Consider the following 114,383-nt stretch of genomic DNA (forward strand, 5'->3'; position numbering starts at 1 on the left):
CGTCGATCCCGTGCACGCGGCGGACGAACTCCGCCCACCACACGTCCGACCTGCGGATACGGGACCAGTACGTCCTCGTCACCCAGCGCATCGAGGAGTCCTCCAGCGTCAGGTGCTCCTTGACCAGCCGCAGGTGTCCGGCGTCCGTGAGCTCCCTGAGGGCGCTGCGGCAGGCCTGTTGGCCGTAGACGGGGTGTGTGGCGGCGAGGGCCTTGTAGCCCATCGCGGAGCCCTCGGGCAGGCGGTCGATGAGCGAGGCGAGTTCCGCCGCACGGCTGGGCAGATGTGCGAAGTCCGCCTCTCCGCGCGGGTTTTCGTCATCCGTGAGGCGCTTTCCGTAGCCTGGATTGGCCATGGGGTGGGCGGGCGCGGGCAGGGCACGGCTAGGGTGTGAGCAAGCCACGATCGAGTCGCTTTCGATCCGTAGGTGAGGCCCCGACCCGGTGTTGCTAGCACCGGCCGGGGCCGTTTCATTGCCGCGAACGTAGGACGTCTTTACGTTCTGATGCAAGCTGATCACACAATGTCACCTGTGCGGGTGATGTGGCATCAACTCGCCTACGGGGGTGGGCGGGTGGGTTCAATTCAACCCACCCATTCCTTGAAAAGAGGGCTCGGGGCCCGAGGCTCAAGCTCCGGGCCGACCTGCGAGGTCGGCGATGAATGCGGCCCAGGCGGCGGCGGGGAGGGTCAGTTCAGCGCTCGCCGTGAGTTTCGAGTCCCGAACGTGGATGGTCGTGGGGCAGGCGGCGACCTCGACGCAGGCGCCACCCTCGCCGTCGCTGTAGCTGGACTTGAACCACTTCAGCTGCTCGCTCATAGCTCTTCCACCATCCGCTCGACGAACCGGGCCGACTCAGCGGGGCTGAAGGCCTCCGCGCGGATCATGCTAAGTCGCTCCGTGTACGAACTGACGACCTCTGGATCGGAGGTCAGTTGGCTCACCGCCTGTCCTTCCGAATAGGCGAGCCGTTCATGGTCGCCGGTCTCCAGAAAGACCATCGGACCCATGAGGGCAGCAGTGATGGCCCGCTCATACGGCAGTACCTGTATCGCAACGTTGTTCCGCCGACCCATCTCCAGGAGCCTGAGCAGCTGCTCCTTGTCCGCGTGCGGCACACGCAACACGGCCTCGTACAGCACAAAACTGCATGCCGCCGGCGGCTTGCGGGTCAAGAGATCCTGGCGCTCCAGTCTCGCCACAACCCGCTCCTCGACCGTCTCTTCGTCCAACGGGGGCGTGAAGTTGCCGATCAGCTTCCGCGCGTACGCATCCGTCTGTAACAGGCCAGGGATCAACGTGGGTTCGTACCACCACAGAGTGATCGCCTGCCGCTCATGCAGCATGTGGCGTCCGCGGCGAGCAAACCGCTGCCCGCCTCATCGCCGCCGCCGACGGGGACGCCGGGCCCGTCGTCTGTGAGGCGACCGGATTCCGGTGGATGTACTTTCTGCTGCCACCGGGCACCGCGCTGGAGCACGCCTGGCCGCTGGGCGTGCAGCGGTTCGGCATCGCGGGCAGTCGCACGGTCGCGTACATCGGGATCCCGGCGCTGGGTGGAAACACCTGGCCCCTGCGCTGGTACTCCGAACCGACGCCCACCGCGCCCTTCGTCGACCCGCCGGCCCTGCTCTCGGCTCTCGCTTAGATCTGCCGCCGACGAGCTTGTTTCCTGCTCGCTGACGTCGGCCTGCACACAGCCCGCCGTGGCCTGCGCGCAGGAATGCCCAGGTGATCAGCGGCGCCCTACCGGAGGACGGAGAGCTGGGCAAGCGCCGCCCGATCACCGAGGCCGAGACGAGTGACGCCATCGACTGGATCGAGCGGGTGGCGTTGGCCTTCGCAACCGTCCTCGGCTGACCCTGGCCCCCCTCGGTCACTTCCCGCGCGCGGTGACCATCAGCGACGTACGCGCCGGGACGCCCCGCTCCTCGCTCGCGTTCTCGGGGGCCGCGGTGTCGATCAGGCGGATCATCAGCGGCGTGGAACCCGCCCGGCCGCGCTCCCCGGCCCGGATGCGGAAGTGCTCGGTCCGGCGCATGTCCTTGGCCAGCGGGGTGCCGCCGCTGAACAGCGAGTGCGGCTGGACGTCGTTGGCGACCCGCAGCTCGACCGGTCGCCAGGCGCCGGTCGCCGGGTCGCGGCGCTCCAGGACGAAGCCGTTCCGGGGCGGGGTCGAACCCTCGTCGGCCACCATCATCTCCATCTGGAAGACGACGCTCAGAGCGCTGTACGCACGGGTGTTGCCGTTGGACACGGTGACCGTGAACTCCCGGGCGGCGCCACCGCGCACCAGGTCCAGGCGACCGGCCGCGGTCGAGGCGTACATGGTCAGGACGGTCGGCCTGGCCGGGCGGACGGAAGGTGCGGCAGAGGTACGGGACGGAGCCTCGGACGGGGTCTGCGACACCGACGCCGACGGCGAGACAGAGGGGGACGGAGAGACTGACGGGGACGCCTTGGGCGAGAGGGCCACGGAGGGTGTCGCCTTCGGCTCGGGAGCCGTCTGCACCGTGTCGGGGGAGCACGCGGCCATCAGCAGACCGGCCGCGACCGCCGCGAGCCCCACCCCTGTACGTCTTCTCACCGCGTACGCTCCCCAGCCCCTTTTCCGACAGTGGCCGGAAACTAGCAGAGAGCCGTCAGCGGAGTCCGCTCAGGTGACCCTGCGCAGGCCGAGCGGGCCCGCGATCTCCTCCGCCATCACCTTGCCGGCCTCCTCGGCCAGCGCGTCCTCGGTGAGGTCCTCGTCCGTGTCCAGGCCTTCCAGCTCCTGCAGCGGCTGGTCGAGACGGACATGGGCGACCAGCGACTGCAGCGCGCGCAGGGTCGCGGAGGCGGTCGGGCCCCAGTTGGAGAAGTACGAGAACTGCCACCACCACAGCGCCTCGCTGATGCGGCCCGCCCGGTAGTGGGCCAGGCCGTGGCGCAGGTCGGTGACGATGTCCGCGAGGTTGTCGGAGATCCGTGAGGCGACCGGGGCCTTCCGCGGCTCGTACGGGTCGAAGACCTCGGAGAAGACGTCCACCGGGTCGAGCAGCACGGCGAAGCGCTCGCGCAGGTCGTCCACGTCCACGTCGGGGCCCGTGTCCGGTTCGTACCGCTCGTCCGGGATGATGTCCTCGTGCGCGCCCAACCGGCCGCCCGTCAGCAGGAGTTGAGAGATCTCCAGCAGAAGGAACGGCACCGCGCTGTCGGGCTCGTCGCCCTTCGCCACTTCCGTGGTCGCGACGATGAAGGACTCGATCGAGTCGGCGATCTGGACCGCGAAGCTGTCCGGGTCCTGATTGACGGCGTGCAGATTGGCGTCAGACATCGAGAAGTCGTCTCCCCTCGAAGGCACGCCCCAGCGTGACCTCGTCGGCGTATTCCAAGTCTCCCCCCACGGGCAGACCGCTGGCCAGCCTTGTGACCTTCAGGCCCATCGGCTTGATCATGCGCGCCAGGTACGTGGCGGTGGCTTCGCCCTCCAGATTGGGGTCCGTGGCGATGATCAACTCGGTGATCGTGCCGTCCGCGAGGCGGGCCAGCAGCTCACGGATCCGCAGGTCGTCGGGGCCGACGCCCTCGATGGGGCTGATGGCCCCGCCGAGCACGTGGTAGCGGCCCCGGAATTCCCGGGTCCGCTCGATCGCGACGACGTCCTTCGGCTCCTCCACCACGCAGATGACCGACAGGTCACGGCGCGGGTCACGGCAGATGTTGCACTGCTCCTGCTGCGCGACATTGCCGCACACCGCGCAGAAGCGGACCTTGTCCTTCACCTCGAGGAGGGCGTGAGCGAGCCGGCGTACGTCGGTCGGCTCGGCCTGGAGGATGTGGAAGGCGATCCGCTGGGCGCTCTTGGGACCGACGCCGGGCAGCCTGCCCAGTTCGTCGATGAGGTCCTGAACCACGCCTTCGTACAACGGAACGCCTCTCGTGGAGTGCTGTGGTGCTTACGGTAGTTGGTCGCTCTGCGCCTTAGAAGGGCAGGCCCGGCATGCCGCCAAGACCCTGGGCGAGCGGGCCGAGCTTCTGCTGCTGGAGCTGCTGCGCGTTCTCGTTCGCGGCCTGGACGGCGGCGACGACGAGATCCGCGAGAGTCTCGGTGTCCTCGGGGTCGACGGCCTTGGGGTCGATGACGAGGGAGCGCAGCTCGCCGGAGCCGGTGACGGTGGCCTTCACCAGGCCGCCGCCCGCCTGGCCGTCGACCTCGGTCTGTGCCAGCTCTTCCTGGGCCTGCGCGAGATCCTGCTGCATTTTCTGCGCCTGCTGGAGGAGCTGCTGCATATTGGGCTGGCCACCACCGGGAATCACGGTCACTCCTGGCATTTCGACGACGATTGTTCGGTAAGCCGAGCCTACGTGCTTGCCGGGCGGCTCGCCCCACCCTGCGGTGACCAACTCTTTCGAGTGAGTGGGGCGGGACACCCCTACCTGATCAAGGACCTCTTGCGGGCGGAAATACCGGGATTTCTGGCGCACAGCCCACCATTCGGCGGTAGGAAGGGCATGCGCATCAGAATGCACGCGATGCTCGCGCGCACCGTATGTCACGCAGTGTTACCTCGTATCACCTCGTTCCACGTCGTAGAGGAGTGCACCGGTGAGCCAGCCGGAGATGCAGCCCGGGGGGCCGGCCCGGGGCGAGCGCGGCGAGGCGCCGCGCGGTGACCTGGCCGGGAGGCCGTTTCCGCTCGGCGACTGGGGAGAACCGGCAGAGCGCCTCGACGAGCTGTACAGGTGGGTCGAGGGGGGCGCGCTGCGTACGGCGCAGTGGTACCTGGCCGACCGCGTCTGGAAACGGCGGGCGGCGCGGGTGCTGCGCGTCGGCACGGCCCTGGGCGTGATCGCCGGGGCGGCGCTCCCCCTCCTCGACGTGACGGGCGTACGGGACGGGGCGGCGGGATGGGGGTACATCTCGCTGCTGCTGGGCGCTGCGTGTCTGGCCTGCGACCGGTACTTCGGGCTGACGTCGGGCTGGATAAGGAACGTCGCGACGGCGCAGGCGGTGCAGCGGAGGCTGCAGGGGCTGCAGTTCGACTGGGCCTCGGAGTGCGTACGGGAGGTGCTGGGCCCGACGGAGGGCACGGCGAGCGAGGCCGCGGAGAGGTGCCTGGGGGTGCTGCGGAGGTTCACGGAGGACGTCTCGGAGCTGGTGCGGTCGGAGACGGCGGACTGGATGGTGGAATTCGGCTCGAGCCCGGCGCCGCTGGTGATCCAGTCGCCGGGTGCGGGGTCCGGCCGGGGGCCGGAGGTGCACGGGTCGGGACGGGTGCCGTTGCCGCCGGGGGCACGGCCGAACATGCCGCGGCAGCGACCGCCGGAGGCGCCGCGCTGAGTTGTCCCCCACCCCGCCCCTTCCCTAAACCGGGGGTACCCCCCGGGCCCCCTGCGGGGAAGAGGTCCGGGGCGGGGCCCCGGCCCCCGGGAAGCGGCAGCTTCGCGCCGCCGAGCAACCCCGGCCGAGGGCCAGGCAGCTTCGCGCGGCCAGGCAATCCCCGCCGAGGTCCAGGCAGCTTCGCGCCGACTCGCTGCCCGCCGCCGAGGTCCAGGCAGCTTCGCGGCGGACGGGCCGACGCCGACCGCCGACCGGCAACCGGCAACCCCGGCCGAGGACCAGGCAGCTTCGCGCCGCCGCGCAACCCCGGCCATGGACCCGGCAGCTTCGCGGCGGACGGGTCGACATGCAGCCCGTCCGGCGATTGAGGAGCGGGGTCTGGGGCGGAGCCGCAGGGCAGGGTCAGCGGCGTGGCCTCAGCGCTCTCGTCAGGATCGGGGGCAGCAGGTCCTTCGCCAGGCGGCGGGTGCGGGACGGGCGGCGGTTCCGGGCAGGGGCAGCGGGGGACGCGGGCGCGGGCCGTACGGGCTCGCGCACCGGCTCCGGCTTGTGGCGGGACTTCGGGTGCGCCGGCGCCTCCGCCTTGTTGCCCTTGATGCGGATCAGCGGCAGGCCCGCCACCTCCTCCACCCCGTGCCACAGGTCCTTACGCGACTCGAGCCACGTCAGCAGCGCCTCCCGCGTCGGCGCCGGGTCGCCCCACGTGCCGTACAGCTTCGTGCCCGTGATCACGATCGGCTTCAGGGCCGACGTCGCCACCGCGCCCCACACCGCCGCCGAGACCCCGGGGCAGTGTTCCGCGCGGAAGTCGTCGAAGGACACGATGCCCTCCGGCTGCAGCAGGTCCTTCGCCGCCTCGATGTCGCCGTGCACGTGCTCGTACAGGTGCGAGGCGTCGACATGCACGAAGCGGCAGCTCCCGGCGCTCACCCGGGAGGTGATCACGGAGGTCGGGGCCTGCACCATCGTGGGCAGTTCGTCGTGGAACGACAGATAGTTCGCCTCGAACCCCCGCCTCGTCAGGGTCGAGTACGACCGGTCCATCTCCGCGCTGTTGGAGTCGTCCGGCGCCGGCGAGTCCCACAGGTCGCAGACCGTGAACGCCTCCCCTTCCCGCAGATAGTCGGCCGTGAAGATCGCACTCTTGCCCAGGTACGCGCCGAGCTCGAGCAGATCCCCCCGCCCGTCCGGATCCGTGTCCCGCTGATAGGACAGGAACCAGTCGAAGAGCAGCTGGTCCACGGGCCAGAACCAGCCCTTGACGTCCGCGAAGCGCGTCGGCCGGGGGAGCGCTTCTTCTGCGATCTCCCCCGGCGCCGGGGTACTCGTCTGTGACATGCACCGGTCCTACCGGGCCGAGATGTCCCGCAGCTTAAGACCGCGCATTCAACGGATGTGCGCAGGATGTGCGTCAGCTGAAAATGATCATTGAGCCCTGGCCGAGGCTGCGGGTCGCCGCCGCATGAAGCCCCAGCCATACATGCCGCTCCCGCGCGAACGGGCTCTCGTCGTACGGAATCGGCCCCGCCGGCTCCTCCAGAGACGTCGGCCGGTCCGGCGGCTGCGGCGCCTCCGGCGGGTTCGCCGGGTCGATACCGATCGACTGCGCGACGAACTCCAGCTCCCGCAGCAGACCCTGTGTGGAGCCCAACGGCCCGCCCCCGGCCAGCAGTTCGTCGTTGAACAGCGGCGATGCGAAGTCGACGGGGACGTACGCACCCGCGTGGTCGTAGTGCCACACCAGATGTGACTGCTGCGCCGTCGCCTCGAACATCTCCAGCAACTGCTCGTAGTCACCGCCCAGTTCGTCCACCGGCGTCACCGCGAGCCCGCACAGCTGCAGCAGATACGCGCGCCGCAGGAAGTGCAGTGCGTCGTAGTCGAAGCCCGCGACCGGGGCCACGTCGCCGGACAGGCCCGGCATGTACGCGAAGACGGGGACGGTCGGCAGACCGGCGTCGGTCAGTGCCTTGTCGTAGGCGGCGATCTCTTCGGCGAAGGGATTGTCGGGGCTGTGGCACAGCACGTCGACAAGGGGGACCAGCCACAGGTCACAGGCCAAGGGAAGGCTCGCTCTCCAGGGGATCGGGCACAGGGTCGGGCAGCGGGTCGGGCATTGGGTCGGGCAGCGGTTGGGACACAGGATCGGTCACGAGGTCGGTCGCGGTCGCGGGTCGGGCACGGTCGGGGGGAGGACAGCGTAGTGCCACGGATACGTTCGGCGAAGGGTGCCGGTCAACTGTCTGTCCGAACGGAAGCCTTCGGGTTCCGCACATCCCATACCCACACGCCGCCCACACGCTTCCCCGGTCGCCCGAGCAGTTTCTCCACCGTCGCATACAGGGCCACGTCGTTGTACTGCGGCTCCAGCACCACCACGCCCGCCTTCCACGCCGCCAGGTCGTAGCGCGCCTGTGCCTGCCAGTTCGGGCCGATCTCGGGCACGCGCCCGCTGGTGCGCACATCGTTGAAGAGGTTCGACGTGTGCCGGGGCGTCGCGCCGTAGATGCCGATGTGGTCCGGCCCCCACGGCCCGTTGAAGTAGCCGCCCGCGATCCGGAAGCCGAGGCCGGTCGCCGACTGCCAGTGCAGGGCCTCCGCGCTGCCGGGGTTGGGCAGCGGCACCGTGACCACCGACTCGCCCTCGGAGAGGTACGAGCGGTACATGCCCTGTGTGATGAACTCCGGGACCTGCGACCGCTCCCGCACCGGATACGGCGTCGGCAGCACCGGCAGCAGCGCCGCCGCGACCGCAGCCAGGCCCACCACCTGGTTCACCCGTTCCCTGGACGCCACCAGCCGGTCGGCTGCGAGCGCGATCAGGACGCCGAGCACCGGCGCGCAGATCAGCGCCACCCGCGACTCGATGACCGACTCGAAGAGCGGCTGATGGGCCAGCGCACGCCACGGACCGGTCAGCACGATGTCCGTGTACGGGATGCGGAACTCCGGGCCGAGCGAGAGGAACGCCGCCACAAGCCCCGTAAAGGCAAGCGCCTTGACCAGCGCGAGCCGCCACAGCCGCACCACGATCGCCGCCGCGAGGGCGATCAGCGGCCAGCCGTAGAAGGCGTTCTGCTCGGTGCGGTTCATCGCGAGCGGGTCGGCGCCCTCGTCGGAGCCCGCGAGCGAACGGCCCGCGAACTCCAGGAAGGCGAGCGGGCTGTTGCCCGCGTTGTCGCCGTGCAGCACGCTCTTGTAGCTCTGCGGGCCGAGGAACTGCCAGCCCAGCGGGAAGGCGATCAGCGGCAGACAGACGGCGGCCGCGACGGCCGCCCCGCGCAGCAGCGGCCGCCAGGCCGCCCGTGCGACATCACGGCGCGCGAGTGCGTACGAGAGCGCGAAGAGCAGCATGCCCATCGACGCGAGCAGCAGCGGCTCCTCGCCGAGGAAGATCTGATACGTCGCGAACAGGCCGAGCAGCACCCCGTCGCGTACGACATTGCGCCCCTCGCACAGCCGCAGTGCCCGGTCGATGATCACCGGAATCATGAACAGCACAAGGAAGTTGGGGTGCGCGTTGCCGTGCGAGATCATCGGTGGCGCGAAGGCGGCGAAGGCCGCGCCGAGCGCGGCCGCCCAGCGATGGGTCACCAGCCGCCGGGCGATCAGCCAGTACCAGGCGCTCGCGGTGGCCGCGAGCCCGAGCGTGAGCACCAGCGCCCAGGTGACGGTCGGGCCGAACAGCAGCGTGACGGGCGCGAGGGGGACGGAGAGCCCGAGCATGACGGTGTTCGCCATCAGGTTCACGCCGTCCGGGAACCCCTGGAGCGTCGTGAAGAGGGGATTTCGCAGCTGCGCGACGTTGTCGGCGGTGACCGCGAAGAACCACTCCCACTGGTTCTGGTCCTGGCCCGAGTCGGCGAGGTAGCCCCGGTCGAGGTCGGTCCACAGATTCTTGTAGAGCAGTACGGATGCGAGGACGAAGAGCCCGACGACGGCCAGGTCCACTCGGCGTACGGCCCGGGCCCGCAGCCGGACCAGCTCCAGCAGCACCTTGCCGTAGTCCAGCGGTCTGACCTTGGAGCCCGCCTGGTGCGACCAGCGCACCGGGACCTCCGTCACGGGCCAGCCCTCGCGCCGGAAGAAGAGCAGTATCTCGACGTCGATGCCCCACCCGTCGAGCCGCGAGTCGGCGAAGGCAGCGCGCGCCTTGTCCCCGTGGAAGAGCTTGAAGCCGCACTGGGTGTCATGAATGCCGGGCACGGCGACGGCGCGTATGAGGCGGTTGCCCATCCGGCCGAGCCATTCGCGCATCCGCCGCTGGTGCACCTCGATGTGCGAGTCGGGGTGCGCGCGCGAGCCGATCGCCGCCGCGCTGTCCTCGGCCGCGAGCTGCTTGTCGAGGCGGTCCAACTCCTCGATGGGCGTCGCGAGGTCGGCGTCCGTGATCAGGACGCGCCGGCCGTACGAGGCGAGCACTCCCTGGCGCAGGGCGCTGCCCTTGCCGCGGTTGCCGTCACCGCTGATGAGCTGGATGCGCGGCTCCTCGGCCGCGGCCTCCTTGGCGATCCTGGCGGTGGCGTCGGTGGAGCCGTCGTCGACGACGATCAGTTCCCACTCGCCCCAGCGGCCGGGCTCCGCGCGCAGATGGGCGCAGATCGCGTCAAGAGTGGGGCGCAGTCTCCCCTCCTCGTTGTACGCCGGGACGACGACGCTCAGGTCCACGCTCACTGTTCCAGCCGATCCGCCCAGGCGAGCGCATGCTCGTTGTACGCGCCGATGACCGCGCGCACACCATCGGCGTCGCCGACCGTGACGGCGTCCACCAGCTCTTCGTGTCCGCTCCACAGCCATTGCCGCAGCTCCTCGTCGCCGCCCAGACCGCGCAGATGCGGCACGGCGAACACCCAGGTCTGGACGCGCAGCCGGTGCAGGAAGTCGCAAATGTAGCGGTTGGCCACGAGTGCGCCGAGCTCGCGCCAGAAGCGCAGGTCGTAGCCGATGAGAATGTCGAGGTCCCCGGCGCGGGCCGCGCGGGCGGCCTCCTCGGCCCGGCGGCGTACGGACACCAGCGCCTTGCCGTGCACCCCGGTGATGCCGCGCTTCTGTGCATGGTGCAGGACACCGTCCACGACCAGGGCACGCGCCTCGACCATGCCGCGGTAGTCGTCGACCGAGAACTCGTGGACCTTGAAGCCCCGGTGCTGGTCGGAGTCGAGCAGCCCCTGGGCCGAGAGGTCGACGAGGGCTTCCCGGACGGGCGTCGCGGAAACGCCGTACTGCTCGGCGATCTGCTTGACGGTGAATTCCTGTCCGGGCTGCAGACGCCCGGCCAGGACTTCATCACGCAGCGCGTCCGCGATCTGTTGCCGCAGGGTGTTGCGGGTGACAGCGGTACTGCTGCCGTTGCCCTGCATCGTGGCCTTCTCCTTCGCCGGGGTCCCGGACACGATAGGCCAGACGTCACGAACCGGGTGCGGACAGGGGATTCTGACATGACAGACGTCTTCGAGGCTGCGACTGGTGACGGGCCTGTGGCCGACGTCTCGCCAAGGGCCGCGGAGCTACGGGCCGCGGAAGTGCGGGCCGCCCTGGACGGCCTGCTCCAGATCCGTCGTGTCACGAACACCGCGCCCGCGGCGTGGGAGCTCAAGCAGATGGTGCGCGCGGTCGCGCTCGTCCTGGAGGCCGCGGGCCAGCCGCCCTCCGCCGTGGACGCGTCGGGCGCACGGACGGCGACGGGTTATCGCGTACGCGCAGCGGACAGCGCGGGGATGGTGTGCGTGGACTGGCTTGGGCCGCCGGGGGGTGGGGCGGCGCGGGAGGAGGAGTCTCGGCTGGCGGAGTGCGCGTCGGCGCTGGCCGCGCTGGGGTGGGAGGCGCTGATGTACCGGGGGCCGCGGAAGCGGCGGTTCTTGGAGGTTGAGCGGGCGCGGGCCTGACCGCCTGCGGCGGGGCTGTTCCCCTACCCGCCCCTTCCCGCAACCGGGGCTCGGCCCCGGACTCCGTATGCGACCTTCGGTCGCGTGTCCTCAAACGCCGGACGGGCTGAATCCCGCGCGGAACGTCTGGCGGTACGCCATCGGCGACACCCCCACCGCCGCCCCCATGTGCTGCCGCAGGCTCGCCGCCGTGCCGAAGCCCGCCTCGCCCGCCACCCGGTCCACCGGCCAGTCCGTCGTCTCAAGGAGGCGCCGCGCATGCTCGACGCGCTGTTGCGTCAACCACTGCCCGGGCGTCATCCCCACCTCGTCCCGGAACCGCCGGGAGAAGGTCCGCACGCTCATCCGCGCGTGCGCCGCCAACTCCGCGAGCGTGAGAGGCCGTCCGAGCCGGGCGAGCGCCCAAGAGCGGGTCGCGGACGTGGTCGCCTCGGTGGGCTCGGGGACGGGGCGTTCGATGTACTGCGCCTGGCCGCCGTCACGCCACGGCGGTACGACGCACAGCCGCGCCACCCGGTTGGCGACCTCGCTGCCGTGGTCGCGGCGTACGAGATGCAGGCACAGGTCGACCCCCGCGGCGACGCCCGCCGCCGTGAGCACATCGCCGTCGTCGACGAACAGCACGCACGGATCGACCTTGACCTCGGGGAACATCCGCTGGAACGCCTCGGCCTCGTTCCAGTGCGTCGTCGCCGGGCGGCCGTCCAGCAGACCCGCGGAGGCGAGGACGTACGAGGCGGTGCAGATCGACACGATGCGGGTGCCGGGCCGCAGCCGGGCGAAGGCTTCGGCTAGCGGCTCGGGCAGCCAGTTGCGCTCCTCGTCGGGGCCGCAGGCGAAGGGCGGGACGACCAGGGTGTCCGCGGTCGCGAGGACATCGACGGCGTGCGCGACGGTGACGGAGAAGTCGGCGCTGGTGCGGACGGGACCGCCGTCGAGGCTGCACGTGATCACCTCGTAGAGCCGTTCGCCGCCGGCTCCTTCCGCGGTGTCGAAGATCCGGACGGGGATGCTCATTTCGAAGGGATAGACGCCTTCGAGGGCAAGTACGACGACACGATGCATGGCCAGATCCTTGCACACTGTGGCCATCTGGCCACTCGAAGAGGCAGACCGGCTCCCGCAGGGTTGTCCGTACACAGCAGGAGACACCCACAGAAGGAAGTGCGACCATGCGCGCCATCGGCCAGGACACCCTCGGCGGACCCGAAGTACTGAAGATCGTCGAGATCGACCGCCCCGTCCCCGGGCCCTCGGAGGTCCTGGTCCGCGTCCACGCGGCCGGCGTCAACCCGACCGACTGGTGGCACCGCACGACCGGCGGCCTGCTGAACGAGGGACGGCCCGTCCCGCTCGGCTGGGACGTGTCCGGCGTGGTCGAGGAGGTCGGCCTGGGTGTGACGATGTACCGGCCCGGCGACGAGGTGTTCGGCATGCCGCGGCTGCCCGAACCGGCAGGCGCGTACGCCGAGTTCATGACCTCCCCGGCCCGCCATCTCGCCCGCAAGCCCGCCGGGATCTCCCATGTGGAGGCCGCGGCCCTGCCGATCGCCGCGCTCACCGCCTGGCAGTCGCTGGTGGACACCGCGGACGTACGCCCAGGTCAGCGGGTTCTCGTCCACGCGGCGGCGGGCGGCGTCGGCCATCTCGCCGTACAGATCGCCAAGGCCCGCGGCGCGTATGTCATCGGTACGGCGAGCGGGCGCAAGCACGACTTCGTACGCCGCATCGGCGCCGACGAGGTTATCGACTACACGACGGCCGACTTCGTCACCGCCGCCCGCGACATCGACGTCGTACTCGACACGATCGGTGGCGACTACGGTCCGCGCTCGCTGAAGACCCTGCGCCCCGGCGGCATCGTCGTCTCGATCGCCTCACCCGCGGAGGCGCCGCTGGCTGCCGTGGCCGAACAGCAGGGCCTCCGTGCCGGGTTCACCATCGTGGAACCCGACAACGGAGGCCTTAAGGAGATCGCCGCGCTGATCGAGGCGGGCACGCTGCGCGTCGAGATCGACACGGTGCTGCCCCTGGAACAGGCGGCGAAGGCGCACGAGCTCGGCGAGGCCGGCCGTACGACCGGGAAGATCGTCCTCACGGTCGCCGGCTGACCCCGCCGAACGGCATCCGGGTCAGATCGGGTTGATGGACCACCAGACCTTTGCGATGTCGCTGTTGGGCTCCAGGACGACGACTTCATTCAGCACGTTGCCGTAGTACGGCGCCATCACCTGATTCGCGGAACGAGAGGTGATCTTGTACTGGCCGTCGAACCTCTGGTTCAACAACCACTGGAACTCGTAGGTGTTGTTGCACGTGCCCTGGGTCACGTACGTCTTGGCTCCGTACGCGCCCCCCGGCTTGAGGCACTTGCCGGTCTTGGTGTTGCGGATGAGGTAGTAGCCCCCGGCGTTCTCGAAGGTCCACTGATCGCCGCCGTAGGTGTAGGCGGGGTTCCAGGCGTACATGTAGATGCCGTCGTTGTGGTTGTTGCCGTAGCCCGCGGGCAGCAGGCTGCCGCCGGTGGCGTTGTTGAGAATCCGGTACGCGGGGTCGGCCGCGCTCGCCGTGGTGGCGGTGGCGGTCGCCCCGCCCAGCAGTGCCGCGAGCAGGCCGAGGACGAGGACCAGCCGGTTGAGGACGCGTCGCATGTCAGACCTCTTTCTGGTGGTTCAGATCCGCTTGAGGTGCAGGAGCTTGCCGTGGCTCGTGCCGAGCCAGATCTTCTGGTGCGCCTCGGTGCCCGCGAGGGACAGGTAGTCGTACTTGGCGAGGCTGTCCTGGCCGGGGTTGACCGTGACGGTGGCCCGCTCCACGCACCAGTCGGGCTCGCTGCCGGTCGGCTCGATCCGCAGATACACCGGGAACAGATGCAGATCGCTGGTGTCGAGCTGCGGGCGGCGCGGGTCGTTGGTCTTCTCGTTGAGTACGTTGCCGTCCTGGCCGAGGACGAAGGTCTGGGTCGCGCCCTTCTGGAAGTCGTCGGCGGAGGTGTCGAGCGCGAACTCTCGCCCGCCCAGGCCGAGATAGACGTACGAGTCGGTCCCGCCCTCCTCGTCCTCAGCTGTGTAGACGTACGCTTCGACCTTGGTGATGGCTGCCATGTGCGGACCTCTCTGAGCGCAGATGCGAGCGGATGTGCACGTCACGGAACGTATCCGAGCGGTAACGTTTCGCTGTTTTTCGGGGCCGTGCTTTCACGCGATCAGGTGTCATGCACCCTTCGAAACGGCTTCGGCGAGAGCTCGCCACGCACGAAGGCGCCGCACCGGATTCCGGTGCGGCGCCTTCGGCGGACCGTGGCTCAGACGGTGTGCTCGTCCGCCACCGCGAGCGCGGAGTCCAGAGCCGCCAGGCCCTCCTTCGCCTCCGCCTCGCTCACATTGCACGGCGGCACCGCGTGCGTACGGTTCATGTTCACGAACGGCCACAGGCCATGCGCCTTGCAGGCCGCCGCGAAGGCGGCCATCGGGGCGTTCGCGGCACCGGTCGCGTTGTACGGCACCAGCGGCTCGCGCGTCTCCTTGTTGCGTACGAGATCGAGTGCCCAGAAGACACCCGTACCGCGCACCTCGCCGACGCTCGGGTGCCGCTCGGCGAGGTCGCGCAGACCCGGGCCGAGGACGGTCTCGCCGATGTGCGCGGCCTGCTCGACGACCTTCTCCTCCGCCATCACGTTGATCGTGGCGACGGCGGCGGCGCAGGCGAGCGGGTGCCCGGAGTAGGTGAGACCGCCCGGGTAGGGGCGGGTCTCGAAGGTCGCGGCGATCTCGGCGGAGATAGCGACACCGCCGAGCGGCACGTAGCCCGAGTTGACGCCCTTGGCGAAGGTCAGCAGGTCGGGTACGACGCCGAAGTGGTCGGCGGCGAACCACTCGCCGGTGCGCCCGAACCCGGCCATGACCTCGTCGAGCACGAAGACGATCCCGTACCGGTCGCAGATCTCGCGTACGCCGGCGAGATAGCCGGGCGGCGGGGTCATGATGCCCGCGGTCCCCGGGATCGTCTCCAGGATGATCGCGGCGATCGTCGCAGGGCCCTCGAAGGCGATCGTGTCCTCGAGGTGCTGGAGCGCGCGGGCGCACTCCTGCTCCTCGGTCTCGGAGTAGAACGGCGAGCGGTAGAGGAACGGCGCCCAGAAGCGCACGACACCCGATGTGCCGTTGTCGGAGGCCCAGCGGCGCGGATCCCCGGTGAGGTTGATCGCGGTCGCGGTACCGCCGTGGTACGAGCGGTAGGCACTCAGGACCTTCGGGCGGCCCGTGTGCAGACGGGCCATCCGGATGGCGTTCTCGACGGCCTCGGCGCCGCCGTTGGTGAAGAAGATCTTGTCGAGGTCGCCCGGGGTCCGCTCGGCGATGAGGCGTGCGGCCTCGGAACGAGCCTCGACGGCGAACGCGGGCGCGAAGGTGGCGAGCCTGCCGGCCTGCTCTTGGATCGCGGCGACGACCTTGGGGTGCTGGTAGCCGATGTTGGTGTAGACGAGACCGCTGGTGAAGTCGAGGTAGCGGTTCCCGTCGTAGTCCCAGAAGTACGAGCCCTCGGCAGCGGCGACGGCGAGCGGGTCGATCAGGCCCTGGGCGGACCAGGAGTGGAACACATGCGCACGGTCTGCGGCCTTCACGGCTGCGCCGGCCTGGGGGTCGGGATGAGGGGTCATGCGGGCAAGGGTAGAGACGGCCGGGTGGGGGCGGACATGGCCACGGTGTATGGCGGTGGCGATGTTCCTGGGCACTGTGTCGCCTTTGGGGCCACCTGCGGTCTGCACGCTCACTCAGGACATTGACAGCATGCTGTCCATATGACAGGCTGCTGTCATCAAGCCAAGGAGGACGCCATGAACAACCGCACCGTTCATCTCGCCGTCTACGACACCTACGCCGACTGGGAGACCGGCCACACCACCGCCCACCTCACCCAGAACGGCTTCACCGTCCGCACCGTCGGCCCCTCCACCGACCCCGTCACCACCATGGGCGGCGTCCGCATCCAGCCCGATCTCGCCCTCTCAGACCTCGACCCCCAGGACAGCGCCCTGCTCATCCTCACGGGCGCACACCTCTGGGACACAGGTGACGATCTCGCCCCCTTCGCCGCCAAGGCTCGCGCCTTCCTCGCTGCCGGCGTCCCCGTCGCCGCCATCTGCGGTGCCACCGCCGGGCTCGCCCGCGAAGGGCTGCTCGACGACCGCGATCACACCAGCGCCGTCTCCTTCTACCTCGACGCCACCGGCTACAAGGGCGGCGACCACTACCGCGAGGCCGACGCCGTCACCGACCGCGGCCTGATCACCGCGGGCCCCACCGAGCCCGTCGCCTTCGCCCGCGAGGTCTTCGCCGAGCTCGGTGTGTACGAGGGCGAGAAGCTCGACGCCTGGTACCGGCTGTTCCACGACTCCGACGCCTCCGCCTTCGCGGTCCTCAACTCATGAGCCGCGAGGAACAGGACCTGCTCAGCCGCACAGCCCTCGGCGTCTTCCGGCTGAACGGCCAATTCCTCGCCGTCTCCGAGGAGTTGGCGAAACCCGCCGGGCTGACCGCGGCCTGGTGGCAGGTCATCGGAGCCGTACTGCACCAGCCGCTGCCCGTCGCCGGGATCGCCCGCGACATGGGCATCACGCGCCAGAGCGTGCAGCGGATCGCCGACCTGCTCGTCGAGCGGGGCCTCGCGGCGTACGAACCCAACCCCGCCCACCGCCGCGCCAAACTGCTGCGCCCCACCGACGAGGGCCGTGCCGCGATCGCGCGCATCAACCCCGGACATGCGGAGCTGGCCGCCCGCCTCGCCGAGGCGCTGGGCCCCGAGCAGTTCGCCGAAACGGCACGGATCCTGGAGCAGCTCTCCAAGGCCCTCGACAGTCTCGGGCCGGTCACGTCGGATCCTGGCCTGTAGGGGGTGCCCCGCGCGCACTATCCTCGGTCCGTCGAACGAAGCGGTACGGGGGAAGGGCGCGCGGCGATGGAGCCTCTGGCACCAGGAGATCCACGGCACATCGGCGAGTACCGTCTGCTGGCCCGGCTCGGCGCGGGTGGCATGGGCCAGGTCTACCTCGCCCGCAACGACCGCGGCCGCACCGTCGCCGTCAAGCTCGTACGCCAGGAACTCGCCGAGCAGGAGGAGTTCCGCAACCGCTTCCGCCAGGAAGTACGTGCCGCGCTGCGCGTCGGCGGCGAGTGGACCGCGCCCGTCCTGGACGCCGACACCGAGGCGCCCGTGCCCTGGGTCGCCACCGGCTATATCGCCGGGCCCGCCCTGCACAGCGTCGTATCCGGCGACCACGGCCCCCTCCCCGAGCGCTCCGTCCGTATCCTCGCCTCCGGTCTCGCGCACGCCCTGCGCAACATCCACGGCGCCGAGCTCATCCACCGTGACCTCAAGCCGTCCAACATCCTCATCACCATCGACGGCCCCCGTGTCATCGACTTCGGCATAGCCCGCGCCCTGGAGACGGTCACCGACGGCGGTCTGACCCGCACCGGCGCGCTCGTCGGCTCGCCCGGCTTCATGGCTCCCGAGCAGGTACGCGGCGACCGCGTCACCGCCGCCTGTGACATCTTCTGCCTCGGCTCGGTCCTCGCGTTCGCGGCGACGGGCCGGCTCCCGTTCGGCTCGGCGGACAGCGGGGTGCACGCGCTGATGTTCCGCATCGCGCAGGAGGAACCGGACCTGGAGGCCCTCCCGGAGGGCCTGCTCGATCTCGTACGGGACTGCCTGCACAAGGACCCCGGGGCGCGCCCCGCACTCGAGGAGATCCTGGAGCGCACCACCTCCGACGCGACCGCCGAGCCCTGGCTGCCGGGCGCGCTGATCGCCCAACTCGGCCGCCACGCCGTGCAGTTGCTTGAGGTGGAACAGCCGCAGGCTCCGGCCCCTCAGCAGCCGCCGACGATGACCTCGGCCCCGAAACCACCCGGCCCGACGCCGCTGCCCACACCGCCCCCTCCGCTGCCGGCGTACGGCTACCCGCACGTCTCGGCCCAGGTCCAGCACGGCCCGCCGATGCCGTACCAGCCGGCGCACTACTACCAGCCCATGCCCGCATCCGCTCCCCCGTCCCGCAAGAAGGGCGGCACGGTCATGCTGATCGCGGTCGCCCTGCTGGTCGCGGTCGGGGCGGGCGGCTCGGTGTACGCCTTCATGGGCGACGACGGCAAGAAGTCGTCGGCCGACGGCAAGCCGGGCCCGAAGACCTCGTCGCCGACGACCCCGACCACCCCGGGCTCCACCACCCCCTCCACCACGCCCCCGACGACCCCCGGTACCCAGCAGGGCGGCGTCCCGGCGGAGTACGTCGGCACCTGGCGGGCGACGTTCGACACGGCCGACGGCAGCAACACGCGCACGATGACGATCACCCAGGGCACGACGGGCACCCAGGTGATGACCCTCTCGGGTATCGGCCCGAACTACGACTGCGCCTGGTCCGCCACGCTCCGCGCCTCGGGCCCACCCCTCGAACTCGGCCCGACCCAGGTCACCTCGGGCGACCCGAAGCAGTGCTCACCGGGCCAGTGGAGCCGCCTGGACATGCCGAACGACACCACGATCGTCCGCGAGTTGGTGGGTTCGGGCGGCGCGCCGCTCACGTACACGAAGGCGGGCTGACCACTCACCCGAGGCACGTCGCCTCCTGAACGACCGGCGAACATCCGGCGTCCGTACCCCCAAGCCACGCTCCCTCCCTCCGCACCCCTCTTACGGTGGCCCCCCGCGAAGAGTGCGAGGAGAAGACCCCGTGGAGTGGCTCAGCGCCGAGAACATCGTGGCCGTGCTCACCGCCGTGCTCGGCATCCTGGCCTCCGTGGCCGTGCTCTGGTACGAGCGCCGGGTGCCGCGGCGCAAGCGCATCGGGTACCGCGTACAGCTGGACACCCCGATCGGCAGCGACGTACGCGCCGGGCGGCCCAACTTCCGGCTCGGGCTGTTCAACGAGGCCCCGGAGATGTCCGACGCCACGCTCGTCCTGCTGCGCATCGAGAACGACGGCTCGCAGGGCATCGCGGACAACGACTACACGGGACGTGAAGTCCACGGCCTGACGGCCGAGTTCATCGACCGGACCGTGCGGGCCATCGCCGTCACCCAGCCGCCCGGCGCCGAGCATCTGATGGACCACTTCACCCCGGCGGCGGGGATGCGGCACAGCGGCAGCACGATCCATCTGCCGCGGGTCCCGCTCAACCGTGGCCAGCACTTCAAGCTGCTCGTGCTGCTCACCGGCGGGCCCGTCGGCTGCGAGGTCAAGGTCACCGGTGGCATCCGCGACGGCGATGTGATGCCCAACCGCAGTACGACGCCCGACGACAAGCCCCCGCTGTTCAGCCGGGCGGCCCGGTGGATCACCGTGCTACTGACCGTCTGCGTGGTCACGCTCGCCACGATCATCGTCGTACGGGACGACACCCGGCCCCCGATCGGCTGCGCCAAGGGCACGCTGAGGCTGACCGGTTCGACCGCGTTCGCGCCCGTCGTGAAGGAGCTGGCGAAGAAGTACGAGAAGGACTGCGAAGGCTCCACCGTCGTCGTCGACGCGCACGACAGCACCGCCGGGATAAGAGCACTCGCGGAGGCGGGCGCCGAGTCCACGAAGGGCTCCCCCGCGCTGATCGCCCTCGCCGACGGGCCCAAGCCGGGCGGCTATCCGCAGCTGCGCGAGGACAGCGTCGCCGTCTCCGTCTTCGCGCTCGTCGTCAACGACAAGGTGCCGGTGCGGAATCTGTCGACCGGCGACATCCGCAGGCTCTACCGCGGCGAGATCACCAACTGGAAGCAGCTGGGCGGCCCGGACATGGCCGTACGGCTGGTCAGCAGGGACGCCAACTCCGGTACGCGTGAAGTGTTCCAGCGCCGGGTGCTGCTGCGGAACGAGCCCGCGAACTCCTCACGCGACTGCGAGAGCAAGGACGACGGCGAGGCGAAGGTCGTGCGCTGCGAACTCGACAGCACGGAACAGGTGCTGAACACGGTGGCGAGGCTGCCGGGAGCCATCGGCTACAGCGAACTGCGTGCCGGGTCCGGGCTCAAGGGTCTGCACCGGCTGAGCATCGACGGGGATCCACCGTCGGTGGACGACATCGGCGAGAGCGCGTACCCGTACCGGGAGATCGAGTACGCGTACACCTATGGGCAGCCGCCGGCGGACTCGCTGGCGTCCAGCTTCCTCGGCTATATGAGCCGCGGGAACGGACAGGACGTCATCCGCACGCACGGCCATCTGCCGTGCGCGACGCCCAAGGGGCTGAGGATCTGCGGCGAGGGCTGACTGCGTAGGCTTCGCGGCATGGAACAGCTCACGCCCCAGGATCCGCCCTCCATAGGTGAGTACAGGCTGCTCGGCCGCCTTGGCGAGGGCGGGATGGGGCGGGTCTACCTCGCACGTTCCGCGGGCGGCCGTACGGTCGCCGTCAAGCTCATCAAGGCCGAGCTCGCCGGGCAGCCGGAGTTCCGTGACCGGTTCCGGCAGGAGGTGGCCGCCGCGCGCCGGGTCGGCGGGGAGTGGACCGCGCCCGTGCTGGACGCGGACACCGGGGCGGCGGAGCCGTGGGTGGCGACCGGTTACGTCGCCGGACCCTCGCTGCTGCACGTCGTACGCAAGAGCCCGCTGCCTCAGGAGTCGGTGCGGACACTGGCGTACGGTCTGGCCGGCGCGCTGCGGAGCGTGCACGGGGCCGGTCTCGTCCACCGGGATCTGAAGCCGTCCAACGTACTGGTCACCATCGCCGGTCCTCGGGTCATCGACTTCGGCATCGCCCGCGCGCTGGAGAACCCGTCCGAGGGACTGACCGAAACCGGCGTGGTGGTGGGGTCGCCGGGCTACATGTCGCCCGAGCAGATCCAGGGCGAGCGGGTCGGTCCCGCAGGCGATGTGTTCTCGCTGGGCTCGGTGCTGGCGTACGCGGCGACCGGGCGGCTGCCGTTCGGGCGTTCCGACACCGGGATCCACTCGGTCATGTTCCGCATCGTGAGCGAGGAGCCCGATCTGAGCGGCGTGGACGGGGAGTTGCGGCAGCTGATCGCGGACTGTCTGGCCAAGGACCCGGCCCAGCGGCCGACGCCCGAGCAGATCGTGGAGCGCACGCGCCCTGCCGACCCGGCCGCACCCTGGCTGCCCGCGGCGCTGATCGCGGAACTCGGGCAGCACGCGGTGTCGCTGCTGGACGCCGATACACCGGCGAGGGGCGCCGCGGCGAACCCACCGGCGCCGGAGGCGGGTGGAGCGGCATACGGCACCCCTGCGTCGCCGGGCACCCCCGGTACTCCTGCGTACGGCGCCCCCGCACCCGGCACTCCTGGCACCCCCGCGTACCGCGCCCCCGGCACTCCTGGCACTCCTGGCACGTACGGCGCCCCGGCACCCGGGACCCCCGGGCCCCCCGCGGCCGCCGCCCCCTACGGCTCCTGGGTACAGGCGAGCCTCACGGGCGCCGACGCACCCGACACCACCGGTACCAGCCCCCAGGCGCGCAAGCGCTCCCGGCGGACCGTGGTGATCGCCGGAGTTGCCGTGGCCGCGCTGCTGGGCTCGGCCTTCACCGCCGTCACTCTGCTGCGCGGGGACGGCGACACGGTGAGCAGCCGGCCGGGAGGCGGCGGGCAGACCACCGGAGCGCCCGGCGCGGCAGGACGGGACAAGGACAGGGAGTCGCTGTCGTCGTCCGAGCCCGGGAGCGGCTCGAGCGCCGATGCGAAGGACCCTGCGGCCAAGGACCCGGCGGGCAAGAAGCCGGGTGAGCCTGGGAAGCCCGCCGTACCGGCCGCACTGCCCGCCGCGTATGCCGGGACCTGGACCGGCAGCGTCTACCGCGACGGCGCGGACACCGGCTCCCAGCGCCGCATCACCCTCTCCCCCGGCAAGGTCGGCGACACGGTCGTCGCGAGCATCAGCGTGGGCGAGAGCTATCTGTGCAAGGGCACCGGCAAGTTGCTTGCGGCAGGCGGTGGTTCGATCCGTATCGACACCGGTGTCACCGCAAGCACGCCCGCCGGGAAGTGTTCCGCCATCGGCGAGCAGACCCTGACGGCGCGCTCCGACGGCACCCTCGCGTGGACGGCGAGCGGCGGCCGGACCTCGACTCTGCGCAAGGCGGGCTCCGACCGGGTCCAGGCGAGCTTCCTGGGCTCGTGGGAGCGGTCGCTGAGCGGCTCCAAGGGTGCGCAGCGGCTGACCGTGTCACAGGGTGCCGTGGGCAGCAGCGTCGTCACGTTCACCACCACGACGGACGGCGCGACCTGTACGTCGGACGCCGAGCTGTTCTCGGCGGGGGACCGCCTCGTGATCGGTCCCTCCCGTGTGCTGAGCGGCGACTGCGCGGCGGCCGGGTCGTCGGTCCTGACCGTGAGCGGCTCCACGCTGACCCGGTCCTTCCTCGACACGGGCAACTCGCCCCGCGAGTACCGGCGTCCGTAACGACGGGTCCCCAAGAAGGCGGTACGCCCCCGGGCAGGTCAGCTCCCGGCCGGCATCACGCGGGTCACCTTCCCCTTGGGGTCGGCGTCCAAGTAGCCGGTGTCGTACTCGTCGCCGATGTAGACGCCGATACCCGCCGGGGTGTCGAACACGTCGTTGGGCTGCCGGATCACGAGGTAGCGCGTGGTCGGGTTCTTCACCTTCAGTTCCTTCTCCGCCTTGCTCAGCAGGGCGGGGAGGACGTCCCAGTCGAATGCGTCCGTGCTGACCGGGAGATCGCCTCCCGACAGTGTGCCCTTCATCGAGTCCTGCGTGACGCCTTCGCCGACCCGGTAGGTGTAGCTGTCGTACTTGGTCCTGCTGCCCTTGACCATCGCTTCGACGGAGATGTACTCCGGGTACACGACGAAGCGGCCCACCTGGTCGGTGCCCGTCTTCGCCTTCAGTTCCTTGATGGCCGCGCGGATACCGTCCGGTGTCAGCAGGTTTCTCGTCTCGGCGGTTCTCGACGGCGTGGGAGTGGGAGTCGGCGTCCGCGACCCGGTGACGGCGGGGCCGGCCGGGGAATTCGACGTCATGTCACCGCTCTTCTCGCTACCGTCCGGCAGCTGGGTCCACACCAGGACGCCGGTCAGCGCGGTCCCGACCACGGACGCCGCGATCGCGGCCCGGCGCCGCGCACGAGCGGGATGGGGCGGCGTCTGCCGTGTGGGGCCCGCCGGGTAGGGGGTCGGCGGCCCCATGGGGCCCGGCACGGCATCATGCGGAGTCGCGGGTCCGAAGCCCATCGGCGGCCCGAACCCGGCCGGTGCGGGCGGCGCGGTCGCCGGTCCCGGCGGGGGCGTCAGCCGGTACGACGTGGTCCCGCCGGTCCCGCCAGGAGCACTTGCCGTGCCCTGAGCCGCCTCCGCGAGCATCCGGTCGGCGGTCTCCGGGGTCGGCCGCGCGGCCGGGTCCTTGACGAGGACCGCTGCCAGTACCGCGGTGAGCACACCCGCGCGGCGAGGAGGCGGAAGCTCCTCCTTGAGCACGGCGGCCAAGGTCGCCAGCGTCGTCCCCCTGCGCAGCGGATGGTTCCCTTCGACGGCGACGTACAGCATCATCGCCAGCGACCACAGGTCGGAGCCGGGGCCGCCTTCGTCACCGGAGATGCGCTCCGGCGCCATGTAGTCGGGCGTGCCGATGATCGACCCGGTCACGGTCAGCGAGGTCGACTCCCGGATCGCCGCGATGCCGAAGTCGGTGAGGACGGGGCGCCCGTCGGGCCGCATCAGGACGTTGGCGGGCTTCACGTCACGGTGCTGGATGCCGACGTCATGCGCGGCCCGCAGTGCGGCCAGCACGTCGCGGCCGATCCTGGCGGCCTCGACGGGTTCCATCGGCCCCTTGTCCAGCCGGTCCTGAAGCGATCCGCCGGTCACCAGCTCCATGACGAGCCACGGGTAGATGTGCTCGCCGCCGTCCACCACGTGATGGATGGTCACGACATGGGGATGGTCGACCCGGGCGAGCGCCCGCGCCTCCCGCAGCACCCTCTCCCGCAGCATCGCCGCGGCCTGCGGGTCGTACTCGGCGAGCCCGGGATCGGGCGGCCGCACCTCCTTGAGGGCCACGGCCCGGTCAAGCACCAGATCGCGTGCTCGCCACACCATGCCCATGCCGCCGCCACCGAGCCGGGCCTCCAGCTCGAAGCGCCCGTCTATGACCCGTCTGCCGGATTCCCCGTCGCTCATGGGCGGGAGCCTACGAGGTGCCGGTGACATGGCTCTGCGCAGGTGCCTCCATCGCTTCCCGGCGGGCGCGCTCTACGCTGGCGCGCGTGAGTCGCACCGAGGAGCTCGCCGAAGGCGCCGGGCCGTTCACCACCAAGCTGACCTGGCGCAACGCCGAGGGCGACATCGCGGTCTGGGAGTCGCGAGCGGTGCGCAAGCTCGGTGTGCTGAAGGTCCGGGCCACCGAGGACGCCGAGGCCGTCCTGCATCCGGCGGACACGCAGTCCCTCCGGCGGCTGCGCAGGCTCAACACCGTCGCCGCCGTGGCGTTCTCGATCGGCGGCACGCTGTTCGCGCTCGGCGCCGCGTTCGCTCTCACATCGAGCAGCGCGACGGCAGGCGTGTCGGTCTTCTTCGCCGGAGGGCTGTTCTTCAACACGGGCGGCTACGCCTCCCTGCTTCAGGCCGTCAACGCGCCTCGCCGGCGCGCCGGTTCCGACACACTGGAGCCCGTCCCCTGGCGGTGGTGGAGCTACGAACCGATGCGGATCGACTGGCTCAGTACGTTCCTGCTGTTCGCCGGGACGCTCGTGTTCGGAGTCAACCTGCTCGACTCGTTCCTTCAAGGGCTGACCACCCAGCAGACGAACCGGCTGATCTGGGCACCCGACATCATCGGCTGCGTGCTCTTCCTGATCTCCGGTCAGCTGGCTCTGGCCGAGGTGAGCCATGGGCGGGCGAGCCTGCGCGTGCACGACCTCGGCTGGTGGATCGTGGCCGTCAACCAGCTGGGGTCCGTGCTGTTCATGGTCTCGGCGCTGGCGGACTTCACCGTGCCGGGAACAGGCGACCTGGTGAGCGCCGATGTGGCCTACTGGGGGACGCTCACCGGCGCGCTGTGCTTCGCCGCCGGCGGCGTACTGCAGGCCTTCGAGCACCCCTGAACGGACGACGGGGTGCGCCCCGAAGCATCCGGGGCGCCCCTTGTCCGTATCCCTGCTACAGGAACGAGTTGATCTCGATCGTCTCGGTCCGGCCCGGACCGACACCGATCGCCGAGATCGGCGCGCCCGACATCTCCTCCAGCGCCTTCACATAGTCCTGCGCGTTCTTGGGCAGGTCCGCGAAGGTCTTCGCCTTGGTGATGTCCTCGGACCAGCCGGGCAGGTACTCGTACACCGGCTTCGCGTGGTGGAAGTCGGTCTGGGAGTACGGCAGTTCCTCGACCCGCTTGCCGTCGATCTCGTACGCGACACACACCGGGATCTGCTCCCAGCCGGTCAGCACGTCCAGCTTGGTGAGGAAGAAGTCCGTCAGGCCGTTGACCCGGGTCGCGTAGCGCGCGATGACCGCGTCGAACCAGCCGCAGCGGCGGTCGCGGCCGGTGGTCACACCCCGCTCGCCGCCGATGCGGCGCAGCGCCTCGCCGTCCTCGTCGAAGAGCTCCGTCGGGAACGGGCCCGCGCCGACGCGCGTCGTGTACGCCTTGAGGATGCCGATGACCCGGCTGATCTTCGTCGGGCCCACGCCCGCGCCCGTGCAGGCGCCGCCCGCGGTCGGGTTCGACGAGGTGACGAAGGGGTACGTGCCGTGGTCGACGTCGAGAAGCGTGCCCTGGCCGCCCTCGAAGAGGACGACCTTGCCCTCGTCGATCGCGTTGTTAAGGATCAGTGTGGTGTCCGCGACGAACGGCTTGATCTGCTCCGCGTACTGGAGCATCTCCTCGACGATCTTCCCGGCCTCGATCGCGCGCCGGTTGTAGACCTTGGCGAGCAGCTGGTTCTTGGACTCCAGCGCCGCCTCGACCTTCTGCTCCAGGATCGACTCGTCGTAGAGGTCCTGGACGCGGATGCCGACGCGGTTGATCTTGTCGGCGTAGGTGGGGCCGATGCCGCGGCCGGTCGTGCCGATCTTCCGCGTACCGAGGAACCGTTCCGTCACCTTGTCGAGGGTGACGTTGTACGGAGTGATCAGGTGGGCGTTACCGCTGATCAGCAGCTTGGACGTGTCGATGCCACGGTCGTTCAGCCCGCTCAGCTCGGAGAGCAGAACCGCCGGGTCCACGACGACGCCGTTGCCAATGACCGGGGTACATCCCGGCGAGAGGATTCCGGAAGGGAGGAGATGCAGCGCATACTTCTGGTCGCCCACGACAACCGTGTGGCCGGCGTTGTTGCCGCCCTGATAGCGCACCACATAATCCACGGATCCACCGAGCAGGTCGGTGGCCTTTCCCTTGCCCTCGTCACCCCACTGAGCACCGAGCAGCACAAGTGCGGGCACAGGCGTACACCCCTTCCGGGCGGGGCAAGACCAAGGTCAGGGGGCCTGAGCCGTACCTGAGTCTTCGGACCGGTTGCCCCGGAATAGACGAAGCCCCTGGCGCAATAGCGCAAGGGGCTCTTGCACAAAGATGCTACCCGAGGAAGGACCGAGGTGTCGGCTCACGACCAGCTACTGGTGGTCATCGACCCGGTCGCCCGCCGAAATGACGGCGAGTCCGTGCGGATCGCGAAAGATGTGCTGTGTGGCGGGTCGGAGGCGAAGATCTGCCTCCCTGAGGGGCCGGAGGAATTCGCGCGGGCACTGGCCCGCAGGGGGTCTCGGCGGCCGGTTGTGGTGGGTGACGACCGGACGCTGCTGCGGGCGGTGGCCCTTCTGCACCGGGACCGCTGGCTCGGCGACGGGGCGCTGGCGATGGTCCCGGTCGGGCCTTCCGTAGAGCTGGCGCATGCGCTGGGCGTGCCGCGGGGAGCGGTCGCGGCGGCGCGGGCGGTGCTCGACGGGGTCGTACGGCGGCTCGATCTGCTGGTGGACGAGAGCGACGGGGTGGTGCTGGGGGATCTGGCGATCCCGGCGGCGGCGGGGCCGGTGGCGGCACCTGCCGCGAACGGCGCGGGCGGTGCTTCCGTGTGGGACACCTGCCGCTCGCTGGTCCGCACCCTGGTCCGCCCGGTCCCCGCGCCGGTGGTCCGCACGCACCGGCTGCGGGTGGAGGCGGACGGGGTGCTCCTGACGGACATGGACCGGCTGGTGGAGGGTGTCACGGTGCGGGCGGGTGGCGGGCGCGCGGAGGTGACGGTGCGGCACGGGGCCCACACGGAGCCGGTGATGGCCCGGGCCCTCACGGTGACGGTGTCGGGCGCGGACTTCCGCTACCGGGCGGACGCACTGATCACGGGCCCGGTCCGGACGCGGACGTGGACGCTGCGGCCGGGGGCGTGGGGGTTGACCCTGCCGTCGACGGCGGGCGCGGCGGGGGGTGGCTAGGCCGGGGCTGCCCCTATGGGCGGCCCTGGCCGAAGAGTTCCTCACGGCGGACACTCCACCGTTCCATCAGCCCCACCAGCTCCCCGTGGACGAACTCGAAGAACGCCACCGTCTCCGCCAGCCGCCGTCCCGCCGGAGTGTCCGGCCCGAGGCTCGTGACACCCTCACGCAGCGCGTCCTCCCAGCGCTTCAGGACCGCGTCCCGGTTGGTGAGCGCCTCGTACCACTGATTGCTGTGCACGCGATAGCGCTCGCGCCGTGAACCGGGTTCACGCTCGCGCGAGACCATGTGCTGCTGCGCCAGATAGCGCACCGCGCCGGAGACCGCGGCCGGGCTGATGCGCAGCTGCTCGCCGAGCTCGGCGGAGGTCAGCGTCCCGGCGTCGGAGGCGAGCAGAGCGGCGAAGACCCGCGAAGGCATGCGCGGCATCCCGGCCTCGACGAGCTGGGCCGCGAACCGCTCGACGAACCGCGAGACCGTCTCGTCGTCTCTGCCGCTCTCGGCCGTGTCGGCCTTGCCGGTCTTCTCTGCCTTGGTCATCGCCCGATCATCTCCCCTGGCCGGCACCCCACCGCGAGTTTATACGCTTCCTTAACTTCGCAACTTTGTGAAAGTAGCGTACGTTCAGAAACATGACGAAGGCAATCACCGTCGCCGGACTGCACAAGTCGTTTGGGCGGACGCATGCGCTGGACGGCCTCGACCTCGCCGTCGAGACCGGTGAGGTCCACGGCTTCCTCGGCCCCAACGGCGCCGGGAAGTCCACCACCATCCGGGTCCTGCTCGGACTGCTGCGCGCCGACTCCGGCGCGGCCCAGCTGCTCGGCCGGGACCCGTGGAACGACGCGGTCGAGCTGCACCGCCGGATCGCGTACGTACCGGGCGATGTCACCCTGTGGCGGAACCTCTCCGGCGGCGAGGTCATCGACCTCTACGGCAGACTCCGCGGAGGTCTCGACAAGGCGCGCCGCGCGGACCTCGTCGAGCGCTTCGAACTCGACCCCACCAAGAAGGGGCGTACGTACTCCAAGGGCAACCGCCAGAAGGTCGCCCTCGTCGCCGCCTTCGCCTCCGACGTCGATCTGCTGATCCTCGACGAGCCGACCTCCGGACTCGACCCGCTGATGGAAGAGGTCTTCCAGAGCTGTGTCGAGGAGGAGCAGGACCGCGGCCGTACCGTCCTGCTCTCCAGCCATGTGCTGAGCGAGGTCGAGGCACTGTGCGACCGGGTCAGCATCATCCGCAACGGCCGGACCGTGGAGACCGGCTCGCTCGCCGAGCTGCGGCATCTGACCCGTACGAGCGTGACCGCGGAGCTCGCAGGCGCACCGAACGGGCTTGCCCAACTGCCCGGCGTGCACGACGTCGACGTACAGGGAATGCGCGTCAAGCTCCAGGTGGACACCGACAAGCTGGACGCCGTGCTCCGCTCACTCACCGAGTCGGGGATCCGCTCGCTGACCAGCACCCCGCCCACCCTGGAGGAGCTGTTCCTGCGGCACTACGCACCCGAAGAGGCGATGTCGCGATGACCGCCGTTGCTCAGGCCGCGGCCTTCGCCCCGCGGACCGGCGGCTCCCGTCCGCTGGCGGGCACGGGCGCGCTGGTCAGGCTCGCGCTGCGCCGCGACCGGGTCATGATGCCGCTCTGGGTGCTCGTGCTCGGCGGCGCGATCTCCAGCGCCCCCGACTCCCTCAAATCCCTGTACGCCACCGCGGCCGACCGCTCGCGCCTGGTCGACACGATGTCCGCCAACGGCTCGCTGCGCGCCCTGTACGGACCGGTCTTCAGCGACTCGATCGGCGGCATCACGGCCTGGCGCTATGTCACCTTCGGCGCGCTGATGGCCGGGATCATGAGCCTGACCATCGTGGTCAGGCACACCCGCGAGGAGGAGGAGACCGGCCGTCAGGAGCTGCTCTCCGCGGCCATGGTCGGCCGGCGCGCCCCACTGACCGCGGCACTGCTCACGGCGTTCATCGCCAACGCGGCGCTGGCCCTGCTCATCGCGGCCGGGCTCGGCGGCGAGGGCCGCGACGGCGCACTGGCGCTCGGGCTCGTCATCGGCGGCCTGGGCATGCTCTTCGCCACCATGGCCGGCATCGTCGCGCAGCTCACCGAGAGCGCACGGCTCGCCAAGGGACTCACGGCGGCCGTGCTCGGGCTCGCGTTCGTCCTGCGGGCGGCGGGCGACGCCGGGGCCGACGACGGCTCGTCCGTGCTGACCTGGCTCTCGCCGGTCGGCTGGGCCGAGAACATGCGGGCCTTCGCCGACGAGCACTGGTGGGTACTGCTGCTGTTCGCCGGGGCGGTCACGGCGCAGGGCGTCATCGCCTTCGTCCTGGCCGGGCGGCGCGACATCGGCATGAGCTTCCTGCCCACACGGCCCGGTCCGGCCGAAGGCAGCCTCGCGACGGCGGGCTCTCTCGCCTGGCGGCTGCAGCGCGGCAGCCTGCTGGGCTGGGGCACCGGGTTCCTGGCCGCCGGCGTCATGTTCGGCGGCATGGCGGAGAGCGCGGCCGACCTGGTCGGCGACAGCGAGAACACCCGCGAGATCTTCGAGCGGATGGGCGGGCAGTCCGGGCTCACCGACGCCTTCCTCGCCGCGATGGTCGGCATGCTCGGCATGGTCGCGGCCCTGTATGTGGTGCAGGCGGTGCTGCGGCTGCACGGCGAGGAGACGGCACAGCGCGCCGAGCCGATCCTGGCCAACGCGGTCGGCCGGACCCGCTGGGCGGCCGGCCACCTGGTCATCGCCTTCGGTGGCGCGGCGCTGCTGATGGTGCTCGGCGGCCTCGGCCTGGCCATCGGCTACGGCAAGGACTTCGGCCCGATCCTCGGCGCCTGCCTGGTCCAGCTGGCCGCGATCTGGGTGTTCGGCGGGCTCGCGACACTGCTGCACGGAGTCGTCCCGAAGGCAGCGGCGGCCGCCTGGGGCGCGTCGGGCATCGCGCTCGCCCTCGGCTGGATCGGCCCGGCGCTGAACCTGCCGCAGTCCGTGATGAACCTGTCGCCGTTCGGGCATCTGCCGAAGCTGCCGGGCCCGGAGATGGAGTGGGCCCCGGTGCTGACGCTGACGGCGCTGGCGGTGGTGTTGGTGGCGGGCGGCCTGGTGGGCCTGCGGCGCCGGGACATGCAGACCTGACGGGCGCCGGACCGAGGGCCTGTGAGGCCGTCGGCCCGGCGCCGGGCTTGTCCGGTCAGCCGGTGCAGCCCGCGATGGCCGGGGTGCAGTTGTTCGGGGTGTTGCCGCTGACGTTGGTGGCGAGCAGGAACACCGAACCAAAGAGGTTGTAGATTCCGCCGCCGGTGTTGGCGCCGCCATTCGAGATGTTCCCCGTCACCGCGGAGTAGTTCAGCCGCGAGATGCCGGCGTTCAGAAGGCCGCCGGCGCCCTGGCTGGCGGTGTTGGTGCGCAGGGTGGAACGGTTCGTCGTCATCGTGCCGTTGTTGAGAATGCCGCCACCCGCCGCCGCAGTGTTGTCGCGCACCGTGGAGTTGTTCAGCGTCAGCACTCCGGTGCTGGCGATGCCGCCGCCGTAATTGCTGGCGGTGCTGTTGCGCACCGTGACGCTGTTCAGTGTCACCGTGGCGCCGCCATTGAACAGGCCTCCCCCGTCGGAGGCGCTGCCGTTGGCGATGCTCAGATTGTTGACCTGCACTCGCGTGGCCGTGTTTCCGCTAACTGTCAGGGTCGTACCCGCGGCATTGCCGTTCAGGGTCGCCCCGCCGAAGCCGACGAGGTTGAGGCTCTTGTTGACGGTGAAGTTGCCGACGCAGGTCCCTCCGACCACGATCGTCGCCCCCGGGGCCGCTGCGTTGATTGCGGTCTGGAGGTTCTGGGTGGGGCAGAACACGATGGTCTGGGCCGAGGCGGGGGCGGCCGAGACCACTCCGGCCGTGGCCGCGGTGACCGCCACGGTCACCACCGGCGCCCAACGGCGCCACGCAGCCCGAGTCGCTCGCATCTTGAGCATGCTGTTGTCTCCTGTCCGAGCGGGTCGAGCCGGATGTCCGGCCCCCGCTAGCTCTCGTCTGCCGGGTCACCCGGCGCGAGGCATAGGTGCCCGAAGGGACCGGCAACCGCAACCGGGGCAGCGCACCCGTCCCACGAACGGCCGGAGACGATGACCGAAGTGGGCTAAGGAAAGGTCTACAGCTCGACGCGCAGCTCTTGGAGACCGCGGATCACGAAGTTCGGCTTGCGTTCCGGCTCGGCCGCGAGGCGCAGCGTCGGGGCCTGGTCCAGCAGGGCCGCCAGGGATGCTGCCAGTTCGATACGCGCCAGGGGCGCGCCGATGCAGTAGTGGATGCCCGCGCTGAAGGAGATGTGCGGGTTGTCCTCGCGGGACAGGTCCAGGGTGTCCGGCTGGGCGAAGACGTCCGCGTCGCGGTTGGCCGAGCCGAAGAGCAGGGCGACCTCGGAGCCCCGGGGGATCGTCGTGCCGTCGATCTCGATGTCGTCGAGGACCCAGCGTTCGAAGAGCTGGAGCGGGGTGTCGTACCGCATCAGCTCCTCCACAGCTGTGGACAGCAGCGAGCGGTCGGCGCGCAGGGCCGCCAGCTGCTCGGGGTGGCGGAAGAGCGCCCACCAGCCGTTGACGGTGGCGTTCACCGTCGCCTCGTGGCCCGCGTTCAGGAGCAGGACGCAGGTGGAGATCATCTCCTGTTCGGAGAGCCGGTCTCCCTCGTCGTGCGCGGCGATGAGGCCCGAGATCAGGTCATCGCCCGGCTCCTTGCGGCGGGCGGCGATCAACTCCCGTAGGTAGGAGGAGAATTCGACGGACGCCTGGACCGCCTTCGCCGCCGTCTCCTCGGACGGGCTCAGCTCGTACATCCCGCAGATGTCCGCCGACCACGGCCGCAGCTGCGCACGGTCGCTCTCCGGGACGCCCAGCATCTCCGCGATGACGGCGACCGGCAGCGGCTCGGCGACGGCCGTCAGCAGATCACCGCCGCCGTCCGCGACGAGCGCGCCCACCAGCTCGGAGGCCAGCGTCTGGACGTACGGGCTCAGGCGCTCGACCGTGCGCGGCGTGAACGCCTTGGAGACCAGACGACGGATACGAGTGTGGTCCGGGGGCTCCAGGTCCAGCATCCCGTTGTCGTTGAGCGTGTGGAACGGCTCGTGCGCGGCGGGCGGCGGGGTCCGCCCGAACTCTTCATGCGTGAAGCGGTGCAGATACGTCCGGCCGAGACGGCGGTCGCGCAGCAGGGCCGAGACATCTTCGTGACGGGGTACGAGCCACTGCCGGGTGGGCTCGTAGTAGTGCACGGGGCCGCGGGCGCGGAGTTCGGCGTAGGCGGCGTAGGGGTCGGCGAGGAAGGTGGGTGACCAGGGGTCGAACGTCTCTGCCATAGGTGGACGCTACCGGGAGGAGGGCTCTTCCCTCACCCCGTCCCTTCCCGGCCGTGACATTTTCGGCTCCGCCGCGTGGGGGGCTTCGCCGGCCGAGGCGAAAGCCCCGGGCCGCGGGGTTCGGCCGGAGCCCCGACCGTGGCCCGGGCGCAGCCCGGGGAGGTTGGGGGTCCCCCGGACGGAGTCCGGGGGAGGGCGGGGAGGGGAAAAGTCAGCCCGGTGTCACCAAGCGCGCCTCGTACGCGAACACCGCCGCCTGTGTCCTGTCCCGCAGCCCCAGCTTCACCAGCACCCGGCTCACATGCGTCTTGATCGTCGACTCCGCGACCACCAGATGCGAGGCGATCTCCGCGTTCGACAGGCCCTGCGCGATCAGCACCAGGACCTCCGTCTCGCGCTCCGTGAGGTCGCCGACCTGCGCCAGCGCGGGCGGGCGCGGGTTCTGGGAGAGCTTGGAGAACTCCGTGATCAGGCGGCGCGTCACCGTCGGGGCCAGCAGTGCCTCGCCGGCCGCCACCACCCGTACACCGTCGGCCAGTTGGCGCGCGGACGCGTCCTTGAGCAGGAAGCCGGAGGCTCCCGCGCGCAGCGCCTGGTACACGTACTCGTCGAGATCGAAGGTCGTCAGCACCAGCACTTTGGACTCGCCGTGCGCCGCGACGATCTCGCGGGTCGCCTCGATGCCGTTCAGCTCCGGCATACGGATGTCCATCAGGACCACGTCGGGTGCGAGCTCGGCGACCTTGGCGACCGCCTCGCGGCCGTTGACGGCCTCGCCGATGACCTCGATGTCCGGCATCGCGTTCAGCAGGACCGAGAAGCCCTCGCGGACCATGATCTGGTCGTCGACGATGAGGACGCGGATCGTCATGAGGTCTCCTCGGAGGCGGGCTCGGTCGCGGCGACGGGAATGTAGGCGGTGACTTCGTAGCCGCCCTCGTCCGTGGGCTCCGCTGTCATCTCGCCGTTCAGCATCGTCACACGCTCCCGCATGCCCGTGATGCCGTGCCCGGCGCCCGGTGAGGGCTTGACCAGGCCCTGGGGCGCGGTGTTCACGATCCGCAGGCCCAGGCCCCCGAGGACATAGCTGATCTCGATCTTCGCGGTCGCCCCGGGCGCATGCCGCAGCGCGTTGCTGAGCGCCTCCTGGACGATCCGGTACGCCGAGAGCTCCACGCCCTGCGGCAGCGGCCGGACCGCGCCGGTGATCGTCTTCTCCGCCTCCAGGCCCGCGTCACGGACATTCGCGAGCAGGCTGTCCAGGTCGCCGAGCACCGGCTGCGGTGCGTCCGGGGCCTGGTAGTCCTCGGCCCGTACGACTCCGAGGATCCGGCGGAGCTCGGTCAGCGCGGCCACCGCGTTCTCCCGGATCGTGGCGAACGCCCGCTCCAGCTCGGGCGGCGGGTTCTCCACCCGGTACGGCGCCGCCTCCGCCTGGATCGCCACCACCGACATGTGGTGGGCCACCACGTCGTGCAGCTCACGCGCGATGGTGGTGCGCTCCTCCAGCAGCGTGCGCTTGTCGCGCTCGACGGCCGTCACCGTCTGCTGGGCCGCGACTTCCTCCTTGGCCTCGCGGCGTACGTGCCACACGGTCACCACCAACAGCACCAGCGCGGCGACGAAGAGCATCTCCGGAATGTTGGAGCTGAAGCCCCGGGAGAGCACGACCTCGGCGAACAGGCCGTATCCGGCGGTGAGCAGCCACATCCAGGCCGCGGTCCGCGGCCGGGTCCGCAGTGCCACCACGGTCATCACCGCCAGATGCGAGACAAAGCCGCTGGGCGTCCACGGCCAGTCACCGACGAAGTCGGCGGTGACGCCCAGGGGCGTCGACGCCAGCGAGAGCCACCACGCGCCGACCGGCCTGAGCAGCGTCATCACCACGGCGGCCGCCGGGATGAACCCGGTGAGCACAAACGCCGGTCCTACGCCCTCGCCGCCGTAGGCCAGGAGCAGCGTGAACATCGCCACGGCGCCGACCGCCGCATGCGGCGTCCAGGCCGCGTAGTCGCGTATCCGGCCCGGGAGCCGGCGGGTGAGCGGCCCGTCCGTGCGCATGGGCGGCAGCGGCCGGTAGGCGAAGGCATCGTGGAAGAGGTCCTGGCGGAGGCCGCTCAGGGCGCCCACGGCCAGGCGGTACTCGGGGCTGCGGTTCATCTCGGTCACGTACAGAACGGTAAGCGGAAGGACGGACGCGGTCGTCAGCATCGCTGCGGATCCTGCCGCGTCCGTCCTGAGTACTACCCCCGTCTGCTTGCGGTACTTCCTGGTCAGGCGCGCCCTACGGGCGGAACGCGTCCGCGTGCTCGGCCGCCCACTCCGCGAAGGTCCGCGCCGGGCGTCCGGTGACCTTCTGCACGGTGTCGACGACGGTACGGCCGACGGCCGGGGTGTTCCCGTACGCGTCCAGCAGGAAGCCGATCACCTCCTGCGGGTGGCCCGCCGCCCGCCACTGCTCGACGGCCTCGTCCTCAGTCATCGAGACGAGCGCTATTTTCCGTCCCCGGGCCGCGGCCAGCGCGTCCACCTTGTCCTTGAGGGTCAGCACCTCGGGCCCGGTGATCACATACTCCTGGCCGCCGTGGCCGGTCTCCGTGAGAGCGACCGCGGCGACGGCACCGATGTCTCCCTCGTGGACCATGGCGCTGAGCCGGTCGGTGAAGGGCTCGCGCACCGTGTCGTCGTCCTTGATCCCGTCCGCCCACGCCAGGGCGTTCGACATGAACTCGACCGGCATGATCACCGCCCAGTGCAGGTCACTGGCGCGGACGGCGTCCTCGAGCAGCGTGGGACCGCCGCCGTGCAGCACGGTCACCCGGCGTACGCCCGCCTCGCGGGCCAGTTCCACAATCCGCGGGCCGGTCTCCAGCGGGGCGAAGTAGGCCCCGCCGAAGGTGATCAGATGCAGGCCCGTCACGCCCTCCAGGGCGGGCACGAGGGAGTCGGGGTCGGTGAGATCGCCCTGCACGACCTCGACACCGGCCGGGAAGTCGGCCTTCGCGGGGTCGCGGGTGAGGGCGCGCACGGAGTGGCCGAGCTTGAGCAGCTCGGCGACGACCTGGCGGCCGACGGTTCCGGTGGCTCCGGTCACGAGGATGTTCTCGGGATTCGTCATGAGAACAACGTAGAAAGACTTGCGGTCAGCCTCTGTCCGCAAGTCCGGGCTCTCACCAGGCGAGTTGAGCGATCTCGTCGGCGACGACCGCGCACGCGTCGGCGGCCGGATCGATGAGCGGGAAGTGCCCGACCTCTTCGAGGAGGGTCAGCCCGACGGTCTCCCCGGCCTTCGCCGCGGCGTCGACGTACGCCTCGGAGACGGCGTACGGCACGACAATGTCGGTGCGGCCCTGCACGACGGCGGTCGCGATACCGGTCGGCAGCAGCGCGGCCGGGTCGGCGTGCACACTTCGCGCCTCGAACTCCGCCTCACCACCGAGGAGTTGGACGACCGCCCCGCCGCATACGTCGAGCTCGACGGCCTGCGCGAAGTCCGCGATCGGGGCGAGCGCGACGACCCCGCGCAGCGCGGGCGGCGCGGCGAGGCGCCACGGCGACCCGACGGGCAGCACCTGCCGCGCGGCGGCCCACAGCGCGAGCTGCCCGCCCGCGGAGTGCCCGGTCACAACGGTGCGCCGGACGTCCGCCTGCGGCAGCGCCTTCCGCGCGAGATCGGGCAGGGCGTCCATCACCGCGGCGACGTCGTCGAACGTGTCCGGCCACCGTCCGGCGACGGGCCCGCTCCCGCGCTGCTGCGGAATCTCGCGCCCCCGCCGGTACTCGACATTGGCCACTGCCAGCCCGCGGCGGGCCAGAAAGTCCGCGAACGGGGTGACATGCTGCCGGTCGTACGCGGCCCGCCAGGCCCCACCGTGCAGCACGACGACGAGCGGGGCACTGGCCTGCCCGCCGCGGGGTGCGTAGAAGTCGACGACCTGGTCGGGATGCTCCCCGTACGCGACGGACACGTCCGGCGCGACGGCGGGATGCGAAAACACCGACTCGGCCTCGGCTGCGTCACGGGCGACGGGGTCGACGGGGTCCGGCATTGCGCTCCAACCTTCCGACGGATCGGCGGAATTGACCTGATCAGCGGGGACGGTACCAGTCCCCGCCGATCAGCTCGTCGCAGCGTCAGACGGCAAGGATCTCCGCAAGCACCGCCGCCGCCCGCTCCGCGTCCGCGAAGCCCACATACAGCGGCGTGAACCCGAACCGCAGCACATCGGGCCGCCGCAGATCCCCGACCACGCCCCGCGCGATCAGCCGCTCCATCACCGACGGCGCATCCGCACACCGCAGCGCGACCTGGCTGCCGCGCGACGCATGCTCGACCGGGGTCAGCGAGGTGACCGCCCCCTCGGGCACGTACGACGCCACGCACTCCAGGAAGAAGTCCGTCAGCGCCAGGCTCTTCGCCCGTACGGAGTCGATCGAGACTCCGTCCCACACATCGAGCGCCGCCTCCAGCGCCAGCATGGACAGGATGTCCGGCGTCCCGACCCGTCCACGGACCGCTCCGCTCGCCGCCTCGAAGCCGGGCGTCATCGCGAAGGGGTCCACGTGCGAGTTCCAGCCCGGCAGCGGGGAGTCGAACGCCGCCTGATGCCGTTCGGCGACATACAGATACGCCGGTGAACCGGGACCGCCGTTCAGGTACTTGTACGTGCAGCCGATCGCCAGGTCCACGCCGTGCTCGTCCAGGCCGACGGGCAGCGCGCCCGCGCTGTGGCAGAGGTCCCAGACCGCGAGCGCGCCCGCCTCGTGGATCGCCGCGGTGAGCGCCGGCAGGTCGTGCAGGCGGCCCGTGCGGTAGTCGACATGGTTGACGAGCGCGACCGCCGTGCCCGGCCCGAGCGCCGACGGGAGGTCCGCCGGGTCGACCGGCACCAGCCGCTTACCCGTCATCCGGGCCGCAGACTCGGCGATATAGCCGTCCGTCGGGAACGTCGTCGCGTCGCAGACGATGTCCGTACGGGAGTCGTCCCCGCACAGCCGTACCGCCCCGGCAACCGCCTTGAAAACGTTGACACTTGTGGAGTCACCGACGACCACCTGTCCCGGCCGCGCCCCCACCAGCGGCGCGATCCGGTCGCCGATCCGCTCCGGCGCCGTCCACCAGCCGCTCTCGTTCCACGAGCGGATCCGCAGCTCGCCCCACTGCCGGGTCACCACATCGGCGACCCGCGCGGGTACATGCGCGGGCAGTGCGCCCAGCGAGTTCCCGTCCAGATACACGACCTCGTCGAGCGCGAACAGCTTGCGCACCCCGGCCAGTTCATCTGCGGCGTCCAGCGCCGCGGCCCTCTGGGCCAGTGACTCAGACATGGCTGCGCGCCGTCCACAGCTCAGGGAAGACGTTCTTACGGGCCCGCTTCTCCAGCCAGGCAACGCCCGCCGAACCGCCCGTCCCCGCCTTCGAGCCCATCGCCCGCCGCGTCGCGACGAGATGGTCGTTGCGCCATCGCCAGACCAGCTCGCCGACATCGGTCAACGCCTCGCCGAGACGGACCACTTCGGTGTCCTGATCCTCGGCGCCGTACACCGCGGCCCAGATCTTCTCGATCTCCTCCGACGGCTCGTACTTCTGCGACAGGTCCCGATCGAGAACCGACGCCGGAACCGGCAGCCCGCGCCGGGCGAGCAGCCGCAGCACCTCGTCGTACAGGCTCGGCTCGTGCAGCGCCTTCTCCAGCTCAGCGTGCACGCGCGGCGCACCGCGGTGCGGCACCAGCATCGACGCCGACTTCTCACCGAGCAGGAACTCCATCCGCCGGTACATCGCGGACTGGAAGCCGGAGCCCTCGCCGAGGGCGCTGCGGTACGCGTTGAACTGCGCGGGGGTCAGCTGCGCGAGCGGCTTCCACGAGGCGTTGAGCGATTCGAGCTCCCACGTGCTGCGCTTCAGGGCGGCGAGCGCGACGGGCAGGTCATCCTCGCGCAGGGCGCGTGCGGCCGTCTCCCACTCGTGGACGATGACGGTGAACCAGAGCTCCATCACCTGGGTGGTGACCAGGAAGACCATCTCTCCCGGGTCGTCCGAGAGCGTCTTCTGGAGGTGGGTGAGAACGTCCGCCTGGACATAGTCCTCATAGGGAGTGGTGCCCGCGAAATCCAGGTTCGGGGCCGCGTCATGTGACATCGCTGTCTCCTCGACGAGTCCGGGTAGCGGTCCGCCCCTTCCTGTTGGCTCGGGAGCCCCGGTCCCCACCGGCATCATAAGCCGAGGGGCATTTTCCGGGTCAGAGCGTCGGGCCTGTGATGTGCGTCCCGTCCTCGTCGTAGGGCCAGGCGCGACATCCGTGGGTGACCGTGCACGCCGAAAGGCCCGCACCCCGTGATCAAGACAGGGGATACGGGCCTTCGGATACATGCATCAGCTCAGCGTGTCCGCCGCCGTCTGCGAGGAGTCGCGCAGGAACGTCGAGCAGCGCTCGTACTCCTCCTGCTCACCGATCGCCTGCGCGGCGCGGGCGAGCGCATGCAGGGCACGCAGGAAGCCACGGTTCGGCTCGTGCTCCCAGGGCACGGGGCCGTGGCCCTTCCAGCCGCTGCGCCGCAGCGCGTCGAGGCCACGGTGGTAGCCGGTGCGCGCGTATGCGTACGACTCCACGACGCGGCCGTTCTCGAAGGCGTCGTCGGCGAGCTGGGCCCAGGCCAGCGAGGAGGTCGGATACTTGGCGGCGACCTCGGCGGGCGCCGTCCCGGCCGCGAGCAGCTCACGCGGCTCGGGGTCGTCGGGCAGGTGGGTCGGGGGCGGTCCCCCCAGCAGATCTTCATGGATGGCCATGGGTCCAAGTGTCACAGACGGTCCGGCCTCGCACGCGCTCGAGGCGCCGGGCCCGGGTCAGGGTCCGGTGGACCCGGTCACCCGTTCCGCCGCCTGTTCCAGCGGCGGCGCCGAGACCCCGCAGTTCACCCGGCACTGCGGCCGCGCCCGCGCCAGGACATCCGCCGGTTCCGGCCTCCGTACCGTCGTCCACGCGATCAGCGCGCCCAGCACCAGCACCCCCGCACACATCGGCATCGCCCGCCGGAACGTCTCCCCGAACTGCTCCGCCGAGCGGTACGCCTCCGGCCCCATCCCCGCCAGCAGCGGCAGCGCCGCCACCGCGAGCAGTCCGGCCGCGCGGGCCGCCGCGTTGTTGATGCCGCTGGCGAGCCCCGCCCGCGCGGTCTCCACGGACGCCAGGACGGTCGCGGTCAGCGGCGCGACCAGCGTCACCATGCCCATGCCCATGACCAGCATGGCGGGCAGCACATCGCGTACGTACGAGGCGTCCTCGCCCACGCGCAGCATCAGCAGCATCCCTCCCGCGCACAGCAGAGGGCCCACGGTGAGTGGGATGCGCGGGCCGATCCGCTCCCCCAACTCGCCCGATCTCGCGGAGAAGAGCAGCATCAGCACCGTCGCGGGCAGCAGCGCGGTCCCCGCGCCGAGCGCCGAATAACCCGCCACCACCTGGAGTTGCAGGGCGGTCAGGAAGAAGAAGCCGGCGAAAGCCGCGTACACGCACACCGTCACCAGATTGGCCGCGGTGAACTGCCGCGAGGCGAAGATCGACGGCGGCAGCATCGGATCGGACCGCGAGCGCTCGACGAGCACGAACGCGACGCCCACCACCACGCCCGCGACGCCCGCCCACACCTGCGGGGCGATGAGCCCGTACGTGATCAGCGCCAGCGCCGCCGCGCCGAGCACCGCGCCCAGGACGTCGAACCGGCCGTGGTGCTCGGGGTCGCGCGACTCCGGCACATGCCGCAGCGCCACCGGTACGCACAGCGCGGCCAGCGGCACATTGATCAGGAACACCCAGCGCCAGCCGGGCCCGTCGACGAGCCAGCCGCCGACGAACGGACCGACCGCCGCGCCGACACCGCCGAAACCCGACCACAGCCCCACCGCACGCGCTCGGTCGTCCGGGTGGAAGCTCGCCTGGATCAGCGACAGCGACCCCGGGGTGAGCAGCGCCGCGCCGACGCCCTGCAGGGCTCGCGCGGCCACCAGGAGAACGTCGTTGGGTGCGAGGCCGCACAGCAGCGAGCCGATCGCGAACCAGATCACGCCGAGGACGAAGATCTTCCGCCGCCCGAAGCGGTCGCCGAGAGCCCCGCCGAGCAGAATCAGCCCGGCCAGGGTGAGCGTGTAGGCGTTGACGGTCCACTGGAGGACCGCCAGATCGGAGTTGAGGTCCTCGCCGATGCGAGGCAGTGCGACATTGACGACGGTCGAGTCCAGCAGCGCCATGCTGGACCCGAGCACGGTGGTCAGAACCACCCAGCGGCCGGTTGCCGAGGACAGTCTGATGGTGCCCGGACTGTTGTCCATACCGGGGATCATCCCAGTAGACGCGAGGTCAGACGAGTCGGCGGAGCGCACGGATCAGGGCGTCCACACCCTGTTCCGCCTTGGCACGCGGGCAGCCGACATTGAGCCGTACGAAGCCCTCGACGCCGTAGGTCGTGCCGGGCATGATCGCGACCTTCTCGCGCTGGATCAGCTCCTGCTGCAGCGCCGCGTCGTCGATGCCCAGCGCCCGCAGATCGATCCAGGCGAGATAGCCGGCCTGCGGCGGCTGCCAGCCGAGTTCGGGGAAGGCGGAGCCCAGCCGTTCGGCGACCATCCGCAGATTCCCCGCCACATACGCGCCGAGCTCGTCCAGCCACGGCCCGCCCTCGCGGTACGCGGCGATGTGCGCGGTCAGCGACAGCACGGCGGGCGAGGCGAGCCCCTCGCCGGTCTGCATCCGGCGCAGAAACGCGGCATGGTCGTCCAGGTCGCCGATGATCCCGTACGAACCGCTCAGCGCCGGGAAGTTGAAGGCCTTGGTGGCGGAGGTGATCAGCGCCCAGCGCCCGGTCCCGAACCGCGTCCACGGCAGATGGCGCTGCCCGTCGGCCACGAAGCCGGGGTGGACGAAGTCGGCGTGTATCTCGTCGCTGATGACGGCGACGTCGTACGCGGCCGCCAGCCGCGCCGTCTCGGTCAGCTCGGCCTCGGTCCACACCCGGCCCGTGGGGTTGTGGGGCGAGCAGAGGACGAGCACCTTGCTGTCGGCGCGGGCGAGCAGCCGTTCCAGTGCGGCCATGTCTCCGACCGGCGCCCCGCGCAGCTCCCGCCCGAGGCCGGATATCGCCTTCAGGAAGCCGTCGTACGTGGGTGTGTGGACGACGACCGCGTCACCCGGCTCGGTCCACATCCGCAGCAACTGCGAGAGCTGGTTGAGCACGGACGGGCCGTACACGACCCGTCCGGTGTCGATCTGGGTGTCGTACCGGCTGGTGAACCAGTGGCTCACGGCGGACAGGAAGTCATCGTGCCGCCAGTCGGTGTAGCCGAAGACTCCGTGGGCGATGCGGCGCTGAAGCGCTGCGAGCACCTCGGGCGGCGAGGTGAAGTCCATGTCGGAGATGGTGAAGGGCAGCAGTCCGTCGACGCCGAAACGGTCCGCGACCCCGTCCCACTGGATGCACCAGGTGCCGCGCCGGTCGACGGGGGTGTCGAAGTCATAGCTCACGATGAGTCCTTCCCGGGGCATGCCGCGGGCCCGGCACCCCCGCGAAGGGGTGCCGGGCCCGGCGTACGGACGGCGCTTACTTGATCTTGGTGCCCGTGGAGCGCAGGGCCGCACACGCCTCGGAGACGCGCTTGGCCATACCGGCCTCGGCGGCCTTGCCCCAGGTGCGCGGGTCGTAGGTCTTCTTGGAGCCGACCTCGCCGTCGACCTTCAGCACACCGTCGTAGTTCTTGAACATGTGGTCCGCGACGGGGCGGGTGAAGGCGTACTGGGTGTCGGTGTCGAGGTTCATCTTCACGACGCCGTTCTCCAGCGCGGTGGCGATCTCCTCGGCCGTGGAGCCGGAGCCGCCGTGGAAGACGAAGTCGAACGGGTCGGCCTTGCCGTACTTGGCGGCGACACCGGCCTGCAGGTCCTTCAGCAGCTCGGGGCGGAGCACGACGTTGCCCGGCTTGTAGACGCCGTGGACGTTGCCGAAGGAGGCAGCCAGCAGGTAGCGGCCCTTCTCACCCAGGCCGAGCGCCTCGGCGGTACGCAGCGCGTCATCGACCGTGGTGTACAGCTCATCGTTGATCTCGTGGGTGACGCCGTCCTCCTCGCCGCCGGTCGGGGTGATCTCGACCTCGAGGATGATCTTGGCGGCAGCTGCCAGCGCCAGCAGCTCCTGGCCGATGGCCAGGTTGTCGGCGAGGGTCTCGGCCGAGCCGTCCCACATGTGGGACTGGAACAGCGGGTCCTGGCCCTTGGCCACGCGCTCGGCGGAGACGGCGAGCAGCGGACGGACATAGCCGTCGAGCTTGTCCTTGGGGCAGTGGTCCGTGTGCAGCGCGACGGTGATGTCGTACTTGGCGGCGACGATGTGCGCGAACTCGGCCAGCGCGACCGCGCCGGTGACCATGTCCTTGCTGTGCTGGCCGCCCAGGAACTCGGCGCCACCGGTCGAAATCTGGATGATGCCGTCGCTCTCGGCCTCCGCGAAGCCGCGCAGCGCAGCGTGCAGGGTCTGGGACGAGGTCACATTGATGGCCGGGTAGGCGAACTTGCCTGCCTTCGCCCGGTCGAGCATCTCGTTGTAGACCTCGGGAGTCGCGATGGGCATGTGTCCGCTCCTTGTGATGTGCGGGTATGTATTGCTGGCCCTGACCTGGGGGCGACGTCATCGTCGCGGCCCATCTTTCCAGACTCTCGGCGCGGCTCCACCCAGCGTGCGTCACGGGCATGCGTGAGGGCCCGGCTGTTTCAGGTTCTGTGCCTTCCCGGGGGGCGACCCCCGGACCCCCGAACGGCCGGGCCCTCATCATCACCGCAGGTCAGAGGCCACTTCGCGACTCAGGTCACGAGTTGCTCGCGGAGAGGTCTCAGGCGAGACCCAGCTCGTCGAGCGAGTACGCGTTGACATACGGCAGCCCCGCCTCGGCGATGGCCGGGGCCGCGCCCCGCTCGACGATCACGGCGACCGCGACGACCTCGCCGCCCGCCTCCCGTACCGCCTCGACGGCCGTCAGCGGAGAGCCGCCGGTGGTCGAGACGTCCTCGACGACCAGGCAGCGGCGGCCCTTGACGTCGGTGCCCTCGATCCGGCGCTGCATGCCGTGCGCCTTGCCCGTCTTGCGTACGACATAGGCGTCGAGCCGCTGCCCGCGAGCCGCCGACGCGTGCAGCATCGAGGTGGCCACAGGGTCGGCGCCCAGCGTCAGCCCGCCCACGCAGTCGTAGTCGATGTCGGCGGTGGCATCGAGCATCACCTGGCCGACGAGCGGCGCGGCCTCGCCGTCCAGCGTGATCCGGCGCAGGTCGATGTACCAGTCGGCCTCAATACCCGAGGAGAGGGTCACCTTGCCGTGCACCACGGCCTTGTCCTTGATCTGCTGGAGCAGCTCAGCGCGTACGTCAGTCATGGTCGCCAGCTTAAAGCCGACGCCAGCTCCAGGTTGTCGCGATCTCCAGGGGCTCGATCGGAGTGACCAGCTGAGGGTGCGTGTTCAGACCGTTGGGCGGCCCGGACTGCGGTTCCACGCACACAGCCTCGGCCTGCTCGTCGTAGATCACGACCCATTCGGCGCGACTGGCGACGGTGAGCTCCAGCTGATCAGGCCAGGTGAGCGTGACCTTGACCCCGTCCGGCATCCCGAAGCAGTCGTCCCAGGGGCCTGGCAGGGGCGCGATGCGCTGCCCGGTCGGCAGATGGTCGTCCCCGCGCAGCTCCTGCCACTCGGCGCTGAAGTCGATGCGCACGTCCTCGCCGCCGCCGAGGTTGCGCAGGAACCACGGGTGCCAGCCGGCCTGGGCCGGGAAGGAGGTGTCGTAGGTCTCGATGCCCATGGCGAGCGTCAGCGAGTCCTCGGCCAGCTCGAAGGTCTGGGTGACACGTCCGGTGTACGGCCAGGGCTCGGCAAGGTCGTAGGTGAAGGACGCGTCGCTCTTGGCCGTGCGGGCGGTGCGCCAGGCGGTGTCGCGGCCGGTGCCGTGGATGGCGTGCGGCGGGGAGTTGAGCGGCAGTTGATGCGCTACGTCGCCGTTGTGGAACAGGCCGTTCCTGACCCGGCCGCACCAGGGGACCATCGGAAATGAGCCGTACCGGTCGCCCTGGCGCAGCACCTCGGTGCCACCGATGGTCAGGCTTGCGACCCGGCAGCCGTGATCCGGACGGATGGTCAACTCGACGTCGCCGGCGGCCAGCCGGACGCTCTCTTCGCTACTCACACCACGACAGTACTGGCGGTGACTACTTGCGGCGGCGGAGCACCCGGCTCACGACCACGGCGGAGGCGAACGCGAGGGCCGCGGCGGGCGCGATCCAGCGCAGGGTGGCGCTCGCGGTGCCGGCTTCGGGGGCGGGCGTGGGTGCGTAACGCCCGCGCGGCGGGGCGTGGTCGACCTCTTCGGCGCTGCGCCCGATCATGGTGCGGCGGGCGTGCGCGGCCTCGGCGGGCGGCTCGTCGGGGACGACGGGAGGCTCACGCAGTTCACGGAGCTCCGCCGGCTCTTCGGGCCCGTCCACCTCGTCCGGCCCCTCCTCCTCGTACGACTCGGCCGCGTCGAACTCCTCCTCGGCGGCGGGGTCGAGCGAGGGCGGCGGCACGGGCGCATCGAACACGGACGGCTGCGGGGCGTCGCCGCCCTGGTCATCCGCCGCCACGTCAACCGCGTCGCCTGGCGCCGCATCGTCGGCGGAAGCATCATCGACGGAGGCGTCGTCGACCGGCGCGCCCGCCACCGCCGGGTCCTCCGCCGTCGTCGCGAGCCGGTCCGCAAAGCGGTCGAGGAGCCGGTGCGCGGCCGACGTCGTCGTCGCGTCCTCCAGCTCAGCCAGCCGTCCCTCGGCACTCGACGTCCCCGTGAAGCTGAGCGTCGTGCCGCCCTCCGCGGGCTCCGGACGGATCGTCAGGCTCACCTTGGCCGAGCCGGTGCCGCGCGCTTCCACGCCGTCGCCCTCGACCGCGAAGATCTCGCCCTGTTCCACGACGCGCAGGGTGCCGCGGTAGGTGATCGTGTGCCCGCCGATCCGGACCTTCAGCCGGCCGGCGAGAGGTCCCGCGGACTCGTCCGCGTCCTGTTGGAGCCCCGGCACACAGCGGGCGACCCGGGCGGGGTCCCTCAGTGCCTGTCGGACGGTCTCTGCCGGAACCGGAACGAACACCTCATGCTCCATGGGAGCCGAGCCTACTCAGACGCGCCCGCCACGTCTGCGTTTCGGTCCGTGTAAGGCTCAGTCGGTTTGCGGCCCGGTCGGTGTTCCTCAGCCGGTGTCCTTCAGGCGGTTCGGCTCAGCCCGTGTTCGGCTCAGCCGGCGTACCGCGGGTGCACCAGCGTGGAGGGCGGCAGACCCGGCAGCCTTGTCCGCTCCGCACACCACGCGCCCGCAGCGAGCTCGGACGGGTCCAGCGCCCGCAGCCGCGGGGCTCCCGGGGCAAGCCCGAGGTCCGGCGCCCACCCCGTGGCCGCCAGCAGGAACCCCCAGCCGTGCAGCGCGGACATCGCCCCGCCGCAGTACGGACTGGTGCGGAACCCGGCCGCCCGCAGCGTCGCGTCGACCGTCCAGAAGGTGCGCGGGCGCGAGGCGGGCGGCCCCGCGTGCACGACGAGCCGCCCGCCACCCGCGAGAACCCGTGCGGCAAGCCCGTAGAACTCCTGGGAGTAGAGCTTCGTGCTCGGTGTGATGCCCGGGTCGGGCAGGTCCGAGATCACCACGTCGTACGCCCCGCGGGGCACGCGCAGCCACGTGAAGGCGTCCGCGATGACGACCCGCACCCTCGGGTCGCGGTACGCGTGCTCGTTCAGCACGGACAGCGCCGGGTCGGTGCGCGCCAGCCGGACGACACCCGGATCCAGTTCGACGACGGTCACCGACTCGACGTCCCGGTAGCGCAGCACCTCGCGCGCCGCCAGCCCGTCGCCCCCGCCCAGGATCAGCACCCGCGCATGCGGCCCCAGCATCGCCGGATGGACCAGCGCCTCGTGGTAGCGGTACTCGTCGCGCCCGCTGACCCGCAGCCGTCCGTCGAGGAAGAGGTCGGGCGGCCCCGAGCGGCTGCCGGTGAGGACGACTTCCTGAACGTCGGTGTGGACGGCGACGCGCACCTCGTCGCCGTAGACCGCCTGACGCGCCGCCCGCTCGAAGTCGTCGGCCATGACGGTCGCGGTCGCCAGCACCGCGAGCACCGTCACGTTGGCGACCAGAAGCCAGCCGCGCCAACGGGCCGTCAGATCCCGCCGGAACAGCCACAGTACGAGCGAGCCGCCCGCCACCGCGTTGACGGCGCCCGTCAACAGAGCGCCCGTGAGCTGACCCAGCCACGGCAGCAGCAGAAACGGGAACGCGAGCCCGCCGACGAGGGCTCCCACATAGTCCGCGGCGAACAGATCCGCGACCGTGCCCTCGGCGTCACGCCGGGAGATGCGCTGGATCAGGGACATCAGCAGGGGGATCTCCGCGCCGATCAGTACCCCGATGGCGAGCGAGAAGCACACCAGCACGAACCGGGACTCGCCGATCCAGGCGAACGCGGCGTACAGCACCATCGCCGAGCAGCCGCCGACCAGGGCGAGCGCCGTCTCCAGTACGCCGAATCCGACCGCGGCCCGGCAGCGCAGCCGCTTGGCGAGGAGCGAGCCGATGCCCATCGCGAAGACCATCACCGACAGCACGACGGACGCCTGGGTGACGGAGTCGCCGATCAAATACGAAGCGAGCGCGACCAGTTCGAGCTCGTACACCAGTCCGCAGGCGGCGCAGACGAAGACGGCCGTGAGCACCAGATACCGGCCGGCGTCGGGGCGCACGGGCAGCCGCACCGCACACGGGGGCGGTGAGGTGGGCGGCCGATCGATCATGTTTGTAACGCTACGTCACGGGTTGCGTGCAGCCTGTCACCCACAAGGGTTCAACTAGAGCGTGGCAGGCATACGGGCACCGACCCGCGTACGGGTGACAACAAGACGGCCCTCCTGCGGATAGGCGTGCCATGTGCGCCAGCGCACCTGGCCTTCGAGCCGCTGCGCCAGCATCGCCGTGAACGCGTGCGGCGAACCGGGAAAGGTGCCGGCCAGTCCCTGGGGGTGATCGGCGACCAGCGCGAGGAGTTCCTGCGCGCGCCCCGCGAAGGAGCCGTTCGAGAGTGTCTCGACGCGGGCCGCGAACTCGTACTCCCAGTCGCCGAGCCGCTTGGCGACCCCGAGGGGCAGCGGGGTGCTGCTGCCGGGCATGCAGGCGACGGTCTCGGAGCAGCTTCCCTGCTTCTCCTCGAGGAGCACCTGGTGCGAGGCGCCCAGCAGCCTCAACTGGAGCTTCGCTCCGGACAGTTCGAGGTCGAGGACAGCGAGGGCGGGCAGCGGCTCCCGGCCCAGCGCCCAGGCGAGGTCGTCGGCGCGGGTGTCGGTGTACGCGGTATGGAGGATCGTGAGCATGGGTCGGCTCCGCAAAACACGCTTCGGCGGGTGGACACGTGGACCGGGGGCGCCCCTGAGGGGGAGTTGAAGAAGATCCGGGGGAGCGCCTGCTCGGGTCCACATCAGGTCCGAGGGCTGGATGGTTCCAACAGGTTCCGACAGCGAGGGAATCATGAAGTAAGCGGCGCCCACAGCATTTTTACCCAACTTGCAAGGGTTTCCATCCCCCCGGGGGCCTCACGGTTCAATTGTTCAACTGAGAACGGCCACTAAGGCCACCCGGCCAACATCAACAGAAAGGCACCCGGCGGGAGTTCGCTCCGCCGAGTGCCTTTCAGTGGTCGCGGACCAGCTGCCCCGTGTCAGCTGCCTCCGCCACCGCATCCCCCGCCGCCCCCGCACGACGAGCCCCCGCCGCAGGACGAACCGCCCCCGCAGGAGGAGCCGCCCGAGTCACCGCCACCGGCCCACCAGCTGCCGCTGCCCCCCGAGGCACTGCTCCGGCGCCGCCCCCTGCCGCTCCCGCCCTTCTTGGAACCGGCGGCCATCGCGACGATCACGACAAAGACGAACCCGATGATCAGTATCCCGATGAAGGTTGTCACTGCACTCACCGTCCTTCCATTCCCCCGAAGCGAGCCCCCCGCGTCGTTGCGTGACCGCTTCTTGCGTGTGAGGGGGATGCCCCTGGCCCCACAGACCCAAAGCTGACTTGAGCAACTCCAGAGCTTCGGCACAGGATGGCGACCATGACTGCACGCGATGCGGGACCACGACCGCTGCTCAACCGCCGGCTGGCCGAATTCGGCACGACGATCTTCGCGGAGATGTCGGCGCTGGCCGTCGCGACCGGCTCGATCAACCTCGGCCAGGGCTTCCCCGACACGGACGGCCCCGAGGAGATCAGGGAGGCGGCGGTACGGGCGCTGCGTGACGGCCGCGGCAATCAGTACCCGCCCGGCCCCGGCGTCCCCGAGCTGCGCACAGCGATCGCCGACCACCAGCGCATCCGCTACTCCCTGTCGTACGACCCGGACACGGAGGTGCTGGTCACCACGGGTGCGACCGAGGCGATCGCGGCCTCGCTGCTGGCCCTGGTGGAGCCCGGCGACGAGGTGATCGCGCTGGAGCCCTACTACGACTCGTACGCCGCGTGCATCGCGATGGCGGGCGGGAGCCGGGTGCCGGTGACGCTCCGGCCGCGGGACGGCTCGTACCACCTCGACCTGGACGAACTGCGGGACGCGGTCACCGACCGGACGCGGCTGATCCTGCTCAACACCCCGCACAATCCGACCGGCACAGTGCTCACGCGCGAGGAGCTCGCCGCGATCGCGACACTCGCCGTCGAGCGCGATCTGCTGGTCGTCACCGACGAGGTCTACGAGCATCTGGTCTTCGACGGCGAGCATGTGCCGATCGCGTCCTTCCCCGGGATGCGGGAGCGCACGGTCAGCATCTCCTCGGCGGGCAAGACCTTCTCCTTCACGGGATGGAAGGTCGGCTGGCTGACGGCGTCGCCGGAGCTGGTGACTGCGGTCCGCTCGGCCAAGCAGTTCCTCACCTACGTGTCGGCGGGCCCGTTCCAGTACGCGGTCGCCGAGGCGCTGCGGCTGCCCGAGACGTACTTCGAGGGGCTGCGCGACGATCTGCGTGCCAAGCGCGATCTGCTCAGCGCGGGACTCGCGGACGCCGGGTTCGAGGTCTACCGCCCGGCCGGGACGTACTTCGTCACCACCGACATCCGCTCGCTGGGCGAGTCCGACGGCTTCGCCTTCTGCCGCTCGCTGCCGGAGCGGTGCGGGGTCGTGGCGATCCCGAACGCGGTCTTCTACGACCACCGCGAACAGGGCGCGCCCTTCGTACGGTTCGCCTTCTGCAAGCGCCAGGCGGTCCTGGAAGAGGCCGTGACCCGGCTCAAGGCGCTCGCTCGCTAGCGGCTGAGGCCGCGGCTGTCACGGCCGACACGCGCCCCTTCAGCCGACCGGGTAGGAACCGGCCCCTTCGGCTGGTCAGCGCTCGCGTGCGCGGGCTTGGCCGCTCATGGTCGGGTTGACCGACTTGTGTGCGCGCCCGGAGGTGCCCCCTGACCGCCCAGACATTCGACAGCGCAGCGGCGGCGGGTGCCCGGCCCGTTCCCCGCTGGCGTGCCGCACTGCTGCGGGCCGCCCCCGCACTCGGGCTGTTCGCGGCAGCACGACTCACCGGGCTGCTGGTGATGGCGGGCTGGGCCTGGCACATCGGGCGCTCGCCGCGGGCGATCCTCTCCCGGGCCTGGGACTCCGACTGGTACATGCTGATCGCCGAGCACGGCTACGGCCGCACGCTGTACTGGCCGGACGGCTCGGTCCAGAGCGATCTGGCGTTCTTCCCGCTCTACCCGGCGCAGCTGCGCGCGGTGACGGCCGTACTGCCGGTGACCAGCGGGACGGCCGGGCTGCTGATCTCCTGGAGTGCGGCGGCCGCGGCCGCCTGGGGCATCTACGCGGTCGTGGAGCGGCTGCACGGACGGCGGACCGCGACCGCGGTGGTGCTGCTGTGGGGGCTGCTGCCGCACTCGATCGTGCTGTCCATGGCGTACACCGAGCCGGTGCTCACCGCCTTCGCCGCCTGGTCGCTGTACGCGCTGCACACCCATCGGTGGCTGTGGGCGGGCGTACTGGCGAGCCTCGCCGGTCTTTCGCGGCCCAATGGGATCGCGGTGGCCGCGGCGGTGCTCGCGGTGGCGGTGAACGAGCTGGTCACGGCATACCGGAGGCGCGAGCGTCTGCGCCCGTGGCGGCTGCGGACGTACTGGCGGATCTGGACGGGCGCCGCCCTGGCGCCGCTCGGCTGGTGCGGCTATGTCCTCAGCGTCGGCTTCCGCGCGGGCGATCCGCTGGGCGGCTACTTCGCCGTGCAGCGCGGCTGGACCTCGCGGTTCGACTTCGGGATCGGGGCGCTGAAGGTGGTGCGGGACATCGTGGAGCGGCCCTCGCTGCTCCCGATCCAGATGTCGCTGCTGGTGGTCGCCGGGTCGGTGCTGCTGTTCGTACTGTTCGCGCTGGAGCGGCCGCCGGCGGCGCTGCTGGTGTACACCGCGGTGCTGTTGCTGATCACGGTCGGCGGCTCCGGCTTCTTCGAGTCCAAGCCGCGTTTTCTGCTGCCGGCCTTCCCGCTGCTGCTGCCGCTTGCCCTCGCGCTGACAAAAGCCCGGCCCAGGGCGGCGGTCGTGGTGACCGTCGCGCTGGCCGGGCTGTCGTTCGCCTACGGGACATACCTGCTGACGCTGTCCCCGATCGCTCTCTAGAGGAGCGCTCCGGGCAGCGCGGGCGCCGCCGAGCGGATCAGGCGTCGTCGGCGGGCTTCTCGTCGGCCGTCTCCAGGCCGAGCTGCTCCGCGAGCCACTTGTCGAACTCGATGGCCGCGCGGACCCAGCTGACCGTCGACGAGACGAAGTGCTCCAGGCTGACGCCCGTGCCGATCAGCATCTGGGCCTCGCCGATGAGGCGGATGGTGGGGCCGTCCTCCTCCTCGTCGTGGAGATGGGTGTAGACCTTCGGCCACAGGGTGCGGCGGTTCCAGTCGTCGACCGCGTCGAGGAGCTTCGGCTTGTCCTCGACGGTGTGCGGACGGTCGTAGAAGGTCCGCACCGAGAAGACCTGCTGGTCGGCCTCGCCGCGGAACATGAAGTACGTACGGAATTCCTCCCACGGCGCCGCGAGGTCACCCTCGTCGTCGACGACGTACTTCAGTTCCATCTGGTCGAGGAGTTGCTTGACCAGGTCCTGGTCGGGAACGACGGGCCCCGCCGGTCCTGCGGCCTGAGGCTGGGGCTGGCCCCCGAAATTCGGAATCGAGGACGGATCGATGGTCACCGTGGATTTCCCTTCGTACGGTTCCCGCCATCCTCCCCCATGTCGGGCGGGGGCTGGCAACCCCCACCCGACGGGTCTGCTCGTGGCTTGAGGTCCTGCCCGGTCTTCCCGGTGATCAGAGGCTCTTCCCGGTGGCCGGTCCCACGATCAGCTCGTCGCCGAAACGGTCGACCTTGACCGTGTCGCCGTCCGTGACCTCGCCCGCGAGGATCTCCTTCGCGAGCCGGTCGCCGATCGCGGTCTGCACGAGACGGCGCAGCGGCCGCGCGCCGTACGCCGGGTCCATGCCCTCGTCGGCCAGCCACTCCAGCGCCGCCGGAGTGACCTCCAGCGTGAGCCGCCGCTCGGCGAGACGCTTGGCGAGCCGGCCGATCTGGAGCTTCGCGATATGCGCCAGCTCGTCCTTGGACAGGGCCGTGAAGACCACCAGGTCGTCGAGCCGATTGAGGAACTCCGGCTTGAAGGAGGCCCGAACGACCTCCAGGACCTGCTGCTTCTTCTCCTCGTCGCTGGTGAGCGGCTCCACCAGATACTGGCTTCCGAGGTTGGAGGTCAGGATCAGGATGGTGTTGCGGAAGTCCACCGTCCGTCCCTGGCCGTCGGTCAGCCGCCCGTCGTCGAGTACCTGCAGCAGGATGTCGAAGACCTCGGGGTGCGCCTTCTCCACCTCGTCGAGCAGGACGACGGAGTACGGGCGCCTGCGGACGGCCTCGGTGAGCTGGCCGCCCTCCTCGTAGCCGACGTACCCCGGCGGGGCTCCGACGAGCCGGGCGACGGAGTGCTTCTCGCCGTACTCCGACATGTCGATACGGACCATGGCCCGCTCGTCGTCGAAGAGGAAGTCCGCGAGCGCCTTGGCCAGTTCCGTCTTGCCGACACCGGTCGGGCCGAGGAAGAGGAACGAGCCGGTGGGCCGGTCGGGGTCGGCGATCCCGGCGCGTGTCCTGCGTACCGCGTCGGACACCGCCTGGACGGCCTCGCTCTGGCCGATCAGCCGCCTGCCCAGCTCCTGTTCCATCCGCAGCAGCTTCTGCGTCTCGCCCTCGAGCAGCCGCCCGGCCGGAATACCGGTCCACGAGCCCACCACATCGGCGATGTCGTCGGGGCCGACCTCGTCCTTGACCATGGTGTCCTTGGCGGCTTCCTGCTCCGCCTCGGACGCCTCCTCCAGCTCACGCTCCAGCGTGGGGATCTCCCCGTACAGCAGCTTGGAAGCGGTGTCGAAGTCGCCGTCGCGCTGGGCCCGTTCGGCCTGGCCGCGCAGCTCGTCGAGCTTCTCCTTCAGCTCACCGACGCGGTTGAGGCCTTCCTTCTCCTTCTCCCAGCGCGCCGTAAGACCGCGCAGCTCCTCCTCCTTGTCGGCGAGGTCGCGGCGCAGCTTCTCCAGGCGCTGCTTGGAGCCGGGGTCGGTCTCGTTCTTGAGCGCGAGCTCCTCCATCCTCAGCCGGTCGACGGCGCGCTGCAGCTCGTCGATCTCGACCGGCGAGGAGTCGATCTCCATCCGCAGCCGGGACGCGGCCTCGTCGACGAGGTCGATGGCCTTGTCGGGCAGGAAGCGCGAGGTGATGTACCGGTCGGAGAGTGTCGCGGCGGCGACCAGCGCGCTGTCCGCGATCTGCACCTTGTGGTGGGCCTCGTAACGGCCCTTGAGCCCGCGCAGGATCGCGATCGTGTCCTCGACGGTCGGCTCGTCGACCAGCACCTGCTGGAAGCGCCGCTCCAGCGCCGCGTCCTTCTCGATCCGCTCGCGGTACTCGTCGAGCGTGGTGGCGCCGACCATGCGCAGCTCGCCGCGCGCCAGCATCGGCTTGAGCATGTTGCCCGCGTCCATGGACGAGTCGCCGCCGGCGCCCGCGCCCACGACGGTGTGCAGCTCGTCGATGAAGGTGATGATCTGGCCGTCGCTCTCCTTGATCTCGGAAAGGACGGTCTTCAGCCGTTCCTCGAATTCACCGCGGTACTTCGCACCTGCGACCATCGCGCCGAGGTCGAGCGAGACGAGCCGCTTGTTCTTGAGGGACTCGGGGACGTCGCCCTTGACGATGCGCTGGGCGAGCCCCTCGACGACGGCGGTCTTGCCGACGCCGGGCTCACCGATCAGCACTGGGTTGTTCTTGGTGCGCCGGGACAGCACCTGCACGACCCGGCGGATCTCCTGGTCCCGGCCGATGACCGGGTCGAGCTTGCCCTCGCGGGCCGCGGCGGTGAAGTCCGTACCGAACTTCTCCAGTGCCTTGTACTGCCCCTCAGGGTCGGGTGTGGTCACCCGGCGCCCTCCCCTTACCGTCTCGAACGCGTCCAGCAGCTTCTTCGCCGTGGCCCCCTGCTGGGCCAGCACCTCTCCGGCCTGGCCGCCCTTGGCGGCGATGCCGATGAGCAGGTGCTCGGTGGACAGGTAGTCGTCCCCGAGCTCCTTGGCCCGCTGAGCGGCGTCTGCGATGACCGCCAGCAACTCCCTGTTGGGCTGGGGCGGTGCGACGGTGGATCCGGTCACGCTGGGCTGGGCCGCGAGCACCCGCTCGGCCCCGGCGCGCACGGCCACCTGGTCCGCCTCGACAGCGGCCAGCAGGTCGATGATGTTCTCGTTGTCCTCGCCCGCGAGCAGGGCGAGCAGCAGATGCGCGGGGGTCAGATCGGCATGCCCGGCGGACACCGCCCGACTGGTGGCAGCGTTGATCGCATCCCGGCTCTTGTTGGTCAGCTCGGCATCCACGTCCGGTCTCTCCTCTCGCTGGGCTCATCCCAACACTGACTCATTCAACCTGCACAAAGTTGAGTCTATTTCACTCAACCTAGTGAACGGAAGTCGCCGCCGGTAGGTTCCGGGCATGGCCATCGACCCGCGCAACCCCGACGCGTCCTACCTCAGCTTCTGGCGTGAGTACCACATGAGCACACTGACGACCCCGCGCCAGGACGGCACCCCTCACGTCGTCGCGGTCGGCGTCACGTACGACCCGGAGGGCGGATTCGCCCGCGTCATCACCAACAAGCACAGCCACAAGGTCGCCAACATCCTGGCCGCCGGCCCGGACGGGGCGCCGGTCGCGGTCTGTCAGGTCGACAAGGGGCGCTGGGCGACCCTGGAGGGCCGCGCGAGGGTCCGTACGGAGCCAGAGCTCATCGCGGACGCGGTGGAGCGTTACGCGGAGCGCTACGGCCGCACGCCGGCCCCGAATCCGGACCGGGTGCTGATCGAGATCGCCCTGACGCGGGCAATGGGCAGGGCGTAGGCCGGCTCACGTACTACTGGGCTCCCGTGCGGTACTCCCGCACTGGGATCCGTACGGGAAAAGCACAGCGGCGCCATCGCGTTTCAGGTCCACGATGGCGCCGCTGTGTGGGGGAAGCGCCTGAGCGATTTACAACGACGGGGGAACCGCTCAGGCACTGCGGGGGGTGGCGGTGGTGGTGTCGGGCTCGACCAGCTGGTGATCGCGTTGGTCGAGATTGACAAAAATCATGCCGTACCGGATGGCACAGCGGACGGGCTGCGGAGCTCCACGGGGCCGGCGAAGGCACCGATACGCACGGACGTCTTCGTCCTCCTCGCGCGCCACGACAATCGGCTCTCCGAACAGGGTGACCATCAACGAGTCGCCACGGTGGGGGATTGCCGTGACGAGGTCGATGAAATGCCACCCCGATCGATAAGCCGTAGCCATCTCACGCCGGAAGACCCGGTCGTCCGGTGGAACGGTCATGCGTCCGTGCGGGCCGGAGCGACACCCCAGGAGGGCTCACCGGGCTCACCCGCGGCGTCAGCCGGAGCGACACCCCATGAAGGCTCACCGGGAGTACCCGACGCGTCTGCCGGAGCGACGACGCCCCAGGAGGGCTCACCGGGCGTTCCCGCCACAGCATCCGCGGGGACGAAGCCCCACGACGGTTCACCAGGAGCTGCCGTCACCGCGCCGGCGGGAGAGCTGCCCCAGGAGGGCTCACCGGAGGCCACCGCACCGAGCGCGGCCGCCGCTATGGCAAGAGCACAAAGAGCACGTAGCGTCCTAGACATGGGTGATCTCCACCTCTTTTGATCATTCCTCCTCCCCCGCGCATAAGACGATGTCTCACTCCGAACGCTTGCACCAGCGACGGCAGGCATCATGTTCCTGTAATGCAGGAGCCTGAGGGGGTGCATATGCCATCTAATGAGGGCGAAACGGGACACCCTCACGCAGACGGCGAGCTGTGCGAGGCGGGGAAAAATCTCTACATCACCGCACTGCGCACCGGACGTATAGCCCGGTCAGAGGCGGAATCAACACCCTGCCTCTTCGATCTCGCCCTGCTGCACCCGGATCCCGACGACGCTCAGTGGCTCCGACCGGTCCCGCCGACCACTGCGCTGACACAGCTGATACACCCCATCGAGCGGGAGATCCAAGAGCGCAGACGACGAACTGTCGCTCTGACCGATGCTCTTGAGCCATTCATGGCGTTCACCGCTCAGAACTCCACCGTCCCACAAGGAATAACCGTCCTCGAGGGCCTCAACCGCATCAACACAACCCTCGACCAAGTCACCGCAGACTGCACCGAGGAGCTTCTCACGGTCCAGCCCGGCAGCGGGCGACAGCCGCACATCCTGGAGAAGGCGCTGCGCCGCGTGGAGCCGCTCATCGACCGGGGCGTCCGTATGCGCACGCTCTACCAGCACACGGCCCGCCACCACCCCGCCACGCTCGCCTACATGGAACAGGTCGGACCGTCCGGTGTGGAGGTGCGCACGCTGGAAGAGATCATCGACCGGCTGATCATCGTCGACCGGAGAGTGGCCTTCATTCCGGCGAGCAGCGACCGTCTTTCCGCCCTGGAACTGCGACACAAGGGCATCGTGGAGTATCTGGTCGGCGTCTTCGAGCAGTTCTGGCTGCACGGCATCCCGTGGGAGGAGCCGATCTCGTACGGCCCGGACCTGGACGGCATCACCGGCATCCAGCGCTCGATCGCGAAACTCCTGGTCGAAGGGCATGTGGACGAGGCCATCGCCCGCCGGCTCGGGATGAATGTCCGCACCTGCCGGGCCCATATCGCCAAGCTGGGCTCGTCGTTGGGCAGCGGCAGCCGGACCCAGCTGGGCTATCTGATCGCGCAGTCGGGGATCCTGGAACACGAGTCCTGAACGTGACCGAAACCCATACGCCGAGGTCCTGTCCGGTCGATCCGGCCTGATCGACCGGACAGGACCGAAGGGGCCGGAGAGCAACTCACGTCGCTCTCCGGCCCCTTCGGTCTTTCACATGTCCTATTCGGAGCGCTTGGGACGCCAGACCACCAGCGCGCTCGCCTGCTGCACATCCTGATACGGCACGAGATCGCGCCGGTAGGAGGCATGCACCTGGGCCTCGCGCTGCTGCATCGCCGCCGCGGCTCCGTCGACCGCGGCCGACAGCTCGGCAACCCTTTGCTGAAGCGCCGCGACCTGGTTCTCCAGTTCGATGATGCGCTTGATTCCGGCCAGGTTGATGCCCTCGTCCTGCGACAACTGCTGGACGGTGCGCAGCAGTTCGATGTCACGGGCGCTGTAGCGCCGGCCCCGGCCCGCGGTGCGGCCGGGGGAGACGAGACCAAGCCGGTCGTACTGCCGCAACGTCTGCGGATGCAGGCCCGAGAGCTGGGCCGCCACCGAAATGACGTACACCGGCGACTCTTCGGTCAGTTCGTAGGGGTTGCGGCGACGACCGTCCATCTCATGCTCCCTTCGCGGCCTGGAACAGCTCGGCCCGCGGGTCCTCGTCCGCGGTGGCTTCGCGGTAGGCCTCCAGCGCTTCCTTCGCCTTGTCGCTGAGCTCCTTGGGGACCGCGACCTCGACGGTGACCAGGAGGTCTCCGCGGGTGCCGTCCTTGCGGACCGCCCCCTTGCCGCGGGCCCGCATCGTACGGCCGTTGGGCGTCCCCGGGGGCACCTTCAGCGTGACCGGCGGACCGCCGAGCGTCGGCACCTTCACCTCGCCGCCGAGGGCCGCCTCCGCGAAGGTGACGGGCACGGAGACCGTGAGGTTGTCGCCCTTGCGTCCGAAGACGGGGTGGGCGTCGACATGCACGACGACGTACAAGTCGCCGGCCGGGCCGCCCCGTTCGCCCGGTGCGCCCTTGCCGCGCAGCCGGATCCGCTGGCCGTCGGAGACGCCCGCCGGGATCCTGACCTGCATGGTGCGCGAGGAGCGGGCACGCCCGCTGCCCTTGCAGACGTCGCAGGGGTCCTGCGCGATCAGCCCGCGGCCCTTGCAGTCCACGCACGGGTCGGTGAGCGAGAAGGAGCCGCTGCCGCCGCGCGAGACCTGGCCGGTGCCGACACAGGTCGGGCACACACGAGGTGTGCCGTTCTTGTCGCCGGTGCCCGAACAGGCCTTGCACGCCGCCGAGCTGGACATCCGCAGCGGGACCGTGGCCCCGTCCACCGCCTCGGTGAAGCTGAGCGTCACCTCGGACTCGATGTCCTGGCCGCGGCGGGGCTGGGTACGCGTACCCGTGCCCGCGCCGCGGTTGAACAGCCCGCCGAACACATCACCGAGACCGCCGCCGAAGCCGCCGGCGCCCCCTTGCGTACCGCCCTGGGCGCCACCGAAGAGGTCGCCCAGGTCGAAGTTGAAGGAGCCGCCGGGGCCGCCCGCCCCACCCGGCCCGGCGCGGAAGCCGCCGTTGCCGAAGAGGGTGCGTGCCTCGTCGTACTCCTTGCGCCGCTTGGGGTCGCCGAGGATGTCATTGGCCTCGGAGATCTCCTTGAAGCGCTCCTCCGCCTTGGCATCGCCCTTGTTGGCGTCCGGGTGGAACTCGCGGGCGAGCTTCCGGTACGCCTTCTTGATCTCGGCTTCGGTTGCGTCCTTCGGGACGCCGAGAACTTTGTAGTAGTCCTTCTCGACGAAGTCCTTCGTGCTCATCGACGTCCCTCCTCTCGGACGATCGTTGCGTCAGCCCTCCTCCGGGCCACCGCTCTCCTCGTCGTTCGCCGTCTCTTCCTTCGAAGCTGCGGGTGCCGCGCCCGGCTGGGGCTCGGCCACCGCGACCCGCGCGGGCCTGATGGTCCGTTCGCCGATGCGATACCCCGGCTGCAGGACCGCGACGCACGTGGTCTCGGTGACATCCGGTGCGTACGAGTGCATCAGAGCCTCGTGGATCGTCGGGTCGAAGGGCTCGCCCTCCTTGCCGAACTGCTGCAGGCCCATCTTGGCTGCGGCCGTCTCGAGAGACTCGGCAACCGACTTGAACCCGCCCACCAGCTCCCCGTGATCACGGGCACGTCCGATGTCGTCGAGCACGGGCAGGAGCTCGGTCAGCAGAGACGCCGTGGCGATCTCCTTGACCGTGATCCGGTCGCGCTCCACACGACGGCGGTAGTTCTGGTACTCGGCCTGGAGCCGCTGGAGGTCCGCGGTGCGCTCGTTGAGCGCCGTACGCACCTGGTCCAGCTGAGCCGTCAGGCCTGCGATCTTTGCTGCTGCGTCCCCTGCTGCGGCCGCCGGGCCCTCCTTCTCGGAGGACTCGGCGGACGCGGCGGCGTCGTCAGAGGTGGCGCCGGAGGGGACGTCGGGCTTCTCGTCGAAGCCCGGGGTCTCCTCCGTCACGCGGCACCACCCTTCGCGTCCTTCTCGTCGTCCACGATCTCGGCGTCGACGACATCGTCCTCGGCCTTGGCCTGCTCGCCGGCCTGGGCGCCTTCGGCACCGGGGGCAGCGGCACCGTCGGGCGTGGCGTTGGCGTACATCGCCTGGCCGAGCTTCTGGCTGACCGCGGCGACCTTCTCGGTTGCCGTACGGATCTCGGCCGTGTCCTCGCCCTTGAGCTTCTCCTTCAGCTCGCCGAGCGCGGTCTCGACCTCGGTCTTGACCTCACCGGGGACCTTGTCCTCGTTGTCCTTGAGGAACTTCTCGGTCTGGTAGACGAGCTGCTCGCCCTGGTTACGGGACTCGGCGGCCTCGCGGCGGCGGTGGTCCTCGTCCGCGTACTGCTCGGCCTCCTGGCGCATCCGGTCGACCTCGTCCTTCGGCAGCGAGGAGCCGCCGGTGACGGTCATCTTCTGCTCCTTGCCCGTGCCCAGGTCCTTCGCGGTCACGTGCATGATGCCGTTGGCGTCGATGTCGAAGGCGACCTCGATCTGCGGGACCCCGCGCGGGGCCGGCGGCAGACCGGTCAGCTCGAACATCCCGAGCTTCTTGTTGTACGCCGCGATCTCGCGCTCGCCCTGGTAGACCTGGATCTGCACGGACGGCTGGTTGTCCTCGGCCGTCGTGAAGATCTCGGACCGCTTGGTCGGGATCGTGGTGTTGCGCTCGATGAGCTTGGTCATGATGCCGCCCTTGGTCTCGATACCGAGGGACAGCGGAGTCACGTCGAGGAGCAGGACGTCCTTGACCTCACCCTTCAGGACACCGGCCTGCAGGGCGGCGCCGATGGCGACGACCTCGTCCGGGTTCACACCCTTGTTGGCGTCCTGACCGCCGGTGAGCTCCTTGACGAGCTCGGCGACGGCGGGCATCCGGGTCGAGCCGCCGACCAGAACCACGTGGTCGATCTCGGACAGCTGGATGCCGGCGTCCTTGATGACGTTGTGGAACGGGGTCTTGCAGCGCTCGAGCAGGTCCGCGGTGAGCTGCTGGAACTGAGCCCGGGTGAGCTTCTCGTCCAGGTGCAGCGGACCCTCTGCGGAGGCCGTGATATACGGGAGGTTGATGTTCGTCTCGGTCGAGGACGACAGCTCGATCTTCGCCTTCTCCGCAGCCTCACGGAGACGCTGGAGAGCCATCTTGTCCTTGGACAGGTCGACGCCATGACCGTTGGCGAACTGCTTCACCAGGTAGTCGACGACGCGCTGGTCCCAGTCGTCACCACCGAGGTGGTTGTCACCGTTGGTGGCCTTCACCTCGACGACGCCGTCGCCGATCTCGAGCAGCGAGACGTCGAACGTGCCGCCACCGAGGTCGAAGACGAGAATGGTCTGGTCGTCCTTGTCGAGGCCGTAGGCCAGGGCGGCCGCAGTCGGCTCGTTGACAATACGCAGGACGTTCAGACCCGCGATCTCGCCGGCCTCCTTGGTGGCCTGGCGCTCGGAGTCGTTGAAGTACGCCGGGACGGTGATCACCGCGTCGGTGACCTTCTCGCCGAGGTAGGACTCCGCGTCGCGCTTCAGCTTCTGCAGGATGAAGGCGCTCATCTGCTGCGGGTTGAAGGTCTTCCCGTCGAGCTCGATCTTCCAGTCGGTGCCCATGTGGCGCTTGACCGACCGGATGGTCCTGTCGACGTTCGTGACTGCCTGACGCTTCGCAACCTCGCCGACCAGCACCTCACCGTTCTTCGCGAAGGCGACGACGGACGGCGTGGTCCTGGCACCCTCGGCGTTGGTGATGACGGTGGGCTCGCCGCCCTCCAGAACGCTGACGACGGAGTTAGTCGTGCCCAGGTCGATGCCGACCGCACGTGCCATTTCAATTCCTCCAGCTGACTTGAGTGGATCTGGCTCAAGGATGCATGACGGAGTCCAGGACGTCAACAGACCTGAGTCTGCCCGACTCAACTTTTATCCCGCACTTATCTTCACCCTGCTCCCGACCTGCGCCGGAAGTCCTCGCACGAGCGCGTGGCGGACCGAGCCCCAACACCCTTCGTCTGCCAGAGTCGTAGGCGCAAAACTGGTCAAGAGAAGCCAAAGGGCGTGCGTCCATGCCTGCGAAGCGAGCCATCGATCTGACGGTCAGCCTGATTCTGCTGCTGCTCCTGTCCCCCCTGCTGCTCGCCCTCAGCGCCGCCGTCGCTTCGACCACCCGCGGCTCGCTCCTGACCCGCCGGGAGCGAGCGGGCCTTCGCGGGGCCAGATTTGCGATGCTGTCGTTCCGTACGACACCGGGCTCACCCGTGGGACAGCTCGTGCGCCGCCACTTCCTGGACAATCTGCCCCAGCTGATCAATGTGGTGCGCGGCGACATGTCGCTCGTGGGCCCGCGGCCGCTGCGGCCCGGGCAAGCTCCCGTCGGCGCGGACCGCGCACGTCTGTGCGTACGCCCCGGAATCACCGGGCTGTGGCAGATCAGCGGCCGCTCCGAGCTCCCCTGGGAGGAAATGGGTGTGCTCGATCTGCATTATGTGGAGCAGCATTGGCTGGGACTGGATCTGTTGATCCTGGTCCGCACCCTGCCGACAGCGGTCGCCGGACGCCGCACGGCCGGTCCGGTCAGGCTTGCCTGAGCGACACAGATCACCGGCTGCGCGGCTACAGTGCGGCGGAATAAGTGGGTACTCTCAGCACGGACTGCATAAGTTACCGCTTAGTAGTCTCTAGAGATTCCCACCCTCGCAGGCCCGAGGAGCCCCGAAATGCAACTCGCCGCGATCATCGTGTCGCTGGTCCTGACCGTGGTCGGCGTTGCGCTCATCGCCCGAGCCGTCGCGCAGATCTACCGGTTCGTGAAGCTCGGTCAGCCGGTCCCGGCAGGCAGCCGCACCGACGACCCGAAGCAGCGCACGATCACCCTGGTCAAGGAGTTCCTCGGCCACACCCGGATGAACCGGTGGGGGATCGTGGGCTTCGCCCACTGGTTCGTCGCGATCGGCTTCCTCACGCTGCCGCCGACGCTGCTCCAGGCGTACGGACAGCTCTTCGAGGCCGACTGGGTGCTGCCCATCATCGGCGGCTGGCTGCCGTTCGAGATGTACATCGAATTCATCGGCATCATGACGGTCGTCGGCATCGTCGTGCTGATGGCGATCCGGCTGCTGAACCTGCCCTCCAGGGCCGGCCGCAAGTCGCGCTTCGCGGGCTCCAAGGCCTGGCAGGCGTACTTCGTCGAGTACGTCATCCTGACGATCGGCCTCGCGATCCTCGCCCTGCGCGGGCTCGAGGGCGCGATCCACCACGTCGGGGGCTACGATGCCTCGTACTTCGTCTCGTACCCCTTGGTCCTGGCCTTCAAGGGACTGAGCGTCTCCACGCTCCAGACGCTGATCTACTTCACCGCGATGATCAAGATCGGCACCTCGCTGATCTGGATGATCACGGTCTCGCTCAACACCAACATGGGTGTCGCGTGGCACCGCTTCCTCGGCTTCCCGAACATCTGGTTCAAGCGGAACGCCGACGGCTCCACCGCGCTGGGCGCCCTGCAGCCGATGACGAGCGGCGGCAAGGAGATCGACTTCGAGGACCCGGGCGAGGACGACGTCTTCGGCGTCTCCCAGGTCGAGCAGTTCTCCTGGAAGGGCATCCTCGACTTCTCCACGTGTACGGAGTGCGGCCGCTGCCAGTCGCAGTGCCCGGCCTGGAACACCGGAAAGCCGCTGTCCCCCAAGCTCCTGATCATGTCGCTGCGCGACCACGCGCACGCCAAGGCCCCGTACCTGCTGGCCGGCGGCGGCAAGACGATGGAGGGCGAGGAGAAGGCGTCCGAGGAGCAGCTGAAGGATGTACCTGCGTCAGCCCTCGCGGAGGCCGAACGCCCGCTGATCGGGACGCTGGAGGAGAACGGCGTCATCGACCCGGACGTGCTGTGGTCCTGCACCACCTGCGGTGCGTGCGTGGAGCAGTGCCCGGTCGACATCGAGCACATCGACCACATCGTCGACATGCGCCGCTACCAGGTGATGATCGAGTCCGCGTTCCCGTCCGAGGCGGGCACGATGCTCAAGAACCTGGAGAAGAAGGGCAACCCCTGGGGCCTTGCCAAGAAGCAGCGCGTCGAGTGGACCAAGGAGGTCGACTTCGAGGTCCCGATCGTCGGCAAGGACATCGAGGACCTGAGTGAGGTCGACTACCTGTACTGGGTCGGCTGCGCGGGCGCCCTGGAGGACCGGGCCAAGAAGACCACTAAGGCCTTCGCGGAGCTGCTGCACATCGCGGGCGTGAAGTTCGCGATCATGGGCGGCGACGAGAAGTGCACGGGTGACTCCGCCCGCCGCCTGGGCAACGAGCCGCTGTTCCAGCAGCTCGGCCAGGAGAACGTGGCCATGCTGAACATGGCGTACGGCGAGGACGACGAGGACGAGTCGACGAAGAAGCCCAAGTCGTCGAAGAAGATCGTCGCGACCTGCCCGCACTGCTTCAACACGATCGCGAACGAATACCCGCAGCTGGGCGGCGAGTTCGAGGTCATCCACCACACGCAGCTGCTCCAGCACCTCATCGACGAGGGCAAGCTGATCCCGGTGACGCCGGTCGAGGGTCTGATCACGTACCACGACCCCTGCTACCTGGGCCGCCACAACAAGGTCTACACGCCGCCGCGCGAGATCATGTCCGCCGTCCCCGGCCTGCGCCAGCAGGAGATGCACCGTCACAAGGAGCGCGGCTTCTGCTGTGGCGCCGGTGGCGCGCGCATGTGGATGGAGGAGCGGATCGGCAAGCGCATCAACACCGAGCGTGTGGACGAGGCGCTTTCGCTGAACCCCGATATCGTCTCGACGGCGTGCCCGTTCTGCCTCGTCATGCTGACGGACTCCGTCAACGGCAAGAAGAACGACGGCAAGGCGAAGGAGAGCCTGCAGGTCGTGGATGTCGCGCAGTTGCTGCTCGACTCGGTGAAGTCGCCTCCGGCCGAGCCCGCAGGTGAGCCGGAGCCGGAAGGTGCGCCGGAGCCAGAACCGGTGAAGTAGCGCGTACGTCTTCGGATACAACGGAAGCGGCCGGATCTGCCTCGGGGGCAGAACCGGCCGCTTCCGTATGTCAGTTGCTCAGTCCGATGCTGTGTCCGGTGCGTGTCAGTTGCCGCGGCGGTGCAGCATCGCGAAGCCAACGCCCGCGGCACCGGCCGCGGCCATGCCGCCGCCCGCCGGGAGGGCCAGGGCCGCGATGGCTCCGGTGGCGATGGCGGCGGTGCGTCGGGTGGCGCGCATGGAGTGCTCTCCCTGGTGAGCCGATGGCTGATCTGTCGTGTCTGTAGCACTTTGCTGCGGCGACATCCACGAAGCTACGGGTGCACTGTTTGCGTCACCCGTCGGGAATGTAACGACGCCCGGCAGAGCAGAGCGTAGACATGCATCCCCCCGTCTTCAACCAATTCGCAGCATTCCGTACCCGCATGGCTACTCATGGCTCTGCTCACCGGATAACCATTGGCCAGCGATCACGCCGTATCCATTGCCCTGCCGCGAGGGCCGAACGGCATCATGGGGCGGCTGAGTGCGCACGGTGCGGATGAGTACGAGCGAGACGGACGAGGTGGGTCGTGCGGACAGGAATGGCGGCAGCGGCGACGATGAGCGCGGCCTGCGCCTGCGCGGTGCTGCTGGCGGGCTGCACGAGCACCCCCGAGCCTGACAGGCCCGCCGCCGCCAAGAACGGCGACACCGCCCCGCTGTCCGGCCGGGCCACCGCCCTGCCCGTCCCTCGCGGCAAGGGCAGCCGCGTCCCCGCCGATTTCAACGGCGACGGCCACCGCGATCTCGTACTGAACGACCTGGTGAAGGCCCCGGGCGACAGCCACGGCGACGACGCGGGCATCGGTGTCGTCTACGGAGCGGCCGGCAGACGCGCCCTCGACCCGGCCGTACGCCGCCTCCTCACCCCGCGCGCCAACGCCGCACCGGTCGGGGGCGCCCTCCCCGCCGCCTTCGACGCCGAGGCCGCCTGCGACCTCGACAAGGACGGTTTCTCCGACCTGATCGTGGCCACCGACCCGCCGTACAACGGCATCGGCCGCCCACCCGTACCGCTCCAGCTCCTCTTCGGCTCCCCGGCCGGTCTCGCGGGCAAGGCGGTCGTCCTGCGCATCCCCGAGCAGGCCCGTTACGGAAACGAATGGCCCGACCACCCCGTCTGCGGCGACTTCGACGGCGACGGCTCCACCGACCTCGCGGTCACCGCCTCCGCGGGCCGGGTGAGCTTCCTGCGCGGCCCCTTCACCCGCACCGGCGCCCCGCGCGCCGCCACGGCCCCGGTCCAGGGCGGCGGCCCGGCCCTGTCCGCGCCCTCCCCCAAGCCCGACGCCAATGGCGACGGCTACGACGACCTGGTGGTCTCCGCCCGCGCCCCCGAGCCGGGCTCGGCGGCCAAGGGCAAACTGCTGCTCGGCGGCCCGGACGGCCCTGCCCGCGCGGGCGGCCGGTATGCCTTCACCGCCGTATCCATCCCGCCGGCCCCCGCTCTCCCGGCGGGTGAGACGAGCCCGGTGACCGAGGTTCTCCAGTACGCGGACTTCGACGGCGACAAGCGCGCCGACCTGGTGACTCGTACGCACAGGGGCGAGCGGGCGGACGTGGTGGCGCTGTACCCGGCATCGGCGCGGACGACGGCGCTGATCACCTTCAGCACATCGGTCTTCCTGCACTGAATCGGCCGCCGGAGCCACCCCCTGACGCCCCCTAGGGGATGTCACAGGTCGGCAGCAAAGGCCTGTGCGTTCCCCGAGCGCGGGCACCTCACTCTCCGGGACCAGGTACGTTCGATTACGTGGCTGGATTCAGGATCGGACGCGGCCGGGACAACCGCACGTCGCAGCAGCAGCAACCGCAGCAGGCACCGCCGCCGCCCTACCGGGGCGGGGGCGGCCGTGCGGCGCCGCCGTATGCGCAGCAGCAACAGCCGCCGCAGTGGCCCCAGGCGGGCGGCGGCTACCACCAACAGCAGCAGCCCCAGGGCCCGTACGGCGAACCGGAGTACTTCGGCGACCCGTACCAGCAGCAGCCCCAGCACGGTGACCCGTATGCCAACAACCCTGGCCACACCCAGGCGTTCAGCATCAACGAGGACCCGTACGGCGACGGCGCGACCTACCACGCGGGCACTGCCCCGGCGGCACCGGCCGGCCCGCGCCTGCACTGGAAGCAGCTGCTGGGCGGCATCGTGCTGCGCCCGGGCCCGACGTTCTGGCAGATGCGCGACCACGCCGTGTGGGGCCCGGCGCTGATCGTCACGTTCCTCTACGGCCTGCTCGCGCTCTTCGGCTTCGACAAGGCCCGCGAGGAGACCATCAACGCGACGATCTCCACGGCCATTCCGTACGTACTGACGACGGCGGTGGCATTCGTCATCGGCGGCCTGATCCTGGGCGTGGTGACCCACACCCTGGCCCGCCAGCTCGGCGGCGACGGCGCCTGGCAGCCGACGGTCGGCCTCTCCATGCTGATCATGTCCATCACGGACGCCCCGCGCCTGGTCTTCGCCCTCTTCCTGGGCGGGGAGAACTCCCTGGTCCAGGTGCTGGGCTGGGCGACGTGGCTGGCGGCGGGCGCGCTGTTCACGTCGATGGTGAGCAAGTCGCACGACCTGCCGTGGCCGAAGGCGCTGGGGGCGTCGGCGATCCAGCTGATCGCGCTGCTGTCGATCATCAAGCTGGGCACGATCTAGCGGGTACGCAGACATGGGAGGGCCCCGCCGGGAACCGGCGGGGCCCTCCCATGTCTGTTGGTCGTCGACCGGGTCAGGTCCGGTCAGGCGTCGAGAATCTGCCCGCTGCGCTGCACGACGGGCTTCTCAACGCTCCAGGGGTCCTTTACCAAATGACGGTAGTGGGCTCAGCATCCGTCATCGAGTTGCCGGTGCTGCGTTGGGCCCTACTCTGCGTCGGGTGACTGAGGGGGTTCCGGCGCTGCTGCCTCACCGCGGCCAACGGTCATCGACCAGCGCACCGCTGACGGAGCTTGGACGGAAACGGTGCCCTTGTTCTCCACACCCTTGACGCCGACCTGGTTGTAAGTGGTCGTCACTTCGCCGTCGACGCATTCCAGGGGGAAACCGACGTTCACTGGTTTCACGGTGACCTTGATCGTCCCCTTGCCTTGGCATCGCACCGCGACGATCAGAGCATCCCCCTGCTTTCCCTTGTCGAACTCAAGGCTGCGACTGCCTTGTGTCTCGGCCTGGCTGGCAGCGAGGGTCTCGGTTTTGTCCAGCTCAGGAGGTTGCGCCACGGAGGGCTGTGCGGAGCTGGCGGAGGCGGTGGATGCCGGCTCGGTGGGCTTGGGCGACTGAGGAGCTTTGCCCGCACCAGAACTGTCGGGCGAGCAGGCAAGGGCAAGAGGGAGCACGACTGCTGACAGAAGACTCAGCCTGGCGACGGGGCGGCGTGGCACTACTTGGTCTCCCAGATGGCCCAGCCGATACGGCGGGGCGTGTAGAGGGTCGCGGTCTCCTTGGCTCCCTTGGTGCAGTTAGCGTAGACGTACTGGTTGTAGCCCGCAGTCTTCAACCGGTAGACCCCGTACCGGGCGTGAGTAGTGTACTTGGACGGGGTGTCAACCGTGATTTTGTTGGGGGTGGGGCGGTCGACTCCACGGCTTTACCCACACTCCCCGATTCGGGTCCCGCGTCGAGCAAGACCAGGGGGCCACTCGGACACATTGCGGGCAGGGGTGAAGCCTGCCCGAGTAGCCGGCAAGCGTACGGCCCCCTGATCATGCCCGACCCCACACCGGGCAGGACACCGGCCAAGACCTTTCGAGGTCCGTGCTCATTGACCCTTCCTGGCCAATTGCCGTCAGGCGGGTGCATAGGGCCTGCTTGGTTTGGAGCAAGTTGTGCCGAAGAAGAAGAAGCCGACGACTGCGCAGCAGAAGGCCCGAGCTCTCGCCCGGTCGAATCCGGACCTCCCGTACTGCGTCGCTCTCAGGCAGGTCACTGCATCGCAGAGCCCAGGTTCAGCTTCCAGCAGGAGTGCGGCAAACCTGACCTTCACCGCAAGTCCTCAGCGGATGCTCGCCGAGGCCATGCGGCCGAAGCTGGACTTCCAGAAGGCTCTCGCGGAAGCCATGCGGCCGAAGCTGGACTTCCAGGCCCTTTCTGGGGTCAGGGTCGCTGAGGCCACGTCCCGTGCCGCATTCGCGCCAGATCGAGCGAGGGCTCACGGGGATCAGGGGTGACGGACAGTGTGCACGGTGTGAGCCAGCACTGACCGTCGCCCAACCTCGCTCCCATAGCGGTGCTCGGCGCCGCTGATGTACAGCAGCGGAGTACAGCAACCACCGTGACCAGAGACGGCTCCCGCCGGCCGCAGGCAGTCGCCCGAACAGCCGAGCAGACCCTCAGCGACCGCCCTGCCGATAGTTCGCATCGAGAGGATCAGTCCGTGCCACAACCGCGCCAGATCGGGCGGGGAGTCACGGGGAACTCCGGTGGCTGGCAGGGAAAGCAGCCCGCATCCGCCGAAGCCGTCATGCCGCAGGTCACGACCCAACTCGCCCCACCTCGCTCCTAAAGCCGGTGTCGCGCACCCGTCCCGCAGCCGATGTCCAGCACCTGACGCGCGTTGAACTCCTGCACGACACCAATGTGCGGATCCAGATCGCTGCGGTCGGAATCGAGCGGATCGTAGATCTCGGCCAGCCGCGGGTGACCGAAGATCTCGCCAGTCATACGGCCGAAGGTATACGGAGGACGCGTAAGGGGTGCCCTCCCCACCAGCGGAAGGGCACCCCCAAGGACGGTCAGCGGTGGTCGTAGCGGTCGTGGCCCCAGCGGTCGTCGCGGTCGTGGCCCCAGCGGTCGTCGCGGTCGCCGCGCCCGTGGTGGTGACCGTGGTCGTGACCGCGGTCGTGACCGCGGTCGTGGTCGTGACCGCGGTCGTGGTCGTGACCGCGGTCGTGGTCGTGACCGCGGTCGTGGTCGTGACCGCGGTCGTGACCGCGGTCGTGCTTGGCATGAGATACCACCGAAGGCGCGGTGGCGGCACTGGCGCCAGTGGCGCCGCCCAGCAGGACGGCGGCCGCAACGCCCAGCGCGGCGGCAAAACGGGAAACCCGCATTCCGTGCTCCTTTCACGGCAGGTGCCTGATGCGCCTGCCTGGGTCGGACACATCGATGTTCGCATCCGAAATACGCCGCTAAGTCTGAATCGCCACCAAAGGCACCTCATGTAACGAAAAATCGTTGGGCCGGGAACCGGCGCCCGGCGTGTCGGCGTCACGCGCGGACGCGTACGGGTGGCTTCCCTCGTCCACCAGGGTGAACTTGCACCTCACGATCCCGCCGAGCTCGCACTCCCCTGGCACCCGCATCTCCGCGAGTACCTCCACCAGCAGCAGCCCCCGCCCCGACTCCTCCCGCAGCCCCGGTCCAGCACAAGCGGGTAGGCATCAGCGCCCGTGGACTATCCGTGGACAGACGGCTGTCGAGTACGCAGAAGCGGCCCTGTGACCAGCAGCGACACCACAGGCCCAATGGGCCTCCGGAGCCGTGCGCAGAAGACGGCCCCAGACTGGGGGCATCGGAATCCAGAACAGCAATCTGCTGGCCAGAACGCCTCGCGCCCTCCACGATGGCTTGCATGGACCGGTTGCAGGACAGTGCCTGGCAGTACGTGGCAGAGGTACTCCACTCCGAGGATCTTCCGATGCTCGCTGCGCACGCGCTCGTTGATGGTCACGACTCTCCTGCCCTGCGTGAGCTGGCTGGCCTGCCGCGCCGGAGTGATGCGACTGAGGTCCGCGAGCTGTACGTCCAGGCCCTGGGTGACTCGACGTGCCTCTTCCTGACGAGGAGACGGCCGGCCGACGTCTCCTCGTGAGCCTCGCGTTCGGTCTCGTGCAAGGTGGGCTCAGTCCCAAGGAAGTGGCCGACCGGCTCTCGATGACGGTCGCGGCTCACACTCAGGAGGAGACGCAGTTCCTCTCCATCGCAGCGGAGTACAGCGAATGGATCGGACCGGACGATCTCCCGGCATGGGAACACGGTCTACGAGCCGCAGCCCAGTTGTTGGCAGCTTCTACCGACCTTGGTCCCGGCATTCGCGTACCAGTTTTGCGACACTACTGACCCTCTGGCCTCGGCGCGCTCTCGTGCCAGATCCGTGCCAGAACGAGCGGTCAATCACGGACACTCGGAGCCCGTAGCGGGGCGAACGCCCGTCGGCAGCCTCGACATCGTGGCACGCACGACGACCAGCGAGGACGTATCTACGCGTGGCGCCAGGCTTACAAAGCAGTGGTCCACAGTCGGGGGGCAGGCGGGACAGGGTGGCCAGCTCTTTCTAGGGTGCACTGACGAAAAACATACTTTCGGTGCAGAACGCAGGCGAGAATCTCGTCAGCCTCTTCATCGAGCCGTACGGCGAAGACTACTGGTTGCAGCCTGGGGAAGGCTTCACCGTCGCACCCGCTGCCGACGGAGTCGATGTCCAGTTCTCCGTCGTCGTCGCGGCTGACCACATCACCGTTTGGCTATATGAGGACGGTGATCCCTGCAAGGTGATCCTCGACGATGAGGTGGTTGACGAAGGTGGCACGGCGCTGGAGTGCGGGCACCAACGGCCGACCGACTCCAGAGGAGAGCCGCAGGTCAGAGGGCTTCCCTCGACGGAGTGATCGGCTCGCCAGACTTACGTACTACAGGCAAGACACTCCAGGGGAAGTTGATCCACTCGTCGGTGCGCTTCCAGACGTACTCGCACTTCACGAGGGAGTGCGACTTCTCGTAGATGACGGCACTGCGCACCTCGGCCACGTGGTCGACGCAGAAGTCGTGCACGAGCTTGAGCGTCTTGCCTGTGTCGGCGACGTCGTCGGCGATGAGGACTTTCTTGTCCGAGAAGTCGATGGCGTTGGGCACCGGCGCGAGCATGACCGGCATCTCGAGCGTGGTCCCGACTCCCGTATAGAACTCCACGTTCACCAGGTGGATGTTCTTGCAGTCGAGGGCGTACGCGAGACCGCCGGCGACGAAGACCCCTCCGCGCGCGATGGAGAGCACGATGTCCGGCTCGTACCCGTCGTCGGCGATGGTCTGTGCGAGCTGGCGGATCGCACCGCCGAACTTCTCGTACGTCAGGTTCTCTCGTACATCAGTCACGGCTCACACCTGCGACCGGTGGAAGTTCTGATACGACCGAGACGCGGTCGGTCCCCGCTGCCCCTGGTAGCGCGACCCGTAGCGCTCGCTCCCGTACGGGAATTCGGCCGGCGTGCTCAGCCGGAACATGCACAGCTGGCCGATCTTCATCCCCGGCCACAGCTTGATCGGCAGCGTCGCGAGATTGGAGAGCTCGAGCGTGACGTGCCCGGAGAACCCGGGGTCGATGAAGCCGGCGGTCGAGTGCGTGACCAGACCGAGGCGCCCGAGAGAGCTCTTCCCCTCCAGCCGCGAGGCGAGGTCGTCCGGCAGCGAGATGACCTCGTACGTCGAGGCGAGCACGAACTCCCCGGGGTGCAGGATGAACGGCTCATCGCCCTCCGGCTCGACCAGCCTCGTCAGATCGGCCTGCTCGACGGCGGGGTCGATGTGCGGATAGCGGTGGTTCTCGAACACCCGGAAGTAGCGGTCGAGCCGCACATCGATGCTCGAGGGCTGCACCATGGATTCGTCGTACGGGTCGATGCGGACCCGCCCGGCGTCGATCTCGGCCCGGATGTCCTTGTCTGAGAGAAGCACGCCCTGAGGATACGCAGAGCGCACGGGCCCACCCCAATCGGACAGCCCCGCGCGCTCCTCTCCGTGCCCTCTCCCCTACATTCCGCCGTCTTCGGCTACTGCTTGGCCGGCTCCACGGGCACGGCATTCCGAAGCCGCGCACAACGCGGACACCGGATGAGCCGCCCTGGCCCGATCCGATCGGCGCCGAGCTGCTGCATCGGGAACGAAGCGGTACTGAAGACGTGCCCTTCGGCACAGCGGACGACGGTGCGCTCCATCAAGTCCATCGGGTCCCTTCCCCAACGAAATGCGGACGAACGACCACATTAGGGGATGAACAGGACGGGCCGCGCGCGGCACTCCGCCTTTCAACATTACGCCTCAACTCCCGCGCCCCGCAGCCGCATCCGGCCTTGGAGCGGGCCCGGAATCAGGGCCCCGGACAGCGCAAAGGCCCCGCGGCGAAATACACCGGGGGCCAGCGATGGGGTACAGTGTGCGACGATGCGGTGCCGATCACAGGCCGCTGCGCGGGTGTAGTTTAATGGTAGAACATGAGCTTCCCAAGCTCAGAGCGCGGGTTCGATTCCCGTCACCCGCTCCACGCAAAAGCCCCAGGCCAAGAGCCCGGGGCTTCTTTGTTGTCTAGACCGGATCAGGCGTCTCGTGCCCGTTCCGTGCCCGATGACTGATCGCCGGGCACGCTGGCAGCTTTCTCGCGCTCAGCACGGACACGGGTGTCGATCCCGCTGGCAACCTCGCGCTGCCGCTCCAAGTTCGAGTGCTGATAGATCAGCGCGGCCCGCTCGGAGGACTGCCCGGCGCGGACCATCGTGTCCTTGAGGGTGGCACCCGACTGCGTCGAGAGCGTGTGTCCGGTGTGACGGAGGTCGTAGAAGCGAAAGTGCCCCGGCAGCCCGACCTTGGCCCGAGCCTTCCGCCACTTCCGCCCGAACGTAGAGCGTCGGAACGGCTTGCCTCGCTCCCCCACGAACAGCAGTCCGTCCGGCTTCTTCTCCGCGTACCAGGCGAGATGGCGCTTGAGGTCCTTCTCCAGAAAGGCCGGCAGGACGAGGAACCGCTTGCCCGCATCGGACTTCGTGTCACCCGGCGCCCGCCGACCGGTGGTGAGTTCGGGCTCAGCCGTCCGCACCCAGATGCCCACGTTCTCCAGGTCGACGTCATGGCGGCGCATCGCGGCCTGTTCCTCCGGCCGTGGCGGTCGTGGTGGGTGCCGATCTGGATGGGGCCGATCCGGTCGACGTCCCAGAAGCGATTGCGGGGCATGGGGTCACCTCCTCTCAGGCGAGTTGGGCGGCGATGGCGTCGGCCATCGGAGCGGGCACGCCGAGCCGGGCGCGCAGGGTGTCGGCGTCGATGTGTCGGCCGGTCGCCGCGCGGTGCGAGTCGGCGAGCTTCCGCGCGTGGGTGACCATGGCGGGCGGTACGCCCGGTGCTGCAGGCAGTGCCGGGGCCGAGACGCTCGGGCTCAGCGAGTTGCTCGCGTGCGACTTCGGGTTCGGTGTCGACGGGTTCGAGCGGCGCAGGTTCCGGATGCTTGGGCCCGGGAGAGTGCACGAGGAGCGTGCCGCCGAGGAACGCGAGTGCCGGCCACCCGGCGACGAGGATGCGCAGCCAGTCGGGCACATCGTTCAGGTCGAGCAGCCCGGCCGTAGCGACGTTCGCCCCGAGTGAGGCAGCGAGCGCCACCGCGAACCAGGACCATGCGCCGCATCGCGGTGCGCCGGAGTCCCGCAGGGTCCGGAGCCGACGCCAGGCGGCGACGAGCAGCAGATCCACGGAGACCGGGTAGGCCTACGCCTTCCACCCGCTCTGCCCGGCGGCCTCGGCCAGGTCGTGAAGGTGGGAGAAGGACAGCGCACCCGCGATGACGGCTTGTACGAGTACGGCGTCCAGTCGGAGCGATGTCCGCATGGCGTCAGTCCTTGTCCGAGGCCAAGGCGAAGGCCTTGGAGGGCGCGGAGGGGCGGAAGGGTTCGAGGCCGGGAATCGAGGGGGTCAGCTCGGCGTACTCGACGCAGACGGCGACCGCATCGGCCAGGCCCGTGAAGGGGCTGCGGACGAGGGACCAGCCGCCGGAAGAGTCACCGGCCACCGCGACACCACGTTGGTCAGGCCCGATGGTGGTCGCAGTGAGGACCGCGACGGGGCTGATGTCCCCGAGCGCCATCTTTGCCGTGGCCTCGTCGTTCACTCGGTGCGAGATCCGGCCGGTGAGCTGGGCACGCAACGCGGTTGCTCCCTTGCCCAGTTCAGCTCCGAAGCGCTGGCCGCACACCTCCAGGTAGATGCCAGCGGCTCGGCCGAGCTGGGCGAGCCGTACGAGCTGCGTGACCATCTGGTCCCGACGCTTCTCGTCGGCGGCGCTCGCGGTGAGGAACAGCTCCGCCACCTCGTCGATGAAGACGATGACCGGCACCGGCCTCATGTCCTCGGGCAAGCCCCAGACGTCCGAGGAGATCGAATCCGGCGACGAGCCGGACGCGAGCCGTTGCACGGTCCTGATCAGCTCGTACCGCTCGGTCATCTCGGTGACCAGGGCGTCCAGCAGGTCCGCGGCTTCCCCGGGCGTGCAGGCCAGTGCCGACAACCTCGGTGAGAACGGGGCCAGTTCCACGCCCCACTTGCAGTCAATGCCGACCAGGGCGACCGACTGCGGAGCGAGCCCTGCCAGCAGGCCGCGCAGGTAGACCGACTTCCCCGACTCTGTCGCGCCCATCACGAGCTCATGGGCGATGGTCCGGAAGTCCCGCGTATGAACGGCACCGTCGGAGCGGAGCGCCACAGGGACGCTGAGCAGCTTCGGCGTTGCTGCGCGAGGCATGACGACCCGGCGCAGCACGTCGTAGCCGATGACCCGGACCTGGAGCCACCCGGGAGTCAGCGCGGTGACGTGCACGGCGTACGCCCGCCAGGAGTGCCGCAGGCGCTGGCAGGCGAGGAGCCAGCCCGATTCGCGGCCAGCGTACGGGCCCCGATCTCTCGCCCCATGGCAGCTCCCGCCCAAAGCCGCTCCGTAAGTTGTTTGGCGGTCCGGAAGAGTGGGGTGTGACTCTAAAGTCGCTTGCCCCCGGTGGCTCCGGTGGAGTGGCCGCCCCGCTCTTCGGGACGCCTGGCCGCTGATTGAGATGTGCGCATTGGTCGCTGTTTACGGAGCTGACGGCGGGTGTTCCTCGGGCCGAACGGCATGCAGCCTGAACCGAGGAGACGCACATGGCCGAGCAGCTGACCCACCTCTGGGTCGGGATCGACGCAGGTAAGGCCCATCACTGGCTCGCCGCGGTCGATGAAGCCGGGGCAACGATCTGGAGCAAGAAGGTTCCCAACGACGAGAGCGCGATTCTGACCGCCCTCGGTGAGATTCTCACCCTTTCCGACAAGGTGCACTGGGCCGTTGACATCGCCGGCACCGCGTCCGCGCTGTTGCTGGCCTTACTCGCCGCCCACGGTCAACAGGCCGTCTACGTTCCCGGCCGGACGGTCAACCGGATGTCCGGCTCCTACCGCGGTGAAGCCAAGACCGATGCCCGTGACGCCTACGTGATCGCAGACACCGCCCGCATGCGGCGGGACTTCCCCTCCATCGACGTCCCAGCCCAGCTGGCAGCCGATCTGTCGCTGATGACCGCCCACCGCACCGACCTGATCGCCGACCGCGTCCGCATGCTCAACCGGCTCCGCGACACGCTCACCGGCATCTTTCCCGCGCTGGAACGCGCCTTCGAATACGCCGACCACGAAGGTGCGCTCATCCTGCTCACCCGCCACCAGGCCCCGGCAGCCATACGCCGCCACGGCCAAGCCCGCCTCACCGCCTGGCTCAAGGCACAGAACGTCCGCAACCCTGAAGCGGTCGCCGCCACCGCCCTCCAAGCCGCCAGGACTCAGCACGTCACGCTGCCAGGCCAAGATGTCGCCGCCGGCATCGTCGCGGACATCGCCACACAGATCCTCGCCCTGGACGACCGGCTCAAGCACATCGACCAGCAGATCCGGCGAACCTTCCGCACCCACCCCCAGGCCCACATCATCGAGTCCCTGCCGGGCGTGGGCCCCATCCTGGGAGCCGAGTTCATCGTCGCCGCGGGCGACCTGGCCGCCTATCCCGACGCCGGCCACCTCGCCTCCGCCGCGGACGAGCTCAAATCAGCAGCGGCACAGTACGGCGGCGTCGCAGCCTTCGACTACCCATGGCGAGCCGACTATCCGGGATGACGAAGTGGTCGAGGCGACCACCTCAGCTACGTGCCCGAAGCGCGCCCGGTCAGTCGGGGACCCGGCGGGCAGGCGCTCGAAGGCCCTTGACTCGGCCATTGAGACTCCACCGACCGCGTGGGCCCGTGCCACTCTCGTGCCAGAAGGGACGGGGATTCACGGGAATCGAGGTGCAGGGAGGGCACACAGCGAGACTGTGGCCAAGGCAGGAAACACCCAGGTCACACCACTGATCGCCCGACCCCGCTTGGCATGCGAGCGGTATTTGGGCGACGTAGCATGAGGTTGGGCGCTGGGTCAGTTACTTACTGCTCGAGCAGGAAGGCAGGGTCAATCCATGTACATGATGCGCGAGGTCTACCAAGCTGAACGCGGGAAGGCGCCGGAGATCGTGGCGGCGTTCAAGACCCTCACCAAGGTGTTTGAAGAAGCCGGGTACACGAACCGGCGAATCTACGTCGATTACGCCGGCCCCATGGATACGGTCGTCTGCCAATGGGAATTCGATAGCCTCGACCAGTACTTCACCATAGAGCGAGCGTTCTTCGTGAATCCAGACGAGAACACGCAGTCACTGATCGACACGTTTAACAGTAACGCGGCATCCGGCTACAAGGAGATCTACGAGGTCATCCAGTAGCGGATCACCTGGGCGACAGAAGGCACCGTCATCCGGCTGCCACACCGTCGACTATCCGTGGACAGGGAAGCCCTCAGCGCTACGGCATGAGGCCATGACCTGTAAGAACCCTCAGGAGTTAAGCGGCCTCCGGAGCCGTTGCAGTACAGCAGCGAAGTACAGCAACCACCGCGACCGCAGCTGACCGCTACCGGCCCCAGATAACCGGCTGACCACCCCAGCAGACCTCAGCGACCGCCCCGCCAATAGTTCGCATCTAGGGGGCAACCCGTGCCACAACCGCGCCAGATGGGGCGGGGACTTCCGGGGAACTGCGGCTGCCGGAGCGGCCACAGCGAGCAGACGCCAATGTCGGCGTCCCGCAGGTCAGGCCCCAACTCGCCCCACCTCGCTCTTAAAGCGGTGTTCTACTACCGGCTCGGCCCGAACCGTCTCGTCTGCTGGCGCATGAGACGGACTGGGGGAGTGAGCAGTTCGCCGGATACGCGCCCTACCACGCGAAGTCTCGCCCTCATAGCTTGGCATCATGGGATGGTTGACCCTGATCAGCACCTTGAGCGGCGGCGTGCTTGGCGTTGGCTCAACGCTCGTCATTGAGTCAGTGCGAACGAAGCGAGATCAACGACTCCGGCACGCAGAGCTACGGCGGACTGCGTACGTCCGGTACCTCACTGCGCTGACCGAGGCTGAAACCGCGTTACAAACACTTGCGTTGAGTCGCCCCACGCCGATCGCGAGTAGCGATGTGGTGGAAGCTTTCCGCTCGACCGGCGTGATAGCAGCCAGGTACGAACTGTTTCTGGTTGCACCTCCTAGCGTCTATGACGCCGCACGGGAGGCCTATGACCTCCTGAGAGCGCTGCGAGTTGCCATCGCGACGACTGACGTTGCGGTCGGTGATGAAGCTGCCCAGTGGCAGGCGCTCCACCTCCCGTACGACACCGCCTTGCGGCATCTCCGCGCCGCTATGCGGGACTCATTAGGCCCTAACTTCGACTAGATCTCGTCTCGTTGTCATGGGGCCTTGACGGGGACGGCTTGTGATCCCCGTCCGTCTCAGTTTGGGCTTGCCCTTCTCCCCCACGAACAGCAGTCCGTCGGGCTCCTTCTCCGCGTACCAGTCGAGATGCCGCCGCGCTCGATCCGCAGAAAGGCCGGCAGGACCACGAGCCGCTTGCCCGCCTCGGACTTGGTCGGCCCCTCGGCCCGCTTGCCGGTCGGGAGCTCCGGCGCAGCCTGCCGGACACGAACCGTCATGTTGTCGAGGTCCACGTCCTTGCGACGGAGCTCCGCCTGTTCCTCCGGTCGGAGCGGCCCGTACGCGCCGAGATAGACCATGAGACGCCAGCGCGGCCCGAGTGCCGTGGCAAGCGCGTCGACCTGGTCGACGGAGGCGACCGGCCGTTCTGCAGCGGACTCCTTTCCGGCCCCACGAATACGGCACGGATTCCGGCGGATCAGCTCATCCTCCATAGCCGTCTCCAGGATGGCCTTGAGGAGCCGATAGCTTTTGGCGACCGTGGTTTCGGCACCGGTCGCGTCCAGCCGTTCGGAGCGCCAGGACCGCACGCGGGGCGCAGTGATCTCGTCGAGGTCCAGATCCCCGGAGGTGGGCAGGATGTGCAGCCGCAGGAGTCGGCAGTACAGCTCATCTGTGGTCGGCGACAGGGCGACGTTCCTTGACCCAGCGGAGCGCGTACTCCTCGAAGTTGACCGCGCCCGCGTCAGGGTCCTGCCAGTCACCACGACGGATCTCGGTGCGCTTCTCGGCGAGCCAGTCGTCGGCGTCACGAGCGGTAGCGAAGGTGTCAGCGCTGGCCGCATGACGCCGTCCGGGCCCGGATAGCGAGCCTGAAAGCGGCCGGAGGAGAGTTTCCGAACTGCGCCGAACGTACGCCGCTTGCCCTTCTTGTTGGCCATCAGGCAGCCCCTGGTCCTGACTCCGGCCCAGGTCAGTAACTGCCCAGGTCAGCAGTCATCCGCGTACGCGATCTTCCAAACTGGGGTCTCCCGAGCGGCCTCAACGGCTTGAGCAGCTTGCCTGGGACATCACGTGGCCGACGGCCGTGGCTGTTCCGGCGGGACCGAACCCTCGGCGACCGCCATCCAATGGTCGAGGTCGGCCTGCGTGAACTCTGGCCACGCCGGAATCTCAGGAAGCTGGCGGAGAAGGTCGAACGCCTCCGCGATCCGTGGCCCACGAAGCACCGGCGAGTGGCAGCCTGCGATGACCTCGGCGCCAAGCCGCTGGATGTCGTCCACCACCGCCCGGAACCTTTGGCCGTCCAGCAACGCGACCCAGGGCGAGACCAGGCGCCCGCCGAAGAATTGGCCGTCCCGAAATTCGTCGGCGGATAGGTCTGCGATTTCGGGCATGGGATTAGGCACGTTCGTCGCGAAGGTGTCCACCGACCACAAGACATTGGTCTTCGGGTCGAAGAGGGCGCGGGTTGTCGGGTTGTCGTACAGTGGCGGCCGCTTGGCAACCAGAGTTCGGTCGCCCACATCCACGGTATCGCCGTCGATCACGAAGCGGCACCGGTTGATGGGCGTCTCCCACTCCTCGGCCATGCGCCCGATCGAAAACCACGTCGTCAGCAGTGTCGCGTTCGGGCATGCAGCGAGGACCGCCAAGAGGTTGCCAGCGTGGTCACGGTCGTCGTGGGTGAGGAAGACCCACCGCACGTCCAAGGGATCTACCACGGACCACGCAGCCTCCAGCCACTGTGACCGCACCGCCGGTGCCCCGGTGTCCACGAGCACCGGTTCGGCCCCGCGGATCACCATCGAATTCATCGGGAAGTGGCCGACCGGCGGGGCTTCCAGGGCCCACGGGATGACGAACGTCTCCTCGGCGATCTGGTAGGGCTGCAGAAGATTGAAAGTTCCAATGGTTGTCATCGCTGCTCTCCCTAGAACGGAGTTTGGCCGCAGCGCCCGTGAATCCAGTCCAGCCCCATTGCAGGCCGTCGTCAAATACAGAGCACCCAGCATGCCAACCTCACGCAGCTGCGAACGCGCCGGCGGCGGGTACGTCATTCCTGACGGCCACGGGGCTGGCCTGAGCCAGGCGCTTTCCAGACCCCGGAGGCGAACCGTCCCGTCTGGGTGCTTGCTGTACAGCAGCGAACCACAACGTCCACATCCGCCCCATCCAGGTGATCATGCCAGCCAAGGGGATGCGGCATCGTCGGCCAGTCTCGGGGCCCTACGAGGGCGACCAGGCGGAGCGACTGCACTGAGCACGCGGCGGCAGCAGCGCAGTACCGCAACTGCAGCAACCGTCCCCATCAAGCCAGCTGGGGCGGGCCGCCAAAGACCGCCTCTGAAGCGGTCCCGGGCCGTCGCGGGGCTATCACGGTGGCGGCTTGCGCCCCTATACAGCACTGGTTGGGAACGCCTAGCAGCGGGGCAGGGTGCCGCTCTCCTTGGTGAGTTTGGTGCTGTGGGCCCAGCCTTCGGTGTTCGTCCCATCGATACGGGCGTAGATCCACTTGTTGCCGTAGGCGTTGGTGATGTAGCAGTGGTAGTAGAGCTTCACACCGGTCTTGACCACGGTCACGTACTGGCATTCCGCGTACGGCCCGGTGTAGAGGTGGGACGTCTCGGCCAGATAGCCGTAGCCGTCGCTGCGGTTCTCGTGGCCCCAGCCGGTGCAGGCCGTCGACACCGGGGTGGGCTCCTTCACCGTCGGGCTGGGCTTGGTCTCTGGGGAGGCCGACGGGCTCTCGGCCGGCTTGTCGCCTTCGACGCCGGGCTTCTTCGTGGGGCCCAGCTCCTCGTCCTCGTGATCGTCCGGCTCCTCCGAGGTCGACGGCTTCGAGGACGTTCCGGGAGAACCGGCGGACGACGGGGTGCTGCCCCCGGTCGACCAGGGGCTGTCCGTGTGGGAGCCGACGCCAGGCGGCGTCGCCTGTGCGCCGTCCGTGGTCGTGCCGCCCTGTTGGGACGTCAGGGCATAGGTGATGCCGGCGCCTGCGGCGAGGAGCACGACGGCGGCCGCTGCCGCGACGACGGTGCGGTTGCTGCGGCGGGCTGCCGTCCGGCTCGTCTCGGGAGCGGGGACTCCGGCGTGGCCCGCGACCGGCGCGCCGTGCGGCGGCAGGTCGGGCTGCGCGTAGCCGGCGTGCGGAGGCTCAGGCTGCGGGGCGGGCTGGGGGAACAGCGGGGGACCGAACCCGGGGGCAGGTGCGGCGGCGGCCGCAGCCCCGGGACCCACCGTGGGAGCGGGAGCGGGTGTCGGCGTCGGAGCGGCGGATGGGAGGTGCACCGTCCCGCCCGAGGCGACGCGCTCTAGCATGCCGCGCGCCTGTTCCGCGGTGGGCCGGTTCCCCGGCTCCTTCGCCATCAGCGCCTGGAGCACCGGCGTGAGCGGTCCCGCCCGGCGCGGCTCCGGCAGGGGCTCGGTGACGATCGCCGAAAGGGTGGACCACGCGGACGTGCGGCGGAACGGCGAAGTTCCCTCCACGGCTGCGTAGAGCGTCATGCCGAGCGACCAGATGTCCGACGCGGGACCGGGCTCCCTGCCCTGCGCGCGCTCCGGCGGCAGATAGTCGAGGGAACCGACGAGTTGACCGCTCTGGGTCAGCTTGGCCATGGCGTCGTCGCCGGAGGCTTCCATGCTGGCGATGCCGAAGTCGGTGAGCACGACCCTGCCGCCGTGCTCGATCAGCACGTTTCCCGGCTTGACGTCCCGGTGCAGTACGCCGGCCCGGTGCGCGGCGTCGAGCGCGTCCATCAGCCTGGCGCCGATCGCGGCGGCTTCGTGCGGCTCAAGCGGGCCGCGCTCCGCCAGCACGTCGTCGAGCGAGGGCCCGTCGACGAGTTCCATGACGATGACCGGGAGGCCCTGCTCCTCGGTCACGTCGTGCACGGTGACCACGCCGCTGTGCCGGATACGGGCGGCGGCCTGCGCCTCCCGCTGCATCCGGGTCCGCACGTCGGCCAGTTCGGCTGCGGAGGTGTCGGTGAAAGCCCGCAGGACCTTGACGGCGACCTCTCGGTTCAGGAGTTCGTCCACCGCCCGGGCGACCACTCCCATGCCGCCGCGCCCGATAATGGAGGTCACTCGGTAACGCCCGCCGAGTACCTTGCCCGTCAGCTCTCCGCCATGCGCTTCCCCCGCAGTCACCGCACGCTCCGTTCCGTGGTTGTTCGTGAACCATCAATCCGAAGTCCTCAAGGGTAGAGGCAGGGGCGTGAGGGGAAGGCGGCGGCCGTGCGCCTGCACGGCGAGCGCACCAGATACGCAACAGATAGGGCAGCGTTCACCGGTCAACCACGGTCACAAGGCGAGGCTGGAGCACACCCCGATTCGTGTCGTTTCCACAGGTCAGCAGGTATGTCCGCCGGAAGCGGCCGGTGATTCCCAAGCTCAGAGCGCGGGTTCGATTCCCGTCACCCGCTCCACGACGAAGGCCCAGGTCATAGACCCGGGCCTTTCTTGTTGTCTGGACCACGCTAAGCGTCCCGTGCCAGATCCGTGCGTGCTCGCTCGCAGCGGTGACGCGCGCGGAGGGACCAACGCCTCCGTGTGCTCTACGGCGTCAGCTTTGTGGTGGGTCCTGGGGTGGGGCCTGACGCCGTGCTCGGAGGCGGTTTCTTTGGAAGCAGTATCGCGGCGGCGAGTCCGACGAGTCCGATCAAGGCCAGTGTGATCATTGCGGCGGCGTAAGCGCCGGTGGTGAGGCCGATGACGAGGATGGTGCCGGCGACTGCCGTGCCGAGGGAGGAACCGAGGTTCGACACGCTGCGGGAAAGGCCGGATATCTCCCCTTGTTGCTCTTCGGGGAAGCTCGACTGGACGACGTTGACCGAGGGGGTCAGCATCACGCCGAGGCCCAGTCCGATCAGCAGGAGTCCGGGGGCGAGGGCCCAAGGGTTCGGGGCGCTGCCGGCCATCGCGATCAGGACGACGATCCCGGCGATGGTGACGATGAAGCCGGTCATGATGAGGGTCCGCTGGGGCCGTCGCTTGGCGAGGCGTTCGGCGGCGAGCGACGAAGCGAGCAGGCCAAGCGTGGCAGCGGTGAAGATGACGCCGGTCTGGACGGCGTCGTAGCCGCGTACGACTTGGAGGTAGGCCGCGACGGTGAACGAGGAACCCATCAGCAGCAGCCACTGAGCGTTTTGCGTAACGAGGCCCAGGTTGGAGGTGCGATTGCGGAACAGGCCGGTGGACAGCAGGGGTTCCTTCCCCGCTTGCTCCTTGGCCTGTATGGACCGGAAGAACCAGAGGAGCACGAGGGCGCCCAGGGCGAGCAGGCCGATCATGAGCCAGACGTTGTTGTCGGCAGCGAGGATGCCCATGACGACGAGGATGAGGCCGACGGCCGAGAGGACCGCTCCGGTGGTGTCGAAGGGGCGCGTCGGATCGGGCGGCAGGGGGTCCTCGATGTGCCGGCTGAGCACGATGATCACGATGATGACCAGGGCCTGGAACACGAAGGCCGCACGCCAGCTCAGCGCCGAGGTGATGAGCCCGCCGATCAGCGGACCGGCAGCGGCACCGATGCCGCCCAGCGCCATGATGACGCCGAAGGCGCGGGCTCGCGAGGTGAGGTCCGTGAAGAGGAGCGTCGTGAGGATGTAGACGGGCGGGATGAGTAGGGCCGTTCCGATGCCTTCCAGGATCGAGTTTCCGAGGATCAGTGCGCCCAGGCCCGGGGCGGCGGCGCTCAGCAGGGCGCCGATGCCGTAGATGACGAGGCCAACCAAGAGGCACCGCTTGCGGCCGTAGCGGTCGGTCAGTTTGCCGCCGGGGATCATCAGCGCGGCCATGACCAGCAGGAAGACCGTGATGGCGATCTGCACTCCCTGGACGGTGGTGTCCAGGTCCTCGCTGATGTCGTTGATCATCACGTTCATGTTGGACCCGGCGAAGCTGCAGATGAACTGCGCGAGCGCCAGCGGGGCGAGGACCCGTCGCCGGGCTCTGGCCGGCTGTTGCGGGGTTCGTGTCTCGGACACCGGTGTCGCCTCCGCTCGGCCCGCCGGACGTCACGCCCCGCCCAGGCCTGGGCGCCGGCCGGTGTGGAAATCGGTGCCCGGGACGGTTTCGGACTCGAGCCGTCTCTCCGCCCGGTCGAGCTGCTCATCGAGTGCCATGGCCGCGGCGATCAGCGCGAGATGGGTGAACGCCTGGGGGAAGTTGCCCAGTTGCTCGCCGGAAGGACCGATCTCCTCAGCGAAGAGCCCGACATGGTTGGCGTAGGTGAGCATCTTGTCGAAGGCGTACCGGGCCTGTTGCAGCCGGCCGGAACGGGCCAGGGCCTCCACATACAGAAAGCTGCACAGGTTGAACGTGCCCTCGGAGCCGCGCAGTCCGTCGGGGGACGCCGCCGGGTCGTACCGGTAGACCAGACTGTCGCTCACCAGCTCCCGGTCCATGGCGTCGAGCGTGCTGAGCCAGGCCGGGTCCCTCGGGGAGAGGAAGCCGACCCGTGGCATGAGCAGAAGCGAGGCGTCCAGGACCTCGGTGTCGTAGTGCTGCACGAACGCCTGCCGCTTCTCGCTCCAGCCGCGCTCGACGATCTGCTTGAAGACCATGTTGCGGACGTCCGTCCAGCGCGCGATGTCGGCGGGACGGGAGTACATGGTGGCGAGCCGGATGCCGCGGTCGAACGCGACCCAGGTCATCAGGCGGCTGTACGTGAAGTTCTTCTGACCGCCGCGGGTCTCCCAGATCCCCTCGTCGGACCGGTCCCAGTTGTCGGCGAGCCAGTCCAGTACGTCGCTGACCGCCTTCCAGCCACGGATGGTTCCCATGTCGTGGCCCTGCGCGAGAGCATCGGCGGCCTCGCCGTAGATGTCGAGCTGGACCTGGTCCGCAGCGGCGTTGCCGGCCCGCACCGGCGACGAGCCCATGTACCCCTCCAGGTGGACGATGACCTCCTCGGTGAGGTGCGGGTCACCGTCGACCCGGTACATGATCTGCAACGGGTCTCCCGAGGCGGTCCCGCCCGCCTCGATGCGGTCGCGCAGCCAGCGGCGGAAGGCATCGGCTTCCTTCTCGAAGCCCAGGTCGGTCAGGGCCCGGACGGACAGCGAGGCGTCGCGGATCCAGGTGTAGCGGTAGTCCCAGTTGCGTTCGCCGCCGATCTGCTCGGGCAGTCCCATGGTGGCGGCGGCGATCGGGGCGCCGCTCGGGGCGTAGGTGAGCAGTTTGAGCGTGATGGCCGAGCGGTTCACCATGTCGCGCCAGCGGCCCCGGTACGTGGAGGAGCGCAGCCACGAGATCCAGAATGCGCGACAGGACTCCAGCTCGTCGGCGACGTCGTCCAGGGACGGCGGGGCGGGGGCAGGCTCGCCGCTCGCCACGCTCGTCAGCACCACCGCTGCCATCTCGCCGGCGGCGAGCGTGAAGCCGGCCGTGATGTCGTCGCCGTCCGCGTGCAGCGCGACGGACGCGGTGGCCTGGACGTGGAGGTCCGTCCCCGGCCCGTGGAAGACCGCCGAGTGGTCGTCGGTCTGCGCCAGGGTGTGCGGGGCACGTCCGTAGTCGAAACGTGGGCGGCAGCTGAACGTGAACGGCAGGTTGCCCCGGACCACGCGAGCGACCCTGACCAGGCGGTGCCGGCCGGTGGGTGTAGTGCTCTCGATCGGATCCATGAAGTCTGCCACTTCGCCGACACCACCGGGGGCCAGGAACCGGTTGACCAGGATGGCCGTGTCCGAGAGGTACAGCTGCCGGATCGTCGCGCCGTTCTCGCCCCGGAGGTCCGCCGAGAACCGGCAGTCGCCGCCGCGTTCGCTGTCCAGGATCGAGGCGAAGACGCTGGGGGAGTCGAAACGGGGCGTGCACCACCAGTCGATCGTGCCTCCGGAAGACACCAGCGCGGCGGTCTGCAGATCGCCCACCATGCCGTGGTCAGCAATAGTCGGGTAACGAGTCACGCGCCCTCCTTCGCCTGACAACGCAGCGCCGCCCGAGCCGACGACCTGTCCACCGTGGGTCATGCCCGGGTGGCGGTTCGTGCGGGGCGCCCTCTTGGTCGTACGCACCCACGTTCATAGAGTGCGCCGCACCTGGGCCTGGCGCATGCCGGAGCAGGAAGGCCAGCGCTCGCCCCGACGCGCCCGCGCCCTTCGTGGACGCGTCGATATCGTCTGGAATCGACGCTTCGTGCTTGCCTTCTCGCAGTCGCAACAGACGCTGGCACTCAGCGCTTCGCGACGTCGTATACGAGGTGCGTCACGCGGTCCCCGCGGATGATCTGCGAAGGGTCGTCGAGCAGAATCGGGTCGGTCAACGCGCCGGTCGCGAAGAACGGGCGGCCCGATCCGAACACCACGGGCACGAGATTGACGACGACCTGGTCGATGAGGCCGAGCCGGAGTGCCTGGCCTCCGATCTCGCCGGCGCCCACGTCGACGAGCCGGTCGCCGGCGAATTCCTGAGCGGCGCTGATGGCCGCTTCGACGCCGTCGACGAACGTGAACGGCGCCGTGCCGGCATGTTCCCAGTTCGCCGGTGGTTCGTGGGTGACTACGAAGACGTGCTCACCTGCAGCGGGCTTGCCGTTCCAGCCGTTCGTCATGTCGAACAGGCGCCGGCCGATGACAACGCAGGCGACGTCCCGGTAGTGAGCGCGCATGAAGTCGGCCGACGCCTGCGTGGTCCGCAACTCGTCGTCTCCGCCGGGGAAGGTCCAGCTGACGTCTCCGTTGCCGCACCAGTCGAAGAGCGGCCCGACCGCGTCGTGGTCGTCGGCGATGAACCCGTCCAGCGAGACCACTGCACCCATGACTGCCTTGCCCATCTCAACTCTCCCTTGTCTGCAGACGCTTCCCATCCACTGTGACTCCGCTGCCTCCTCAAACTCATCTGCCCGATCCGACGATCAGCCATCAGAGTTCGACGAGGTCGTTCAAGGTTCGATGAGACGGGACAGTACGTGTGACTGAGCGGCAGGAGACGATCCTGCGGTGCATCCGGGAGTACATCATCGACACGGGCGGGGGCCCGAGCATCCTGCAGATCGGCAAGCTCGTCGGCGTGTCGTCACCGTCCTCGTCGCCCATCAGCTCTGCAGGCTACGTTCAGGGAGGAAAGGGCGCCGACTCGGCCGGTGCCGTGAGCGCGGCTACGAGGGCAACCCTTCTGGGCGTTCGTCGGTCGGAAGGCCTGACACGGTGAAGGGGAGCACCTCTCATGCGTTCCGAACTGACGAGGACCGGTCCTGTCCTGGTGGGCGTGATGGCGCTGGCCCTGCTCGCGGGCGGCTGCACCACGACATCCGGACCGGCTGTCGACACCTTGACGCGGGAGGTCTTGTAGAGCCGACTGGTCACATCGAGGCGTAGAAGCGCAGTGATTCCCAAGCTCAGAGCGCGAGTTCGATTCCCGTCACCCGCTCCAATGATTGAGGCCCAGGTCAGGGACATGATCCCCAACCCGGGCCTTTGTGTTGTCCGCAACTTCCTTCTGGCGCCTGCGAATGTTCGCGAGGGAACTCGCTCTCCAATTCCTCGCGCAGCCCACGCGCTTCCGCCTCCATCCACGCGCACGAGTGATGCGCCGCCAGATGCACGACACACTGGTCTGCGTCAGCGACGTCCCGGAGGTAGCGGGCTCCCTCGAGCGGATGGAAGCCGGTCTTGGCGAGGTCCGGCGAATTGTTGGACCAGTCGGACCGCCGGGCGGACCACAGCAACGCCCCGGCCCCCGGCGAGGGGCGCCCGGGGCGTGTGATGCTGCAGCCTCGGGGGCACCAGCAATCCCGGCCAGGCAGTGAGGGTTATGCGAACTGGCCGGGCTGGTAGTCGCCGGCGGGCTGCTGGATGATGACGTTCGCCCGGTTGTAGGCGTTGATGAGGGCGATCCCGCACACCAGGGCGGCCAACTGCTCCTCGTCGTAGTGCTTGGCGGCGTTCGCCCAGGCCTCATCCGTGACCCCACCGGCCGCATCCGCGATGCGGGTGCCCTGCTCCGCCAGCTCCAGCGCGGCCCGTTCGGCCTCGGTGAAGACCGTGGCCTCCCGCCACGCCGCGACCAGGTTGAGACGTACCCAGGTCTCACCGGCGGCGGCTGCGTCCTTGCTGTGCATGTCGGTGCAGAAACCACACCCGTTGATCTGACTGGCGCGGAGCTTCACCAGCTCCTGCGTCGCGGCCGGCAGTGTCGAGTCCTCGAGCACCTTGCTTGCCGCGATGATGTGCTTGAAGACCTTGCCTACGGTCGGGCTGCTGAAGGCGTCCAAACGGGCACTCATGGTGATCTCCTCTGCCGTTGTCGGTGCTTGCACACCTACGACGGCACAGCTCGGCAGGATGTGACATGAACGCCTGACCTGCGTCTTCCCTCCCGCGCCGCAGCAGGGACCACTGCGACGACGTTCACCTCATCCACTGCCGGGAGGTCACCCCTGGCCCCGAACACCCCCAGTCACTCAACGTTCGGTGGCACGAACCTGGTGGTCATCAGCCTTCGGTGACAACGATCAAACTTTGATGCACAGGACACGGGCTCTCCGGATCCAGAGGCTGTTCCAGGAGACCGCGGGCCCAGAACCCGGCGACCGGCCCGACTGCCCCTCTGCCAGAATCGCCACATGGCTGAGCACGACACGGATCACGGCTACCTGCTGGACAACCAGCAATCGGAGGCTGGGATCCGATTCGACGCCCTCAGCGAGTTGTTCGATCCGGTGACCTTCCGGCACGTCGACCAGCTCGGGATCGCTGCCGGCATGCGGTGCTGGGAGGTCGGTGCCGGTGGTCCGTCCGTACCCCTCGGGCTGGCCGAGCGAGTCGGCCCCGCGGGAACGGTGATCGCCACCGACATCGACGTGTCCTGGACCCGGGACATCGCCGGTGGCGTGATCGAGGTGCTGCGCCACGACGTGGCGGCCGAACCGCCGCCGCCCGGCGGCTTCGACCTCGTCCACGCCCGGCTGGTCCTGGTACACGTCACCGACCGCACCGAGGCGCTGCGCCAGATGGTCCAGGCGCTGCGGCCCGGCGGCTGGCTGCTCCTGGAGGACGCCGACCCGGCGTTGCAGCCGCTGTTGTGTCCGGACGAGTCGGGTCCCGAACAGCAGCTCGCCAACCGGTTGCGATCCGGCTTCCGCACCTTGATGGCAGCACGCGGCGCGGACCTCGCGTACGGGCGAACCCTGCCCAGGCTGCTGCGTGAGGCCGGTCTGGACGACGTTCAGGCCGACGCATACTTCCCGATCACCTCGCCTGCATGTGCCGTCCTTGAGGCCGCGACCGTGCGGCAGATCCGCCGCCGTCTGGTGGCGCAAGGGCTCGCCACCGACGAGGAGATCGACCGCCACCTGGCGAACGTCGCCACCGGACGCCTAGACGTGGCCACCGCCCCGATGATCTCCGCGAGGGGACGCCGCCCGTAACCCTCCCCCGAGGCCCGCCTCCACTGAAACTGTGGCCCGGCCGAGGCGGTGCGGATCGGGCTGGCGGCGGCCGGCGGCAAGAACCTCGAGGTGTTCTCGCCGGCCATCGGCCGTCAGCTTCTCGAACTGGGACTGATCGACGAGATCGACCTGCACATCGCACCGATCCTGCTCGGCGAGGGCATCCGGCTGTACGACAACCCTGGCAGTGAGCCGATCCGCCTCCACCGGGTCGGCGAAGGCGACCCTACGGCGGGCGTAAACGTACGGTACCGACCCACCACAACGGCGAAGAACCCGACCGAAGCCGCCCATTCGAACTCCTGATGCGGGTTACGGCAGTACCGGGCAATCTGGCACCGGAGCCCGACCAGGCGCGTGAGAAAAACCGCGCCATCGAAGCCGCCGCGCCACTCCTTCCCGCTGCGCTCACCGGGAACACAGGGAGGCAGCACCCCGCGCGGTACCGTGTCGGCGGCGGTGTGACGGCTCATCGGTGTGGGGGGCAGGCGTGAGCAAAAGCGGCACAGATACCGGCACGAGGGCCCGGTTGCGGCCGGTGCAAGTCGCTGGAATCGGCGTGCTGCTGAGTCTCGCAGCGCTCGGAGAGCGTCTGCTTGGTGGCCGCGAATACATCTTTTGCCACGTCTCTCCTTCGGTTGATCACTTCACCAATGTGGCCCTCTTCCTCGTGCTGGCGGCCTTCCTCTCCGCCGTGGCCGCTGGATTCCTCCTTGCTTGGCTCAAGCCGCGCACAGTGCTGCCCTCCGTTGTCTGCGTCATTGCCGTCATCGGGCTTGTCGTGGCAGCGGACGGAGTTGACGCCCACGGCGAGCGGGCAGCTCGGAGAGTGGCGGCCCAAGGGTGGTCGGAAGGCGTATGCGACTACGTGGTTCCCACCTACTCGGTGACCCCGGGATGGTTCTGGTGATGTCGAACCGGCGGACCGCCCGCGGGGCCTGAGCGCTCAAGCCTTCCAACGGCGCTGGGATGCCTCATAGTTGGCGAGCTCCCACATCTGGGCGGATTCGGGCACCAGAGCCCAGAGCACGTCGAAGGCTGGATCGTTCGACGGGAGGTATTGCGCGTCGCCCGGCGCGCTGTACTTGTCTTCGAAGGCGGCGAGCACCTCGCTGTGCTCCGCAGGCGCCCCGAGGTCGTCAGCACGACCGTGCACGATGACGACGTCCTCGGCGTTCTCCAGGTTGACCACCACCCGGGGGTCCGCGGCGATGTTCCGTGCCTTGCGGGTCCGGCGCTCGCTGTAGAAGTAGAGGACCCCGTCGAGTTCGACACCCCACACCGGCGCGACATGCGGTGCGCCGCCCGCGCCGGTTGTGTGGAGCCAGTAGCTGCGGGGATCGCGGAGCCTGTCGGCCACGGCCGACCACAGAACGTCACGTGCCATGCCGGTCATCCTGAGGATCTGCCCAGCCGCGCGCAACCGGGCCGCGCATGTTCAGAGACATGGCCGACCTCGCCCGCGAACCGCCCACGCCGTTGTCGCCACCGAGTTGGATCTGAGCCCGAAGCCGATATGAAATCGCAGGTTTGAGAGAGGTTTCGCGCACTCGGGCGAGGCAAGCAGGGAGGGCATGAACAATCCCCGTGAACCCCTGCCCGTAAATGACACCTACAACCCCAATGACCGCAACCGGGACGCCTACGGGCGTAATCGGGACGGCGCCGGAGCAGACCGGGCAGCCTTGGTCATCCATACGATCGCGGACATCGCTGCAGGCTTTCTGGGCCTGTGGATCCTGCTGTACCTGCTTGAGGCCAACCAGGGAAATGTCTTCGTCGGCTTTGTGCACGGCATGGCGGACTGGCTCGCCGGCTGGTCCCAGGACATCTTCACCATGGAGACCGAAGGTCTGCGGGTTTTCCTCAATTACGGCTTGCCCGCCGTGATTTACCTTCTGCTCGGTCATGGGATTGCTGCACGGGTACGCCGCCTCTGACCGAATTCGGGTCGTGCGCGTCATCCATGTCGTGAGGTCCGTCATCAGACGGTGCAGGATGTCGCGGGCCTCACGACCGGCGTCATGGTCCCAGCGAGATGCGCCGACGAAGGGCACGCCGCAAAGCCCAGCCCCTCATCCCGGGATTCGTGACGACATGTCCGGGAGTACGAAGCGCAACCACCAGTAGATCTTTGCAGCAGCATCACAAGGGCTGCGCATCACCTTCGGCGGGGGCCGCTAGCGTTACTGGCCACTCGATCCCGCGTGCGAACTCGAAACAGGTCGCCGGCGTCCCTGGCGGCGCAGTCAGCACAGAAAGATCGCAGATGGACTACTGCTCCACGTGCCGCCGGAACCTCAATGGTGCACTCGTGTGCCCAGGGTGCGGCGCGTACGCTCCGGACATTGCCCCGCCTGCCCAGCGCCGCCACAGCGCGGGCGCCGCCGCCGCCACGATGGGGCAGGCATGGCGCGCGCAGGAGGTCCCCCCTCCGCGGCCCTTCCCCCGTACTCATCACTCCGGTGCCACGCCGATAGGCGGCGACGCCTATGGAGACGCGACGGCGGATGCATCGGGCACTGATGCGTCCAGCGACAACGAAGGCGCCGCCTCCACCGGGCAGGGCCGGGCGGCTCGGCGGCGGCAGCTGGCACGTTGGAAGAAGAACAAGCGTCGGGCCGTGGCCGCGACGGCCGTTGCCATTGTCGGTGGCGGCCTGACCGTTGCTGCGCTGCCGAGCACCAGGCCTTCCAGCAGCCACACACACGCAGCCTCACCGCCGGATCCGGTGACCGCGATCACGCCCGGGTCAGCGACCACCGACGGGGCGTCGGAGCAACCGGACGCCCCGGTTTCGCGGCATCCCAGCACTCGCCCGCCCACGGCAGCCGGCCACCAGCAGAGCACCACCGCCGCCATGCCGCGCACTGCGCCTTCCGCTGCGACGACGAGCCGGCAGGTGAAAACCGCCGCGACGGCCCACCCCCTCGCGACCCCGAGCGCAACGCCGCCCATCACGCCCGATCCGGTCAAGGCGACGCCCGTTGGCAACGCCGCCGCCCCGGCCCCGGCGACGACCGCGCCCGCCTCCCACGAACGCCCTGCCGCAGGCTCGTCGACTGTGAACCCTTTGCCGACAACGTCTGCGGGCGATCCGACATCACCGACGCAGGTGTGCCTGATCGTTGTGTGCCTCGGCTGATCGCTCCGTTGTCATCGGCTTGGGGACATGGTCCGGAAGCCGGGTCGATCTAGGGCCTGTCGTTTGGATCAGGCCGGATCAGTGAGCGGCCCGCCGCGGAGCGGCTGATGTCACTGCGGTGCGTGCGATCGCAAGGCGGAGGAAGGAGCCGACGCGGAGCGTCGGCGACTGACGCAACGCAGCGTGGGGGCTCCTCCCGTGTCCGAAGGGCTACGGGGGAGTGCGCGCCAGGGCACGCGAGCCCGGCAAGATCCGAACGACAGGCCCTAGTCCTGGCCGGGCAGCCGGCTGGGCAGCCGGAAATCCAGCGCCTGCGCCGCGGCGTCAGGTGCAGGCTGATTCCAGCGTTCGGCGACTGCCGCAGCGGAGGAAAATGACCGGGTCTCGGCCCGGTCGATATAGAGCGTGCCGCCCAAGTGGTCCGTCTCGTGCTGGACAATTCGCGCGGGCCATCCTGCGACCTCCTCGTCCAGGACCTGCCCCTTCTCGTCCAGGCCGCGGAGGCGGACACGGGCATGGCGGACCACGACCGCCTGCCAGCCGGGAACGCTCAGGCAACCTTCGAAGAATGCGATGCGCTGGTCGCTTGCGGGCTCGTACGTCGGATTGATCAGAACCCGAAAGGGCAAGGGCACGCGACCGCGGACTTCCCGCACCTCGGGACTTACGTCGGCCGGATCCTCCACGACGGCAATCTGCAAAGGGATCCCCACTTGGGGAGCGGCCAGGCCCACTCCTGGAGCTGCGTGCATCGTTTCCCGCATCGCCGTGATGAGGCGGTTCAGTTGCTCAGATCCCAACTGCCCCTCAACCGGAAGTGTTCGGCGTCGCAGTACCGGGTCACCTGCAGCCACGATCGGCAGCGGACGAGGGCCGGCGAGCAGCTCCTCGACGAGGTCGGGCAGATCGATCTTCACCACAGCAGCCTTCCAAAAGCAGTCGAGCACCGCAATGCTGCGCGCCAGAGCGGCGCACACCGCCGCTGGCTAACCTTCTCCGGTGACCATCGAGCTGACGCTGCTGACGTGGGTCTCCTTCCGAGACCAGGAGATCACCGTGGGCTCTTCAGGCCGAGGCCGACCGCAACCCAGGTGAGCGCGAAGGCGGTCAGGGTCAGGATCCCTGCCGCGGCCAGCCACTCGACGGGCGTCGCGCTGGACGGGGTCGGGGTGAGGCATTGGTTCGAAGTCATGCCGCAGAGCTTGCGGGCGGTGGGCTTCAGCGCGGCTTCAGGCGGTACGAGGCGAGTGAACCGCCGGACGAGCTCTTGCCGCGGGCCCCGCCCCCTGATTGTGTACCGCGAGCGATCCCGCAGGTCGCCGGCGGGACGGGCGATCCGCTGTCGGTACGAAGGTGAGGACGGAAGAGGCGTGGCACCAGTGGCTGGGCAGGACGTACGGGGCACTCTGCCTGAGGGACTCGGTGACGCGATACGCGGCACCGCCGAGGACATCGCCGCGCTGCTGCGCGGGGTTGGCGACACGAGCGTTCCGGTACCCGGGTCGGAGTGGAGCGTCGGGGCGGCGGCCGCGCATCTGGCGCAGGCCAACGAGCTGATGGCCGATATCGCGGCGGGGCACGAGCGCGCCCACGGCGACGGCACCGCGCAGAGCCTGGCAGCGGCCAATGAACGCGCGCTGGCCGAGTTCGACGAGCGCGAGGCCGGTCCGCTGGCCGAGATGATCGTGGCGCAGGCTGCCGCATTCCTCACAGCGGCGGACCGGACAGCGGTGGGCCGGACAGCGGTGGGCCGGACAGCAGCGGACGAGCGCTCGGCGGAGGGGACGCTGGCCACCCCCCTTGGCCCGATGAGCCAGGCCGAACTGGGCTCGTACCTGCTGACGCACATGCTCGGCCACGGCTACGACCTCGCCCGCGCGCTGGGCCGTCCACACATGATCGACCGGACCCGGGTCGAGTTGTCCCTGCCCTTCCTGATCCGGTCCCGCCGAGATGACCGTACGGGTCGAAGCATCGGACGGTGTAGCCGAATTGGTCACGTACTCGGCGGCGGCCGGTGCGTACACCCCCCGCGAGGTGGAGCTGTCGCATCAGGTGCTGGACCGCTTCGTCGCCACGAATCTCAGCCCGGCGGTCCTCATTGAATGGGGTCGTGCGTACGGTGAGCGGAAGAGTCCGCGCCCGGCCGAACGCGAGGCTGTTCTCCACGAGTGGGCGCAGTCCTGATGGCGGCCCTGTCCCTGCGGCCCGTTCCCGTCTGTGTACTCAGCAGCTCGGCTCCGCCGTTGGCCGAGCACGGGCACGATCCGGCCGCCTACATTGAGATCGGGTGGCGGACCATACCTCGGGCCTGCCACGACTGCCACCAGGCCTGACCGGCCGCGATCCCTACGCGGCCTTGAACGAGGACGCGCTCCGGGCCGTCCTGGGCCGACTCGACGGGATCGCCGTAAGGCCGCCGGGACAGCAGGCGGAGTACTCCAACCGCGAGTCTCATCGCGCGCAGGGCACGTGCAGGCCCAGCATGAGGTAAATCATGATCATGGCCCTGCTCGTCGGAACCTCGGGATGGCAGTACAAGGACTGGCGCGGCGTTCTCTATCCGCCGGAGCAACCGCAGCGGCTGTGGCTGGAGGAGTACGCCCGGCACTTCGCCACCGTGGAGAACAACAACGCCTTCTACCGGCTCCCCACCAAGGAGATCTTCACCGCCTGGCGGGAGCGGACGCCGGAGGGGTTCGTCATGGCGGTCAAGGCCAGCCGCTATCTGACCCACGTGAAGCGGCTGCACGACCCCGAGGAGCCGGTGCGCCGGCTGATGGACCACGCCGAGGGCCTCGGCGACCGGCTGGGTCCCGTCCTGCTCCAACTGCCGCCCAACTTCCGGGAGAACATCGCAGCTCTGGACGCCTGCCTGAGGTGCTTTCCCGACTCGGTCCGAGTGGCCGTCGAATTCCGGCACACCTCGTGGTGGGAGGCTGAGCGGGAACTCCGGGCGGTGCTGGAACGGCACGGCAGCGCCCTGTGCTGGGCGGATCGGGGGTCCCGCCCGGTGACGCCGCTGTGGCGTACGGCGTCATGGGGATACGTGCGCTTCCACGGCGGCGCCGCCGAGCCGCCGCCGCGCTACGGCCGCCAGGCGTTGACGTCCTGGGCCCGGCGCATCGCCGACGCCTGGCCGGACGAGGACGATGTGTACGTGTACTTCAACAACGACGTGGGCGGCGCGGCCGTGGTGGATGCCGCGAAGTTCGCGCGGGCGGCGGCCGCGTTGGGCCGTTCGGTGAGCGGCACGCCGGGGGACTCGGGGACAGGGGGCCACGTCCTGAACGCCAACAACTGATCGCGTGAGCGCCATGGTCAGTTGCCCATGCGACAGGAACGCCAGCTCCATCCGGTCCGGCGGATCAGTCCGGCCCGTTCCAGCCGGCGGAGCTGATACGCCACCGACGATGTGCTCGACAGGCCGACGCGCTCACCGATCTCCCGGATCGTGGGGCCTTCCCCGTGCTCAGCGATCCACTCCCTGATGCAGCGCAGGATGCTCTCCTGTCGCTCGGTGAGGTGATCGACCATGGGGCTCCCCTTCCTCCTCCTGTGCGCGGACCTCCTGTGCGCGGACCTGGCGGCGCAGCTCCACCCGGGCTGCCGGCGACCGGCCGTGTTCGGTGGTCCAGAACGGATGCCGGACCAGTCGGGACGACAGGTCCAGCAATCGGCGGCGTAGCACCGTGGTGTGGAGCTGGTGCTCGGCGAGCAGTGCGTACGTCCGGTTCCAGTCGCGCTGGGCCTGCACGAGGTCGGGTGGGAAGGCGGCGTGGGGCATGGCCGAAATTCAATCACGTGTTCGATTTCTGGCGCATCACCACACGGGGACCCGACCCGGCCTCGCTCCGGGATGCGGCTTTTGTGCCCGTGGCGTTCACTGAAGCCATCTCCACCCCTTGAGTGGCGTACCGCCGGAGGATGAGCGTGGCCGCAGGGAGACCGTCATGACGACACCGGCCGAGCGGGCCCGCGACGGAAAGGCCGCGCGCAAGGACGTTCCCCGCTCGGCGCACGGGGTCTGGGCGCCGAATGCCGATCGGCCCGAGCCGGTGCAGGTTCTGGTGCGGCAGGCCGCCGATCGTTTGCCGGAGCTGCTGCCCCTGCGGTACGGGCGGATGGCCGCCTCGCCCTTCGCGTTTCTGCGCGGTGCCGCGGCCGTCCTGGCCGCCGACCTCGCCGCGCTGCCGAACACCGGGCTCACCGTCCAACTCTGCGGTGACGCCCACCTGTTGAACTTCGGCATGTACGGCTCACCCGAGCGGGCCCTGCTCTTCGACCTCAACGACTTCGACGAGACGCTGCCCGGCCCCTTCGAATGGGACGTCAAGCGTCTCGCCGCGAGCGTCGCCGTCGCGTCCCTGGAGAACATGCACGCCGACCCACAGGCGCGCCGCGCGGCCACCGCCGCCGTGAAGTCGTACCGCAGGACCATGCGCTCTCTCGCGGAGGCGGGCGAACTCGCCGTCTGGTACACGCGCATCGACACCCGCGAAGTCCTCCCGCTCCTGGGGTCCAAGGACCGCGAACAGGTGGAGTCGAACCTCGAGCGTGCCCGGCGCCGCACCAGCCTCCACGCCCTGAACAAGCTCACGGAGACCGTGGACGGCCGGCGCAGGATCATCAGCGACCCGCCACTGCTCGAACCGGCGGCTGCGCTGGACCAGGCGACCGTCCGCAAGGTGTTCGCCGACTACCGCTCCACACTCGCCGAGGACCGGCGCAGGCTGCTGGACCGCTTCCGCGTCGTCGACGTCGCCCGCAAGGTCGTGGGCGTCGGCAGCGTCGGTACGCGCTGCTACATCGCCCTGCTGGCCGGGCGGGACGCTGACGACCCGCTCTTCCTCCAGATCAAGGAGGCGGGACCGTCCGTACTGGAGGAGCATCTGCATCCCAGCGCGTACGACCACCACGGGCACCGTGTCGTTGCCGGGCAGCTGCTGCTCCAGGCGGCCAGCGACATTTTCCTCGGCTGGGTCAGGGCCCGCACGGGCGCCATTTCTACTGGCGTCAGCTGCGCGACATGAAGCGCTCGGCCGACATCGAGGGCATGGACCCGGGCATGCTGCGGCGTTACGCACGGCTGTGCGGCACGGCACTCGCGCACGCCCACGCCCGCACGGGCGACCGCATCGCGATCGCCTCGTATCTCGGCAGCGGTGACACCTTCGACCGCGCCGTCGCCGAGTTCGCGATGAGGTACGCGGATCGGACCGTCGCCGACCATGCCGCGCTGACGGCCGCGATCGCGGCCGGGACAGTGCAGGCGGCGCCAGGAATCTGAGGCGGGCCGCGCCCCCGGCCGACCGGTTCGCTCGTCACGGGGCCCTGCGCTCTGCCCCGGCTCCCCTCCCGCGTCACAATGGTGGTGAGGAGCAAGCGCCTGCCCAGTGGAGAGGCGGGACCGTCCAGTGCCGTTCATCGCCGTGACTGCCTTGAGCCACGTCGGGCTGATCCGCGAACACAACGAGGACAGTCTCGTCGTCGGACCGTGGACCCTGTGCGGCACCGTGACCGAGAATCCCCAGACCTTGGTGTTCCCGCTCGGCAACCCGCTTGTCGTCGCGGTCGCCGACGGGCTCGGCGGGCAGCCGGCCGGGGAGGTCGCCAGTGCGCTGGTCGCCCGTCAACTCGCCTCGTTCGGGCCCTCCTTGGGTGCCGAGGAGGCCCTCCGTGACGCGCTCGACGTGTGCAATGAGTCGGTGTACGCGGCCGCCGGCGGCCGGCCCGAACTGGCCACCATGGGGACCACGGTCGCGGGTGCCGTCGTGCTCGCGGAGTCTCTGCTGACGTTCAATGTCGGCGACAGCAAGGTGTACAGGGTGTACGACGCGGCTCAGGACGGGCTTCGCCAGGTCAGCGTGGACGACAGCCCGCCGCCGGCGCCGGGTCGGCGCACCACGTCGGCCGTCACACAGACGCTCGGCGGCAGACTGGAATTCAGCGCCGTCACGGCCCATGTGACGGCCTCCGCGCTGGCCACCGGCGATCGTTACCTGATCTGCACGGACGGACTGACCGACCCCTTGCCGGACGATGTGATCGAGGACCTGCTGCGGGTGCACGACGACGGCAGGGCGGCCTTCGAGCTGTGGAAGGCCGCGATCGAGGCCGGAGGCCCGGACAACATCACGCTCGCGCTCGTACGCATCGGCGAGTAGCACCCCGACCAGCCCCGGATCTTCCGGTCCGGGGCTTCACAGAGGCGGACCGCTCGGCTCAGGGCTGCTTGACGCAGGTGCCGACCACATAGCCGGTCACCCCGTGCCTGGTGACCTCGACCCAGCGCTTGCTGGTGATTCCGCACTTCGTGTACGACCCGCCGTAGTACATCTGGGTACATCTGGCAGGGTGACGGAGCACTCTCCCCCTTGTTGAGCTGGGCAAGTGCCGTGCCGCTGGTGCTCGTTCGGACACGTATCACCACGGTCTCGAGGGCCGTGGCCGTGCAACTGTCCGCCGCCGCGGCGGCGCCCGCCCGCGTGGTCACCCCCTAGATCCCGGCACCCACAGGCAACGGACCACTCACCCACGCCCTCTTCCGGCTCGGAATCCGAACCTCAGGAAGGGACGCACCGTGAGTACGAGCCGTACGAGACGGGCCGCGCTGGCCATCACCGCGATCGGGGCCGTACTGGCGCCCGTTGCACCGGCGTTCGCCGTCGAGCCGTCGTCACAGGTCGACCTTCGGGCGGATGTGAACCGGGACGGGCGGGTGGATGTCACCGGCGCCACCGACACCGACGGAGAGGACAGTTGGACCGCCGGGAGGGGCGCCGTCTTTCTGCCCAACATCGATGACGACAGCCAGCGTTGTGCGGTCAAGGGCCCCGGCGGCAAGCCGCTGCCGGACTCCAAGCTCGCCGCCTGCAACGACGCCGCCGACGCCAAGGTGAACGGCGCCGACGACGCGGCCGATCTGGCACGGGTGCGTTCCCTGCCGATGGCGAAGCTGCCCGCCACCGCCACGGGTGCGCTGAGGGTCGTCAACGGCGGCAAGAACACCCGGGTGTTCCTCAAGCGCTCCACCGGCTGGGCCCTGGTCACGGCCAGGACGAGGCTGTCCGCCGCCGAGCTCCGCTCCGGTGTGGAGCTCGGGGTCGAGAGCACCGACGTCATACGCGACAGCGCGGTCTGGGACGGCCGCGCCGTGATCCGGCTGACCGTGACCTCCGGCGGGAAGAGCACCTCGGACGACGTCACTCTGCGCGTCGCCCCGCTGCTCACCCACCACCACCTGCAGAACGCACAGCAGTTGATGGTCACCAAGGTGCCGGGGAAGGACGACTACGCGCGCAGGCAGCAGGCGTTCGTGAAGGGCCTCGCCGCCGCGGTCAGGTCGGCCGGGATCAACAAGCCCCTGGTCACCTTCGACAGGTACGAGGACGTCTGGGCACAGGACTTCGTCGAGCCCGGTTATGTGAGCATGGCCGGTCCGGGTGGGCGGCAGCAGGTGATGCGCGTGATGCTGCGGTCGGCGCAGGCGGACCGCGCTGCGGGCCGGGAGCTGTTCGAGAAGCTGCGCGGCAACGGCGTGGGAGTGGTGCAGGTTTCCGGGGTCCATGATTCGGAGGAGTGGACCCTCAACTCGATGGGGAACCTGGAGACCATCCCTCCGTACAGCCATGGCGGCCGTTCCTTCCCGGCCGGGCGCATCATCATGGGCGAGCGCAAGGACAACGGCTCGAAGCCCGCCAAGGCCATGCGTACGCTGCTGAAGTCCCAGGGCTTCCAGGACCCGCTGCTCCTGGACACCTCGTGGCTGCATGTGGGCCACGTGGACGAGTTCGTGCAGTTCCTGCCCGCCGACACCCCGCGTGGCTGGAAGATCGCGATCGCCGACCCCGAAGCCGGGCTGCGGCTGCTGCGCGAGGCGAAGACGGCCGGGCACGGGAAGACGCGGATGTTCTCGGTGCCGGGCAGCAAGGACATGCCCGCCCCGAAGGAGACCATCGACCAGGCGCTCGCCTCGAAGTGGCTGGTGGCCGACAACACCATGGCCGCGAAGCGGATCACAGCGAATCTGGAGCTGCTCGAGCGAGAGACGGGCGTGACCGACGCCGAGGTTGTGCGGGTGCCCGCCCTGTACACGCGCGGTACGGAGGGCGACGAACGGGGCGACCTCATGCCCCGGCTGACGCGGATGGGCGCCGGTGAGGCACCGGACGCGGTCACGGAGTACGGCCAGCAGAAGGAGCTCGCACAGCATCCCGACCGCGACGGCACCGCGGCCCCGGAAACCGTCATGACCAGCGCCTACGTCCCGGGGGCTGTCAACGGGATCGTGCTCGGCAGGAACCGCTACCTGGCTCCGCGGCAGTGGGGACCGGTCATCGGCCGCAAGGACATCTTCACGGCCGCCGTGACCGCCGCGTACACGGGCGCGGGCATGAAGGTGTCGTACCTCGACGACTGGTACACGTACCACCTCGGCCAGGGCGAGGTGCACTGCGGGACGAACACGCTGCGCGATGCCTCCGCCGCCTGGTGGAAGCCGTAGCAGCCGTAGCAACCCACGATGGGGACCGGACTCGTCCCGTCAGGGCTCATGCCGTGGCAGGACGAGTTCGGCCCACACCTGCTTGCCGCCGCTGAGCGGCACCGATCCGTACGCCGCCGACACCGCCTCGACCAGCATGATTCCGCGGCCGCCGGTCGCCTCCCAGTTCACATTCGACGGTTTGACGGGCGCGCGCGGCGACGCGTCGCTGACCGCCACCCGCATGCGCTCCCCGGCGAGAGTGAGGTCGAGCCGGACCTGGCCCTGGGTGTGGACCAGGGCATTGGTGACCAGTTCGGAGACGATCAGCAGGATCGCGTCGGTCTCGTCCGTCACCCCCCACGAGCGCAGGGTGCGGGAGGTGAAACGGCGTGCGTGCGCGACGGCGTCGGGCAGTCGCCACACGGCCCAGCCGGCCCGCAGCGGCCGCACCCCTATCCCGTCGTAGCGCAGGAGCAGCAGGGCCACGTCGTCATCGCGACGATTGGCGCCGCCGAGCAGTTCGTCGGCCATCCGCCCGGCGTCGGACGGGTCGGCGGTGGACAGTACGTCGCACACGCGGCGCATGCCGTCCTCCAGATGCAGGCTCGACGACTCGACCAGGCCGTCCGTGAGCAGGGCGAGAACCGTGCCGGGGGCCAGTGCGACCGTGGTCATCGGGAACTCCGCCTCCGCGAGCACGCCCAGCGGAGGCCCGCCCTCGATCGTCACCTCCTGGGTGTCGCCGTTCGGCGCACGCAGCAGGGGCGGCAGATGCCCCGCCCGTACGCACCAGGCGTCGCCCTCCTCCATGTCGATGGCGACATAGCAGCAGGTGGCGAAGAGGTCGGTCTCCATGCCGACGAGCAGGCGATTGGCGCGCGAGACGACCACGTCGGGCGGGTGGCCCTCCACCGCGTAGGCCCTGATGGCCGTACGCATCTGGCCCATGATCGTCGCGGCGCCCGCGTTGTGGCCCTGTACGTCCCCGACGACCAGGGCCACCTGGTTCTCGGAGAGCGGGATCACGTCGTACCAGTCGCCGCCCACCGCCAGTCCCACCGTCGCGGGCAGATAGCGGGCGACGGCCACCGCGCCGGACAGCCGCGGAAGCTTGCGGGGCAGCAGACTGCGCTGGAGCATCGTGGCCAGCTCGTGCTCGGCGTCGAGCGCACGGGCCCGTACCAGGGCCTGCCCGACCAGGCCCGCAGTCGCGGTGAGCAGGGACCGCTCCTCGGGGCCGAAGGCATGCGGCTCGTCCCATCCGACCAGGCACGTGCCGATCACCCGGCCCTCGGCCGGGAGCGGCAGGACGGCGAGACCGCCGGGGCCGACGCCCGCGAGATTCGGCTCCAGGGTCGAGCCCGCCGTCCACAGGCTCATACGGCCTTCGCGCAGCGCGGCCTCCAGCGTGGGCAGGGCGCGGGCGGGTGCGTCGGGCCACTCCGAGCGCCACTCCGAACGCCACAGCTCCGGCCAGGCATCGGGTTCCGGCGGGTCGAGGACCGTGACGACCAGCCGGTCGCCCTCAAGTTCGGCGAGGGCCACCCGATCGGCTTCCAGCGGGTCGCGCAGGGCGGCGACCACCGCCCGGCTGACGTCCCGTACGGTCATCGCCCCGGCCAGCGCGACGGACAGCCGCTGCACCCTGGAGACCTCGTCCGCACTGGGCCGCAGATGCGAGGCGTCGGCGACGACGCCGAGCACCCGCTCCGGCTTGCCGTCGCGCTCGGCAAGCCGCCGGGCCCGCAGGCGCAGCCAGCGCAGTTCACCGGTGGAGCGGCGGATGCGGAATTCGAGTTCGCGGCCGCCGGAGGTCATATGGCCCGGCTCGACGATGGACATGAGCGCGGGCAGGTCGTCGGGGACGGTGTGTTCGAGCAGCGTCTCCACGCGTCCGTCGAAGGCGTCCCGGGGGATGTCGACCAGGTCGAGTACCCGGGCGTCCGCGTCGATCTGCCCGGTGCTCAGAATCAGGGTGAACGAGCCGACCCAGAAGCGGTCCAGCGCGGGTCCCAGTACCGGCCGGGGGCCCGTACGGCCGATGCCGTGACTCGGTTCGCCGCCCGCTTCCAGCCAGGCGGTGACCTGGTCCGCGTAGAGCTCCAGGAAATTGCGCCGTTCGGCGTCGAAACCGTCCGGAACCTCGTCCACGACGACCAGGCAGCCCAGCGGACTGCCGTTCGCTCCGAGCGGCAGCGCGCCCAGCGAAACCGGGGCGGGCAGGGTCTCGGCAGGGCTTTCGCCGTACGAGGCGAGTCCCGCCGCGTTCAGCCACAGCGGGCGACCGGTCCGGAAGGCGTCCACGACAGGAGCGCGGCAGGACAGGGGGTAGCTGGGCGACAGCCCGTACAGGGCACCGGAGCCTCCGGCCGATTCCGCCAGCTGGAGGGTGTCGTGCTTCTTGCCCAGCACATAGACGGCGGCCAGCGCCGCCCCGCCGAAAACCTGGATCCGCTCTCTCACAGTCCGCAGCGCCCCCATGCTCGCGCTGTCGTCGGACGTCCCATGATCCCTCGCCTCCGACCGGCGCTGTCGGCCGCGCCGCGCTCGGAGGCGGCCCACCCACCTCGTCGCACGTCCTGGACCGGTCGGTTCCAGCCTAGGGAAGGCGAGCGCCGCGTGCGGGGTTCCGCGAGTGTTCACCAGTTCTGTACGTCCCGCTACCCCCATGGGCCGGTCCCGTCACAACGGCGGGACCGGCCGGTGCTCACTCGCCGACGAGACGCGGGCCGATCGTGGATCAGTCGTCGACGGCGTCCATCACATCGCCGAGATCCACGAACTTGAAGCCGGTGGCCTCCCGCCCGCCCTCGGCCGGGGTGTCGTGGCCGTCCTGGACGACGAGCAGGCCACGCGGGTACTTCCGGCCCAGCGGTGCGGCGAGGACGGCGGCTCCGTCGCACTCCTCGGAGCCGTCGAGGATCCGCGTGGCCGCGGCGACACGGAAGCCGCCCTCCTGCGGAAACGGGTCGGCCCCGCCTGATGTACGGCGGGGCCGACCCGTACTGCCGCTTGCCCGGTTCAGCGAGCGACCGCCACGGTCGGCTTGCTGATCGCGGCACCGCTGTAGTGACCGGTGCGGTTGGCCGTGACCTTCACGGTGATCTTCATGCCGCGCTGGGTGGACTTGAGGACCAGCGCGGACTTGGTGGCACCCACGATCGCCTTGCCGTTCGCGTACCACTGGTAGACGTACGTCTCCGGGGCCGGCGCCCACGTGCCGGGCGTGGCCGTGAGCGTGGCGCCGACTTGCGCGGTGCCGGTGATGCCCGGGGCAGCGCTGTTGTTCAGCACGGCCGCGGTGACGGTGAAACTGCCCTGCTGGTACTCCCACCCGTTGTTGGTGATGACACTGAGGCTCCAGGTGCCCACCGGAACTCCGGTCAGATCCAGGACGGCGGTCAAGGTCCTCCGGTCGGCAGACACCGAGGTGGTGGTGGACTCGACCTTCCTGCCGGACACGTAGAGCCGGACCTTGTCGTCCTTGTGCAGGACGGTGCCCGTGACGGTGACCGTGGCCTTGGTGCCGCTCGCAGCGGTGGTCGGGGTCACTGTGCCGACGCTCTTGCTCTCGGTGCCGCACGGGACGGATGTGCAGACGAGCTCGGTACTGAAAGAGGTCCCCGACGCCTTCTCGGGCAGGCCCACCACCAGGATGCTCGGGGAGACGGCCGTCGACGACGGCTCGCTCAGATAGCACTGGTAGCCGCTGCCCACGAACAGCGTGCAGTTGTTGTCCAGGCTTCTGTCGTACAGCGCGGGCACGGCGGTGGCGGTGCCCCCCGCCGTGTCGCTGATCTTGAGGTCGAAGCGGTCGTCGTACGCGGTGGGCAGTGCCGCGCACACGGCGGTGTTCTGCTCGTCCAGGGTACCGATGATCGGGCCGTACCCGTAACTGATGTTCGGGACCCTCGTGCACTCGGCGGCCGGGCCCTCGGCCGTGGCGATGCGCATGGAGTCGAAGCGGTAGGAGTCGGCGGCCCTCAGGTTCGTCGGGACGGTGACGAGGACCTGGTAGCTGGTGGAACCGCTCACCGCGCAGGACTTGTTGCGGTAACCGCAGACGACGTCGCCGTTCGCGGCGTACGCCAGGATGTTCGCGGTGCCCAGCAGGTCACGGACATTGAGGTGCAGGGTGTCCTCGGCATCCGTGGTGGTCACCCGGCGGCAGAGCAGTGCGCCCGGTGCGGCCGTCGCACCGCCTGTGGAGGGACCGCCCACCGCGCTCGCCGGAGTGTCCGTGCAGCCCTTCGCGGTCGCGGTGACGTCGCGGCGGGTCAGGGTGTAGGTGGCGGGGACGTCGCGTCCGGTGACCAGCACGGTGTGCGCGACGCCGGGGGCGAGGGCGCACGTGGTCCAGGTGGAGACGGACGGCCAGACGGAGCAGACCTGCTTTCCGTCCGCGTCCAGGACGGAGAATTGGGCGGTGGACGTGCCGGAGACCGCCTGGAGCTGGAGATTCTCCATCCCGCTGTGGTCGTCGGCCGGGATGCTCAGGCAGTGCGAGAAGACGCCGCTCCCCGTGCTGAACCGGGCGGAGGCGCTCACGCTGCTGAAGTCGCCCGCCGGGATGACCGGGCAGCCGCTCGAAGCATCCGTACGGTGCAGTGCGATGCGGTACGAGCCGGTCGGAGGATCGGTGTCGTCAGTGGAAACCAGGGCGCGGAACGGGGCCTTGCCGGTGAGCGCGCAGGTGCCTTCGGAGAGGGTGTCGTACGTGCACTGCTGCTCGCCGTCGGCGTCAACGACCACGACGGAGGGGCGCGGCTCGGGGCCGTTCAGAGCCTTCAGCGCGGCCATCCGGGCGCCTTCGGGCAGCGGCAGCGTCAGGCAGTCGACTTCGCCGGCCGCAGCGAACGCCCCCTGGTGGGCGCCGAGTTCGACGTGCTCGCAACCGGCACTCGAGGCGCGGTCGAGGACAAGGGTCGGGCCGTCCGTGAGCAGGGTGTAGTCACCGGCGGCGGGGACGGTGCACGGGGACTGCCACTGCTCGCAGACGGTCTTTCCGGCGCGGTCGTACACGGCGAGCACGGTCCGCCCACCGCGCGCCTCGTACACGGTGTAGCGTCCGGCGGCCGGTGCGGTGAAGATCTTGCAGCCGGTGGCCGGGTCCACAGGGGTCGTCGTCGCGAGATTCCTCGCGGCGGCCGTGCTCAGACTCTGCTGCTTCTGCTCCTCTTCCACCGCGTTCGCCGCCGTGGGCGCACTTGGTCGACCGACATCGGAATACCTCTCGTCTCTGCCACTGCCCGGCCGGCCGACCGGGCGGTCACTATCCGTAGCAGAAATGAGAGGTATTCGTCACTTTCGGTAACTGATGCTCGGTGGAGGGATGGAAGCAACCCGCGTCAGCACGCGCCCCCTGAAGTACCTCCCGTACGCCCCCGCGAGAGGCACAGCGGCAGACATTGCGACCGCTCAGGTCACGTCCGTGGTCTTGGGCATCTCACCCTCGGTCGTGTTGATGTCGATCACCGAGAACGACGCACCCTGCGGATCACTCAGCGCCGCGAACCGGCCGAACGGGCTGCCCATCGGCCCGAACCGCAGCACCCCGCCGCCTTTCGTCGCTCTCTCCACTGCCGCGTCGCAGTCCTCGACGGTGAAGTACACGTTCAGATACGGAGGCACCTCGGGCGGGAACTCCTCCGTCATCTTCATCCGCCCCAGGACCGTCTCGTCGCCGAGGTTGAAGAGTTTGAAGTCCAGGTCGGGCATCGACTCGTCCTCGATGCGCTGCACCTTGTACGGGAAGACGGCGGGGAAGAAGGCGTCCGCCTTCTCTGGCTCGCGGGTGAAGACCTCGCCCCAGACATACGCGCCGGGTACGGCCTTCGCCTCGAAGCCCTCGTGGGCACCCGCCTGCCACACCCCGAAGGTGACACCGCTCGGGTCCTGGGCCAGGAGCATCGAACCGAAGTCGCCGACCTGCATCGGCTCCATCAGCACCGTGCCCCCGTTGTCACGGATCTTGCCCGCCGTGGCGGCGGCGTCCGGCGACGCGAGATACAGACACCACGCCGACTGGCCTTCCTGGCCGGGCATCGGCGGGACGACGGCCGCCACCGCCTTGCCGTCGGCGTACGCCTGTGTGTAGTTGCCGTACTCCGACGACGCCTCACCGAAGGTCCAGCCCAGCACATCTCCGTAGAAGCTCTTGGCGCCCTCGACATCGCTGAACATCGCATCGGCCCAGCACGGCGTGCCCTCTGGTTGCGCGGCCATGGCTCTGACTCTCTTCTGCTCGACGATTGGTCCCCGTTTGTCACGCTAGCCAGTCCGGACCCAACCCGCGCGCCGAACGCCCTCAGGTCCCTGTACCCCTGAGGCCGGGCGCACCCCACACCGGGAACCAGCGGGCCAGATCCGTCTCGATGCGGAGGTCGTCCGTGAGCAGCGCCCTGGTCTGGATCTCCAGGGTGTTGTCGCGTTTCTCGGGTGTGCCGGGCAGCGGCGCGAAGGGGTAGAAGGTGCCGCGCTTGTAGAGATAGACGAGCGCCAGCGCGCGATCACCCGCCGCCTCGTGGAAGGCCATCAGGGAGCAGAGAAGCTGGGGGCCGAATCCCGCTTCCTGGAGCAGCGTGTTGACCGCGTGGAGATCGTTGACGAGCGAGGCCGTGTCGTCGGCTGGGTGGCGGGCGAGGAGCCAGGTGTAGCCGTACGCGTCCTGGCTGAACTCGACCGGGATGCCGCCGCGACCGGTGTCGGCGTCGAGCAACTCCCGTACGTCCTCCTGGAGTTGCGCGAAGGCGCCGCCCTCCACGCTGGCGAAGCAGACCGAGCCGATGCCGGTGGGGATGAACCCCGCGCCCGCCTGGAGCGTGATCGCGGCGGCGGGCAGGGCGAAGAGCTGGTCGAGGTCGGGGCGTACGGGCTTGCTGCGGCCGAGGATGGTGTCGAGGAGTCCCACGAAGTACCTCAGTTCGTCGTCGGTCGTCGTCGGTCGTCGTCGGTCGTCTGTCGTCGTCGGCCGGTTCGCGCGTTTACGGACGGGCCAGCTGTGCCGAGATCTTGGCCAGTTGGTCCAGGCGCTGCTCCAGCGTCGGGTGCGAGGAGAACAGGCGCGCCAGGCTCTCCTTCGAGGAGAACGCCGGCGCGAACCAGAAGGCGTTGTACGGCTCCGCCTTGCGCAGATCCTCCGTCGGGATCCTGGCCATCTCGCCGGTCACCTTGGTGAGCGCGGACGCGAGCGCCGAGGGGCGGCCGGTGAGCAGCGCTGCGGCACGGTCGGCGGACAGTTCGCGGTAGCGGGAGAGCACTCGGGTCAGCAGGAAGCTGATCGCGTAGACGACGGCGCTGACCACGGGTATCAGGATCATGGCGATGGCAGTGTTGGGGTCGCGGCCGCTGTCCGCCCGGCTGAAGCCGCCCCAGAGTGCGATACGGGTCATGACGCCCGCGAGCACACCGAGGAACGACGCGATCGTCATCACCGCGACATCGCGATGGGCGACATGCGAGAGCTCGTGCGCGAGGACCCCTTCCAGTTCCTCCGGCTCCAGGCGGCGCAGCAGACCGGTGGTGGCGCAGACCAGGGCGGTCTTCTCGTTGCGGCCGGTGGCGAAGGCGTTCGGCACATCACTCTGGGCGATCGCGACGCGCGGCTTGGGCATGTCGGCGAGCGCGCAGATACGGTCGACGGCGCCGTGCAGTTCTGGCGCCTGCTCGGGGGTGACCTCACGGGCGCCCATGCTGAAGGCCGCTATCCGGTCGCTGAACCAGAACTGCGCGATGAACACAGCCCCCGCGATCAGCAGGATGATCGGCCACGAGCTTCGCAGGATCGCCAGCAGCGTGCCCACGAAGACGACATAGAGCAGCCCGATCAGGAACATCGTCGTCACCATGCGGGTGGTGAGTCCCTGATCCGGGGCGTAGCGCGAAAGAGGCCGGTTCGCTGGCATCTGATCACCCTCCGGACGGAGCTGTTTCTCGTTCCCCCCACATCGATTGTGCTCCTTTCACACATACTTCCGGCATAAGTTCAGCAGCAGCCTCAGGACCCGGCGGAACCGGCCGATCCGGCTCGCTCACATTGGTTCGACATGTGTCAACATAGATGCATGTCGAATGCGAAGGTGCTGCCCCTGCTGGAGCCCGATGCCGTGCCCTGCTGCCCGCCGCTGACCGAACGCCCCCTCACGGCGGAGGAGGCGGTACGCACCGCCGCCATGTTCAAAGCCCTGGGCGACCCCGTCCGGCTGCGGCTCTTCTCGGCGGTCGCCTCGCACGACGGCGGCGAGGCCTGCGTCTGCGACATCTCCGACGTCGGCGTCTCCCAGCCGACCGTCAGCCACCACCTGAAGAAGCTCAAGGACGCAGGCCTGCTCAGCTCGGAACGCCGCGGCACCTGGGTCTACTACCGCGTCGAGCCGTCCGTACTGGCCGCGATGGGCCACATCCTGGGCCGCGGCTAGGCCGAGGCGCCCATACACATCACGTCCGGCGCAGCAGCCACCGGTCGAGATACCGGACGAGCCCTGCCAGGTGCCTGCGCGCGCCCGCGAGGCGTGACGCCGGCGGCGTGAGCCCCGCGGGACGTGGCGCGCAATCTCTTGACATGTTCCTGGCTCGACGCTGAGATGTGGTGACTTTCGTTCGCCCCCGTTTGTTTGTGCGCCATTGACCCCCCACTGGAGCCGCACATGCACACCGAACGACACACCACACCCACCTTCAGACAGCGCCTGGCCGCCGTCGCCGCCGCGCTCGCACTCCTCACCAGCGGGGCCGCGGCCGCGACGCTCGCCACCGTCACCGCCCAGGTCGCCGCCGCACCCCCGGCCGCGGCCGTCGACAACGGCCTCGCCCTGGCGCCCCAGATGGGCTTCAACAACTGGAACTCCACCCACTGCCGGGCCGAGTTCAACGAGGCGATGGTCAAGGGTGTCGCCGACGCCTTCGTCTCGCAGGGGCTCAAGGCCGCCGGATACACATACGTCAACATCGACGACTGCTGGGCCCTGCCCAACCGCAACGCCTCGGGCAATCTCGTCCCCGACCCGGTCCGCTTCCCCAATGGGATCAAGGCAGTTGCCGACTATGTGCACTCCAAGGGGCTCAAATTCGGGATCTACTCCAGCGCCGGGACCAAGACCTGTGACGTGCAGGGATTTCCCGGTGGGCTCGGGCACGAGCAGCAGGATGCCAACCTGTGGGCCTCCTGGGGCGTGGACTACCTGAAGTACGACAACTGCAACAACACCGGCGCCGACGCCCAGCAGCGCTACAAAGCGATGGGCGACGCGCTCAGGGCCACCGGGCGGCCCATCCTCTACAGCATCTGCGAGTGGGGCGAGAACCAGCCCTGGAACTGGGCGGCGGGCGTCGGCAATTCATGGCGTACGACCGGGGACATCAGCGACTCGTGGTCCAGCATGATCGGCATCGCGCACCAGAACCAGGGACTGGCTCCCTACGCCAAGCCCGGGGCCTGGAACGACCCGGACATGCTCGAGGTCGGCAACGGCGGAATGACCGACACTGAGTACCGCACCCACTTCAGTCTCTGGGCGCAGATGGCCGCGCCGCTGCTCATCGGCAGTGATCTGCGCAGCGCCTCAGCCGCGACCCTCGCGATCCTGAAGAACACCGATGTCATCGCCGTCGACCAGGACAGCCTGGGCAAGCAGGGCACGGTCGTGTCCGGCTCCGGTGGTCTTGTGGTGATGTCCAAACCGCTGGCGGACGGCAGCCGTTCGGTGACGCTGACGAACGAGACGACCTCGGCGAAGACGATCTCGACGACCGTCGAGGCGGTCGGGATCGGCGGCGCTTCCTCGTATGCGCTGAAGGACCTCTGGTCCAAGCAGACGAGCACCACCACGGGTGCCATCAGCGCGTCGGTGCCCGCCCACGGCACCGTGATGTACCGGGTGACCCCGGGCGCCCCCGTACCCCCGCCGGCCGGGGTCAACCAGCTCGGCGATCTGCCGTGGACATCGGCGATCAACGGCTGGGGACCGGTCGAGCGCGACCGCAGCAACGGCGAACAGGCCGCGGCCGACGGCAGGACCCTCACCATCGGCGGCACGACCTACGCCAAGGGCCTCGGCACACACGCGGCGAGCGACCTCACCTACCAACTGGGCGGCACCTGCCGGTCGTTGAGCGTCGACGTCGGCGTGGACGACGAGTCCACGGCGGGCGGCTCCGTCGTCTTCCGTATCTACCGTGACACCGTCCTCGTCGTCGACAGCGGGCTGCGGACGGCAAGCGATCCGCCCAAGCGGCTGAGCGCCGACCTCACCGGCGGTACGAAACTGAGGCTGGTCGTCACCGACGGCGGGGACGGCATCAACTACGACCACGCCGACTGGGCGGACGCCAAGCTCGTCTGCGGCAACGGCCCCGCCTCCGGTACGCACGCGCTCAGCAACCTCAGCTGGACCTCGGCCACGAACGGCTGGGGACCGGTGGAACGCGACCTCAGCAACGGCGAGAAGGCCGCAGCCGACGGCAGGACCCTCACCATTGGCGGCACGACCTACGCCAAGGGCCTCGGCACGCACTCGAGTTCCACGATCACGTACTACATCGGCGGCAGCTGCTCGACGCTCACCACCGGCATCGGTGTCGACGACGAGGCGGGCGGTACGAACGGCTCCGTCGTCTTCCAGATCTACCGGGACGGCACGAAGGTCGCGGACAGCGGCCGCGTCACCGGGGCCGACGCGGCCAGGCAGCTGACCGCGGATCTCACCGGCGGCCTGGAGGTCAGGCTGGTCGTCACGGACAGCGGCGACGGCGTCACCTACGACCACGCGGACTGGGGGGCGCCCACCCTGAGCTGCGGCTGATGGTGCCGGCTCGGCCTCGGTCGGGGTGGACGGGACAGCCCGTCCACCCCGACCAGCTCTCAGGGACCTGCGGCCCGGCCGCCGATGGCACACTGGCGGACGACTGTCCGAAGGAGCCCGCTGTGCCGATGATCCGCAATCTCCGCCGTGCGGTGCGCCGTGCCTACCGCAGGACGGTGGACCTGAGCCACCCGTCCCGCTCTCCGCTGGGCAGCACGGTCGTCAACTGCGTGATCTACGAGGACGGCGTACGGCAGCCCGACACCTCCCCGGTCGACGAGGCCCTGCGCCGGGTCCGCAAGACGGGCAGGGGCTTCGTCTGGCTCGGGCTGCATGAGCCTTCCGCGACGGAGTTCGCCGGTATCGCCGATCTGTTCGGCCTGCACCCGCTGGCCGTCGAGGACGCGGTGCAGGCACACCAGCGGCCCAAGGTGGAGCGGTACGAGGACACGCTTTTCGCCGTCTTCAAGACCTGCCGCTACGTCGAGCACGAAGAGCTCACCGCGACCAGCGAGGTGGTGGACACCGGCGAGCTCATGGTCTTCACCGGTTCCGACTTCGTGATCACGGTCCGGCACGGCAGGCACGGTTCACTCGGCCCGCTGAGGGAGGCCCTGGAGGCCGGCCCCGACCAGCTGGCCAAGGGCCCCGCCGTCGTACTGCACGCGATCGCCGACCATGTGGTGGACGACTACCTCACCGTGGCGGACGCCGTGCAGAACGACATCGACGCCGTCGAAACCGCCGTCTTCAGCGAACATGCGGGCCGCGGCGACGCGGGCCGTATCTACCAGCTCAAGCGCGAACTGCTGGAACTCAAGCGCGCGGTGGTCCCGCTGGACCGCCCGCTGCATGCCCTGGCCACCCAGCAGCTGCCGCCCATCGGCACGGACATACAGCCCTACTTCCGTGACGTCGCCGACCATCTGGCCCGCGTCACCGAGCAGATCGCATCGTTCGACGCCCTGCTCGACTCGATCCTCCAGGCCCACCTCGCGCAGGTGACCGTCGCCCAGAACGAGGACATGCGCAAGATCACGGCATGGGCGGCGATCGTCGCCGTACCGACGATGGTCTGCGGCGTCTACGGCATGAACTTCGAGCACATGCCGGAGCTGCGCTGGACATACGGATACCCGCTCATCGTCGGCGTCATGGCCGTGGCCTGCTTCGTCCTCCACCGCAGCTTCCGCCGCAACGGCTGGCTCTGAGCGCCGCATTGTCCCCGGCCGTCAGGTGGCGGCCCAGCCGGACCAGCGACTCACCGTGATCACCACGACCGGCCCCTGCGGTGGCTGCTCGCGGTACTGCACGTACTTGGCCTGCAGCAGCTCAATGACGCGGGACCGCCGCTCAGCACTCCCGACCAGCTCGGCATGTCCGTCGGCCCGCACCCACCAGAGCCGGGACCAGTCGTCGTCGTAGTGATCGACGATCGCCGACACTTGATCGTTCTCACGGATATTGCGCAGCCGCCGGAGATCCCATGTGCTCTTGGGCTTGTGGTCGATCGCGCAGCACACCAGGTCGCCGTCCACGGCGAAGTTGAACGGCACCAGATGGGGTGCGCCGGAGCTCGCGACGGTCGCCAGCCGGGCGACCGGTGCCGCCGCGAACCGCTGCCGTGCGTCGTCGGGAGCGAGCTTCATCAGCCCGCCCCTTCCAGCAGCCCGGGCAGGTCGGCGAAGGAGTCGAGGACATGGTCCGGGGCGCCCGACGCCGAGGCGTGGGTTTCCGGCAGGTACTTGCCGGTCCTGACCAGGACGCCGGTGATGCCGCTGCGCTGCGCCGCCAGGACGTCCGACTCGATGTCGTCGCCCACCATCAGGGCTTCGGACGCCGTGACACCGAGATGTGCCAGGGCCGTGGCGAAGAACGCATCCGCGGGCTTGCCGGTGACCTCCGCCTCGACGCGGGCGGCTCGTTCCAGGCCGAGGAGGAAGGCGCCGGTGTCGAGGTCGAGGCCTTCCGAGGTGCGCCAGTAGAGGTTGCGGTGCATGGCGATCAGCGGGACGCCACGCTGGAGTTCACGGAAGGCGCGGTTGAGGGAGGCGTAGGTGAATTCGTCGCCCGCACCGCCGAAGACGACCACGTCGGGGGTGGTCTCGTCCGTCTCGGCGACGAGGGTCACGCCGTCGAGATCGTCCCGGACGTCGCCGCTGTTGAGGAAAAGGCAGCGGGCACCCGGATAGCGGTCGCGGAGATAG

The 114,383-nt window shown here is 69.4% G+C and carries 101 protein-coding genes, 1 tRNA gene and 12 pseudogenes (1 of these 114 running past the window's edge); 42 read left to right on the forward strand and 72 right to left on the reverse strand.

Annotated elements, in window-relative coordinates; genetic code table 11:
- The 3 genes and pseudogenes from ABZS64_RS03885 to ABZS64_RS03895 form a co-directional block, all read right to left on the reverse strand.
- A pseudogene (locus ABZS64_RS03885) lies at positions 1-355 on the reverse strand (hypothetical protein); the annotation flags it as partial.
- Between the two features lie 273 nt (positions 356-628).
- A complete protein-coding gene (locus ABZS64_RS03890) occupies positions 629-820 on the reverse strand; it encodes a DUF397 domain-containing protein (protein ID WP_355822801.1) in 192 nt (63 codons plus the stop codon).
- Positions 817-1,347, reverse strand: a complete 531-nt coding sequence (locus ABZS64_RS03895) for a DUF5753 domain-containing protein (protein ID WP_355822803.1) — start codon at positions 1,345-1,347, stop codon at positions 817-819. The genes ABZS64_RS03890 and ABZS64_RS03895 overlap by 4 nt, the downstream gene beginning before the upstream one ends.
- Positions 1,348-1,442: 95 nt before the next feature.
- Between ABZS64_RS03895 and ABZS64_RS03900 the strand changes: the two genes are divergently transcribed.
- On the forward strand, positions 1,443-1,649 hold the full coding sequence (locus ABZS64_RS03900) for a hypothetical protein (RefSeq protein WP_355822805.1): 207 nt from the start codon (positions 1,443-1,445) through the stop codon (positions 1,647-1,649).
- 83 nt (positions 1,650-1,732) lie between these two features.
- Positions 1,733-1,861, forward strand: coding sequence for a hypothetical protein (locus ABZS64_RS03905; RefSeq protein WP_355822807.1), 129 nt, complete (start codon positions 1,733-1,735; stop codon positions 1,859-1,861).
- Between the two features lie 16 nt (positions 1,862-1,877).
- Here ABZS64_RS03905 and ABZS64_RS03910 read toward each other — a convergent pair whose 3' ends face one another.
- The 4 genes from ABZS64_RS03910 to ABZS64_RS03925 form a co-directional block, all read right to left on the reverse strand.
- Positions 1,878-2,588, reverse strand: coding sequence for a hypothetical protein (locus tag ABZS64_RS03910; RefSeq protein ID WP_355822809.1), 711 nt, complete (start codon positions 2,586-2,588; stop codon positions 1,878-1,880).
- 69 nt (positions 2,589-2,657) lie between these two features.
- Positions 2,658-3,317 (reverse strand): DUF5063 domain-containing protein, encoded by a 660-nt coding sequence (locus ABZS64_RS03915; protein ID WP_355822811.1) that lies wholly within the window; start codon positions 3,315-3,317, stop codon positions 2,658-2,660.
- Positions 3,310-3,909: a recombination mediator RecR gene (gene recR / locus ABZS64_RS03920; RefSeq protein WP_324982933.1), complete on the reverse strand. Its 600-nt coding sequence runs from the start codon at positions 3,907-3,909 to the stop codon at positions 3,310-3,312. The genes ABZS64_RS03915 and recR overlap by 8 nt, the downstream gene beginning before the upstream one ends.
- 55 nt (positions 3,910-3,964) lie before the next feature.
- Positions 3,965-4,300: a YbaB/EbfC family nucleoid-associated protein gene (locus ABZS64_RS03925; RefSeq protein WP_326655319.1), complete on the reverse strand. Its 336-nt coding sequence runs from the start codon at positions 4,298-4,300 to the stop codon at positions 3,965-3,967.
- A 289-nt stretch (positions 4,301-4,589) separates the two neighbouring features.
- On the opposite strand from ABZS64_RS03925, the gene ABZS64_RS03930 reads away from it, so the two are divergent.
- The gene (locus tag ABZS64_RS03930; RefSeq protein ID WP_355822813.1) at positions 4,590-5,324 is read left to right on the forward strand and encodes an SLATT domain-containing protein; all 735 of its coding nucleotides are present in this window, start codon (positions 4,590-4,592) and stop codon (positions 5,322-5,324) included.
- A 402-nt stretch (positions 5,325-5,726) separates the two neighbouring features.
- Here the strand turns inward: ABZS64_RS03930 and ABZS64_RS03935 are convergent, their stop codons facing one another.
- The 4 genes from ABZS64_RS03935 to ABZS64_RS03950 form a co-directional block, all read right to left on the reverse strand.
- On the reverse strand, positions 5,727-6,662 hold the full coding sequence (locus tag ABZS64_RS03935; RefSeq protein WP_355822814.1) for a class I SAM-dependent methyltransferase: 936 nt from the start codon (positions 6,660-6,662) through the stop codon (positions 5,727-5,729).
- A gap of 73 nt (positions 6,663-6,735) precedes the next feature.
- Entirely contained in the window at positions 6,736-7,386 is a 651-nt protein-coding gene (locus ABZS64_RS03940; protein WP_355822816.1) for a hypothetical protein, read from the reverse strand.
- A 173-nt stretch (positions 7,387-7,559) separates the two neighbouring features.
- The gene (locus tag ABZS64_RS03945; protein WP_355822818.1) at positions 7,560-9,998 is read right to left on the reverse strand and encodes a dolichyl-phosphate beta-glucosyltransferase; all 2,439 of its coding nucleotides are present in this window, start codon (positions 9,996-9,998) and stop codon (positions 7,560-7,562) included.
- A complete protein-coding gene (locus tag ABZS64_RS03950; RefSeq protein WP_355822820.1) occupies positions 9,995-10,684 on the reverse strand; it encodes a GntR family transcriptional regulator in 690 nt (229 codons plus the stop codon). The genes ABZS64_RS03945 and ABZS64_RS03950 overlap by 4 nt, the downstream gene beginning before the upstream one ends.
- A 78-nt stretch (positions 10,685-10,762) precedes the next feature.
- Here ABZS64_RS03950 and ABZS64_RS03955 point away from each other — a divergent pair, with 78 nt between their 5' ends.
- The gene (locus tag ABZS64_RS03955) at positions 10,763-11,209 is read left to right on the forward strand and encodes a hypothetical protein (protein ID WP_355822822.1); all 447 of its coding nucleotides are present in this window, start codon (positions 10,763-10,765) and stop codon (positions 11,207-11,209) included.
- A gap of 90 nt (positions 11,210-11,299) precedes the next feature.
- Here ABZS64_RS03955 and ABZS64_RS03960 read toward each other — a convergent pair whose 3' ends face one another.
- Positions 11,300-12,274 (reverse strand): helix-turn-helix domain-containing protein, encoded by a 975-nt coding sequence (locus ABZS64_RS03960; RefSeq protein WP_355822824.1) that lies wholly within the window; start codon positions 12,272-12,274, stop codon positions 11,300-11,302.
- Positions 12,275-12,381: 107 nt separating this feature from the next.
- On the opposite strand from ABZS64_RS03960, the gene ABZS64_RS03965 reads away from it, so the two are divergent.
- Positions 12,382-13,320: an NADP-dependent oxidoreductase gene (locus tag ABZS64_RS03965; RefSeq protein WP_355822826.1), complete on the forward strand. Its 939-nt coding sequence runs from the start codon at positions 12,382-12,384 to the stop codon at positions 13,318-13,320.
- A 21-nt stretch (positions 13,321-13,341) separates the two neighbouring features.
- On the opposite strand, the gene ABZS64_RS03970 is transcribed toward ABZS64_RS03965, so the two are convergent.
- The 3 genes from ABZS64_RS03970 to ABZS64_RS03980 all read right to left on the reverse strand — a co-directional run bounded on the left by ABZS64_RS03970 (position 13,342) and on the right by ABZS64_RS03980 (position 15,869).
- Positions 13,342-13,860, reverse strand: coding sequence for an RICIN domain-containing protein (locus ABZS64_RS03970; protein WP_355822828.1), 519 nt, complete (start codon positions 13,858-13,860; stop codon positions 13,342-13,344).
- 21 nt (positions 13,861-13,881) lie between these two features.
- Complete coding sequence (locus tag ABZS64_RS03975; protein ID WP_355822830.1) at positions 13,882-14,313, reverse strand: hypothetical protein; 432 nt, start codon at positions 14,311-14,313, stop codon at positions 13,882-13,884.
- Positions 14,314-14,513: 200 nt separating this feature from the next.
- Positions 14,514-15,869, reverse strand: coding sequence for an aspartate aminotransferase family protein (locus tag ABZS64_RS03980; protein ID WP_355822831.1), 1,356 nt, complete (start codon positions 15,867-15,869; stop codon positions 14,514-14,516).
- A 177-nt stretch (positions 15,870-16,046) separates the two neighbouring features.
- Between ABZS64_RS03980 and ABZS64_RS03985 the strand changes: the two genes are divergently transcribed.
- From ABZS64_RS03985 to ABZS64_RS04005, 5 genes are all read left to right on the forward strand, one after another.
- Entirely contained in the window at positions 16,047-16,640 is a 594-nt protein-coding gene (locus ABZS64_RS03985) for a DJ-1/PfpI family protein (RefSeq protein ID WP_355822833.1), read from the forward strand.
- Entirely contained in the window at positions 16,637-17,101 is a 465-nt protein-coding gene (locus ABZS64_RS03990; protein ID WP_355822835.1) for a MarR family transcriptional regulator, read from the forward strand. The genes ABZS64_RS03985 and ABZS64_RS03990 overlap by 4 nt, the downstream gene beginning before the upstream one ends.
- Before the next feature lie 66 nt (positions 17,102-17,167).
- Entirely contained in the window at positions 17,168-18,814 is a 1,647-nt protein-coding gene (locus ABZS64_RS03995) for a protein kinase (RefSeq protein ID WP_355822837.1), read from the forward strand.
- Positions 18,815-18,944: 130 nt separating this feature from the next.
- Entirely contained in the window at positions 18,945-20,471 is a 1,527-nt protein-coding gene (locus ABZS64_RS04000) for a substrate-binding domain-containing protein (RefSeq protein ID WP_355822839.1), read from the forward strand.
- 18 nt (positions 20,472-20,489) lie between these two features.
- Positions 20,490-22,616 (forward strand): protein kinase, encoded by a 2,127-nt coding sequence (locus tag ABZS64_RS04005; protein ID WP_355822841.1) that lies wholly within the window; start codon positions 20,490-20,492, stop codon positions 22,614-22,616.
- Between the two features lie 38 nt (positions 22,617-22,654).
- On the opposite strand, the gene ABZS64_RS04010 is transcribed toward ABZS64_RS04005, so the two are convergent.
- Complete coding sequence (locus ABZS64_RS04010) at positions 22,655-24,349, reverse strand: serine/threonine-protein kinase (protein ID WP_355822843.1); 1,695 nt, start codon at positions 24,347-24,349, stop codon at positions 22,655-22,657.
- An 86-nt stretch (positions 24,350-24,435) separates the two neighbouring features.
- Here ABZS64_RS04010 and ABZS64_RS04015 point away from each other — a divergent pair, with 86 nt between their 5' ends.
- Positions 24,436-25,272, forward strand: coding sequence for a hypothetical protein (locus ABZS64_RS04015; protein ID WP_355822845.1), 837 nt, complete (start codon positions 24,436-24,438; stop codon positions 25,270-25,272).
- A gap of 55 nt (positions 25,273-25,327) precedes the next feature.
- Here the strand turns inward: ABZS64_RS04015 and ABZS64_RS04020 are convergent, their stop codons facing one another.
- Positions 25,328-26,611 (reverse strand): adenylosuccinate synthase, encoded by a 1,284-nt coding sequence (locus ABZS64_RS04020; protein WP_355822847.1) that lies wholly within the window; start codon positions 26,609-26,611, stop codon positions 25,328-25,330.
- Between the two features lie 153 nt (positions 26,612-26,764).
- Here ABZS64_RS04020 and ABZS64_RS04025 point away from each other — a divergent pair, with 153 nt between their 5' ends.
- Positions 26,765-27,598: a diacylglycerol kinase gene (locus ABZS64_RS04025; RefSeq protein ID WP_355822849.1), complete on the forward strand. Its 834-nt coding sequence runs from the start codon at positions 26,765-26,767 to the stop codon at positions 27,596-27,598.
- Positions 27,599-27,611: 13 nt separating this feature from the next.
- Here ABZS64_RS04025 and ABZS64_RS04030 read toward each other — a convergent pair whose 3' ends face one another.
- Positions 27,612-28,139 carry a MarR family transcriptional regulator gene (locus tag ABZS64_RS04030; protein ID WP_355822851.1) on the reverse strand — a complete coding sequence of 176 codons (528 nt, stop codon included), beginning with the start codon at positions 28,137-28,139 and terminating at the stop codon, positions 27,612-27,614.
- A gap of 92 nt (positions 28,140-28,231) precedes the next feature.
- Between ABZS64_RS04030 and ABZS64_RS04035 the strand changes: the two genes are divergently transcribed.
- Positions 28,232-29,131, forward strand: coding sequence for an ABC transporter ATP-binding protein (locus ABZS64_RS04035; protein WP_355822853.1), 900 nt, complete (start codon positions 28,232-28,234; stop codon positions 29,129-29,131).
- Positions 29,128-30,744 (forward strand): ABC transporter permease, encoded by a 1,617-nt coding sequence (locus ABZS64_RS04040; protein WP_355822855.1) that lies wholly within the window; start codon positions 29,128-29,130, stop codon positions 30,742-30,744. Before ABZS64_RS04035 ends, ABZS64_RS04040 begins: the two co-directional genes overlap by 4 nt.
- A gap of 55 nt (positions 30,745-30,799) precedes the next feature.
- On the opposite strand, the gene ABZS64_RS04045 is transcribed toward ABZS64_RS04040, so the two are convergent.
- From ABZS64_RS04045 to ABZS64_RS04130, 18 genes are all read right to left on the reverse strand, one after another.
- A complete protein-coding gene (locus ABZS64_RS04045; RefSeq protein WP_355822856.1) occupies positions 30,800-31,519 on the reverse strand; it encodes a hypothetical protein in 720 nt (239 codons plus the stop codon).
- A 233-nt stretch (positions 31,520-31,752) separates the two neighbouring features.
- Complete coding sequence (locus tag ABZS64_RS04050; protein WP_355822858.1) at positions 31,753-32,958, reverse strand: cytochrome P450; 1,206 nt, start codon at positions 32,956-32,958, stop codon at positions 31,753-31,755.
- Positions 32,959-33,169: 211 nt separating this feature from the next.
- Positions 33,170-33,829 (reverse strand): response regulator transcription factor, encoded by a 660-nt coding sequence (locus ABZS64_RS04055; RefSeq protein ID WP_355822860.1) that lies wholly within the window; start codon positions 33,827-33,829, stop codon positions 33,170-33,172.
- Positions 33,826-35,169 (reverse strand): histidine kinase, encoded by a 1,344-nt coding sequence (locus ABZS64_RS04060; RefSeq protein ID WP_355822862.1) that lies wholly within the window; start codon positions 35,167-35,169, stop codon positions 33,826-33,828. The genes ABZS64_RS04055 and ABZS64_RS04060 overlap by 4 nt, the downstream gene beginning before the upstream one ends.
- 73 nt (positions 35,170-35,242) lie before the next feature.
- Positions 35,243-36,076, reverse strand: a complete 834-nt coding sequence (locus ABZS64_RS04065; protein WP_355822864.1) for an NmrA family NAD(P)-binding protein — start codon at positions 36,074-36,076, stop codon at positions 35,243-35,245.
- Between the two features lie 52 nt (positions 36,077-36,128).
- Positions 36,129-37,007 (reverse strand): alpha/beta hydrolase, encoded by an 879-nt coding sequence (locus tag ABZS64_RS04070; protein WP_355822866.1) that lies wholly within the window; start codon positions 37,005-37,007, stop codon positions 36,129-36,131.
- Positions 37,008-37,092: 85 nt separating this feature from the next.
- Complete coding sequence (kynU, locus tag ABZS64_RS04075; protein ID WP_355822868.1) at positions 37,093-38,286, reverse strand: kynureninase; 1,194 nt, start codon at positions 38,284-38,286, stop codon at positions 37,093-37,095.
- Positions 38,279-39,100 (reverse strand): tryptophan 2,3-dioxygenase family protein, encoded by an 822-nt coding sequence (locus tag ABZS64_RS04080; protein ID WP_355822870.1) that lies wholly within the window; start codon positions 39,098-39,100, stop codon positions 38,279-38,281. Before ABZS64_RS04080 ends, kynU begins: the two co-directional genes overlap by 8 nt.
- Before the next feature lie 234 nt (positions 39,101-39,334).
- A complete protein-coding gene (locus ABZS64_RS04085) occupies positions 39,335-39,748 on the reverse strand; it encodes a DUF3151 domain-containing protein (RefSeq protein WP_355822872.1) in 414 nt (137 codons plus the stop codon).
- A gap of 57 nt (positions 39,749-39,805) precedes the next feature.
- The gene (locus tag ABZS64_RS04090; RefSeq protein WP_355822874.1) at positions 39,806-41,287 is read right to left on the reverse strand and encodes an MFS transporter; all 1,482 of its coding nucleotides are present in this window, start codon (positions 41,285-41,287) and stop codon (positions 39,806-39,808) included.
- Between the two features lie 28 nt (positions 41,288-41,315).
- Entirely contained in the window at positions 41,316-42,497 is a 1,182-nt protein-coding gene (locus ABZS64_RS04095; RefSeq protein WP_355822876.1) for a MalY/PatB family protein, read from the reverse strand.
- A 55-nt stretch (positions 42,498-42,552) separates the two neighbouring features.
- Positions 42,553-43,575: a class II fructose-bisphosphate aldolase gene (gene fbaA, locus ABZS64_RS04100; protein ID WP_355822878.1), complete on the reverse strand. Its 1,023-nt coding sequence runs from the start codon at positions 43,573-43,575 to the stop codon at positions 42,553-42,555.
- A gap of 259 nt (positions 43,576-43,834) precedes the next feature.
- Entirely contained in the window at positions 43,835-44,374 is a 540-nt protein-coding gene (pyrE, locus tag ABZS64_RS04105) for an orotate phosphoribosyltransferase (RefSeq protein ID WP_355822879.1), read from the reverse strand.
- 10 nt (positions 44,375-44,384) lie between these two features.
- On the reverse strand, positions 44,385-45,179 hold the full coding sequence (locus tag ABZS64_RS04110) for an aldose 1-epimerase (protein ID WP_355822881.1): 795 nt from the start codon (positions 45,177-45,179) through the stop codon (positions 44,385-44,387).
- 22 nt (positions 45,180-45,201) lie between these two features.
- Positions 45,202-46,128, reverse strand: coding sequence for an SRPBCC family protein (locus ABZS64_RS04115; RefSeq protein WP_355822883.1), 927 nt, complete (start codon positions 46,126-46,128; stop codon positions 45,202-45,204).
- Positions 46,129-46,259: 131 nt separating this feature from the next.
- Positions 46,260-47,810, reverse strand: a complete 1,551-nt coding sequence (locus ABZS64_RS04120) for a polyamine aminopropyltransferase (protein WP_355822885.1) — start codon at positions 47,808-47,810, stop codon at positions 46,260-46,262.
- A 54-nt stretch (positions 47,811-47,864) separates the two neighbouring features.
- Positions 47,865-48,383, reverse strand: a complete 519-nt coding sequence (locus tag ABZS64_RS04125) for a DUF2617 family protein (protein WP_355822887.1) — start codon at positions 48,381-48,383, stop codon at positions 47,865-47,867.
- A 344-nt stretch (positions 48,384-48,727) separates the two neighbouring features.
- A complete protein-coding gene (locus ABZS64_RS04130; RefSeq protein WP_355822889.1) occupies positions 48,728-48,979 on the reverse strand; it encodes a hypothetical protein in 252 nt (83 codons plus the stop codon).
- 135 nt (positions 48,980-49,114) lie between these two features.
- Between ABZS64_RS04130 and ABZS64_RS04135 the strand changes: the two genes are divergently transcribed.
- Entirely contained in the window at positions 49,115-50,302 is a 1,188-nt protein-coding gene (locus ABZS64_RS04135) for a pyridoxal phosphate-dependent aminotransferase (protein WP_355822891.1), read from the forward strand.
- A gap of 128 nt (positions 50,303-50,430) precedes the next feature.
- On the forward strand, positions 50,431-51,654 hold the full coding sequence (locus tag ABZS64_RS04140; RefSeq protein ID WP_355822893.1) for a glycosyltransferase family 39 protein: 1,224 nt from the start codon (positions 50,431-50,433) through the stop codon (positions 51,652-51,654).
- A 37-nt stretch (positions 51,655-51,691) separates the two neighbouring features.
- On the opposite strand, the gene ABZS64_RS04145 is transcribed toward ABZS64_RS04140, so the two are convergent.
- A complete protein-coding gene (locus ABZS64_RS04145) occupies positions 51,692-52,222 on the reverse strand; it encodes a YbjN domain-containing protein (protein WP_355822895.1) in 531 nt (176 codons plus the stop codon).
- Between the two features lie 115 nt (positions 52,223-52,337).
- A complete protein-coding gene (clpB, locus tag ABZS64_RS04150; RefSeq protein WP_355822897.1) occupies positions 52,338-54,935 on the reverse strand; it encodes an ATP-dependent chaperone ClpB in 2,598 nt (865 codons plus the stop codon).
- Positions 54,936-55,050: 115 nt separating this feature from the next.
- Between clpB and ABZS64_RS04155 the strand changes: the two genes are divergently transcribed.
- Complete coding sequence (locus ABZS64_RS04155) at positions 55,051-55,455, forward strand: pyridoxamine 5'-phosphate oxidase family protein (RefSeq protein WP_355822899.1); 405 nt, start codon at positions 55,051-55,053, stop codon at positions 55,453-55,455.
- A 150-nt stretch (positions 55,456-55,605) separates the two neighbouring features.
- On the opposite strand, the gene ABZS64_RS04160 is transcribed toward ABZS64_RS04155, so the two are convergent.
- Positions 55,606-55,926, reverse strand: coding sequence for a (2Fe-2S)-binding protein (locus ABZS64_RS04160; RefSeq protein WP_142214562.1), 321 nt, complete (start codon positions 55,924-55,926; stop codon positions 55,606-55,608).
- Positions 55,927-56,363: 437 nt separating this feature from the next.
- Between ABZS64_RS04160 and ABZS64_RS04165 the strand changes: the two genes are divergently transcribed.
- Positions 56,364-57,347: a helix-turn-helix transcriptional regulator gene (locus ABZS64_RS04165; protein WP_355823401.1), complete on the forward strand. Its 984-nt coding sequence runs from the start codon at positions 56,364-56,366 to the stop codon at positions 57,345-57,347.
- A 123-nt stretch (positions 57,348-57,470) separates the two neighbouring features.
- On the opposite strand, the gene ABZS64_RS04170 is transcribed toward ABZS64_RS04165, so the two are convergent.
- Genes ABZS64_RS04170 through dnaK form a run of 4 tightly spaced genes read right to left on the reverse strand, consistent with a single transcriptional unit; the run spans position 57,471 to position 61,646 of the window.
- Entirely contained in the window at positions 57,471-57,914 is a 444-nt protein-coding gene (locus ABZS64_RS04170; protein ID WP_355822901.1) for a helix-turn-helix transcriptional regulator, read from the reverse strand.
- 1 nt (position 57,915) lies between these two features.
- Complete coding sequence (gene dnaJ, locus ABZS64_RS04175; protein WP_355822903.1) at positions 57,916-59,106, reverse strand: molecular chaperone DnaJ; 1,191 nt, start codon at positions 59,104-59,106, stop codon at positions 57,916-57,918.
- 30 nt (positions 59,107-59,136) lie between these two features.
- A complete protein-coding gene (grpE, locus tag ABZS64_RS04180) occupies positions 59,137-59,790 on the reverse strand; it encodes a nucleotide exchange factor GrpE (RefSeq protein ID WP_355822905.1) in 654 nt (217 codons plus the stop codon).
- Complete coding sequence (gene dnaK / locus ABZS64_RS04185; RefSeq protein ID WP_355822907.1) at positions 59,787-61,646, reverse strand: molecular chaperone DnaK; 1,860 nt, start codon at positions 61,644-61,646, stop codon at positions 59,787-59,789. The genes grpE and dnaK overlap by 4 nt, the downstream gene beginning before the upstream one ends.
- A gap of 236 nt (positions 61,647-61,882) precedes the next feature.
- On the opposite strand from dnaK, the gene ABZS64_RS04190 reads away from it, so the two are divergent.
- Positions 61,883-62,404, forward strand: a complete 522-nt coding sequence (locus tag ABZS64_RS04190; protein WP_355822909.1) for a sugar transferase — start codon at positions 61,883-61,885, stop codon at positions 62,402-62,404.
- A 129-nt stretch (positions 62,405-62,533) separates the two neighbouring features.
- A complete protein-coding gene (locus tag ABZS64_RS04195; RefSeq protein WP_355822911.1) occupies positions 62,534-64,804 on the forward strand; it encodes a (Fe-S)-binding protein in 2,271 nt (756 codons plus the stop codon).
- Between the two features lie 105 nt (positions 64,805-64,909).
- Here ABZS64_RS04195 and ABZS64_RS04200 read toward each other — a convergent pair whose 3' ends face one another.
- Positions 64,910-65,044, reverse strand: coding sequence for a hypothetical protein (locus tag ABZS64_RS04200; RefSeq protein ID WP_355822913.1), 135 nt, complete (start codon positions 65,042-65,044; stop codon positions 64,910-64,912).
- Positions 65,045-65,388: 344 nt separating this feature from the next.
- On the opposite strand from ABZS64_RS04200, the gene ABZS64_RS04205 reads away from it, so the two are divergent.
- Entirely contained in the window at positions 65,389-66,480 is a 1,092-nt protein-coding gene (locus ABZS64_RS04205) for a VCBS repeat-containing protein (protein WP_355823403.1), read from the forward strand.
- A 119-nt stretch (positions 66,481-66,599) separates the two neighbouring features.
- Positions 66,600-67,496, forward strand: coding sequence for a Yip1 family protein (locus ABZS64_RS04210; protein WP_355822915.1), 897 nt, complete (start codon positions 66,600-66,602; stop codon positions 67,494-67,496).
- Between the two features lie 206 nt (positions 67,497-67,702).
- Here the strand turns inward: ABZS64_RS04210 and ABZS64_RS04215 are convergent, their stop codons facing one another.
- The 3 genes and pseudogenes from ABZS64_RS04215 to ABZS64_RS04225 all read right to left on the reverse strand — a co-directional run bounded on the left by ABZS64_RS04215 (position 67,703) and on the right by ABZS64_RS04225 (position 69,889).
- The gene (locus tag ABZS64_RS04215; protein WP_355822917.1) at positions 67,703-68,059 is read right to left on the reverse strand and encodes a hypothetical protein; all 357 of its coding nucleotides are present in this window, start codon (positions 68,057-68,059) and stop codon (positions 67,703-67,705) included.
- A gap of 1,297 nt (positions 68,060-69,356) precedes the next feature.
- A pseudogene (locus ABZS64_RS04220) lies at positions 69,357-69,500 on the reverse strand (SAM-dependent methyltransferase); the annotation flags it as partial.
- Between the two features lie 71 nt (positions 69,501-69,571).
- Complete coding sequence (locus ABZS64_RS04225) at positions 69,572-69,889, reverse strand: hypothetical protein (RefSeq protein ID WP_355822919.1); 318 nt, start codon at positions 69,887-69,889, stop codon at positions 69,572-69,574.
- Positions 69,890-70,410: 521 nt separating this feature from the next.
- Between ABZS64_RS04225 and ABZS64_RS04230 the strand changes: the two genes are divergently transcribed.
- On the forward strand, positions 70,411-70,650 hold the full coding sequence (locus tag ABZS64_RS04230; RefSeq protein ID WP_355822921.1) for a hypothetical protein: 240 nt from the start codon (positions 70,411-70,413) through the stop codon (positions 70,648-70,650).
- A 493-nt stretch (positions 70,651-71,143) separates the two neighbouring features.
- Positions 71,144-71,446, forward strand: a complete 303-nt coding sequence (locus ABZS64_RS04235; protein ID WP_355822923.1) for a hypothetical protein — start codon at positions 71,144-71,146, stop codon at positions 71,444-71,446.
- On the opposite strand, the gene ABZS64_RS04240 is transcribed toward ABZS64_RS04235, so the two are convergent.
- Both ABZS64_RS04240 and dcd read right to left on the reverse strand, forming a co-directional pair.
- Positions 71,421-71,930, reverse strand: a complete 510-nt coding sequence (locus tag ABZS64_RS04240) for a phosphoribosyltransferase (RefSeq protein WP_355822925.1) — start codon at positions 71,928-71,930, stop codon at positions 71,421-71,423. The genes ABZS64_RS04235 and ABZS64_RS04240 overlap by 26 nt on opposite strands.
- 3 nt (positions 71,931-71,933) lie before the next feature.
- Positions 71,934-72,509, reverse strand: coding sequence for a dCTP deaminase (gene dcd, locus ABZS64_RS04245; RefSeq protein ID WP_355822927.1), 576 nt, complete (start codon positions 72,507-72,509; stop codon positions 71,934-71,936).
- Positions 72,510-73,021: 512 nt separating this feature from the next.
- On the opposite strand from dcd, the gene ABZS64_RS04250 reads away from it, so the two are divergent.
- Positions 73,022-73,095 (forward strand) — tRNA-Gly (locus ABZS64_RS04250).
- A gap of 51 nt (positions 73,096-73,146) precedes the next feature.
- Here ABZS64_RS04250 and ABZS64_RS04255 read toward each other — a convergent pair.
- From ABZS64_RS04255 to ABZS64_RS04265, 3 pseudogenes are all read right to left on the reverse strand, one after another.
- Positions 73,147-73,713 (reverse strand): annotated as a pseudogene (locus ABZS64_RS04255) (tyrosine-type recombinase/integrase); the annotation flags it as partial.
- A 79-nt stretch (positions 73,714-73,792) separates the two neighbouring features.
- A pseudogene (locus tag ABZS64_RS04260) lies at positions 73,793-74,426 on the reverse strand (DUF2637 domain-containing protein).
- Between the two features lie 4 nt (positions 74,427-74,430).
- A pseudogene (locus ABZS64_RS04265) lies at positions 74,431-75,444 on the reverse strand (FtsK/SpoIIIE domain-containing protein); the annotation flags it as partial.
- A 281-nt stretch (positions 75,445-75,725) separates the two neighbouring features.
- Between ABZS64_RS04265 and ABZS64_RS04270 the strand changes: the two are divergent.
- From ABZS64_RS04270 to ABZS64_RS04280, 3 genes and pseudogenes are all read left to right on the forward strand, one after another.
- Positions 75,726-76,643 (forward strand): annotated as a pseudogene (locus tag ABZS64_RS04270) (IS110 family transposase); the annotation flags it as partial.
- A gap of 421 nt (positions 76,644-77,064) precedes the next feature.
- Complete coding sequence (locus tag ABZS64_RS04275) at positions 77,065-77,367, forward strand: hypothetical protein (RefSeq protein ID WP_355822929.1); 303 nt, start codon at positions 77,065-77,067, stop codon at positions 77,365-77,367.
- Between the two features lie 535 nt (positions 77,368-77,902).
- Positions 77,903-78,367, forward strand: coding sequence for a hypothetical protein (locus tag ABZS64_RS04280; RefSeq protein WP_355823446.1), 465 nt, complete (start codon positions 77,903-77,905; stop codon positions 78,365-78,367).
- A gap of 48 nt (positions 78,368-78,415) precedes the next feature.
- Here the strand turns inward: ABZS64_RS04280 and ABZS64_RS04285 are convergent.
- The 6 genes and pseudogenes from ABZS64_RS04285 to ABZS64_RS04310 all read right to left on the reverse strand — a co-directional run.
- Positions 78,416-79,287: pseudogene (locus tag ABZS64_RS04285) on the reverse strand (site-specific integrase); the annotation flags it as partial.
- A 129-nt stretch (positions 79,288-79,416) separates the two neighbouring features.
- The gene (locus ABZS64_RS04290) at positions 79,417-80,268 is read right to left on the reverse strand and encodes an MBL fold metallo-hydrolase (protein ID WP_355822931.1); all 852 of its coding nucleotides are present in this window, start codon (positions 80,266-80,268) and stop codon (positions 79,417-79,419) included.
- Between the two features lie 499 nt (positions 80,269-80,767).
- A complete protein-coding gene (locus ABZS64_RS04295; protein ID WP_355822933.1) occupies positions 80,768-82,498 on the reverse strand; it encodes a serine/threonine-protein kinase in 1,731 nt (576 codons plus the stop codon).
- A 407-nt stretch (positions 82,499-82,905) separates the two neighbouring features.
- Positions 82,906-84,336 (reverse strand): MFS transporter, encoded by a 1,431-nt coding sequence (locus tag ABZS64_RS04300; RefSeq protein ID WP_355822935.1) that lies wholly within the window; start codon positions 84,334-84,336, stop codon positions 82,906-82,908.
- 30 nt (positions 84,337-84,366) lie between these two features.
- Positions 84,367-86,262: a glycoside hydrolase family 15 protein gene (locus ABZS64_RS04305; protein WP_355822937.1), complete on the reverse strand. Its 1,896-nt coding sequence runs from the start codon at positions 86,260-86,262 to the stop codon at positions 84,367-84,369.
- A 266-nt stretch (positions 86,263-86,528) separates the two neighbouring features.
- Positions 86,529-87,128: a dihydrofolate reductase gene (locus ABZS64_RS04310; protein WP_355822939.1), complete on the reverse strand. Its 600-nt coding sequence runs from the start codon at positions 87,126-87,128 to the stop codon at positions 86,529-86,531.
- A 137-nt stretch (positions 87,129-87,265) separates the two neighbouring features.
- Here ABZS64_RS04310 and ABZS64_RS04315 point away from each other — a divergent pair, with 137 nt between their 5' ends.
- Complete coding sequence (locus ABZS64_RS04315; protein WP_355822941.1) at positions 87,266-87,505, forward strand: hypothetical protein; 240 nt, start codon at positions 87,266-87,268, stop codon at positions 87,503-87,505.
- Positions 87,506-87,520: 15 nt separating this feature from the next.
- Positions 87,521-87,646 carry a hypothetical protein gene (locus ABZS64_RS04320; protein WP_355822943.1) on the forward strand — a complete coding sequence of 42 codons (126 nt, stop codon included), beginning with the start codon at positions 87,521-87,523 and terminating at the stop codon, positions 87,644-87,646.
- 163 nt (positions 87,647-87,809) lie between these two features.
- Here ABZS64_RS04320 and ABZS64_RS04325 read toward each other — a convergent pair.
- Together ABZS64_RS04325 and ABZS64_RS04330 are read right to left on the reverse strand one after the other, a co-directional pair.
- Positions 87,810-87,983 (reverse strand): annotated as a pseudogene (locus ABZS64_RS04325) (phosphohydrolase); the annotation flags it as partial.
- Between the two features lie 123 nt (positions 87,984-88,106).
- Entirely contained in the window at positions 88,107-88,580 is a 474-nt protein-coding gene (locus ABZS64_RS04330; protein ID WP_355822945.1) for a carboxymuconolactone decarboxylase family protein, read from the reverse strand.
- Positions 88,581-88,919: 339 nt separating this feature from the next.
- Between ABZS64_RS04330 and ABZS64_RS04335 the strand changes: the two genes are divergently transcribed.
- From ABZS64_RS04335 to ABZS64_RS04345, 3 genes are all read left to right on the forward strand, one after another.
- The gene (locus tag ABZS64_RS04335) at positions 88,920-89,723 is read left to right on the forward strand and encodes a methyltransferase domain-containing protein (protein ID WP_355822947.1); all 804 of its coding nucleotides are present in this window, start codon (positions 88,920-88,922) and stop codon (positions 89,721-89,723) included.
- Between the two features lie 48 nt (positions 89,724-89,771).
- Positions 89,772-90,050, forward strand: coding sequence for a dihydrofolate reductase family protein (locus tag ABZS64_RS04340; RefSeq protein WP_355822949.1), 279 nt, complete (start codon positions 89,772-89,774; stop codon positions 90,048-90,050).
- A 184-nt stretch (positions 90,051-90,234) separates the two neighbouring features.
- Positions 90,235-90,654, forward strand: a complete 420-nt coding sequence (locus ABZS64_RS04345; protein ID WP_355822951.1) for a hypothetical protein — start codon at positions 90,235-90,237, stop codon at positions 90,652-90,654.
- 36 nt (positions 90,655-90,690) lie between these two features.
- Here ABZS64_RS04345 and ABZS64_RS04350 read toward each other — a convergent pair whose 3' ends face one another.
- Positions 90,691-91,131 carry a pyridoxamine 5'-phosphate oxidase family protein gene (locus ABZS64_RS04350; RefSeq protein WP_355822953.1) on the reverse strand — a complete coding sequence of 147 codons (441 nt, stop codon included), beginning with the start codon at positions 91,129-91,131 and terminating at the stop codon, positions 90,691-90,693.
- A 187-nt stretch (positions 91,132-91,318) separates the two neighbouring features.
- On the opposite strand from ABZS64_RS04350, the gene ABZS64_RS04355 reads away from it, so the two are divergent.
- Positions 91,319-91,684 carry a hypothetical protein gene (locus ABZS64_RS04355; protein ID WP_355822955.1) on the forward strand — a complete coding sequence of 122 codons (366 nt, stop codon included), beginning with the start codon at positions 91,319-91,321 and terminating at the stop codon, positions 91,682-91,684.
- Between the two features lie 1,471 nt (positions 91,685-93,155).
- On the opposite strand, the gene def is transcribed toward ABZS64_RS04355, so the two are convergent.
- Entirely contained in the window at positions 93,156-93,809 is a 654-nt protein-coding gene (gene def, locus ABZS64_RS04360) for a peptide deformylase (RefSeq protein WP_355823406.1), read from the reverse strand.
- Positions 93,810-93,946: 137 nt separating this feature from the next.
- Positions 93,947-94,048 (reverse strand): annotated as a pseudogene (locus ABZS64_RS04365) (ABC transporter permease); the annotation flags it as partial.
- Between the two features lie 211 nt (positions 94,049-94,259).
- On the opposite strand from ABZS64_RS04365, the gene ABZS64_RS04370 reads away from it, so the two are divergent.
- Together ABZS64_RS04370 and ABZS64_RS04375 are read left to right on the forward strand one after the other, a co-directional pair.
- Complete coding sequence (locus ABZS64_RS04370; RefSeq protein WP_355822957.1) at positions 94,260-94,994, forward strand: maleylpyruvate isomerase family mycothiol-dependent enzyme; 735 nt, start codon at positions 94,260-94,262, stop codon at positions 94,992-94,994.
- A 398-nt stretch (positions 94,995-95,392) separates the two neighbouring features.
- Positions 95,393-96,193, forward strand: a complete 801-nt coding sequence (locus tag ABZS64_RS04375) for a DUF72 domain-containing protein (RefSeq protein WP_355823409.1) — start codon at positions 95,393-95,395, stop codon at positions 96,191-96,193.
- 17 nt (positions 96,194-96,210) lie between these two features.
- Here ABZS64_RS04375 and ABZS64_RS04380 read toward each other — a convergent pair whose 3' ends face one another.
- On the reverse strand, positions 96,211-96,426 hold the full coding sequence (locus ABZS64_RS04380; protein WP_355822958.1) for a MarR family transcriptional regulator: 216 nt from the start codon (positions 96,424-96,426) through the stop codon (positions 96,211-96,213).
- Positions 96,427-96,842: 416 nt separating this feature from the next.
- Here ABZS64_RS04380 and ABZS64_RS04385 point away from each other — a divergent pair.
- The 3 genes and pseudogenes from ABZS64_RS04385 (at position 96,843) to ABZS64_RS04395 (ending at position 101,395) form a co-directional block, all read left to right on the forward strand.
- Positions 96,843-98,179 (forward strand): annotated as a pseudogene (locus ABZS64_RS04385) (DUF2252 domain-containing protein).
- A gap of 127 nt (positions 98,180-98,306) precedes the next feature.
- Positions 98,307-99,056 (forward strand): protein phosphatase 2C domain-containing protein, encoded by a 750-nt coding sequence (locus ABZS64_RS04390; protein WP_355822960.1) that lies wholly within the window; start codon positions 98,307-98,309, stop codon positions 99,054-99,056.
- Positions 99,057-99,472: 416 nt separating this feature from the next.
- On the forward strand, positions 99,473-101,395 hold the full coding sequence (locus tag ABZS64_RS04395) for a protein-arginine deiminase domain-containing protein (RefSeq protein ID WP_355822962.1): 1,923 nt from the start codon (positions 99,473-99,475) through the stop codon (positions 101,393-101,395).
- Positions 101,396-101,434: 39 nt separating this feature from the next.
- Here the strand turns inward: ABZS64_RS04395 and ABZS64_RS04400 are convergent, their stop codons facing one another.
- The 6 genes and pseudogenes from ABZS64_RS04400 to htpX form a co-directional block, all read right to left on the reverse strand.
- Complete coding sequence (locus tag ABZS64_RS04400) at positions 101,435-103,858, reverse strand: SpoIIE family protein phosphatase (RefSeq protein WP_355822964.1); 2,424 nt, start codon at positions 103,856-103,858, stop codon at positions 101,435-101,437.
- Between the two features lie 259 nt (positions 103,859-104,117).
- Positions 104,118-104,333: pseudogene (locus ABZS64_RS04405) on the reverse strand (phytase); the annotation flags it as partial.
- 65 nt (positions 104,334-104,398) lie between these two features.
- Positions 104,399-106,519 (reverse strand): annotated as a pseudogene (locus tag ABZS64_RS04410) (hypothetical protein); the annotation flags it as partial.
- Between the two features lie 276 nt (positions 106,520-106,795).
- On the reverse strand, positions 106,796-107,602 hold the full coding sequence (locus ABZS64_RS04415; RefSeq protein ID WP_355822965.1) for a VOC family protein: 807 nt from the start codon (positions 107,600-107,602) through the stop codon (positions 106,796-106,798).
- Positions 107,603-107,684: 82 nt separating this feature from the next.
- Positions 107,685-108,287, reverse strand: coding sequence for a hypothetical protein (locus ABZS64_RS04420; protein ID WP_355822967.1), 603 nt, complete (start codon positions 108,285-108,287; stop codon positions 107,685-107,687).
- Positions 108,288-108,360: 73 nt separating this feature from the next.
- Positions 108,361-109,281: a zinc metalloprotease HtpX gene (htpX, locus tag ABZS64_RS04425; RefSeq protein WP_355822969.1), complete on the reverse strand. Its 921-nt coding sequence runs from the start codon at positions 109,279-109,281 to the stop codon at positions 108,361-108,363.
- A gap of 159 nt (positions 109,282-109,440) precedes the next feature.
- Between htpX and ABZS64_RS04430 the strand changes: the two genes are divergently transcribed.
- From ABZS64_RS04430 to corA, 3 genes are all read left to right on the forward strand, one after another.
- Positions 109,441-109,794 (forward strand): metalloregulator ArsR/SmtB family transcription factor, encoded by a 354-nt coding sequence (locus ABZS64_RS04430; RefSeq protein ID WP_355822971.1) that lies wholly within the window; start codon positions 109,441-109,443, stop codon positions 109,792-109,794.
- 228 nt (positions 109,795-110,022) lie between these two features.
- Positions 110,023-112,176 (forward strand): NPCBM/NEW2 domain-containing protein, encoded by a 2,154-nt coding sequence (locus ABZS64_RS04435; RefSeq protein ID WP_355822973.1) that lies wholly within the window; start codon positions 110,023-110,025, stop codon positions 112,174-112,176.
- Between the two features lie 128 nt (positions 112,177-112,304).
- Positions 112,305-113,387, forward strand: coding sequence for a magnesium/cobalt transporter CorA (corA, locus tag ABZS64_RS04440; protein ID WP_355822975.1), 1,083 nt, complete (start codon positions 112,305-112,307; stop codon positions 113,385-113,387).
- A gap of 21 nt (positions 113,388-113,408) precedes the next feature.
- Here corA and ABZS64_RS04445 read toward each other — a convergent pair whose 3' ends face one another.
- Both ABZS64_RS04445 and ABZS64_RS04450 read right to left on the reverse strand, forming a co-directional pair.
- A complete protein-coding gene (locus ABZS64_RS04445) occupies positions 113,409-113,825 on the reverse strand; it encodes a TIGR03668 family PPOX class F420-dependent oxidoreductase (protein ID WP_355822977.1) in 417 nt (138 codons plus the stop codon).
- Positions 113,825-114,383, reverse strand: partial view of an HAD-IIA family hydrolase gene (locus ABZS64_RS04450; protein WP_355822979.1) — the 3' portion only. Its footprint extends 233 nt past the window's final position; the window shows 559 of its 792 coding nt (coding positions 234-792); its start codon lies off the right edge, out of view — the gene reads right to left on this strand; its stop codon occupies positions 113,825-113,827. Before ABZS64_RS04450 ends, ABZS64_RS04445 begins: the two co-directional genes overlap by 1 nt.

The organism is Streptomyces sp. NPDC005408 (assembly GCF_040606445.1).
Classification (GTDB): Bacteria; Actinomycetota; Actinomycetes; order Streptomycetales; family Streptomycetaceae; genus Streptomyces.

Excerpts from the sequence above, each read along its gene's own strand:
- ABZS64_RS04350 (WP_355822953.1), bottom strand. The coding sequence starts at position 91,131 with ATGGCACGTGACGTTCTGTGGTCGGCCGTGGCCGACAGGCTCCGCGAT.
- ABZS64_RS04415 (WP_355822965.1), bottom strand. The coding sequence starts at position 107,602 with ATGGCCGCGCAACCAGAGGGCACGCCGTGCTGGGCCGATGCGATGTTC.
- ABZS64_RS03985 (WP_355822833.1), top strand. The coding sequence starts at position 16,047 with ATGAACAACCGCACCGTTCATCTCGCCGTCTACGACACCTACGCCGAC.
- htpX (WP_355822969.1), bottom strand. The coding sequence starts at position 109,281 with ATGCCAGCGAACCGGCCTCTTTCGCGCTACGCCCCGGATCAGGGACTC.
- ABZS64_RS04375 (WP_355823409.1), top strand. The coding sequence starts at position 95,393 with ATGGCCCTGCTCGTCGGAACCTCGGGATGGCAGTACAAGGACTGGCGC.
- ABZS64_RS03950 (WP_355822820.1), bottom strand. The coding sequence starts at position 10,684 with ATGCAGGGCAACGGCAGCAGTACCGCTGTCACCCGCAACACCCTGCGG.
- ABZS64_RS04160 (WP_142214562.1), bottom strand. The coding sequence starts at position 55,926 with ATGACCGTTCCACCGGACGACCGGGTCTTCCGGCGTGAGATGGCTACG.
- ABZS64_RS04050 (WP_355822858.1), bottom strand. The coding sequence starts at position 32,958 with ATGGCAGAGACGTTCGACCCCTGGTCACCCACCTTCCTCGCCGACCCC.
- ABZS64_RS04355 (WP_355822955.1), top strand. The coding sequence starts at position 91,319 with ATGAACAATCCCCGTGAACCCCTGCCCGTAAATGACACCTACAACCCC.
- ABZS64_RS04085 (WP_355822872.1), bottom strand. The coding sequence starts at position 39,748 with ATGGCCATCCATGAAGATCTGCTGGGGGGACCGCCCCCGACCCACCTG.
- ABZS64_RS04155 (WP_355822899.1), top strand. The coding sequence starts at position 55,051 with ATGGCCATCGACCCGCGCAACCCCGACGCGTCCTACCTCAGCTTCTGG.
- ABZS64_RS04135 (WP_355822891.1), top strand. The coding sequence starts at position 49,115 with ATGACTGCACGCGATGCGGGACCACGACCGCTGCTCAACCGCCGGCTG.
- ABZS64_RS04230 (WP_355822921.1), top strand. The coding sequence starts at position 70,411 with ATGGACCGGTTGCAGGACAGTGCCTGGCAGTACGTGGCAGAGGTACTC.
- ABZS64_RS04320 (WP_355822943.1), top strand. The coding sequence starts at position 87,521 with ATGCGTTCCGAACTGACGAGGACCGGTCCTGTCCTGGTGGGCGTGATG.
- ABZS64_RS04290 (WP_355822931.1), bottom strand. The coding sequence starts at position 80,268 with ATGACAACCATTGGAACTTTCAATCTTCTGCAGCCCTACCAGATCGCC.
- ABZS64_RS03975 (WP_355822830.1), bottom strand. The coding sequence starts at position 14,313 with ATGGCAGCCATCACCAAGGTCGAAGCGTACGTCTACACAGCTGAGGAC.
- ABZS64_RS04095 (WP_355822876.1), bottom strand. The coding sequence starts at position 42,497 with ATGCCCCGGGAAGGACTCATCGTGAGCTATGACTTCGACACCCCCGTC.
- ABZS64_RS04060 (WP_355822862.1), bottom strand. The coding sequence starts at position 35,169 with ATGCTGACGACCGCGTCCGTCCTTCCGCTTACCGTTCTGTACGTGACC.
- ABZS64_RS04195 (WP_355822911.1), top strand. The coding sequence starts at position 62,534 with ATGCAACTCGCCGCGATCATCGTGTCGCTGGTCCTGACCGTGGTCGGC.
- ABZS64_RS04380 (WP_355822958.1), bottom strand. The coding sequence starts at position 96,426 with ATGGTCGATCACCTCACCGAGCGACAGGAGAGCATCCTGCGCTGCATC.
- ABZS64_RS04040 (WP_355822855.1), top strand. The coding sequence starts at position 29,128 with ATGACCGCCGTTGCTCAGGCCGCGGCCTTCGCCCCGCGGACCGGCGGC.
- ABZS64_RS04200 (WP_355822913.1), bottom strand. The coding sequence starts at position 65,044 with ATGCGCGCCACCCGACGCACCGCCGCCATCGCCACCGGAGCCATCGCG.
- ABZS64_RS04435 (WP_355822973.1), top strand. The coding sequence starts at position 110,023 with ATGCACACCGAACGACACACCACACCCACCTTCAGACAGCGCCTGGCC.
- ABZS64_RS04430 (WP_355822971.1), top strand. The coding sequence starts at position 109,441 with ATGTCGAATGCGAAGGTGCTGCCCCTGCTGGAGCCCGATGCCGTGCCC.
- ABZS64_RS03995 (WP_355822837.1), top strand. The coding sequence starts at position 17,168 with ATGGAGCCTCTGGCACCAGGAGATCCACGGCACATCGGCGAGTACCGT.
- ABZS64_RS04055 (WP_355822860.1), bottom strand. The coding sequence starts at position 33,829 with ATGACGATCCGCGTCCTCATCGTCGACGACCAGATCATGGTCCGCGAG.
- ABZS64_RS04120 (WP_355822885.1), bottom strand. The coding sequence starts at position 47,810 with ATGATCGATCGGCCGCCCACCTCACCGCCCCCGTGTGCGGTGCGGCTG.
- ABZS64_RS04065 (WP_355822864.1), bottom strand. The coding sequence starts at position 36,076 with ATGACGAATCCCGAGAACATCCTCGTGACCGGAGCCACCGGAACCGTC.
- ABZS64_RS04225 (WP_355822919.1), bottom strand. The coding sequence starts at position 69,889 with ATGCGGGTTTCCCGTTTTGCCGCCGCGCTGGGCGTTGCGGCCGCCGTC.
- ABZS64_RS03955 (WP_355822822.1), top strand. The coding sequence starts at position 10,763 with ATGACAGACGTCTTCGAGGCTGCGACTGGTGACGGGCCTGTGGCCGAC.
- ABZS64_RS04170 (WP_355822901.1), bottom strand. The coding sequence starts at position 57,914 with ATGGACGGTCGTCGCCGCAACCCCTACGAACTGACCGAAGAGTCGCCG.
- ABZS64_RS03915 (WP_355822811.1), bottom strand. The coding sequence starts at position 3,317 with ATGTCTGACGCCAATCTGCACGCCGTCAATCAGGACCCGGACAGCTTC.
- ABZS64_RS03965 (WP_355822826.1), top strand. The coding sequence starts at position 12,382 with ATGCGCGCCATCGGCCAGGACACCCTCGGCGGACCCGAAGTACTGAAG.
- ABZS64_RS04445 (WP_355822977.1), bottom strand. The coding sequence starts at position 113,825 with ATGAAGCTCGCTCCCGACGACGCACGGCAGCGGTTCGCGGCGGCACCG.
- ABZS64_RS03970 (WP_355822828.1), bottom strand. The coding sequence starts at position 13,860 with ATGCGACGCGTCCTCAACCGGCTGGTCCTCGTCCTCGGCCTGCTCGCG.
- ABZS64_RS04115 (WP_355822883.1), bottom strand. The coding sequence starts at position 46,128 with ATGGAGCATGAGGTGTTCGTTCCGGTTCCGGCAGAGACCGTCCGACAG.
- ABZS64_RS04005 (WP_355822841.1), top strand. The coding sequence starts at position 20,490 with ATGGAACAGCTCACGCCCCAGGATCCGCCCTCCATAGGTGAGTACAGG.
- ABZS64_RS04165 (WP_355823401.1), top strand. The coding sequence starts at position 56,364 with ATGCCATCTAATGAGGGCGAAACGGGACACCCTCACGCAGACGGCGAG.
- ABZS64_RS03980 (WP_355822831.1), bottom strand. The coding sequence starts at position 15,869 with ATGACCCCTCATCCCGACCCCCAGGCCGGCGCAGCCGTGAAGGCCGCA.
- ABZS64_RS04310 (WP_355822939.1), bottom strand. The coding sequence starts at position 87,128 with ATGGGCAAGGCAGTCATGGGTGCAGTGGTCTCGCTGGACGGGTTCATC.
- ABZS64_RS04400 (WP_355822964.1), bottom strand. The coding sequence starts at position 103,858 with ATGGGGGCGCTGCGGACTGTGAGAGAGCGGATCCAGGTTTTCGGCGGG.
- ABZS64_RS04035 (WP_355822853.1), top strand. The coding sequence starts at position 28,232 with ATGACGAAGGCAATCACCGTCGCCGGACTGCACAAGTCGTTTGGGCGG.
- ABZS64_RS04330 (WP_355822945.1), bottom strand. The coding sequence starts at position 88,580 with ATGAGTGCCCGTTTGGACGCCTTCAGCAGCCCGACCGTAGGCAAGGTC.
- ABZS64_RS04030 (WP_355822851.1), bottom strand. The coding sequence starts at position 28,139 with ATGACCAAGGCAGAGAAGACCGGCAAGGCCGACACGGCCGAGAGCGGC.
- ABZS64_RS04205 (WP_355823403.1), top strand. The coding sequence starts at position 65,389 with ATGGCGGCAGCGGCGACGATGAGCGCGGCCTGCGCCTGCGCGGTGCTG.
- ABZS64_RS03890 (WP_355822801.1), bottom strand. The coding sequence starts at position 820 with ATGAGCGAGCAGCTGAAGTGGTTCAAGTCCAGCTACAGCGACGGCGAG.
- ABZS64_RS04275 (WP_355822929.1), top strand. The coding sequence starts at position 77,065 with ATGTACATGATGCGCGAGGTCTACCAAGCTGAACGCGGGAAGGCGCCG.
- dnaJ (WP_355822903.1), bottom strand. The coding sequence starts at position 59,106 with ATGAGCACGAAGGACTTCGTCGAGAAGGACTACTACAAAGTTCTCGGC.
- ABZS64_RS03895 (WP_355822803.1), bottom strand. The coding sequence starts at position 1,347 with ATGCTGCATGAGCGGCAGGCGATCACTCTGTGGTGGTACGAACCCACG.
- ABZS64_RS04335 (WP_355822947.1), top strand. The coding sequence starts at position 88,920 with ATGGCTGAGCACGACACGGATCACGGCTACCTGCTGGACAACCAGCAA.
- ABZS64_RS04190 (WP_355822909.1), top strand. The coding sequence starts at position 61,883 with ATGCCTGCGAAGCGAGCCATCGATCTGACGGTCAGCCTGATTCTGCTG.
- ABZS64_RS04090 (WP_355822874.1), bottom strand. The coding sequence starts at position 41,287 with ATGGACAACAGTCCGGGCACCATCAGACTGTCCTCGGCAACCGGCCGC.
- ABZS64_RS04070 (WP_355822866.1), bottom strand. The coding sequence starts at position 37,007 with ATGCCGGACCCCGTCGACCCCGTCGCCCGTGACGCAGCCGAGGCCGAG.
- dnaK (WP_355822907.1), bottom strand. The coding sequence starts at position 61,646 with ATGGCACGTGCGGTCGGCATCGACCTGGGCACGACTAACTCCGTCGTC.
- kynU (WP_355822868.1), bottom strand. The coding sequence starts at position 38,286 with ATGTCTGAGTCACTGGCCCAGAGGGCCGCGGCGCTGGACGCCGCAGAT.
- ABZS64_RS03990 (WP_355822835.1), top strand. The coding sequence starts at position 16,637 with ATGAGCCGCGAGGAACAGGACCTGCTCAGCCGCACAGCCCTCGGCGTC.
- pyrE (WP_355822879.1), bottom strand. The coding sequence starts at position 44,374 with ATGACTGACGTACGCGCTGAGCTGCTCCAGCAGATCAAGGACAAGGCC.
- corA (WP_355822975.1), top strand. The coding sequence starts at position 112,305 with ATGATCCGCAATCTCCGCCGTGCGGTGCGCCGTGCCTACCGCAGGACG.
- fbaA (WP_355822878.1), bottom strand. The coding sequence starts at position 43,575 with ATGCCCATCGCGACTCCCGAGGTCTACAACGAGATGCTCGACCGGGCG.
- ABZS64_RS04080 (WP_355822870.1), bottom strand. The coding sequence starts at position 39,100 with ATGTCACATGACGCGGCCCCGAACCTGGATTTCGCGGGCACCACTCCC.
- ABZS64_RS04010 (WP_355822843.1), bottom strand. The coding sequence starts at position 24,349 with ATGAGCGACGGGGAATCCGGCAGACGGGTCATAGACGGGCGCTTCGAG.
- ABZS64_RS03900 (WP_355822805.1), top strand. The coding sequence starts at position 1,443 with ATGTACTTTCTGCTGCCACCGGGCACCGCGCTGGAGCACGCCTGGCCG.
- ABZS64_RS03960 (WP_355822824.1), bottom strand. The coding sequence starts at position 12,274 with ATGCATCGTGTCGTCGTACTTGCCCTCGAAGGCGTCTATCCCTTCGAA.
- ABZS64_RS03935 (WP_355822814.1), bottom strand. The coding sequence starts at position 6,662 with ATGTCACAGACGAGTACCCCGGCGCCGGGGGAGATCGCAGAAGAAGCG.
- ABZS64_RS04125 (WP_355822887.1), bottom strand. The coding sequence starts at position 48,383 with ATGCTCACGATCCTCCATACCGCGTACACCGACACCCGCGCCGACGAC.